A 114285-nucleotide genomic window follows, 5' to 3' on the forward strand; every position below is an offset into this window, starting at 1 on the left:
TGGCGAAGAAGGGCGAACTATTGCCCGGTTTTGCCCTGCTGCAAGCCGATGGCAGCACCGCGTCCGGGTGCTGGATTTTTGCCGGCAGCTGGACCCAGGCCGGCAACCAGATGGCACGGCGCGACAACAGCGACCCGTCCGGCCTTGGCAACACCCTGGGCTGGGCCTGGGCGTGGCCGGCCAACCGCCGCATCCTGTACAACCGCGCCTCCTGCAAACCCGATGGCACGCCATGGGACAAGAAACGCACGCTGATCAAGTGGAACGGCGAGAAGTGGGTGGGGGTGGACGTGCCGGACTTCAAGGCCGACGAACCGCCGGGCAGCGCCATGGGCCCCTTCATCATGCAGGCCGAAGGGCTGGGACGCCTGTTTGCGCTGGACAAGATGGCCGAAGGGCCGTTCCCGGAGCATTACGAGCCGTTCGAAACACCGCTGGGCACCAACCCGCTGCATCCCAAGGTGATCTCCAACCCGGCCGCCCGCCTGTTCAAGGACGACAAGGCCGAACTGGGTCAGCATCAGCAGTTCCCTTATGCGGCCACCACCTACCGCCTGACCGAGCACTTCCACTACTGGACCAAGCATGCGCGGCTGAACGCCATCATGCAGCCGGAACAGTTTGTGGAAATCGGCGAAGAACTGGCCAGGGAAAAAGGCATTGCCCACGGCGACATGGTGAAAGTGTCGTCCCGGCGCGGCTATATCAAGGCCAAGGCGGTGGTGACCAAGCGCATCAAGGCACTGAAGGTGAATGGCCAGCTGGTACACCATATTGGCGTGCCGATTCACTGGGGCTTTGAGGGCGTGGCCAAGAAAGGCTTTATCGCCAACACGCTGACGCCGTTTGTCGGGGATGCCAATACCCAGACGCCGGAGTTCAAGTCCTTCCTCGTCAACGTTGAGAAAGCTTAAGGAGCGACCATGTCACTGCAATCGCAAGATATCCTGCGCCGCTCCGCCAGCCCCACCCAGCCGCCGATTGCGCGCGAGCACAAGGCGGAGGTGGCCAAGCTGATCGACGTGTCCACCTGCATTGGCTGCAAGGCCTGTCAGGTGGCCTGTTCGGAGTGGAATGACCTGCGCGACGAAATCGGCAGCAATGTCGGGGTGTACGACAACCCGGCTGACCTGACAGCCGAAAGCTGGACGGTGATGCGTTACAGCGAAACCGAGCAGAACGGCAAGCTGGAATGGCTGATCCGCAAGGACGGCTGCATGCACTGCGCCGACCCCGGCTGCCTGAAAGCCTGTCCTTCGCCCGGTGCCATCATCCAGTACGCCAACGGCATCGTGGACTTCCAGTCCGAGCACTGCATTGGCTGCGGCTATTGCATTGCCGGCTGTCCGTTCAATGTGCCGCGCATCAACCAGAAGGACAACAAGGCCTACAAGTGCACCTTGTGTTCCGACCGGGTGAGCGTGGGGCAAGAGCCGGCCTGTGTGAAAACCTGTCCCACCGGCGCCATCCGCTTTGGCAGCAAGGAGGACATGAAGGAATACGCACAGGTGCGGGTGGACGAGCTGAAAACCCGTGGCTACGCCAATGCCGGTCTGTACGATCCGCAAGGCGTGGGCGGCACCCATGTGATGTACGTGCTGCACCATGCCGATCAGCCCGAGCTGTACCACGGGCTGAAGAAGGATCCGCAGATCAGCCCGGTGGTCAGCCTGTGGAAGGGCATTCTCAAGCCGCTGTCCACCATCGGCCTGGCCGCTTCGGTGCTGTTCGGCTTCTTCCACTACATCGGCGTCGGCCCCAACAAGGCCGAAGATGACGAAGAGGAGGACAAGGCATGAGCAAGGAAAAGCTGATCAAGCGCTACAGCGCGGCGGAACGCATCAACCACTGGATCGTGGCGGTGTGTTTCGTGCTGCTGGCCATCTCCGGCCTGGCCTTTTTCTACCCGGCCTTCTTCTGGCTCACCGGGGTGTTCGGCACGCCGCAGCTGGCACGCATCATCCACCCCTTTGTCGGGGTGCTGATGTTTGTCGGCTTTGCCCGCCAGTTCTTCCGTTACTGGCATCACAATTTCATCGACAAGGAAGACATCAAGTGGATGAAATCGGTGAAGTCGGTGCTGGCCGGGCATGAGGTGGGCGATACCGGCAAGTACAACGGTGGTCAGAAAGGCATGTTCTGGCTGATGACGGGCTGCCTGCTGGTGCTGATTTGCACCGGTGTCGTCATCTGGCGGCCCTACTTTGCCTACTCCTTCCCCATTGATGTGGTGCGCATTGCCCTGCTGTTGCATGCCTGGAGCGCACTGGCGCTGATTGCCGGCATCGTGGTGCATGTGTACGCCGCCATCTGGGTGCGCGGCACCATCCGCGCCATGGTGGAAGGCGTGGTCACCCATGCCTGGGCCAAGAAGCACCATCCGCGCTGGTACCGTGAAATGACTGGAGACAAGCACAAGCCATGAGCATCCGCATTGTTCCGGCCGAGCAATTGGCCGAACGTCAGGCAGCCAGCCTTGACATCACCCCGCTGCTGCTGCCGCAGCCTGCAACGCTGTATCGTCAGCGTGCCGAGCGGCTGCAGCAACTGGCAGCGGGGCATGTGATGGCCGATTACCTGCAACTGGCCAGCCGCATTGCCCAGGCACAACACCAGCTGGTACACAGCCAGCCGGTGTTGCTGCCGGTGCGGGAGGATTACTTCCGGCACTGCGCCGAGCACGGCCTGCCCCCTCTGGGGGCCATGGCCTGGCAACGCGACAGTCAGTGGCAACAGCTGCTGCCAGCCCTGTGTGCACAGCTGGCGGAAGGTGCCAGTCCGCTGCTGGCCGGTGTGCTGAACGGACTTCTCGACAGCGCTCCGACACAGCTGGAAGCGGCAGCACAGAAGCTGTTGTCGGGGGATCTGGCAGCGGTGGATAGTGCGCAGGCACCCTTCATCTGGGCGGCCTTGTCGGTGTACTTCAGCCAGCTGGCCAGCCAGCTGCAAATCGCCGCTGTGGCCGAACCGGGCGACGCGCGTCATCTGTGTCCGGTATGCGCCAGCGCGCCGGTGGCGAGCATGGTGCGTCAGGGCAATGAAGCCGGCCTGCGCTATCTGCATTGCAGCCTGTGCGAAAGCGAGTGGCATCTGGTGCGGGCAAAGTGCAGCAACTGCGAAGCCACCCGCGACATCGGCTACTGGTCGCTGCAGGACGCGCATACTGCCGTGCGCGGCGAGTCCTGCGGCGATTGCGGCAGCTATCTGAAAATCCTGTCGCTGGACAAGGACCAGCAGGCCGAAGTGGTGGCCGACGACCTGGCCAGCCTGGCGCTGGATGCCGCGCTGGAGGAACAGGGCTTTGCCCGCAGCGGGCTGAACCCGCTGTTATTTCCCGGCAATACTGCCTGACAGCTGCAACCGGCCCGTGTGGCCGGTTTTTTTTGGCCTGCGACCGACCAGGCATCCTCCGCTGGCAGTCATCCGCCTGCAACTGCAGACCGCTTTGCGGTTTGCATTCAATCGGGCAAGCAACTAGAAAGAAAAAATAACAAGTTCATGCGCGGCCGTCAGGCATGCAGGCATGAATGAACAAGCCGCAGCAGCAACCATTGGCGTACAGCGGCTGTTGAACCGGGTAAGAGGGAGGCCATGAGCAAAACCATCCTGATCGTCGACGATTCCCTCAGCCTGCGCCTGGTGGTGAAAATGACACTGGAAGGCGCTGGCCACACCGTGTTGCAGGCGGCCGACGGCAAACAAGCTTTGGACATGCTGGATGGCCGTCAGATCGACCTGATCCTGTCCGATCTCAACATGCCGGTACTCGATGGCCTGGGCTTGCTGGAGCACATTCGCCAGCACCCGCTGTATGCCAGCACCCCCGTCATCATGCTGACCACACAGGATGCCCGCCACTTGCAACTGCGCGGCCAGCAACAAGGCATCAGTGCCTGGATCATCAAACCCTTCGAACCACCCTATCTGCTGGCAGCCATTGCCCGGCTCACAACGCGGTAACAGCCTTTCATGGAAAAGAGCATCACGCTGGGTGCTGAGCTGACCCTCTATCAGGCAGCAAGCCTGCATCAGCAGCTACTGGAGGCCAGCCGCGACGCTGCCGACCTGGTACTGGACTTGTCCCGGGTCAACGAAATGGACTGTGCTGCAGCCCAGGTGCTGTTATGGCTGCTGGCCCGGCAGCAAGGGCAGCAACGCACATTGCGGCTGAGCCAGCCCAGCCAGACGGTGCGCAGCTTTATCCGGCTGATGGGCCTTGGCGCATTGCAAGCCTGCCTGGAGAGCGATGATGGATCTTGAACAGGCACGGCAATCCTTCTTGCAGGAGTCCGCCGAACTGCTGGAGGAAATGGAAGGCATCCTGCTGGATGCCGAAGCCGACAACATCACGGCAGAGCAGCTGGGTGCACTGTTCCGCGCCATGCATACCATCAAGGGTTCGGCCGGCCTGTTCGGGCTGGAGGACATCGTTCACTTCACCCATCAGGTAGAAGACCTGCTCGACCAGCTGAGGGAGGGCAGCTTGCAGCTGGACGCCGAACTGGATGGCCTGTTGCTGCGCTGCCATGACCACGTCAAGGCCCAGCTGGCGGCACTGGATGGCGGCATTCCGCCCTCTGGCGAAGAACAGGCCAGCATACTGGCCGATATCGCCGCGATGATGCAGCACGGCAGCGACACACTGCTGTATGCATCCGGCGAGCACCTGGAGCCGCCACCGGCCCAGCAGCCCAGCAGCGACTGGCTGCTGTCACTGCGCTTCGGGCCCGATGTACTACGCAACGGCATGGACCCGGCGTCCTTCATTCGCTATCTGGGCACCCTGGGCGAAATCCAGGCCATTGCCAGTTGCTGCCCGGGGCTGGCCACAGAAGGCGAGGAGGACCGGTTTGATCCGGAGCGCAACTATCTGCGGGTGGAAGTGCAATTCCGAGGCCCGGTCGATGCCGCACAGCTGGAAGGCGTGTTTGCCTTTGCCAGCGAAGATGGCCAGTTCATCATCAGCCCGCGCCAGCAACTGGACAGCCACTTGCAACAGGCGCTGTCCGCCGGGGATGCCGCCGAGCAACAGGCGGCCAGTGCAATCTGGCAGCAATGGGGCCTGTGGCAGCCCCCGGCAGCCAGCCCGTCCGCAAGCGGGGCTGATGAAGTACAGCCGGCAGCCGTGGCGGCAACAGACACGCCCAAAACCGGCAAAAGCAACGAAAGCCGCTTCATCAAGGTGGAAGCAGCCAAGCTGGACCAGTTGATCAACCTGGTGGGCGAACTGGTGATTGCCGGTGCAGCCAGCCATCTGCTGGCCAGACAGCATGGCAATGCGCCCTTGCTGGAATCCACCTCGGTGCTGGCCGGACTGATCGAACAGATACGCAGCCAGACCCTGGGCATGCGCATGGTGCCCATCGGCGAATGTTTCAGCCGCTTTGGCCGCGTGGTGCACGATGTGAGCCAGGCACTGGGCAAGGACATCCGCCTGTTTGTCAGCGGTGCGGACACCGAGCTGGACAAGTCCATGGTGGACAAGCTGACCGATCCGCTGACCCATCTGGTGCGCAATGCCATCGACCATGGCATCGAGGACACGGCGCAGCGCCGTGCAGCGGGCAAGCCGGAAGCCGGTCGCCTGTGGCTGGATGCGTATCACGAATCCGGCAGCGTGGTGATTGAAGTGGCCGATGATGGCCGTGGCCTGAACCAGCACACCATCCTGGAAAAAGCACGACAACGCGGCCTGATCACCGGCGACCGGGAACTGGCGGAACAGGAAATCTACCGCCTGATCTTCGAGCCCGGTTTTTCCACCGCGGCCACCATCAGCAATCTGTCCGGCCGTGGAGTAGGCCTGGATGTGGTGAAACAGAACATTGCCCGGCTGCGCGGCACAGTGGAAGTGGAAAGCGAAGCCGGACTTGGCACCACCTTCCGCCTGCGCCTGCCGCTGACGCTGGCCATCATTGACGGCTTTCTGGTCACGGTGGGTACGGCCACCTTTGTCGTTCCGCTGGACTGCATCGCCGAATGCATTGCCCTGCCGCAAGGCTGGCAAAACGCCACTGCTGCCGGGCAGTTCAACTTGCGTGGCGAAATGCTGCCCTTGCTGTGCCTGCGCCGTTTTCTGGGGCTGGACGGCCAGCCGGCTCGCCGCCAGAACGTGGTCATCATCCAGACCGGCGAATACAAGGTGGGCCTGCTGGTGGACGCACTGCATGGCGAATACCAGACCGTCATCAAGCCGCTCAGCCCGTTGTTCCAGCATCTGAAAGCCATCAGCGGCTCCACCATACTGGGCAGTGGTGAAGTGGCGCTCATTCTGGATGTGCTGGCGCTGAGCGAGCACGCACGCAGCCTGGAATACACACAGCATCAGCAAACGGCCTTGGGCCATCCGCCCTCAACCATTCTGTCTGCGGGGAAAACAACATGAAATCAACCAAATTCATGCGGGTCACCACACGGTTGAGTCTGGGCTTTGGCAGCATCTTGCTGTTGCTGGTCCTGTGCGTACTGGTTGCACTCAACGGCTTTGCCCGCAACAGCGCCATGCTGGCCGACATGCAAATCAACGACCGCGATGCCACCCGAGTTTCTTCACTGATCGAGCAGGCACAGGAGCTGCGGGTGAGCTATCGCAACATCATCATTTACCCCGACCTGCACGCCATCAACACCGCGATCCAGCAATACTATCAGGCAAAACAGCGCTATCTGGACACCGAACAGCTTACCCAGCGCGACATGCTGGCCGAACCGGGGCTGACCCAGCGGGAGCGTGATTTGTTGAACCAGCTGGCCAGGGTACGACCGGTCGCCTTCAACCTGATGGACAAGTCCGAAGCGCAAGCCGCCATCAATGAAAAGGAAGCAGCCACCCGCATCATGCAGGCTGAAGTGGCCCCCGCCATGAGTCAGCTGATGGAAGTGCTGCGCCAGTTGTACGACACCGAGCTGCGACTGAACGCACAGGCAAGGCAGGAAAGTGAGCGGGAAATGCAGCAGGCTCACCGCATCATGCTGTTGCTGTCTGTTGCCGCCATCGTGCTGAGTGGCTTGCTCGCCTGGCTGACCGTTCGCTCCTTGCGCCGTACCCTGGGCGGCGAGCCGCAGGAAGTGGCCCACATCATGCATCAACTGGCTGCTGGCAAGCTGGATGTGCATCTGCCACTGCGCAAGGGGGATAAGCACAGCATGATGCATGCCATCGCCCGTACCGTTAACACGCTCAGGGACATCATTCTGGAAGTGAAAAGTGGTGCCGCCAACCTGGCCTCGGCCGCGCAGCAGCTGAATGCCACGTCGGAATCCCTTGCGCAATCGGCCAGCGAATCCGCCGCCGGCATCGAGGAAACCACCGCAGCCATCGAAGAGATGTCCGCCGCCATCAGCCATAGCAATGACAATGCCCGGGTGACCGAAGGACTGGCCGAACAAGCTGCCCGCGAAGCACGGCAAGGTGGCGATGCGGTACGCCATACCACCACAGCCATGCGCCAGATTGCCGACCGGATAGGCATCATCGATGACATTGCCTACCAGACCAACCTGCTGGCGCTCAATGCCGCCATTGAAGCCGCCCGCGCCGGAGAACACGGCCGTGGCTTTGCCGTTGTTGCCGGTGAAGTACGCAAACTGGCGGAACGCAGCCAGATTGCAGCCCAGGAAATCGGTCAGGTCGCCGCCAACAGCGTGGAACTGGCCGATGAGACCGGAAAGCTACTGGATGGCATGGTCCGCTCCAGCGGCCGCACCGCCGATCTGGTACAGGAAATCGCTGCGGCCTCCAGCGAACAAGCCACTGCGGTAAACCAGATCAGCAGCGCTGTACAGCAACAAAACAGCAACACCCAACAGAATGCCTCCGCCAGCGAAGAGCTGGCCTCCACCGCCGAACAAATGAGCAGTCAGGCAGAACATCTACTGGCGCTGATGCGTTTTTTCCAGTTTGACGAGACGGCTGCGCAGCCTCACGGTGCCACGCCCATTGCCCGCGCCCGTCATCAAGCCTCCGGCTTCAGCACTTACTAGGCAGGACCGCATGGGAGCCCCACGTCATTGGCGACAGACGCCAGCCACGACAACGCACTTGCACAGCCCGGCCCCTGCCGAGGTCGTGCTGCAATACCTGCGCTTTCGCTGTGCGAATACCCGGCTTGGCATCCTGCTGCATCAGGTACGCGAACTGCTGGAATACCAGCCTCTTACACCCTTTCCCACCATGCCGGCCCCGTTATGCGGCTTGCTCAACCTGCGCGGCAGCGCCGTGCCCATCATTGATCTGGCACAGCGACTGGGTTTACCCGCCACCGAACCGCAACGGCGCAGCTGCATCATCATCCTGCAACTGGCCCTGCCATTGCAGATCCGCGAACTGGGCATGCTGGTGGATGAAGTGATGATGGTGGAAGACATCCAGCGCGACGACATTGAAGCGGCACCTGCCCTTGAGCCCCTGATGTCCACTGGCATGCTGGCCGGCATGGTCCGCGAAACGACGGGCTTCACCTTGTTGCTGGATGCCAACCGGCTGCTGAGCAGCCACACCCTGGGCACACTGGCCCGGCATGTGACCGCCATTATCCCCGAGCCGGACTGCGGAGCCGCCGATGACTGAACAGCACACATCGCCAGATACCGAATACCTGTGCTTCCAGCTGGGCACGCAATACTTCGCCTGCAACATCCTGCAGGTGCGTGAAATCTTGCAATACCAGCGCCCCACCACCATCCCGCAAATGCCGGGCTTCATTCACGGGGTGATGAATCTGCGTGGCAGCGTGCTGCCGGTCATCGACCTGGCGCAGCGGCTGGGGCATGGCAGCGGTCGCGTGCTGCGCCGCAGCTGCATTGTCATCGTGGAAACAACTGCCAGCAGCGGCCAGGATCTGGGATTGCTGGTGGATGCGGTGCATGAAGTCATCAGCCTGCCTGCGGCAGACATCATGCCGCCACCGCCGTTTGGCAACCCGATCCGGCCGGACTTCATCGCCGGCATGGCCATGCAGGATGGCCGCCATATCCTGCTGTTGAACATGGAACAAGTGCTGTCGCTGGAGGAGATGATCGGTCTGGCGAAACCGGGTGTTGAGCAGATAAAGGCGGCAATCACCGGTGCGGTGAACTAGATTGGGTTAAGCAGTTTGTTGCAACCCACCCTGCCTGGCAGGGCGAGATAGCCACCGGTCAGAACATCATGCCGAACATTGCTGACAAGGAGATTTTCCTCCATCCCGGGGAGTGGGCATTTGAAGCAGGCCATGTCCGCATCAGCACCCTGCTGGGCTCATGCGTGGCCATTGTGCTGTGGCATCCACAGCTGCAACTGGGCGGAATGTGTCATTACCTGCTGGCCAGGCGCAATGGCCCGAGCGATACCTTGTCAGGCCGCTACGGCGAAGAGGCCATGCTGTTGCTGCTGCGCGCTGTACTGGGCTGCGGCAGGCCGCTACATGAATTCCAGTGCCACCTGCTGGGCGGGGCATCGGTACTGGCCCATCCCGATGGCGATCATCAGCACGATGTGGCCGGGCACAATATCGAGCAGGCACGCCAGATGGCACGACAACTTGGTTTGCAGGTGCAATCGGAAAGCCTGGGCGGTTGCTGTCCTCGCCTGGTGGTTCTGGATGTGCAAACAGGTGAGGTCCAGGTTCGCCTGTCCCAGGAAAGCGAGCTGCCAGCGCTGACAACAAAAAGGAAAAAAGCATGAGCATCAATGTCATGATCGTGGACGACTCCGCCGTGGTACGTCAGGTACTGAGCGAAATCTTTACCGCCAGCAGCGGCATCACCGTGATGGACGTCGCCACCGACCCCATTGTGGCGATGGAAAAAATGAAGCAGCGCTGGCCGGATGTCATCGTGCTGGACGTGGAAATGCCACGCATGGACGGCATTACCTTTCTCAAGCAGATCATGGCCAGCCGACCGACGCCGGTGGTGATCTGCTCCTCCCTCACCCAGAAAGGTGCCGACATCAGCGTACAGGCCATGGCCGCCGGGGCAGTCGAGGTGATTGCCAAGCCCCACGCCGGGGTAAAGCAGTTTTTGCAGGACAGCAACAACCTGCTGGTGCAGGCGGTCAAGGCGGCCGCCACCGCCCGCATGAGCCGCATGCGCACCCTGCCGCCCACTCCGATGGAAACCCGCCCCAAACTGTCGGCCGATGCGGTGCTGGCCGCCCCCACCGGGCAGCAGATGTTCCAGACCACCGAGCGCATCGTCGCCATTGGCACCTCCACCGGCGGCACCCAGGCACTGGAAGCCATTCTGACCACCCTGCCGCGCACCTGTCCCGGCCTTGCCATCGTGCAGCACATGCCGGAGAAATTCACCGCATCATTTGCCGAACGACTGGACCGCCTGTCGGAAATCGAAGTGAAGGAAGCCGCCACCGGCGACCGCATCCTGCCGGGCCGGGCACTGATTGCCCCCGGCGGCAAGCACATGATGATCAAGCGCAGCGGGGCCTACTACCAGGTGGAAGTGGTGGACGGGCCGCTGGTCAGCCGCCACAAGCCATCCGTCGATGTACTGTTCCGCTCGGCCGCCAAATTTGCCGGACGCAACGCACTGGGCATCATCATGACCGGCATGGGCGATGACGGCGCACGCGGACTCAAGGAAATGCATGATGCAGGCGCCAAAACCATTGCCCAGGATGAAGACAGCTGTGTGGTGTTCGGCATGCCCAAGGAAGCCATCAAACTGGGCGCTGCCGACGAAGTGATGCCACTGGACAATATCGCCAAGGCCATATGCCGCTGAAGGAGACGCCCAGCATGCAGCCTGCCGACATGCAAGATGTCCTGATCGTGGAAGACAGCAACTTGCACCGACAACTGGCCAGCGAAATCTGCCAGCAACTGGGTTTTGCCAGCGTTCGCCATGCCAGCAACGGTGAAGAAGGCATGGCCATGATGCGCCAGTGCGTGCCGGACCTGCTGCTGCTTGATCTGGAAATGCCGCTCATGGACGGGGTGCAGGTGATGCAGCAGCTGGCGGCTGAAAAGCTGACGCCGCACATCATCCTGACCTCCGGCAAGGATTACATGCTGATATCCACCCTGGAGCTGATGGGTGCCGGTTTGGGCCTGCCCGTGCTGGGCGGGCTGAAAAAACCCCTGAACAAGAACCAGCTACAGGACTTGCTGCAACGCCTCTGCCCGCAAGCCGGGAAAAACCGTGAAGCCTGCCCCTTGTACGAACCGGCCCGTGTACGCGAGGCGCTGGATCTGGGACACATCATTCCCTACTACCAGCCCAAGATCGACTTGAAAACCGGACACATCAAGGGTGCTGAAATGCTGGCCCGCTGGCAGCACCCGGACTGCGGCTTGATTCCGCCAGCCAGCTTCATTCCGGTCATCGAACAACAGGACTGGGATACCGACCTCACCCTGTCCATGCTGGATCAGGGACTGCACCAGTGGCAGGAATGGACGCGGCAAGGCTTGCGCCTGCCCTTATCGATCAACCTGTCCGGCCGCTCCTTGCATGGCAGCAGCCTGAGCGAGGCAGTGGAGAAGCGCTTGCAACGCAGCAAGGTGCCCGCGCGTTACATCACCTTTGAAATTACCGAAACCGCCATCTCCGACAGCCTGACCGACGCCATCGGCATTGCCGCGCGCTTGCGGCTGGCCGGCATCGGCCTGTCGATTGATGATTTCGGTACCGGCTTTGCCACCTTCCAGCAGCTCACCCGTTTTCCGTTCACCGAACTGAAAATCGACCAGTCGCTGGTGACGGCCATTGCCGACAAGCCGCATTTGCAGGCCATCACCGACAGCATCATCGAACTGGGCAACCGCATGCAGCTGTGCACCGTGGCCGAAGGCATCGAAACCCAGCAAGACCTGGACATCATGCAGCAGCGTGGCTGCCAGTTGGGACAAGGCTATTTCATAGCCCGCCCGATGGCGGCTGCCCAGTTGCTGCCCTGGGCCAAACAGCATCAGCCCGGCCTGAACCTGACGCAACGCACACCGGGCTGAACGCCACTGCCGCCGCTCAGGCTAGGGCAGCGTCCACAACGGTGGCTCGTCCATCAGCGCGATCTGTTCGCGCAGTGAGAGGATTTGCTCCTCCCAGTAACGGGGGGCAGCAAACCAGGGAAAGGCCAGCGGGAAAGCCGGATCATGCCAGCGCCGGGCCAGCCAGGCGGCATAGTGCAGCAAGCGCAGCGTGCGCAGCGCCTCCACCAGATACAGTTCGCGCAAATTGAAGTCGCAGAAATCCTCGTAACCGGCCAGGACATCGGCCAGCTGGCCGGATTGCTCTTCCCGCGAGCCGGACAGCAGCATCCAGATATCCTGCACTGCCGGCCCCATGCGGCTGTCGTCAAAATCGACAAAGTGCGGGCCATCGTCCGTCCACAGCATATTGCCCGGATGGCAATCGCCATGCAGCCGCAACTGGCGCACCGTGCCGGCCCGGTCAAAACAGCGTCGCACGCCATCCAGCGCCTGCGATGCCACACCGCGATAGACCTCGCGCAAATCCGCAGGCACCACCGCGGCATCCAGCAGATACTGCACCGGCTCCTCGCCAAAACTGAAGATATCCAGCACCGGACGTTGCTGGTAAGGCTGCACCTGGCCCAGCGCATGGATGCGCCCCAGAAAGCGGCCTATCCACTCCAGCGTATTGCTGTCGCCCAGCTCCGGCACACGCCCGCCACGCCGGGCAAACAGGGCAAAACGAATGCCCTGGTAATCATGCAGGCTGGCCCCGTCAAACAACATGGGCGGCACCACGGGGATTTCCCGCTCGGCCAGCGCCAGGCTGAACGCATGTTCTTCCAGAATCTGCGCATCGCTCCAGCGTGCCGGCCGATAAAACTTGGCCACCAGCGGCGGGCCGTCTTCCATGCCCAGCTGGTACACACGGTTTTCATAGCTATTGAGTGCCAGCAGGCTGCCTGAAGCACGCAGGCCCAGGCTTTCTACCGCATCCAGCAGCACATCCGGCGTCAGGCCGGCAAACGGGGGCGTGGTTTCTTGTGTCATGGGCGCATTATACGTGCAGATCAGTCATCGCTATCCATGTCTGCTCGGAGTCGGCTAGTATCCAGAATGCAAGACCACCCAATCGCAGGAGACTGCCATGCACACCAGCAACCCGCATCACGCAAAAAACCTGTTGTCGCTGCCTGCCGATATTGCCGAATCCACCTGGAGCGGCTGGCAATGCATTGCCAACACCCTGCACCGGCAACGTTGCGAAGCACTCGGCACGCAATCGGCACGCTGGCGTCATCTGCTGCGCTGGCTAGCCGGCAACCTGGTCCTGGTAGGGCTGCTGTATCTGCTCTATCGTTTTTCCCGTTTCTGAACACCCACCATGCCACTGAAAACCCTGTATTCGCGCCTGCCATCAGTAGACCGCTTGCTCAACCACCCGCTGGTGGAAAAGCTGATTGACCGGCATGGCAATGCCGCACTGACCGAAGCCGTGCGCCAGACGCTGGACGAAGCACGCCAGCATATCCGCAGCACACACAGCCTGCCGCAGTGGGCTGAGGACGAAGGACAGCTGGCGCATGCCGCCAGTCAGCGGGTTTGTGCGCGCCAGCAGGTGCAGATGCGACCGGTGTTCAACCTCAGTGGCACGGTGCTGCACACCAATCTGGGGCGTGCGCCGATGGCAGAAGAAGCCGTTGCCGCCGTGAGCAACGCCATGCGCGAAGCAGTGACACTGGAATACGATCTGGACGGCGCAGGCCGTGGCCATCGCGACAGCGTCATCAGCGCGCTGCTGCAAGAGCTGACCGGTGCCGAGGCCGCCTGCGTGGTCAACAACAATGCCGCGGCCGTGCTGATCATGCTGTCTACGGTGGCGGCCGGGCGCGAAGTGATTGTGTCGCGTGGCGAGCTGGTGGAAATCGGTGGCGCCTTCCGCATGCCGGATGTCATGCGGCAAGCCGGGTGCCAGCTGGTGGAAGTGGGTGCCACCAACCGCACCCACCTGCGTGACTACCGCCAGGCCATCACACCGGACACCGGCCTGCTGATGAAGGTGCATACCAGCAATTACCAGATAGAAGGCTTCACCCACAGCGTGAACGAAGCCGAACTGGCCACGCTGGCCCGCGAGCATGGCTTGCCGGTAGCCACCGATCTGGGTTCGGGTGCATTGGTGGACCTTTCCGCCTATGGCCTGCCCGCCGAACCCATGCCGCAGCAGATGATTGCGCAGGGCGTCGATCTGGTCAGTTTCTCCGGCGACAAACTGCTGGGTGGACCACAAGCAGGGCTGATCATCGGCAAGCAAAGCTGGATAGACAAAATCCAGAAGCACCCACTCAAGCGTGCCCTGCGCTGCGACAAAATGACGCTGGCAGCACTGGAAGCCACCTTGCGCCTGTACCTGCAGCCGGACAAGCTGGTACAGCAGCTGCCCACCCTGCGCCGCCTCACCCGACCGCAGGCTGAAATCCGTCAGCTCGCGGAGCGTCTGCTACCGGCACTGAGTAGCTACGCTGGTGGCGGTTTTGACCTTGGCAGCAGCGCCTGCCTGTCACAAATCGGCAGTGGTTCCCTGCCGGTGGACCGCCTGCCCAGCTGGGCCATCACCTTCAGCCCGCAGGATGGACGCGGCAGCACGCTGGAAGCACTGGCCCAGCAATTGCGCAGTCTGCCCTCTCCGGTGATCGGGCGGTTATACGACGGAAAGTTGTGGCTGGACCTGCGCTGTCTGGAAGATGAAAGCGCTTTTCTTGCCAACCTGCAGCCAGCAGACGATGCCAGTCAGCCCCGTTAACCGTGCCAGCGGCTCCAGCCCAATATCAGCACCAGGGCGGCCACACCCCAGCTGCAAGTGGCCGCCGCCAGCGCCCACGGCAGGCGCAGACGGTCCAGCAGGCAATACAGGCTGAACAGGTAGACGAAATACGGCAGCAAGGACCACATGCCAAACAGCACCGTGGTCTTGAGAGCCAGTGCGCCACGTTCGCTGCCGACAATATTGTGGGCGATCAGGGCAAACGTGGGAAACAAGGGCACCAGGCCAGCGATATAGTAATTGCGCGAGCGGGACAACAGGCTGATCAACACCACCGCCAGTGCACCCAGCAAAGACTTGAGCAACAGCGCCAAGATCATTCCAGAAATAAATGCAGACAGTCGCTATTCTGACATGAACCATCGCAGCAGCTGAATGCACATTATTCTTATTATTGTTTTTATTTACCAAACAATAACATTCAATTAAGAAAAACTTAAGGTAGCTATGGCATACTGCACAACCCACCTGATTTGAAACAGACAGCCATGACCCTGCACACCAGTCATTCTCCCCAGGAAACCACCGACGAAGCCACGCGCAACAAGGCTGCGCGTCGCAGCACCTTGGTCAGCGTATGGGTCAATATCGTGCTGGCCACCGCCCAGGTGCTGATTGGCGTGTTTGCCAAATCCCAGGCGCTGGTGGCCGATGGTGTCCATTCGCTGTCCGACCTGCTGTCGGACTTTGTCGTCCTGCTGGCCGGGCACCACAGCCGCAAGGGACCGGATGCGGATCACCAATATGGTCACCAGCGTTACGAAAACGCTGCCTCGCTGGTATTGGGACTGCTCCTGCTGGCTGTCGGCATCGGCATGCTGTGGTCCGCCGCAGTGAAGTTTCACGACCCCTCGACCATTCCCACCGTGCACAGCATCGCCCTGTGGGTAGCCATCACGGCACTGGTCTGCAAGGAGCTGTTGTTCCGCTTCATGCTGGCGGTGGCGCAACGCGTCCGCTCCAGCATGCTGGTGGCCAATGCCTGGCATGCACGTTCCGATGCAGCCTCCTCGCTGGTGGTGGCCATTGGCATCATCGGCAACCTGATGGGCTATCCGATTCTGGACCCGGTAGCAGCGCTGATCGTTGGCTTCATCGTGGGAAAAATGGGCTGGAGCTTTGCCTGGAGTTCGCTGCACGACCTGATGGACCGTGCTGCCGATGCGGAAGAAACCGCCGCCATCCGCCAGACCCTGCTGGCGACCAAGGGGGTGCTGGCCCTGCATGATTTGCGCACCCGCAAAATGGGCGACCTGATTCTGGTTGATGTCCATCTGGAAGTGGATGGCCACATGAATGTGTTTGAAGCCCACGATATTGCGGAGCGCGCACGCGATGAAGTCATGCGCGCGCATCCGGTACTCAATGTGATGACCCACATCGACCCGGTTGGTCTGGAACACCCGGCAGACCGCTCAGTCGCATGATTTTTGCCACGGCCGGCCATGTCGACCATGGCAAGACATCCCTGCTGACCGCACTGACCGGCCACGATGCCGACCGGCTGCCGGAAGAAAAAAAACGCGGCATGACCATAGACCTGGGCTATGTCTACCTGCCGCTGGACGATGGACGCATTGCCGGTTTCATTGACGTCCCCGGCCATGAAAAATTTCTGGCCAACATGCTGTGCGGCCTTTCCGGCATTCCGCATGCCCTGCTGGTCATCGCTGCGGACGACGGCATCATGCCGCAAACCCGCGAACACCTTGCCATCCTGCAACTCAGCGGCATTCCCCGACTCACCGTGGTGATCAGCAAGTGCGACCTGGTTGACTCCGCCCGGCAGCAGGTCGTAGCTGGTGACATCCGCCAGTTGCTGACAGACAGCCCTTGGCCGGCCGCGCCGGTTTTCTTTGTTTCCAGCCACAGTGGCGCGGGCATCGCGCCCTTGCGCCAGCATCTGCTAGACAACCTGCACCCCTCCGGTCTGCCGCAAGGACAACGCTTTCGCCTGGCGATCGACCGGGCATTCAGCCTGAGCGGTGCCGGGCTGGTGGTCACCGGCACAGCACTGAACGGCCAGGTTGCGGTGGGTGACAGACTGTGGTTGAGCGGACGAGACAGCCAGGTCCGGGTACGCAGCCTGCATGTACAGAATACCGCTGCCGAATCTGGTCAGGCAGGACAGCGTATTGCGCTGAATCTGGTGGGTGACGTGCAAAAGCAGGACATCCAGCGCGGCGACTGGCTATTCGACACCCAGCCGCTTGCCCCCAGCCAGCGCATCGCTGTTCAGCTGCATGCCATCGAGGCACTCACACACTGGCAAGCAGTGCATATCCACCATGCGGCACGTCACATCACCGGACGGGTGTGCCTGCTGGATCACAGCCAGTTGGCAGTCTCGGAAAGCGGCCTGGCCGAACTGGTGCTGGACCAGCCCTTGTGGCTGGCCGATGACGACAGGCTGATCCTGCGCGATGCCAGCGCCCGCCACACCATTGCCGGTGCCAAGGTACTGGAACTGCAAGTGCCGGAACGGGGCAAGCGTCAGAGCGCACGACTGGACTATCTGCGGCAATTGTCCGGTCCGGCACAGCCTCTGGCCGAGCAGTTGCAAAGGCAAAGCGAACAGCAGGCCGTGGCGCTGGATGCTTTTGCCTGGGCCAAGCAGCTGGACAGCCAGGCCATGCAGGCGCTGTTGAGTACCTGCCAGGGTCAACAAGTAGAAGGCTGGCTCTATCACCCGGCACATTGGCAGTCGATGCAGCACAGCGTGCTGGAGCGGCTGGCCATGCTGCATCAGCAACAACCGGATCAACTGGGTGCCAGCCGGGGACGGCTGCGACGACTGGTCCTGCCCGGACAGCCTGAAGCCGCCGTCAACCTGCTGCTGAACCAGCTACTGCAACAAGGCTTGCTGAGCCAGACGCGTGGCTGGCTGCACCTGCCGGAACATGTGCTTAGCTTCTCCGCACAGGAACAGGAACAATGGCAGCGCCTGGCCCCCTGCTTTGCCGGCAGCGAACCGCAATGGGTGCGAGACCTGGCCCGCCTGCTCGCCATGGAAGAAACCGACATGCGTCGCCTGCTACACAAGGCGGCCCGGCTTGGACACGTGGTCGCCGTGGTGCAGGACCGCTATTTCGCCACCCATCACGTGCACCACATGGCCGATATCATCCGTACATTGTGCGAGCAGCACGGACATGCCGATGCTGCCAGCTTTCGCGACCAGCTGGGCTGCGGTCGCAAACTGGCCATCCAGATTCTGGAGTTTTATGACCGCAGCGGCTTTACCCGTCGTCTGGCGGACAGGCACCTGTTACGGGAAAGCATGCTGTTTGGCAGTGCCAGCCTGCAGGCGGACGCCCCCGCTGCAGGCCCGCAGTGAAACCGCTATAATCAGCCCTCACGGAAGAGAGGCACTCCCGGTGGGGTGGCTGGTCTTCAAAACCAGAAGGGGCCGCCAGCGGTCCCGGGTGGGTTCGACTCCCATTCTCTTCCGCCATCAACACCGCCCGTCCGCGCAGGCGCATATCTTGCGCAGCATGCAGCGCTCCTGCCCAGCTCCCAAGCGAATGACGTTCAGCAAGCTGTAGCGCACTCTTGCTCCACGCTCATTCCGCCGTCACAGCAAAGCCAGCCCGCCAAAATGAAAAACCCGCAGCAGCGGGTTTGGCAGGGTGAAACGGGCTGTGCAAGGGCAAACGGCCAGTCAACCCGGCGGGTTGCCCTCGCCAATAAGACGATGGCGATAGTAGTCCAGATAAGCCGTGTACAGGTGATTGAGCACGCTGACACTGCGACGACCGGACTTTGCCATGCAGGCTTGCCGTGCAGCATTCAGCTCACGGACCTCGTAAGGCATCAACACGATCTCATCGCGGGACTGATAAACCGAAAACACCGACTTCAGGTTTTCAATCACATGCTGTATCAGTTTTGCCTCAGGTGAATGCACATTGACATACAGAACATGAAAGGCCTTGAACAGGGCAATGGTCTGGATGATCTTATCTTCGTCTGCTTTTCCGGAACACAGCGCTGCACAGCAAATCGTCATATTTTGTTTGATATTGATCATGATGCCACACTGACTTTCGCTGACTATTGCCTCTAACACCACATGCCCTGCACAGGCAAAGGCTTGCATGGAATGCAGGACATGGATTTCCAGCATGACAGCCATATCCGGAGAGCAAGCGGTGGGGGCGCTGCTTGAGACCGGACAGGGCAACAGACGGTGGTCTCATTGCTTGCCATCACACAGGTTCTGCCAAGCATATCACTCCGGCACCACTTGCCAAGTGCGCGTGGCAGCCGGTTTTCCGCTTTGACCTGATTTTTCTAGTTATAAGTCATATCGGCACAATTAAACTGATTCATTTAAATTATTTGTCTTCCGATGTGCTTGTTGGGCGACAAATGCCTGAGTATGGATAAACGCCAAGCAGACTGCAGCAAGCCTTTTGACAACAAAAGCGTATCACCCGCCGCGCCGGCAGAAGAACCTGCTTTCTCTCCACTTGGCCAGCTTCTATAACAAAACATACAAAAAAGCATCAGCCTGGGGATATGAATCATGTTCAATCAACAATTCAAACAGCGAATTGCCACACTGGAACAACAACTGTCGGCGGCACGGCAACTGGAACAGGCGCTGGATCTCTCCATGGCGCTGATTCGCTTCAGCCCCGATGGCCAGATTCTGGAAGCCAATCAGAACTTTCTCGACACCATGGGTTATCAGGGCAGTGAAGAGCTGCAAGGCAAGCCGCATAGCCTGCTGTGCGAGGCTGCCTACTCCGGCAGCGCGGAATACCGCCGTTTCTGGGAGCAACTGCGCCGCGGCGAGTTTTATCGGGACCGGGTCAAACGCATCGCCCGCGACGGACACGTCGTGTGGCTGCAGGCCACTTACTCCCCGGTACTGGATGCCACCGGCCGGGTTGGCAGCATCATCAAACTGGCGACGGACATTACCGACAGCGTGATGAATGCGGCACGTAACAACGCCATATTGCAAGCCATCAACCGGGCCATGGCCTGTATCGAATTTTCAGCCGATGGCCAGATTCTTGAAGCCAACGACCACTTCCTGCAGGCCACCGGCTACAGTCGAGCCAGCCTGATCGGCCAGCAGCATCGCATCCTGTGCGACCCTGCCTTTGCCAACAGCCCGGAATATGCCGCGCTATGGGAGCGGCTGCGCAGCGGCCAGTACTACAGCGGGCGCATCAGTCGCCGCACACGTGACGGGAGAACCATCTGGCTGGAAGCCAATTACAACCCGGTACTGGATGAAAGCGGCCAGGTGTGCAGCGTCATCAAGTTTGCCACCGACATCACCGCCCAGGTCGAACAACAAACCATGGAGCGTGACTCCGCGCTGCAAGCCTATGCCTCGGCGCAGGAAACCCAGGCGCTGGCCAACGCCGGCGTATTTGATATCGAACAGAGCATCGACAACATCATGACCATGGCCAGTGATATCGAACGTGGCAGCCAGCAGGTTGTACAGCTGGGCGAGCGTTCGCAGCAAATCGGCTCCATCGTGCAAACCATCAAGGACATTGCCGACCAGACCAATCTGCTGGCACTGAATGCCGCCATCGAAGCCGCCCGCGCAGGCGAGATGGGCCGTGGCTTTGCCGTGGTGGCCGACGAAGTGCGCAAGCTGGCGGAGCGCACGGCCAGCTCGACGGTGGAAATCAATCGCATGGTGCATGACATCCAGAACCATACCGGACATGCGGTTTCCAGCATGGAACACCTGCTGGAACAGGCCAATGGCAATGTCGGCCTGTCCCAGCGGGTGGGGGAAACCATCAGCCAGATCAACCAGCAAGCCAAGGGCGTGGTCAGCAGTGTCAGCCGTTTTGCCGAGATGAAATCGCAGGCCGCCTGAGGCAACTGTCTGTGCGCAAGGGTAAATCCGAATTGGCAGTAGCAGGGCGATCATTATCTAATGCGCACCTGAACCCTGCTCCTGCCTGTCGGAGGCCCTGCCCCATGAAAATCGGCCTGTTCATTCCCTGTTTCATCAACGAACTGTTCCCCCATGTCGCCATGGCAACCCTGGAGCTACTGGAAAGCCTGGGCTGCGAAGTGGAATTTCCAATGGAACAGTCCTGTTGCGGTCAGCCACTGGCCAATAACGGTGACAGCAAAGGCGCTTGCGATGCCGCACGCCGCTTCACCGATGTCTTCCAGCGCTACGATTATGTCGTTGCCCCTTCTGGCAGTTGCGTGTCCCACGTGACCCATCATTACGACTGGTACATCGCCGAAGATAGTGCCTATCAACAACTCAAGCCCAAGGTCTACGAGATCATCGAATTCCTGCAGGATGTACTGAAGCTGGAAAAGCTGCCCAAGCCGGTGTATTTCCCGCACAAGGTTTCCATCCACCAGAGCTGCCACGGTCTGCGCGAATTGCATCACGCCAGCCCGTCCGAACTGATGATGCCCTATCACTCGCGCCTGGAATCCATCCTCAAGCTGGTGGACGGTGTGGAAGTGCTGCTGCCGGAACGCCGTGACGAATGCTGCGGTTTTGGCGGCACCTTCTGTGTCGATGAACCGGAACTGTCCACCGCCATGGGCGAAGACCGCATTGCCCAGCACGAAGCCACCGGCGCGGAATACATCATCGGCGCCGACCCCTCCTGCCTGATGCACATGGGCGGCATCATCCGTCATCAGGGCAAGACCATTCGCCCGCTGCACATCGTGGAAATCCTCACCGGCCGGGGAGCAGGCGCATGAAAGACGATAGCGTAAAACACCCGCAGGCAGCGGCTGAATTCCTGAAGGACCGCGCCCAGGCCAAATGGCACGACAGCGCCATCTGGTGGGTCAGGCAAAAGCGCGATGCCCAGGCCAAGCAACTGCCGGAATGGGAAGAACTGCGCCGACTGGCACGCGAAATCAAGGCACATACCCTGTCGCAGCTGGACGACTACCTGGCCCAGTTTGAAGCCAATGCGCAGAAAAACGGTGTCACCGTGCACTGGGCTGCCGATGCCGACGAGCACAACCGCATCGTGCACGGCATTCTGGCAGCAAAACAGGTGAAGAAGCTGGTCAAGTCCAAGTCCATGCTGACCGAAGAGTGCGGGCTGAACCCCTATCTGGAACAGCGCGGCATCGAAGTGGTGGATACCGACCTGGGCGAGCGCATCGTGCAATTGCGCCACGAAGCCCCCAGCCACATCGTGATGCCGGCGATCCACCTGAAAAAAGAACAGATTTCCGAGCTTTTCCACAAGGAGCTGGGCACCGAGGCCGGCAATAACGACCCCACCTATCTCACCCACGCGGCACGGGCCAATCTGCGCGAGCACTTCCTGACGGCGGATGCCGGCCTGACCGGGGTGAACTTTGCCATTGCCGAAACCGGTGGCGTGGTGGTGTGCACCAATGAAGGCAATGCCGACCTGGGCACCAGCCTGCCGCCCATTCACATTGCCAGCATGGGGCTGGAAAAAATCATTCCCAAGCTGGAGCACCTGGGCGTATTCACCCGCCTGCTGGCCCGCTCGGCCATCGGTTCCCCGGTCACCACCTACACCTCGCACTTCCATCAGGCGCGCCCCGGTGGCGAGATGCATATTGTCATCGTGGACAATGGCCGCAGCGACATCCTGGGCAATGAAGACTTCTACCAGAGCCTGCGCTGTATCCGTTGCGGTGCCTGCATGAATACCTGTCCGGTCTACCGGCGCAGCAGCGGCTTCAGCTACAGCTACATCATTCCCGGCCCCATCGGTTCCACCCTGGGCCCCAGCCGCGACATGAAAAAGCACGGCAGCATGGCCTTTGCCTGCAGTACCTGCGGCTCCTGCTCCAATGTCTGCCCGGTCAAGATCAACCTGCACGAACAACTGGTACTGCATCGCAAGAAGGCGTTTGACCAGAACCTGCTGCCCGCCGGCAAGAAAATGGGCTTGCTGGCCATGCGCTTCCTCACCCAGCATCCGGCGCTGTTTGACCTGGGTGGCAAGGTGATGCGCAAGGTAGTGCCCATCATTCCGGAAAGCCTTACCCGCCACAGCGCCTGGAGCCGTGCCGGGCGCGATGTGCCACCCATGCCGAGCCAAAGCTTCAAGGAGCTGTACCAACAGCGCAGTAAGGACAAGAAGGACAAGGAGGGCCAACAATGAGCACCCGTGACAAGATACTGGCCCGCATTCGTCAGAACCGGCCGCAAGCATCGGCCCTGCCGGATATTCACGCCGTACCGTTCATCCGTTACGACAACCAGTTTGAAGCGTTTGCCACGCTGATCCGCAATCTGGGTGGCGACGCAGTCCAGTTGCAGGATGGCCAGAGCGTGGCCGATGTCGTGGCCGCACGCTGGCCGGATGCCGGTCGCACCGTCGACCTGACCGTGGCGCAGCACGAAGAAGTGGATGATCCGCACGCATGGCACGATGTCGACGTCGCCATCGTCCCCGGCCAGCTGGCTGTGGCGGAGAATGCCACGGTGTGGGTCAGCCATCCGGACAACCGTTTCCGCTCGATTTACTTCCTCACCCAGAAGCTGGTCCTGGTGGTGCCACGTGAGGCCATGGTGGACACCATGCGCGATGCCTATGCCCGCATCCAGCTGGCAGAGCATGGCTTTGGTGCCTTCATTTCCGGCTCTTCGCGTACCGCGGACATCGAGCAAAGCCTGGTGATGGGTGCTCATGGTGCCATGGCGGCCCTGGTGATATTTGTCTGATTTCTACGTATGGAGCATTTGCTTCCTTGGGCCCTGCGGGGCCTTTTTTTATGGCACGCCACCATGAAAAAACCGCCAGTCACAAGACAGGCGGTTTTGTGGTGTCACTGCAGTCAGGCGATCAGCGGCTGACTTCCACCTTGTAGCGCGGCGGCAGCAGCAGGGCCGGCACTTCGCGCTGCGCCTTGCGGCTGCGGCGGCTGCTGCCGGCAGGCTTGATGGTTTTCAGGCCTTCGCCGGACTTGCCAGCCATCAGGGCCGATGCCGGTACCGACATCGGATCGCGCTGGCTTTCACGCGCCGGAGTACGGGTGCCCGAACGACTCTGTTCACGACCAGCATCACGGTCACGATCGCGCTCACGACGATGGGAAGACTCCTCGCGCGGCGCAGTCGAACCAGGCTCAAAGCCAGCCATCACTTGCGGTGTCAGCGTCTGGCGCGTCAGCTTTTCAATGGCTTCATGCTGACGGGTTTCTGCCGGGCTCATCAGCGAAATGGCCACACCGCTGGCACCGGCACGACCGGTACGGCCAATGCGGTGTACATAGTCTTCCGGTGAGTTGGGCAGCTCGTAATTCACCACAAAGGGCAGTTCGCTGATATCCAGGCCACGTGCCGCCACGTCGGTAGCCACCAGCACACGCAGGCTGCCTTCCTTGAATGCCGACAAAATTTCCAGGCGCGAGGCCTGTGCCTTGTCGCCATGAATGGCTTCGGCCACCAGTCCGTCGCGCTTGAGGTCACGTGCCAGCTGGTCGGCGCTGAGCTTGGTCTTGCAGAACACGATGACCTGGCTCATGTCACGGCTCTTGATCAGATGGCTCAGCAGATAACGCTTGCGACCGGCATCGACGGAATACACCAGTTGCTCGACTTGCTCATTGGTCGCATTCTGGCGGGCCACTTCCACCGTTTGCGGGTCTTTCATGAAGTCCGCAGCCAGCCGTTTGATTTCCGGCGCAAAGGTGGCCGAGAACAGCAGGGTTTGCCGCTCTTTGGGCAGCATGCTCATGATCTTGCGGATATCCTGGATGAAGCCCATGTCCAGCATGCGGTCGGCTTCGTCCAGCACCAGTACTTCCACCTTGTTCAGCTGGATGCTTTTCTGCTGGATGTGGTCCAGCAGGCGGCCTGGCGTGGCAATCACCACTTCCATGCCACGACGCAGCTCGGCAGTCTGCGGGTCCATGTTCATGCCGCCAAACACGGTGGTGGCACGCAAAGGCAAATACTTGGTATAGGTTTTTACATTCACGCCAATCTGGTCGGCCAGCTCGCGCGTGGGCGACAGTACCAGCGCCCGCACCGGGTGCATGGCCGGGGAAACACTGGTATTGGCAAACTTTTTCAGCCGCTCCAGGATGGGGAGCATGAAGGCGGCAGTCTTGCCGGTACCGGTTTGAGCGGCAGCCAGCAAATCACGACCGGACAGCACCAGCGGAATGGCCTTGGCCTGGATCGGTGTGGGCTCGGAATAGCCCTGTTCTTCAATGGCACGAAGAATCTCGGGCGACAGCCCGAGTTCGGAAAACAGCATGTGTGTGCTCCTGCAATTCGGTTGGGCGATGACATCGCAGCATGCGACGCATCCCCTAGTTCATGAACATGGCCTGGCCCAAATGGCAACGCCGCCCATCAGGGGCGGCGGCAGGCAGGCATCAGGCCATGTGGTTGGCAACGCTGAGCAACAGGATGACAAACAGCCATAGCAAGGCTGAACGCCAGACCAGGCCAACTGCGCTTTTCAGGAAGCCCGGATCGGCTTCGTCACCCAGGCCCAGTTCCGGCCGGAACTTGATGGTGTAATCCTGCCTGAGCGGATCGCCCAGCTTGACACCAAGTGCACCAGCAGCGGAGGCCAGCAGAATGCCATTGGCGTAGTTGCCCCAGGTCCGGGCCTGGGAACGCCAACAGTAGACTGCATCTTCAAAATCGCCCATGACGGCAAAGCTGGCAGCGGTCAGACGCACCGGCAACCAGTCAAGCCAGGCAGCGGCACTGCCGGCAAAACGACCAAAACGGTCTTCATCGCCCTGACGGCTACCCCATTTCTGCCCCAGCATGCTGCACAGCCGGTACAGCAAGGCACCGGACGGGCCCGGCAGCAGGACAAACCAGAACATGGTGCCAAACACATGCCGGTAACTGTCCACCACACCCTGCTCGATTGCCAGGCGGGAAATCTCGCCAACAGACAATTCGGCAGAAGGATGCCCCGTCCAGCGTGTCAGCGCCATGCGTGCATCCAGATCACGCCCTTCGGTCAAGGCCAGCGAAATCTCGGAAAAGGCGCTGGAGAAATGACGGAAACCCATGGTGAGGTAGAGCACCAGCACATTCCACAGAATGGCCAGCAGCGGGTTGGCCGCGTACAGGGCGTAGTACACCCCAAGGCTCAACAACACCGGAGGCAGGATGGCCAGCATCCACGCAAAGACACCGTGCCGGTTGGCACCGGCATTCAGATTGCGTTCCAGATGATTGGCATAACGGGTGAAAACATGCCAAACGCGGTTGCGGTTGCCCAGTGGGCGCAGCTGCTCAAGTGCCAGCGCAATGATCAGGGAAATCAGGGTCATCAGAATTTGAATGGTGGTTTGCTCAGGCCCAGTGGCGAAGATACCACAAAGGGACAGGTACGCCCACCACATCGCATGTGGCCAGCCCTATGGGCAAGTCAGGCAGAGCCGAGAAAACGGCGTCCGCCGGCAGGTTGCGGCTGCTGTCCGCCACGGTCATAACTGAGCGTGGAAGCAGCCGCCTGACGCAGCACGGCCAGCGAAGCTTCTACCTGGCCCAGTTGCTGCTCGATGAAAGTACCATTGAGCTGGTTGATGCCCTGGGCACGATGGATGAGATCTTCCAGTGCCAGCCAGGCCTGGCGTTCTTCGGGCTTGTCGGCCAGCCAGATGTATACGGTGTCGCTGTCGGACAGGCCAAGTGTCTTCATCAGCCGGGCGCGAGACTGCGAATGCATGGCCAGTTCATCCAGCACTTTGCTCTTGCTGTCCGCCAGGTCTTCCAGGCGGTGCACCTGGCCTGCAATCATCACCTGCTGCTCTTGTTGCAGCAGGTCGATCAAGCGTGTCACCTGCTCGGCTTCAGCACGGCACAGTTGGGCAAAACCTTGTTCTTGCGTCATTGCTGCCACACCCATCTGCAGTACTTACTGGTTCAGCAGTTCTTGGGTGGAGGCGATCAGGCTGTCGGCGATCTTGTCCGGATTCACCGAAAAGGTGCCGGCTGCGATAGCGTTCTTGATGGCATCAACCTTGGCCGCATCAAAGGCAGGCGTGGTATCTGCCTGGGCAGACAGCGCACTGATGCTGCTGGCCAGCGGATTGATCTTCACGCTATCGGTCGGGGTGGACCCGGATCCGGCAGCCGGAGCGCTGGTATCGCGCCGGGCCAGCTTGCTCTGACTGGCATAGGCGCCAACGGCACTTCCCGAGTTGTCGATTTTCATGGCGTGGCCTTCCAAACTAGCTAGGGGTTTCTCTATTATCGGCTGAAAAAGCAAACTCTTGAAATATTTATCAGTAACTCAGACTGACGCTGCCATCCGGCTGCACCATGCCGCGCACCACACGCCCGCTGGACAGCCGCACCGACACCGCATCACCAACCGCAGCATTGTTATTGGCAATGCCTTCTGACAACACGCTAAAGCCGTCTCCCCCCGCCACCACCTTGACCGGCTGGCCGGCACGAATGGCATAAGGGGCATGAACCATGAAGCTGCGCAGCCAACTGCCGGCAGGTGCACCACTGCGCATGGTCTGGCCAATCGCCAGAGCCGGACTGGTCAGCACATTGCGCGCCATGGCCGGATTGGCCACCTCCACCAGTTTGACATCCCCTTCCTGCAACACTTCACCGGCGCTCACCGAGCGGGTCAGTACCACGCCCAGTTGCCTTTCGTTGATGCTGACTGGCAGGCGTATGCTCCATCCGCTATCCGGACAGACAATCACCAAAGCCGTGTTGCCCGTGGTCTGCGCCGCATTGGACCAGTCCACCCGTGGCGATGCACAGGCAGGCAATACCAGTCGCCGGTCCAGTTTGCCCAGCTTGTAGCTGGCCTGACGCGAGGCCATTTCCTGCTGCATGAAACGGTCGGCCAGTTTTTCCAGCGCGGCCATATCCTGGCTGGCGGCTGCCTGCACAAGGCCGGGCAGCAGCCAGGCCAACATCAGAGGGGAGAATTTCATCCTGCCATTGTATCCGCTACGATCCTGCCTGCGTATCGCTACCGGCCCATGCGGTGATTGCCAGGCGGGACGGCCTTGCAAGCACAGCTTTCTGAGTGAGAAATCCGCCGACAGTTGCTGCTCCAGATAAAAAAACAGGCCACACGGGCCTGTTTTTTCAACAACACCAGCGCTTACTGCGCCAGTGTCTGTTCGACAAATGCCTTGACCTTGGCGGCATCGGCATCGAATACCACCACTTTTTGCGGCAGGTCTTCCAGACCATCAAAGCCGGCGGGGCGCGGCGGGTCACGATCCAGCGCTTCGCGGATGGTGTCGGCAAACTTGGCCGGCAGCGCGGTTTCCAGGCAGACAACGGTTTCACCCGGCAGACGCAGCTCGCGTGCCACCTTGATGCCATCGGCGGTGTGCGTATCCACTACCACGCCATCGGTCGCGTCCACCGCACGGATGGTGGCCAGACGATCGGCATGGCTGCTCTTGCCGGATACAAAACCGAACTTATCCGCCGCCTCGGCCAGTCTGGCCGACAGATCAAAGCCCTTGCCGGCATCCACATCGGCCCACAATGCCTTCACGGCAGCACCGTCACGACCGACCAGATCGAACACGAAACGCTCGAAGTTGGAGGCCTTGGAAATATCCATGGACGGGCTGGAGGTGACATAGGTATTGGCTGTGCCGCGCGGGCGGTAAGCACCGGTGCGGAAGAATTCGTCCAGTACGTCGTTTTCATTGGTGGCCACGATCAGGCGCTGCACCGGCAGGCCCATCTGGCGCGCGATATGACCGGCGCAGACATTGCCGAAGTTACCCGACGGCACGCAGAAGCTGACTTGTTCGTCATTGCTGCTGGTGGCGTTGAAATAACCCTTGAAGTAATACACCACCTGCGCCACCACGCGTGCCCAGTTGATGGAGTTGACGGTGCCGATCTGGTACTTGGCCTTGAAAGCGTGGTCGTTCTGCACCGCTTTCACGATGTCCTGACAGTCATCGAACATGCCCTTGATGGCGATGTTGTGGATGTTGGCATCCTGCAGGCTGAACATCTGCGCGCGCTGGAAGGGGCTCATCAGGCCATCCGGGCTGAGCATGAACACGCTGATGCCCTGCTTGCCGCGCATCGCATATTCGGCAGCGCTGCCGGTGTCCCCGGAGGTGGCACCCAGAATGTTCAGCGACTGGCCTTTTTTGCCCAGCACGTATTCGAACAGATTACCCAGCAACTGCATGGCCATGTCCTTGAAGGCCAGCGTCGGGCCATTGGACAGCTCCAGAATCACCAGGCCATCGGACAGGCGCTTGACCGGGGTGATGGCTTCGCTGCCAAACACGGCTGCGGTGTAAGTGCGGCTGACGATGTCCTTGAGGTCGGCCTCGGGAATATCGGTGGCGAACAGGCGGATGATTTCAAACGCCAGTTCGGCATAGGACAGACCGCGCCAGGCATCCAGCTGGCTGCGGCTGATCTGCGGGTAGCTTTCCGGCAGCGCCAGGCCACCATCGGGAGCCAGACCCATGAGCAGGATGTCGCTGAAACTTTGCGGCTGCATGCCGCCACGTGTGCTGATGTACTTCATGTGATGTGATTCAACCTGTACGAATGCAGAAGACGTTGCAAGAAGGATGGCCGCGGACAGATGAGCATCAATCGGCGGCACTGGCCTCCAGATGATGACTGCAAGCAGCGGAAGCTTCGGCCAGACGCTTTTTACCGCGCGGGTCGTCCTTGCGGATTTGCCCGGTCAGCACGCCCATGACTTCTTCCGAGCTGAAGGTATTGGCCAGATGCTCGCTGGCACACTGGCAGTACTTCTGGATCTGGACATCCGAGCGCTCGCTGGCACCATCCGATGCCGGCGTGCGCTTGATACAGCTGCGCATCAGGAAACCCTGCAGCAGATTATGCTGACCCGGTGTCAGTGGTGTTGCGTGCAGGGCCGATGCAGTCAGCGCACAGGCCATGCCCACTCCATTCATCCAGTACCTTGCCATTTGCAGCCATCCTGTCACCACCCCGCGCCCAGGCGCGGGGATGGCAACTGCTTTAGTCGTTGAGTTCTTCCATGCGCAGGCGCACCACCTTGCCCGATACGCTTTCCAGCGCTTCGATGGCGGCGATGGCTGCATTGATGGCGCGTTCCTGCACACGATGGGTGAGGATCACCACTTCGGCATTGCCCTCGCTGGCCGAACCCTTCTGGATCAGCGCCTCGATGGAAATACCGTTTTCTGCCAGCAGGCCGGTGATATTGGCCAACACACCAGCACGGTCGGCAGCACCGATACGCAGGTAGTAGGAGCTGTACACATCATCAATCGGCAGGATGGGCAGGTTTTTCAGCTGGTCCGGCTGGAAGGCCAGATGTGGCACGCGATGTTCCGGGTCGGCGGTCAGCAGACGGGTCACGTCGACAATGTCGGCCACCACGGCAGAAGCTGTCGGCAGCGCGCCTGCACCGGCACCGTAGTGCAGGGTCTGGCCGATGGCATCGCCCTTGGCCAGCACCGCGTTCATCACGCCGTTGACGTTGGCGATCAGCTGGCTTTCCGGAATCAGGGTCGGGTGCACGCGCAATTCCACACCGGCATCGGTGCGGCGGGTAAAGCCCAGCAGCTTGACGCGGTAGCCCAGTTCTTCGGCGTACTTGATGTCGCGGCCATCCAGCTTGCTGATGCCTTCCAGATAGCAGCTGTCAAACTGCATCGGGATACCAAAGGCCAGCGCGGCCATGATGGTGAGCTTGTGACCGGCGTCGTGGCCTTCGATGTCGAAGGTGGGGTCGGCTTCGGCATAGCCCAGGCGCTGCGCCTCGGCCAGTACGTCAGCAAAGCTGGCACCCTTGTCGCGCATTTCGGTCAGGATGAAGTTGGAAGTGCCGTTGATGATGCCGGCGATCCATTCGATGCGGTTGGCCGACAGGCCTTCACGCAGCGCCTTGATGATGGGAATGCCACCGGCAACTGCAGCTTCGAAGGCCACCATCACGCCCTTTTCCTGGGCGCGGGCAAAGATTTCATTGCCATGCACGGCCAGCAGCTTCTTGTTGGCGGTCACTACGTGCTTGCCGTTTTCGATGGCCTTGAGCACCAGCTCCTTGGCGATGGTGTCGCCACCGATCAGTTCGACCACGATGTCGACTTCCGGATTGTTGACCACCAGCATGGCGTCATCCACCACCGGCACGCCTTCGCCCAGCACTTCGCGGGCGCGGGCCACATCGCGGTTGGCGGCCATGCATACACGGATGGGGCGACCGGCGCGGCGGCTGATTTCCTCGGCGTTACGCTTGAGTACGGTGGCGGTACCGCCACCGACTGTCCCCACTCCCATCAGGCCAATATTGATCGGCTTCATAACATTCTCCATGTCTGTCTCTAGTGTTTTGTCCCGGGCCGACGGCCTCTTGGCAAAACGGCGCTAGCCGGCTTGCCAGGAGGTCTTCAGTCTGAAAAACCCAGCCGACGGATGTGTATCCGTCGGCTGGATAGCGCATCAGGCGGTGCCGTGACGCTGGCGGTAACGCGCCAGGAATCGGGCAATGCGGCCTATCGCTTCGATCAGGTCATCCGAGTTAGGAAGGAATACCACGCGGAAGTGATCCGGCGCAATCCAGTTAAACCCGCTGCCCTGCACCAGCAACACTTTTTCTTCCTGCAAGAGTTCCAGGATGAACTGCTGGTCGTCGCTGATGGGGTAGATTTTCGGGTCCAAGCGCGGGAACAGGTACAAGGCCCCTTGCGGCTTGACGCAAGTCACACCCGGAATATCGGTGAGCAGCTTGTGCGCCAGGTCGCGCTGGCGGGCCAGACGGCCACTTGGCGCCACCAGGTCGTCGATGCTCTGGTAACCGCCCAGGGCGGTCTGGATGGCAAACTGCGCCGGCACGTTGGCACACAGGCGCATGGAGGCCAGCATGTTCAGGCCTTCAATATAGTCGCGCGCGTGTTTTTTCTCGCCGCACAGAATCATCCAGCCGGCGCGGTAGCCACAGGCGCGATAGTTCTTGGACAAGCCATTGAAAGTAACCACCAGCAGGTCCGGCGCCAGCGAGGCGATGGAGGTGTGCTTGACTTCGTCGTACAGCACCTTGTCGTAGATTTCATCGGCGTAGATGATCAGCTGGTGCTGGCGCGCCAGATCGACAATCTGCTGCAACAGCGCCGGCGGATACACGGCGCCGGTAGGATTGTTGGGGTTGATCACCACAATGGCGCGGGTATTGGGGGTGATCTTGGCGCGGATGTCATCGATGCTGGGGAACCAGCCCTGCTCTTCGTCACAGACATAGTGCAGCGCCTTGCCACCGGCCAGGCTGACTGCAGCCGTCCACAGCGGGTAGTCCGGCGCGGGCACCAGTACTTCATCACCATTGTCCAGCAGCGCCTGCATGGCCATCACGATCAGCTCGGACACGCCGTTGCCGATGATGATGTCGTCCATGCTGACATTGGGCAGGTGTTTTTCCTGCGCGTAATGCATGATGGCCTTGCGCGCGGCAAACAGGCCTTTGGAATCGGAATATCCGGAAGCGGATGGCAGGTTGACGATGACGTCTTCGATGATTTCATCCGGCGCAAAGAAACCGAACGGCGCCGGGTTGCCGATATTCAGCTTGATGATGCGATGGCCTTCGTCTTCCATCTTCTTGGCATGCTCAAGCACCGGGCCACGGATGTCGTAGCAGACATTGGCGAGCTTCTGCGATTTGTGTACTGGCTGCATGGTGGCCTGTTTTTCCGTCACGGACCGCGCCCCGGCTTTGGCGGTGTGCTGGCGGCGGCGCGGCTTGTTGTCTTTCATTGGAGTCCCTTGTCTGTCCCGGCCACGGGCAAAGCGTACCTTGGCGGCTGGTCAGGGTATAATCCTATCCCAATCCGTGTTGCACTGCATGACGACGTGCGCGCCATACCGGCATGGCTGCAACAGCGCTGCGTGCTGATTTTTATTCCTTGCGGGAAATCCACTCCATGAAAATGCATCAGGCCCTGGGACTGGGCAAAAACCTGTTTACCGGCTACGGCGAAGGCCATGTGCTGATCAATGCCGAACGCCATGACGGCAACCTGATTGTCACCCCGGACAGCGTGCAGCCCTGGGGCGTGGCCGATTTTGCCAGCCTGACGGAACAGCATTTCAGCATGCTGCTGGAGATGCAGCCGGAGGTGGTACTGTTCGGCTCCGGCGCCAGCCTGCGCTTTTTCCACCCCAAACTGATGGCAGCCCTGACCAATGCCGGTATCGGCGTGGATGTGATGGACACCCAGGCCGCCTGCCGCACCTTCAATATCCTGATGGCGGAAGACCGCCGGGTGATTGCCGCCATTCTGGCCATCTGAACCGGTCCTGCCATAAACGAAGCCCCGCATTGCTGTCATGCGGGGCTTTTGCTTGTATCTGGCAAGCAGCTGGATTCAGGCAGCCGCAGTTTTCTCGCCGCCAAACTCTTCAAACGCCTGCAAGGCTTCGGCAGCCGTCATCAAGGACGGGCCACCGCCCATGTATACCGCCACTTGCAGCATTTCCATGAATTCCGCCCGGGTACAGCCCAGCTCCACCAGCGCCTTGCTGTGGAAGGCCAGACAGCCCTGACAACGACTGGCAATGCCGATGGCCAGCGCAATCAGCTCCTTGGTCTTGTTGGATAGCGCACCCTCGGTATGGGCGGCGCGGCTCATCTGGCCGAAGCCTTTCATGGTGTCAGGAATTTCGCGACGGAATTCAGCCAGCTTGCTGCCCAAGTCTTGTGCCAGTGCGGTGTAATCGTGGCTCATTTTGCTCTCCCAATAAGTTACAAATTAATATTATATATTTTTATATATCATTGCAAGGCTTATTGGCACCGCGCCAGCACAACATGCAGGCATGGTAATCTGGCTGACTTGCACTCGCCCGAGGATGACCCGTGTCCCACACTCCCACCGCACTGGCCGACTACGATCATGTACGCCAATGGGCAATGCAGTCGCTGTTCCAGCACATGGACGACAGCTATCAGGGCACGGTCATCGTGGACGATCAGGCGCGCATCATCTGGATCAATGCCCGTTATGCCGAGCGCTTTGGCTTTGCCGACCCGGCCGCCGCGCTGGGCCAGCCGGTGGAACACGTGATTCCCAACAGCCAGATGCGCGAAGTGCTGAGAACCGGCGTGCCGATGCTGCTGGACATCATGCCCACCGGCAAGGACCAGCTGGTGGTGATGCGGCTGCCGCTGAAGGATGGCCAGGGCAAGATCATCGGAGCGGTGGGCTTTGCCCTGTTCGACCAGATCCAATCACTGGCACCGCTGGTGGCCAAGTTTGCCCGGCTGGGCGAGGAACTGGCGGCCACGCGCGAATCATTGGCGCAGGCGCGGCGTGCCAAATACAGTTTTGACGATTTTGTCGGCCACAGCAGCCAGATCAGCGAAGTCCGGCGTCAGGCCATGCTGGCCGCCCCGCTGGAAGGTGCGGTATTGCTGCTGGGCGAAACCGGCACCGGCAAAGAGGTGCTGGCGCATGCCATTCATGCAGCCTCGCCCCGTGCCGGCAAGCCCTTGGTCAGCCTCAATATGGCGGCCATTCCCGACACCCTGCTGGAAGCCGAGCTGTTTGGTGCCAGCCCCAATGCCTATACCGGCGCGGACAAGAAAGGCCGCATCGGCAAGCTGCAACTGGCCGATGGAGGAACGCTGTTTCTGGATGAAATAGGCGACATGCCAGCCAGCCTGCAAGCCAAGCTGCTGCGCGTGCTGCAGGACAAGGAATTCGAACAGCTGGGTGCCAACCGCGTGCTGAGGGCGGACATCCGCATCATTGCCGCCACCTCGGCCCGGCTGGAAGAAAAAGTGGCTGCCGGCAGCTTCCGTGCCGATCTTTACTATCGGCTGAACGTACTCACCATCCAGCTGCCGCCCTTGCGCGCCCATTTGCAAGACCTGCCGGAACTGGCCGAGTCGCTGCTCGCCCAGCTGGCGCGGCACGGCCATGTGGCGCGCCAGCAGATCAGCCATGCCGCCCTGCAAAGGCTGGCCGCCTATCACTGGCCCGGCAATGTGCGCGAACTGCGCAATATCCTGGAACGTGCCAGCATGCTGGGGCGCGGCAGCCTGCTGGACGAAGAAGACATCAACGCCCTGCTGGGCAAGCCGAGCACTGCTGCTGCCCCGGTCGGTGCCAGCTACCAGCAGCAAATGGCCCACTATGAGGCCCAGTTGCTACGCCAGGCCTTGCAAGCCTGTCAGGGCCATGTGCCCAGCGCCGCGCGGCAATTGGGCATGGGCCGCGCCACCTTGTACAAAAAGCTGGCTGCACTGGGCATCAACCCAAGTGATTTCTGAAACGCAACCCGACCATTCCCGCTAGCCGTCTCCAAACAGAGACGGCGTCTACAAATCGAGACTTCCCCGCTTTTCCTGCTGCCACAAGGCTTTCTCGCCGTGCAGTACCGTTCAGCTCGTCTCCAAATCGAGACAACAAGCCAGCCTCCCGCCCTGAAATCACGGCAAGTCATTGATTTAAAACAAACAGCAAATCTGGCACGCTTCCTGCAATATCAACGCACCGACATGGGGCAACCCCATGATCGTCCGGTCTTGCACAGGCCATACAACAATGATTGAGGAGAAACACCATGAGTTTTATCGTGGTCTTGCTGGCCCTGTTCTTCCTGATGCTGGCCGCTTATCGCGGCTACAGCGTCATCCTGATGGCACCACTGGCCGCCCTGGGCGCAGTGCTGCTGACCGACCCCTCCGCTGTGGCACCCGCCTTCAGCGGACTGTTCATGGACAAGATGGTGGGCTTCATCAAGCTGTACTTCCCGGTGTTCTTGCTGGGTTCGGTATTCGGCAAGCTGGTGGAGATGTCCGGCTTTTCCAAATCCATCGTCGCTGCCGTCATCCGCTTCATTGGCGAGAAACGCGCCATCGCCGTGATCGTGGCGGTATGTGCACTGCTGACCTATGGCGGGGTATCGCTGTTCGTGGTGGTGTTTGCCGTCTACCCCTTTGCCGCCGAACTGTTCCGCCAGAGCAATATCCCCAAGCGGCTGATTCCCGGCACCGTGGCCCTGGGCGCGTTTTCCTTCACCATGGACGCCCTGCCCGGCACGCCGCAAATCCAGAACATCATCCCCACCACCTTTTTCAAGACCACCGCCTGGGCGGCCCCGGCACTGGGTATTTGCGGTGCGGTGTTCATCACCCTGGTGGGGCTGGCTTATCTGGAATGGCGCCGCCGCAGCCTGATGGCCAAGGGCGAAGGCTATGGCACCGATTTGCGCAACGAGCCGGAACACATCGACACCAGCAGCCTGCCCTCGCCCTGGCTGGCCATTGCCCCGCTGCTGCTGATCGGCATCAGCAACTTTGCCTTTACCCGCTGGATTCCCGCCTGGTACGGCAGCAGTCACGAACTGCATCTGGCCGGCATGGCCAAGCCGGTCACCACCCAGATTTCCACCGTCACCGCCATCTGGTCGGTGGAAGCCGCCTTGCTGCTGGGCATTGCCTTTGTCGCCCTCACCGCCTGGCCCGCCATCAAGGAGCGCTTTGCCGAAGGCAGCAAGGGAGCGATTGCCGGTGCCATGCTGGCCGCCATGAACACCGCCTCGGAATACGGCTTTGGTGCGGTGATTGCCGCCCTGCCCGGCTTCATGGTGATTGGTCATGCCTTGCAGAGCATCCCCAACCCGCTGGTGAATGCCGCGGTCACGGTCAGCACGCTGGCCGGTGTGACCGGCTCGGCTTCCGGCGGCATGAGCATTGCGCTGGCGGCGATGGGCGAACAGTTCATCAGCGCCTGCCAGGCGGCGGGCATTCCGCTGGAAGTACTGCACCGGGTGGTGGCCATGGCCAGTGGCGGCATGGACACGCTGCCGCATAACGGCGCGGTCATCACCCTGCTGGCGGTCACCGGCCTCACCCACCGCGAGGCTTACCGCGACATCTTTGCCGTCACCCTGATCAAGACACTGGCCGTGTTCTTTGTGATTACCGTTTTCTACCTCACCGGGCTGGTCTGATTCCAACCGGCAATCCCATCCACCGGCCCTGCGCTGCGCAGGGCCAGACAGGACCATCAACATGACAACACTGGCAGGCAAAACTGCGCTGGTTACCGGCTCCACCAGCGGCATCGGTCTGGGCATTGCCCTGGCACTGGCCGAAGCGGGGGCCGATATCGTGCTCAACGGCTTTGGCGATGTTGAGGCCGCGCTGGCCCACATCCGCGCCACCGGCGTGCAGGCCTGGCATCATCCGGCCGATTTGTCCGACCCGGCCCAGATTGACGCGCTGTGCGCCTTTGCCGCGCACGAAACCGGCGGCGTGGACATTCTGGTGAACAATGCCGGCATCCAGCATGTGGCCCCCATCGAAGCCTTTCCGCCCGCCCAGTGGGACAAGGTGCTGGCCATCAACCTGAGCGCGGTATTCCATACCAGCCGCCTGCTGCTGCCGCTGATGCGCCAGCGCGGCTGGGGTCGCATCATCAATATCGCCTCCACCCACGGGCTGGTGGCTTCCAGCGGCAAGTCGGCCTATGTGGCAGCCAAGCATGGCGTGCTGGGCCTCACCAAGACCGTGGCACTGGAAACTGCCCACAGCCCGGTCACCTGCAATGCCATTTGTCCCGGCTGGGTGCTCACCCCGCTGGTGGCACAGCAGATTGCCGACCGCGCCAGCGCACAAGGCATCAGCCCGCAGCAGGCCCAGCACGATTTGCTGGCCGAAAAACAACCCTCAGGCCAGTTTGTCACCCCGGCGCAACTGGGCGCACTGGCGGTGTTTTTATGCAGCCCGGCTGGCGATGAGGTACGCGGTGCCGCCTGGGCCATGGATGGCGGCTGGACTGCCCAATAAGCAAAGCAAGGACAATACGATGAACAAGCTTTACCCGGATGCCGCCAGCGCACTGGCGGACATTGTGGCCGACGGCCAGACCATTGCCGTGGGCGGCTTCGGCCTGTGCGGCATTCCCGAAGCGCTGATCACTGCACTGCGCGACAGCGGCGTGCGCAATCTCACCGCCATTTCCAATAATGCCGGGGTGGACGGCTTTGGCCTGGGCCTGCTGCTGCAAACCCGGCAAATCCGCAAGATGGTGTCGTCCTATGTCGGAGAGAACAAGGAATTCGAACGCCAGTACCTGAGCGGCGAACTGGAGCTGGAATTCACCCCGCAAGGCACGCTGGCAGAAAAACTGCGCGCCGGCGGCAGCGGTATTCCGGCCTTCTTCACCCGCACCGGCTACGGCACGCTGGTGGCCGAAGGCAAGGAAGTGCGTGAATTCAACGGCCACCCGCACATTCTGGAACAAGCCCTGTTTGCCGACATTGCCCTGGTCAAGGCCTGGAAGGCCGACCGGGCCGGGAACCTGGTTTACCGCCGCACCGCGCGCAATTTCAACCCGAATGTGGCGATGGCCGGACGCATCACCGTGGCCGAAGTGGAAGAAATTGTCGAAAACGGCATGCTGGACCCTGACGCCATCCACACCCCCGGCATTTTCGTGCAGCGACTGGTGCTGAATGCCCATCCCGAAAAACGCATCGAGCAGCGCACCGTGCGCGCCGCCGCCCTGACGGAGGCATGAACATGGCCTGGACACGCGAACAAATGGCTGCACGGGCAGCACAGGAATTGCAGGATGGCTTTTATGTGAACCTGGGTATCGGTCTGCCCACGCGGGTGGCCAACCATGTGCCGGACGGCATGGAAGTGTGGCTGCAATCGGAAAACGGCCTGCTGGGCATTGGCCCGTTTCCGACCGAGGACGAGGTAGATCCGGACCTGATCAACGCCGGCAAGCAAACCATCACTACCCTGCCCGGCTCGGCCATTTTCAGCTCGGCAGACTCCTTTGGCATGATTCGCGGCGGCAAGATCAATCTGGCCATCCTCGGCGCGATGCAGGTCAGCCAGCATGGCGACCTGGCCAACTGGATGATTCCGGGCAAGATGGTGAAAGGCATGGGCGGAGCGATGGACCTGGTGGCCGGTGTCGGCAGGGTGGTGGTGCTGATGGAACACACTGCCAAGAAAAAGGACGGCACGGAAGAAGCCAAGCTGCTGGAGCGCTGCACCCTGCCCCTGACCGGCGTGGGGGTGGTCAGCCTGATCATCACCGATCTGGGCGTGATCCGGGTGGAAGCAGACGGCCTGCATCTGCAAGAGCTGGCACCGGATGTCAGCGTGGCGGATATCCGCGCCCGCACCGCCGCCCCACTGCATGTGCCGGCCGCCCTGCACGCAAGGGAAAGCGCCATCGCCGGCTGAGTCAGCTTCACATCAGCCATGAAAAAAGCACGCGTCTGATTGCCAGAGGCGTGCTTTTTTTACTGCCGGCCCGTAAGGGCTAGAGCAAGGATTTGACCAGCAAGGCGGTCAGCAGGATGGCAATCAGGCTGAGCAGGAAGTTCTGCCGTTTCTGCTCACGCATCAAATGCATATAACCCTCCACCAGCAAATCGCTCTTGGCTGCCGACAAGGCCTCGTTCAGCTTGCGCGGCAGCGTGGGCAGGGTGGTGGCCCATTGCGGTGCCTCTTGCTTGAGCGTGCGCAACATGCCGCGCCAGCCGATCTGCTCGTTCATCCACTTGGTGAGGAAGGGCTTGGCGGTGTCCCACAAGTCCAGCTCCGGGTCCAGCTGGCGGCCCAGACCCTCGATATTGAGCAGGGTTTTCTGCAGCAATACCAGCTGCGGCTGGATTTCCACATTGAAGCGGCGGCTGGTTTCAAACAGGCGCAGCAGCACCAGGCCAAAGGAAATCTGCGACAGCGGCTTTTCAAAGATGGGTTCGCACACCGTGCGCACCGCAGCTTCCAGCTCTTCGGCGCGTGTTTCTTTCGGCACCCAGCCCGATTCGATATGCGCGGTGGCCACCCGGTGGTAGTCACGGTTGAAGAAGGCCAGGAAGTTGACCGCCAGATAATGCTTGTCCTCGTCGGTCAGGCTGCCGACGATGCCGAAATCCAGCGCGATATAGCGGCCATCTTCCGCCACAAAGATATTGCCCGGGTGCATGTCGGCATGGAAAAAGCCGTGACGGAACACCTGGGTAAAGAAGATTTCCACCCCGAAGCGCGACAGCTTGCGCAGGTCCACGCCCTGCTCGCGCAGGCGCTCGATCTGCCCTACCGGCGTGCCGTGCATCCATTCCAGCGTCAGCACCTGCCGGTTGCTGTAGTCGTAAAACACTTCCGGCACGATCAGCATGTCCGAACCGGTAAAGTTGCGGCGCAGCTGCGAGGCATTGGCCGCCTCGTGCATCATGTCCAGTTCGTCGTGCAGGTATTTGTCGAACTCGGCCACCACCTCGCGCGGCTTCAGCCGCTTGCCGTCGATGAAAAAGCGTTCCACCCAGCCGGCCAGCGTGGCCATCAAGGCCAGGTCCTGCTCGATCACCGGCTGGATGCCGGGGCGCAGTACCTTCACCGCCACTTCGCGGCCACGGCTGCCATCCGGCTGTTTCAGCCAGGCCTTGTGTACCTGTGCCACCGAGGCACTGGCCACCGGGGTGATCTCAAAATCGACATACAAATTTTCTACTGGCTGGCCGAAGCTCTGTTCGATCACCTGCCGTGCCAGTGCGCCGTCAAACGGGGCGACACGGTCCTGCAAATGGGCCAGCGCGTCGGCATAGTCCGGCGGCAACAAATCGCGCCGGGTGGACAGCACCTGGCCGAACTTGACGAAAATCGGCCCCAGGCTCTCCAGCGCCAGCCTCACCCGCTCAGGCAGCGGTGCACTGACATCGCGCGGCACCGGGCACAGTTTCAGCAAACTGTGGACAAAGCCCAGCCGGGAATGGCCCTGGAAAAAATCATCCAGGCCATAGCGGTACAGCGTGGAAACAATCTTGAAAAAACGCGAAATCCGCATAATGAGAACGGGCTTGCCCTTATTCCTTGGTTTGCGCCAGCGCCGCTTCCAGCCGCGCCAGTCGTTTTTCGCTGCGCGCTACATCGTCACGCAGGCCATCCACTGCGGCCACAAAGCCACCTACTGACTGACGGCTGGCCAGCATGGGGGCTTCTTCCCGCAGGTGTTCCACCCAGTTTTCCAGCAAACGCCAGGCAATCTCACCCTTGAAGCCCAGCGAGGCACGCGCCACACGCTGCAGGCGATTGGCGGCGACATCGCCCACCAGCCGGGACAAATCCTCACCGGCATCCCAGCGCAAGCGGGCCAGCAATCGGCCCACAGCGGCGGCCAGTTCGGCATCGCCTTCCAGCACCACATCGCTCAGCGCCGGGTCGCGCCCGCTGGCAGCAGCCAGCGCCGCGGCATGACTCAGGCGGATGGTGGCTTCCGGCTCGCCCTCGCAGGCGGCCAGCCAGCCTTCTTCGGTCACCACCCCGCGCACTGTCATCGGTGCCAGCACCACACCCAGTCGCCGCCCGGCATGGGCTGCCAGTTCGGCACGCACGGCGGGCTGCTGGTTGAGCAGATGATTGAATACTGCAATCTGAATGCGCATCGCGTCTTCTCCGGAACCGAGCCAGCTCAGTGTTTCAAGCGGGCAAACAAGAGATTGATACCCAGCAGGATGAACAGGCCACCACACAGCTGATCCAGCCGCTGTGCCACGCCCTTGCGTCGCAGCCAGTCACCCAGCCGCGCCGACAGCAAGGCCAGCAAGGTGCACCAGGCGAGGCCGGTGGCGACAAAGGTCAGCCCCAGAATGACAAAAGACAGCGCGGTGGCACCCGGCTTGACGAACTGCGGCAGGAAGGCGAGGAAAAACAGCGCCACCTTGGGGTTGAACAGATTGGTGAAGAACGCTTCACGCAGGATCTTGCCCGGACGCGCGGCTTCCAGCCGGGCTGCATCGCCAGCGACACTGCTGCCGGGGCGGCGCAGCATCTTCACCCCCAGCCACAGCAAATAACCGGCTCCCAGCAGCTTCACCGCCAGAAAGGCCATGGCAGATGTCGCCAGCAGCGCCGACAGGCCAAAGGCCGCCAGCAGGGTGTGGCCCAGACTGCCAAGGCCTATGCCCAGCGCCGACAACAGCCCCACCTTGCTGCCCTGTGCCGTACTGCGGCCCAGAATGTAGAAGGTGTCCGGGCCGGGCGTCAGGTTAAGCAACAAGCCTGCCGCCATGAAGGCCCACAGATTGGTGATGCCATCCATGGCGCGTGTCCTTACAGTTTGTAGCCCTTATGCAGCGCCACCACGCCGCCAGTCATGTTGTGGTAATCCACCTTGCCGAAACCGGCTTCCAGCATCATGGCCTTCAGGGTTTCCTGATCCGGATGCATGCGGATGGATTCGGCCAGGTACTGGTAGCTGTCGGCATCGCCGGCCACCATCTTGCCCATCACCGGCAGCGCCTTGAAGGAATAGAAGTCATAGAAGGGCGACAGCGGTTTCCATACCTTGGAAAACTCCAGCACCATCAGCTTGCCGCCCGGCTTGAGTACGCGGCACATTTCTTTCAGTGCTGCGTCCTTGTGCGTCATGTTGCGCAGGCCGAAGGCCACCGACACCGCATCGAAATAATTGTCCGGGAACGGCAGTTTTTCCGCATCGGCCAGCGATACCGGCAGAATCAGGCCTTCGTCAAGCAGACGGTCACGCCCCACGGTCAGCATGGAGCTGTTGATGTCGGTCAGCCACACTTCGCCCTTCTTGCCCACGCGCTTGCTCCAGCCGCGCGCCAGGTCGCCGGTGCCACCGGCGATGTCCAGCACCTTGTCACCGGGTTTCACGCCGGAGGTGGTGAGGGTGAAATGCTTCCACACGCGATGCAGGCCACCGGACATCAGGTCGTTCATCACGTCGTACTTCTTGGCGACAGAGTGGAAAACCTCGGCTACCTTGCCGGCCTTTTCACTCTCGGCCACCGTCTTGAAGCCAAAATGCGTTTCTTGATCCATATTCACTCCCTGCTCGCGCCAGCGGCGGCGAGGCGATTCAAATAATCCTGCCAGTACGCGGTCTGCTGCGTGCCCAGCTCGTAAAGGTAAGACCAGCTATAGAGGCCGCTGTCGTGGCCGTCATCAAAGGTGATCTTCAGCGCGTAATGACCAACCGGCTCCAGCGCGGTGATGCCGACATGGCGCTTGCCGGTTTGCAATACTTCCTGCCCCGCACCGTGTCCGCGCACTTCGGCCGAAGGCGAGTACACGCGCAAATATTCAGCCGGTAGCTGGAAACGGGCACCATCCTCGTAACTGATTTCCAGCGTGCGGGACACTGCATGCAAGGTGATTTCCTGCACTTGCGGGCTATCGGGAGTCAATCCTGCCATGTCTGCCTCATCTGTGGGGTAAGGGGTTCAGCCCTGTTCGTCCTTGCGCTCCAGCAGCATGGCGTCGCCATAGCTGAAGAAGCGGTATTCCTGCTGCACTGCATGGGCGTAGGCCGCACGCATTTCCGCATAACCGGCAAAGGCCGACACCAGCATCAGCAGGGTGGATTTGGGCAGGTGGAAATTGGTGAGCAGCCGGTCCACCACGCGGAAGCGGTAACCGGGGGTGATGAAGATGTCGGTTTCGCCACGGCCAGCCACCAGTTCGCCACTACGGGCGGCGGATTCCAGCGCGCGCATGCTGGTGGTGCCAACAGCCAGCACCTTGCTGCCACGGGCATGGGCGGCCTGGATCAGATCGTAAGTGCGTTGCGGCACATCGTAGATTTCGCTGTGCATCTTGTGGTCGGCAATGTTTTCCACCCGTACCGGCTGGAAAGTGCCTGCGCCCACATGCAGGGTGACATAGGCCAGCTCCACGCCCTTGGCTTGCAGGGCGGCCAGCATTTCCTCGGTAAAGTGCAGGCCGGCAGTCGGTGCCGCTACTGCGCCTTTTTCCCGCGCATACACGGTCTGGTAGCGCTCGTCGTCCTCGCCCTCTGCCGTTCTCTCTATATAGGGAGGCAGCGGCAGCTTGCCGGAGGCGTCCAGAATGTCGAACAGATTGTCCTCGGCCAGAAAGCGCAGCTTGAACAGCTCGCCTTCACGGCCCAGCATTTCGGCTTCCCAGCGTTCGGCAAAAATCAGCCGGGTGCCGGGTTTGGGCGATTTGGAAGAACGGACATGCGCCAGTGCGGTGTGCTCGTCCAGCACCCGCTCGATCAGCGCTTCAATCTTGCCGCCACTGGCTTTTTCGCCGAACAGTCGCGCCTTGATGACACGGGTGTCGTTGAACACCATCACGTCGCCCTGCGTAAGCAGGCTGGCAAAATCGGCAAACTGGCCGTCGCTGAGGGTAGAGCCGGCAACGTGCAGCAAACGGCTGGCACCACGCACCGCAGGCGGGTGCTGGGCAATCAGGTGATCCGGCAGGTGGTAATCAAAATCAGACAGCAGCATGGTGTGAAGCTCGAATCAAAACCGGCAAATTATACCTGCGACCGCCTGCCCCGGCACGGACTTGTTCGGCCCGGGGTGGAATTTGAGCTTGATCAAGGGTATGTGGCAAGAAACTGTAAAAAATTTGCCACCGTTTAAAATGCGGTTCACTGTAGTGCTTTCGCTCGAAATGGCGGGCTTTTCGGGGAAACCGGCAGTTAGTTTCATACATCAAACAACCGTTTGAAATACTGGAAAAGCTAGACATCGTGTCGCCATTTGCGGCAAACTCGCGCCCATGTTGAACTCAGGAGCAAAGCTTTGACCGGAAAAATCCTTGTGCTGCACGGCCCCAATCTCAATCTGCTTGGAACACGGGAACCACAGCACTATGGCCGGGACACGCTTGCCTCCATCAACCAGCGGCTGACCGAACAGGCCGAAGCCGCCGGTTTCGAGCTTGAGGCGCTGCAAAGCAACGCCGAACACCTATTGATCGAACGCGTTCATGCCTGCATGACAGACGGAACGTCGTTCATCATCATCAATCCAGCGGCCTTCACCCACACCAGCGTTGCCCTGCGTGACGCCATTTCCGGGGTGAAGGTGCCATTCATAGAAGTTCACCTGTCCAACGTCCATGCCCGCGAACCCTTCCGCCATCATTCGTATTTTTCGGATCTGGCAGTTGGCGTGATTTGCGGCCTGGGCGCCCAGGGCTATGAACTGGCACTTGCGCACGCCATCCGGCGTCTGTCTGCGCAAGCCTGAACATAATAAAGTACATCCCATCCGAAGGATTACCATGGATCTGCGTAAACTGAAGAAACTGATCGATCTCGTCGAAGAATCCGGCATTGCCGAACTCGAAGTGACCGAAGGGGAAGAAAAAGTCCGCATCACCCGCGTATCGGCCAATGCACAGCAAATTGCCTACGCCCAGCCGATGATGCAAATGCCGATGCAACAGCAAGTGGCCGCTCCGGCTGCTGCCGCACCGGCAGCCGCTGCCGAAGCCCCGGCTGCCGCCAACAATGCCAATGCACTGAAGTCGCCGATGGTAGGCACCTTCTACCGCTCCGCCAGCCCGGGTTCCAAGCCCTTCGTGGAAGTCGGCCAGAGCGTGAATGCCGGTGACACCCTGTGCATCATCGAAGCCATGAAGCTGATGAACGAAATCGAAGCCGACCGTTCCGGCGTGGTGAAGGCCGTACTGGCCGAAGACGGCCAGCCGGTTGAATACGGCGAGCCGCTGTTCATCATCGAGTAATTCTCTCTGCCTCGCTAATAGACGCCAGAGATGACAGGGGCACGACACCGCGTCAGTGCCCCTGTTGTTTGACGCGCCACCCAACGGACGTCCATACCATGTTTGAAAAAATCCTGATTGCAAACCGCGGCGAAATCGCCCTGCGCATCCAGCGCGCCTGCCGCGAAATGGGCATCAAGACCGTGGTCGTGCATTCCGAAGCCGACCGTGAAGCCAAATACGTCAAGCTGGCCGATGAATCGGTCTGCATCGGCCCTGCTCCGTCGACCAAAAGCTACCTGAACGTACCGGCGCTGATTGCTGCCGCCGAAGTGACCGACGCCCAGGCCATCCACCCGGGTTATGGCTTTTTGTCGGAAAACGCCGACTTTGCCGAACGCGTGGAACAATCCGGCTTCGTCTTCATTGGCCCGCGCCCGGAAACCATCCGCCTGATGGGCGACAAGGTATCCGCCAAGGACGCCATGATTGCCGCTGGCGTGCCCTGCGTGCCGGGTTCCGACGGTGCCCTGCCGGATGATCCGGCCGAGATCGTCAAGATTGCCAAGAAAATCGGCTTCCCGGTGATCATCAAGGCCGCCGGTGGTGGTGGCGGTCGCGGCATGCGCGTGGTGCATACCGAAGGCGCACTGATCAACTCGGTACAGATGACCCGTACCGAAGCCGGCGCAGCATTCGGCAACCCGACTGTCTACATGGAGAAATACCTGCAGCAGCCGCGCCATATCGAAATCCAGATTCTGGCCGACGAATACGGCAATGCCATCTACCTGGGCGAGCGCGACTGCTCCATGCAGCGTCGTCACCAGAAAATCATTGAAGAAGCACCGGCTCCGGGCATTACCGACGAGCAGCGTCAGCGTATTGGTACCGCCTGCGCCGAAGCGTGCAGCCGCATTGGCTACCGTGGGGCCGGTACTTTCGAGTTCCTGTTCGAAAACGGCGAGTTCTACTTCATCGAGATGAACACCCGCGTACAGGTAGAACACCCAGTGACGGAAATGATCACCGGTGTGGACATCGTGCAGGAGCAGATCCGCATTGCTGCCGGCGAAAAGCTGCGCTACAAGCAAAGCGACATCGTGCTGCGCGGCCATGCCATGGAATGCCGTATCAACGCCGAAGACCCGTTTACCTTCGTACCGTCGCCCGGCAAGATCGAAAGCTATCACCCGGCTGGTGGCCCCGGCATCCGTATCGACTCGCACATCTATCAGGGCTACACCGTGCCGTCGCATTACGACTCCATGGTGGGCAAGCTGATTTCCTATGGTGACACCCGCGATCAGGCCATGGCCCGCATGCGCGTTGCCCTGTCGGAAATCTCCATCTCCGGTATCAAGACCAATATCCCGCTGCACCAGGAATTGTTCATGGATGCCGCCTTCCAGCGTGGCAGCACCAGCATCCACTATCTGGAAGAGCGCCTGTCGCAAATGAAAAAGGGAGACGCATAATGGCCTGGCTGCAAGCCACCATCGATACCGATTCGGCGGTGGCCGAACGCCTGGCCGATGCGCTGATGGATGCGGGTGCGCTGTCGACCGCTATTGAAGACGCCCTGGCCGGTACCGACCAGGAGCAGCCCATCTTTGGCGAACCCGGCATGCCGGTGGACAAGCTGTGGAACCACAGCCGCATCATCACCCTGTTTGCCGAAGATGCTGACGTAGCCCTGCTGATTGCCGCTGCCTGCAACGCCTGCAAGCTGGGCATGCCGGTTTACAAGACCGAGCGCGTGGAAGAGCAGGACTGGGTACGTCTGACCCAGTCCCAGTTCGAGCCTATCCGCATCTCGGATCGCTTGTGGATCACCCCCACCTGGCACGACGCCCCGGCACCGGATGCGGTGAACCTGCAACTGGACCCGGGCCTCGCCTTCGGTACTGGCAGTCATCCCACCACGCGGCTGTGCCTGCAGTGGCTGGATGCACATGTTGCCGGCGGTGAAAGCGTACTGGACTACGGCTGCGGCTCCGGCATCCTGGCCATTGCCGCACTCAAGCTGGGTGCAGGCAGTGCCGTGGGTGTGGACATCGACGCCCAGGCCGTGCGCTCCAGCCGCGACAATGCGGACCAGAACAATGTGACCGCCACCTTCTGCCTGCCGGATGCCAATCCGGCTGCCCAGTACGATGTGGTGCTGGCCAACATTCTGGCCAATCCGCTGCGCATGCTGGGTCAGCTGCTGGCCAGTCATGTGAAAACCGGTGGTAAAATCGTGCTTTCCGGCATTCTTGCCGAGCAAGCCGACGAACTGTCTGCGATTTATGCGCAGTGGTTTACCATGGACACTCCGGTGTTCGATGAAGGCTGGACCCGACTGACAGGAACCCGACGCCCAAGCGTATGAGCTACACCACACAGTGCCCGAGTTGCCAGACCCGTTTCAAGGTTAACGATACGCAGCTAGCCGCCGCCAAAGGCCTGGTTCGCTGCGGGCGCTGTGCGCATGTATTCAACGCTACCGAGCATTTTGTCAGTACCGAACCGGCGACCCCGCCGGTTCTGACCCAGCCAGAGGTGCCAGGCCCGGCACCTGCCCCGTCTCCTGCAGCACCCAGCCCACTGGTGCCACCGCCGTCAGCGCCGCAGGCGCACGACCCGATGGACGATTTCGAGCTGGAATTGCCCGACTTCGACCCACAGACTGCCGCCGAAACACCGGTCAGCGATGACTTCAATCTGGACATCGCGCCAGAAGGCGACATGGCTGCGGCCGACACCGAGCAACAGCGCAGCGAAGCGGAAGAATTCCAGCGCGCACTGGCCGAAGCCCTCAACACCCGACGCGCTCCCGCTGCCACTGCTGCCTACGCTGCAAGCCCGGTCGATGCCGAAGAGGACAAGGGCTTGCCCGATGTCTTTGGCAAATCACGCCGTGGCAACGAGGAAAACATCCCCCCTGCCGCCACGCCGGACAGCCCCGAGCCTGAAGTACCGGCCAGCGCTGGCATGGAACTGCCGCATCAGGACGCCCATGCAGCCCACGACAGCGAACATGCTGATGAAGCCACAGTCGGCAAGGCCCGCAATCCGCTGCTGACCGTGTTGATGGTCTTGCTGGCGACCGTCGCCACCCTGCTGCTGGCAGGCCAACTGGTGTATTTCAACCGCACCCGCATTGCAGCTGAAGTTCCGGAAGCCCGCCCGGCGCTGGAAGCATTCTGCTCGCTGGCCGGTTGCAAGGTGCCCTGGCCCAGCGACATTGCGCAGATCCGTACCGAATGGTCAGAACTGGCTTTCGTGCCGGAACATCCCAATCTGGTCCAACTGTCCGCCACGCTGAAGAACCACGCGGCATTTGCCCAGAATTACCCGATGCTGGAAGTGTCGCTGAAGGATGCGGACGACCAGGTGCTGATCCGCAAGGTATTTGCACCCAAGGAATACCTGAAGGCGGACGACCTCAAGCTGCAACGCTTCAATGCCAACAGTGAGGTGAAGATCACCATGCGGCTGGACATCGGCAAGGTACGCGCCATGGGTTACAGCCTGTACTGGTTCTATCCCTGATTCTGCGCCCAGCAAAAAAGCGGCCCTGGCCGCTTTTTTTACGTCATTGGTCAACAAAACCTGCAATTCGCCTTGTTTTTGCCGCCATGCTGTCCACCATGAGGATACGGACAAGGAGACAAGCATGAGCGATTTCATTCTGCAATACGGTGACGAAGACATCCCTGTCGCCGGAGACTTCCCGCAGGCTGGACAGTTTCTGCCCAGCTTCATGCTGGTGGATGACCGGAAACGCGACCTGGCGCTGGAGAACTTTGCCGGTCAGCCCAAGGCCATCATCACCCTGCTATCGGTGGATGAAGACGAACACGCCGGACTGGCGCTATTGCAGGACACCCGGCGCTTTCTGGAAAGCTGGCCGGAACTTGCCATTATCGTCATCACGGTGGATTCGCCCTCCTCGCTGCTGCGCTGCCGTCAGGCGCATGGCCTGCCCGGCGTGAGCCTGCTATCCACCCTGCGCGGGCGCGACTTCCACAAGCAGTACGGCGTACTGGCAATGGGCTATCCCTTGAGCGGCTACACGGCACCAGCCATCCTGATTGCCGATGGTGATAACCTGATCCACTACGCCGAACGCCTGCACCACACCACCGACCGTTTCAACCAGCATGCCATTGCCGCCCTGCTGGCAGCTGAACCGGAGCCGGGCTCCGCCACACCCCGGTGAAGCAGACTGCAACACGCAGCTACTACGGGCCACAGTGACAAACTGCCGGCCCGTAAGTTTCCTCGAATTAAACACCAATAGTAAACAAATGATTAAATTAAATAGTATTTATTGAAAAATAAATGGTCAATATACTGTACTCAAGCTGTCAGACACAGCAGATAACGCACTTAGCAAGGAGCACAGTATGAAAACCGCCGCCATCGCCCTGATTACCCTGATTGCCAGCAGCGCAGCATTTGCCCACGACACCAACAACAACCCGCCGGCCCCGGACAGCGTGGCTGCCTGGCAAGCCGAACAGCAAGCCATCAAGGCGCAATTTGACAAGCTGCCGGCTGCCGAACAGCAGCGCATCCAGAAAATCAATGCCTACTGGGATGCGCAAAGCCTGCGTGAAAACCAGCGCACTCACTGAGCCCGATCAGGCCGTGCTGCTGGCACTTGCCAGCATGAAAAAAGCCTCCACGACGGAGGCTTTTTTCACGCTTGGAGGCGGGCATCATTGCAATGCACCGCCACCTTCAGACTTGGGCGCGCGGCTGAGCAATCCCTCCACCACCCGGTGCGGGTCATTGCCCTGATACAGCAAGCCGCATACCGCAGCGGTAATCGGCATTTCCACTTCCAGCCGTTCGGCCATGGTCAGCACTTCACGCGCGGTGCTCACGCCTTCGGCCACATGGCCCAGCTCGGCCAGAATGCTGTCCAGCGACTTGCCCTCTGCCAGCTTCAGGCCCACCTGCCGGTTACGCGACAGCGCGCCGGTGCAAGTCAGGATCAGATCGCCCATGCCGGCAAGGCCCATCATGGTTTGCTGGCTGGCACCCAGAGCACTGGCCAGACGGGTGATTTCCGCCAGCCCGCGGGTAATCAGCGCGGCGCGCGCATTCATGCCAAAACCCAGTCCATCCGCCACACCGGTGGCAATGGCCATCACATTCTTTACCGCACCACCCACTTCCACCCCTACCAGATCATCATTGGCATACAGGCGCAGCAGCGGGCTGTGCAGTTCACGGGCGATACGACGGGCAAACTCGGCATCGTCCGACGCAATGGTGACGGCAGCGGGCAGGCCTTCGGCCACTTCACGGGCAAAGCTGGGGCCGGACAACACACCGCAGGGGTGATCCGGCGGCAACTCTTCGGCCACCACCTGATGCGGCAGCAGGCTGGAACCCGCTTCAAAGCCCTTGCAGGCCCACAGGATGGGCGGCAAACCGGATGACAGCGCAGTCAGCGCCCGCAGCGTGGGACGCAAACCGGCAATCGGGGTGACGATCAGGATCAGCTCGGCATGCTGGATGGCACGCGGCAATTCGGCAGTCAGGGTAATGGAGTCGGGAAACCGGCAATCCGGCAGATAGCGACGGTTGACGCGCTCGGCAGCCAGCTCGGCCATCAGGGCGGCATCGCGCCCCCACAGACTGACATCATGATGACGGGCAAACGCCATGGCCAGGGCACTGCCCCAGGCTCCGCTTCCCAGAATGGCCAGTTTCATGATTTACAAACCCCACAGATCGCTGATGCGGGCATAACCGCCACTGCCGTCACGGTGCTTGATACGCACCCAGCCGTCCCTGGGGGCTTCCTGCCATTGCAGCACGCCATCGCGTGCGACAGAAAACAAGGGTTTGGCATCGGCAGCCGGTGCATCACGCACCACGGCCTGATCGGCGGTCACCAGCAACCAGCGTTGCGAGGACAATGCCGCCAGCGGTATCCAGGCGATGCCGCCAGTGGCATCACGCACGCGCGACCATTCCTTCTGGCTGGACAGGACCTCCACCGGGTAGTAGCGGCTGACCACAAACAGCTTTTTGGCACTCAGCGCAGGCGCCTCGTACAGCGCCACGCCGGTTTCCTTGACCGAACGGAACTCCAGTGCCTGGGCTGGCAGGGCAATGAACCCGGCCAGCATGGCGGTGACAGTGACGAGGCGGCGCAGCATCAGGCGTTGCCGGCTTCGGCTTGCTGGGCACGCTGTTGCATGTACAGCGCTTCGAAGTTGATCGGCGACAGCAGCACCGGCGGGAAGCCGGCACGGTTTACCAGGTTGGACACGGTTTCGCGCGCATACGGGAACAGGATGTTCGGGCAGGCCACGCCGAGAATCGGTTCGATGTCTTCGGCCGGTACGTTTTCGATGCGGAAGATGCCGGCTTCGGTCACTTCGCACAGGAACATGGTTTTTTCCGGCAGTTTGGCCGTTACGGTCACGGTGAGGGCAACTTCGAAGAAGCCATCGTCAATCTGCTTGCCTTCGCTGGCCAGTTGCATGTCGATTTCCGGCTGGGCGGCTTCCAGGTATACCTGAGGTGCATTCGGCACTTCCAGGGACAGGTCCTTGACGTAGATCTTTTCGATGGAGAAAACCGGTTGCAGCTCTTGTTGTTCGCTCATGTCTTGTCTCGCTCAGGGCCGCACGCAGCGGCCGGTTGGTCAGAAAATCAAGCTCGCATCATCGCATGAAAGCACGGCAGGCCACCAGAGGGTGCCCGTGCTATCCCTGCTGTGTTTGCCCGCTGCCTGATGTGGGCTTGATGGCGGTCAATCCGCCAGCAGGATGTCCAGCTTGCCGGCCTGGTTCAGGGCCACCAGATCATCGCAGCCACCCACATGGGTGTCGCCGATATAAATCTGCGGCACGGTACGGCGGCCGGTACTGCTCATCATGCGGTCGCGGGCTTCCGGGTCCAGGTCGATGCGGATTTCTTCAATGCCGGTCACGCCCTTGCTGGCCAGCAATTGCTTGGCACGAATGCAGAACGGGCAAACCGCCGTGGTGTACATGGTGACGTGTTTCATGAAAAACCTGTTGATGCGTGGTGGGTTCAGGGTTGCATTATAGCGTCAGCCGGGGCGGACGCGCTGCGGTCGAAGCGGTGAATCAGGTCGGCCACCACGGCATCCAGTGCGCCGGCCATGGCTGGCGCACGCGGACTGTTGACGATGGCCACCATGGCAAGTCGTCGGCCATCTGCCGCCTGCCAGTAGCCTGCCAGGGCCTTCACGTCTTTCAGCGTACCGGTTTTCATGCGCAGGCGCGGGCCGATGCTGGCAAAGCGGCGCTTGAGCGTGCCGTCTTCACTTGCCAGCGGCAGGCTGGTCATCAATTCGTTGCCGTAAGGCCCGCGAGCAGCGTTGAGCAATACCTGGCCCAGCAGGCGGGCCGATACCCGTTCGCGGCGCGACAAGCCGCAACCGTTCTCCAGCACCAGCGCATCTGCCACGATATGTTGCTCGGCCAGCAGGCTGCGCACCGCGGTCTGGGCATCGGCCGGGGTATCGCCGCTTGTTGCCGCCTCGCGCCCCAGCGTCAGGAATACCGTGCGCGCCATGGTGTTGTTGCTGTACTTGTTGATGTCGTTAAGGGCCGTGGTGAGTGGCTCGGACTGGAATTGCGCCAGCGTGCGCGCATTGGCTGGTGCGCGGCCCAGTGCCATGCCCTGCGGGCCGCTGCCGCCCAGCTCTTGCCACAAAGCGGTGAAACTCTGTGCGGCAAAGTCGTTATGATCCAGCACGTTGACATAGGCCTGGCTGCCATCACAGGCGGCGGGCAGCTTGCCACTGACTTCAAGCTGGTTGCCCTGCTCTCTGATGTGTACCCACTGGCGCACATCCGGGCAAGTGGCTACGGTGTCACCGCCATTGCTCAGCCGCGCCTGCAGGCTGACACCGGCCAGTGGCGGGTCCAGCACTACGCGTATGCCGTTGCTGTCATTGAAAAAGCGCAACCAGGCCACTTTCAATGCGACGAGGTGGGCGTCTGGCTCGACGGTGAAGGATTTGCCTTCGTCCCCGCCAAAATTTTCGGCCGTACCTATGCTGCTGAAGGCGCTCTTGTCCAGCAGCAGCCGGCCATCAATCTGGCGGATGCCACGCAGGCGCAGGTCGTGCAGCAGGCTGCGCAGATTGGCCATGCCAAAGCGTGGATCGCCCGCCCCTACCCATACCAGGTCCCCCTTCAGCACACCGTCCTGTACCGGGGCGGCCGAGACCAGCCGGGTGGTCCAGCGGTAGCCGGGGCCCAGCCGGTTGAGCGCAGTCCAGCTGGTGAGCAATTTCATGGTGGAAGCCGGGTTGACCGGCACATCTGCACGCAGGCTGGCCAGTTCCGGGCCACCTTCTACCGGAGCGGCCCAGACCGCCACTTCATCGGGTTTGAGTCCGTGCAGGTCAAACGTGGCGGCAGTGGCAATGTGGCAGGACAGCGCCAGTGCCACAACGGGGAAAAACACCTTCATTTACATCTCCTGCGGGTCGACATCCAGCGACCAGCGCAAACCGCGGCCATACTGGCGTGCCAGTTGATCCAGCAGCGGGGGTAATTGATCGAGAAACTGGTGCAGCTGCTGACGGTTGGCACACTCCAGCACCAGCTGGGCGCGTTCGCGGTTCGCCAGCCGCACCATCAGCGCCGGGGCCGGGCCGGAAATCAGCACGCCAGCGGCAAGGTTTTGTACCTGACTGCGCACCTGGGTGAGAAAGGCCGTGGCCTGCGCCAGTTCGGTGGCATCGGCCCGCAGCAGGGCCTGATGTACCGACGGCGGAAAGGCTGCCTGACGGCGCTCTTGCAACAGGCTGGCGGCAAAGCCATCAAAATCGTGCGCCACCAGTGCCTGATACAGCGGGTGATCCGGCCATTGCGTCTGCACCAGCACTTCACCGGGGGCATCGGCCCGGCCAGCGCGGCCAGCCACCTGGGTGAGCTGGGCGAACAGGCGTTCGGAAGCGCGATAGTCAGCCGAATACAAACCGCCATCGGCATTCAGCACAGTCACCAGCGACAGGGTGCCAAAATCGTGGCCCTTGGCCAGCATCTGGGTGCCGACCAGCATGTCCACCTCACCGGCATGCACCTGGCGGTAAATCTCTTCCCAGGCCTGTTTGCGCTGGGTGGTGTCGCGGTCTATGCGCAGGATGCGCGCAGTAGGGAACAGACGCCCCAGTGCGGATTCCAGCCGCTGCGTGCCCTCGCCCAGCGGCTTGATGTCCGGCGCACCGCACTCCGGGCAGGCGTGGGGTACTGCCTCTTCCCAGCCGCAATGGTGACAGCGCAGCTTGCGCTCCAGCAAATGCAGCACCAGCCGGGTGGAGCAGCGCGGGCAGCCACTGGTCCAGCCGCAATCACTACAGGCCAGCACCGGGGCAAAACCGCGCCGGTTGATGAACACCAGGCTCATCTCGCGCCGCTCCAGCCGGGCAGCCAGGGCCTTGATTACAGGATCGGACAATCCTTCGGTCAGCTTGGCACGCCGGGTATCCACCAACCGTACCTGCGGCAGCCTGGCGGCACCATGGGCCCGCTGGCTGAGCTTGAGCTGGCGGTAGCGTCCGGCTTCGACATTGGCCACGGTTTCCAGACTGGGGGTGGCGCTACCCAGAATGATGGGCAAGCCGGCACGGTGCGCGCGCCAGATGGCCAGATCACGTGCATGGTAGCGCAAGCCGTCCTGCTGCTTGAACGAGCCATCATGCTCTTCATCCACCACGATCAGCCCCAGGCGCGGCATGGGGGTGAATACCGACAAGCGGGTGCCGATCACGATATCGGCACGTCCTTGCCAGGCGTCCAGCCAGTTGCGCAGGCGCTCGCCCTCCGCAAGCTGGCTGTGCTGTACCGCAATGCGGGTGGCAGGAAAACGCTGGATGAAGCGCTCCACCAACTGGGGGGTAAGGTTGATTTCCGGCACCAGTACCAGCACTTGCTGCCCGGCAGCCAGGCTGTGGGCAATGCGCTGCAAATACACTTCGGTCTTGCCACTGCCGGTGATGCCATGCAACAGCCAGGGCTGGAAGCCGCCGGGCTGCGCCAGCAAGGCATCCAGTGCGGCCTGCTGGTCTGCATTCAGTTGCGGCGCACTGCCCAGCTGCAAGGCAGGCTTTTCTGCCGTCACACGCTGCACCAGCCCCTCCGCCAGCCAGTCCGCCAGAATCTTGCCTGCCTGCGGCGTGACCAGCCGGGCTTGTGCCTGCGTAAGCGGGCCATCGCACAAGGCCTGCCACAAGGCCAGGCGTGCCCGCTGCCGTGCAGGAGGCTGGCTTGCCTGCCCCAGCTCGCTCAGGCCAAACGGACGTTCATCGACCGGGGTGATATCACGCGCTTCACGCAGGCCGGTGGGCAAGGCGGTAAACAGCGTCGGCCCAAGGGGATAGTGGTAATAGGCAGCGGCAAATTCGGTAAGGGCCAGGAAATCCGCCGGTAGTGGCGGCAAGCCGTCAAACACCTGATCGATGGTTTTGAGCTGGCTGTCGGACAAACCCTCTGGGGGTATGCCAGTGACGGCTACGCCACACAGCTGTCTTTTGCCAAAGGGAACCGCCACCCGTTGACCGGGTATGACATCAAAATGAGACAGGTAGGTAAATGCGCCAAACAGGGGCAGATCAACCACCACCTGAACTCTCTGAGAACCCACGGTAAATTTTCCCTTTACAGCAAACCCAGCACCGACAAGGCTTTGCGCCATCTATGCACAGAAGCTGTGGATATCTTTGTGAACAACTCTGCATCCTGGCATGGAAAGGCCATTAAATCAGCATTTCCATTAGATTGCACAAAAATTAATCAGAATAATATTTCTTTTAATTTCAACAACTTAAGTACATTGCACTAATTTTGCCCATCGGACTTGACAATTTGCTTCCAAGGGCAATTCCAGTGTGCATAACTCGGAGAACAACAGTCGGTGCAACTGTCAACTCCCCTGTCTGGCAGACGCTTCATTTGTTGCCACACTCCGCCAAAACCGCAAGGCAAGGCAGGATATACCCCCTCCCCCGCAGCCAGGAGAAAAGATACAGCAAGTGCGGAAAATCGAAAAACAATTGGAAATCAGGCAGGAAATAAAGCTTGGATTCTTGCAAATGGGCAGGCCGGGGCAGCATGCCCCAACCTGCCGGCAAGACTTACTGATGGTAAGGACGCGACAGACGATGTACCGCTTCAACCAGTGCCGCGGCATGAGCCGGGTCGGCATGCTGGGAAATGCCATGCCCGAGGTTGAACACATGGCCGGAACCCTGGCCATAGGCCGCCAGAATGCGGCCGGCTTCCGCCTCGATGGCTGCGGGCGAGCCAAACAGGGCGTTCGGGTCGAAATTGCCTTGCAGTGCCACCTTGTCACCCACACGCGCACGGGCCAGGCCAATGTCGGTGGTCCAGTCCAGGCCGACACAGTCCGCACCGATGGCGGCGATGTCTTCCAGCCATTGACCTCCATTCTTGGTGAATACGATCACCGGCACGCGACGGCCGTCGGCTTCGCGCTTCAGGCCGGACACGATGCGCTGCATGTAGGCCAGCGAGAATTCCTTGTAGGCCGCGTGGCTGAGCGCACCGCCCCAGGTATCGAAGATCTGCACCGCCTGGGCACCGGCGTCGATCTGGGCATTCAGGTAGTCGGTCACGGTCTGGGCATTGACCGCCAGAATGTGGTGCAGCAGTTCGGGACGGCTGTACAGCATGGCTTTCACGTGGCGGAAGTCATCCGAACCACCGCCTTCAATCATGTAGCAGGCCAGGGTGAAGGGGCTGCCGGAGAAGCCGATCAGCGGCACGCGACCATCCAGCGCCTTGCGGATGCTGGACACGGCGTCGAACACGTATTGCAGCTTGTCCAGTACCGGCACCTGCAGTGCACGGATGGCTTGCTCGTCGCGCAGCGGGCGTTCGAACTTGGGGCCTTCGCCCTCGGCAAAGTACAGGCCCAGGCCCATGGCATCCGGCACGGTGAGAATGTCGGAGAACAGAATGGCGGCATCCAGCGGGAAGCGGTCCAGCGGTTGCAGGGTGACTTCGGTGGCGTAGTCCGGGCTGGTGCACAAGCCCATGAAGCTGCCCGCGCGCGCGCGCGTGGCGCGGTATTCCGGCAGGTAACGGCCAGCCTGGCGCATCATCCAGATGGGGGTGTATTCAACCGGCTCCTTCAGGAGCGCACGCAGGAAAGTGTCATTCTTGAGCTGGGTCATGTCGGTGTGGGCTTGCTAGCCTGGCGTAATGAATTCAGCGGCATTATACCCATCCCTGACTTCTACAGGGGTATTACCGGCAGATGGTCTCTGGCCTGAAGCTGCCATTGCTCGCCCCATAGCCGCGCCAGATAATCCCCGTCCCAGCCCTCACTGGTGCTGGCAAACTGCTGCGGCAGCGCTTGCCAGGGCAAATGCGGCCAGCGCTGGTGCACGCCGCGCAGATGGCTGTTGAGCAAGCCGTAGCCCAGCCAGCGCGGCAAGAACAGATTGGCCGCCCGACGCGGGCAACCCAGCGCCTGGGCGGCAAAGCAGACGTGGTCGGTCAGGGAAATCAAGAGCGCGCGCAACAGCAGTGCCAGCCACAGCATCCAGTCATGCTGGCCATACCCCAGCAAAGACAATAGCGGCAACAGCAGTGCCAGCGCGGCATCGGTGCGCGCAGTAGACAGACGGCCACAACGCTGCATGCGTACATGCAGGCGCGGCCACAAGGCAAAGTGGCGACACAAAAACGGCCAGCGCGCCGAGCCGGGCACGAACAACAGCAACAGGCTGCCACACCAGGCCAGCAGGTAGGCTCCGCCGCACATGCGCAGGATCAGCAGCAACTGGCGCATCCAGTAGCGTTCACGGGTGGGGTCGTACACTTCAACCTGCTGCCAGCGGCTGCGGCTGTAACGGTGGTGCAGTTGATGCGCCTGCCGCCACACATCGAATGGCAGGCCCAGCGTGATACCCATCAGCCTGCCTGCCAGCCGGTTATGGCGGGCAGAAGGCAACAGGTGGCCATGTGCCGCCTCATGCAGCAATTGCCAGCGCAGCGGAATCAGTAGCAAGGTCAGCAACAGCATCAGGCCGCAGGCCGGATGCAGGCACAGCACCGCCACCGGAACAGCCACCAGCTCCACCAGGCACAGGCGCAAGGCCAGCAGGGTCAGCAACAGGTTTTGCCGGGCAGGTGTCAACGACCACAGGCGCATGGTTTCTCCGTCAGCGTGCAAGCCATTCAGTCTGCCCACACTGCGTGAAACACTGATGACGCGCCGGGCAAAGCTTCAGATCCACCCCAGCCAGCCAAGCAAGGCCCCGCCAGCGAGCAGCCACAGCGGATTGATGCGGCTGCGCCAGGCGATGACAGCGACTACACCGCACAGCAGCCAGCCGGTCCAGCGCGCATTGGCCGCCTCGCTCATCAGCATGGCACTGCCCGCCACCAGGCCGATGGTCAGCGGGGCCAGCCCGCGCTCGATAGCCCTGCGCCACGGCGAACCATGAAAGCGTTGCCACAAGCGGGTGACGTAGTAACACAGCAGCGAGGACGGCCCGCACATGCCCACGGTGGCCACCAGCGCACCGGCCAGGCCAGCCACTTTCCAGCCAATCAGGCTGACCACCAGCACATTCGGGCCCGGTGCCGCCTGGGCGATGGCAAACAGGGCGGCAAACTCCTGGCCGCTCATCCAGTGATGGCTTTCCACCACATAGCTGTGCATGGCCGGAATCAGCGTCACTGCGCCGCCCACCGCCATCAGCGAAAACAGGGAAAAACTGGCCAGCAAGGACAGCAGGATCAACATGGCTCATCTCCAGAGCGCTGGCGACGCCGGGCCAGCCATACCGACAGCGGCCCCAGTGCCAGCAACACCGGCAGCAAGGGCCAGCGCAACACGCCGACCGCCACAAAGGTGAGCATGGCCAAGAGCACCGCCTGCCAGTGCACTTCCAGTTTCTGGCCCATGCGCAACACCATGGCCAGCAACAGGCCTGCCGCCGCCGAGGCCAGCCCGTGCAAGGTGCCTTGTACGTCCGGCAGGCTCTGGTAATGGTCGTACAACATGGCCATGGCCAGCACGATGATGAGCGGCGCCAGCATCAGCCCTGCCACAGCCAGCCAGGCACCGGCCACACCATGAAAGCGCGAGCCGATGGCGATGGACATATTGACGATATTGGGCCCGGGCAGAATCTGCCCCAGCCCCAACAGTTCGGTGAACTCTTCCTCGTTCAGCCAGCGGCGTTGCTGCACCAGCATGCGGTGCGCCAGAGGCAGCACGCCGCCAAAGCCGCTCAGGCCGATGCTGAAGAAACCCAGAAACAACTGGCGGCGCGTAGGAATGACAAGTGATGGATTCATAGTGCAAGGCTAGCCCGCCAACGCCGCCAGAACAAACGAGTTTTTATGGCATTCTTTGTGAGCTAAACTCACCAGCATGAATCGCCGCCTACCTCCACTCAATGCACTCAAGGCCTTTGAATCTGCTGCACGACAAGGCAGTTTCACCGCTGCAGCCGAAGCCCTGTATGTGACCCACGGTGCCATCAGCCGTCAGATCCAACAGCTGGAGGACTGGCTGGGTGTCAGCCTGTTCGAGCGTCATGGCCGCCGGGTGCGGCTATCGGCCGCCGGGCAGGCTTATCTGCCCGCCATCCAGACCGCGCTGGACGGCATTGCCAGCGCTACCGAAAAACTGCAGGCGCGCCAGCAGGGGAAACGGCTGAACATCAATGTCACCCCCACGCTGGCCATGCACTGGCTGCTGCCCAGGCTCACCCGCTTCCAACTGCGTTACCCCGGGGTGGAATTGCGCCTGGCGACATCGGATGCCAGCATCAACAACCAGAATGCCGACTTCGACATTGCCATCCGTCGCGGCAAGGACCACTGGCATGGCTTTGTCTCGCATGCCTTTCTCACCGAACGGGAAATCCCGGTATGCAGCCCGGCCTTGCTGGCGCGCCTGCCCATCCGGCAGCCTGCCGACCTGGCCCGGCACACCTTGCTGCATTCGGAAACCAGGCCGGTTGCCTGGGCACGCTGGCTGGCTGCTGCCGGGGTGCCCGGCTTGCAGTCCGCCGCCGACCAGCATTTCGATCATTACTACCTGGCCTTGCAGGCTGCGGTAGACGGGCTGGGCGTGACGCTGGGCGCGCTGCCGGTGATAGAAAGCGAACTGGCCAGCGGCAAACTGGTGGCACCACTGGCGGGGCCGGAAATTGCGGTACGGGGTTATTCCTGGGCCGTACCGCAATCACTGGTGGGCGATGAACTGGTCACCGCCTTTTGCCAGTGGCTGGAAGAAGAAGGGCAACAACACTGATATGCCAGTACCGGCATCAAGGCCGGTACCACAGGGCGCGGTCCTGCAAGGGCGTGGCCGCTGGCAACTGCGGATTGGGTAATGCAATTTCCTGCCGTTTGTCCAGTGCCAGCTGCGACAGCAACTGGCCGTTATAACGCTGGAACAGCTGGTTGAAACGACCATCCTTCAATGCCTTGCGCAGGCCCTGCTCCAGTTGCGCGGCCAGTTCCGGTTTGAGCGGGCTGACAAAAAAATACATGGCCGTGGGATAGTGCAGCACCAGGTTGCGGTCGATCAGCAAGCCCTTGGCCACTGGCAAGGCGGCTTCGCGCTGGACTTCGATCACGCTGCGCGGGAAGTAGTCAAAGCGCTTGCGTTGCAGCATGGGAAACAGATTGCCGTAATCCTGGCTGGTCAGCACCTGCAAGCCGGCATTGCGCAGGATGGCGGTATCCGGCCAGTCCGCCACCTGCCCGGCCACCAGCCGGGACAGCTGCTTCACATCACGGACACCGGCCAGCACGTCTGGCTGGCTGGCATTGACCAGCGCCACCCGCCAGCCCAGCAAGCCTTTGTCCAGCGGAATGCGGATGGGAATAGCCTGTTGCTCGCGCTCGCGGCTGGTCATGCCCCAGAACAGGTCAATGCCACCATCGCGCTTGCCCATCTGCACCATGGCCCGCGACTGGTTCATGGCGGCAGCGGCTTGCAGCTGGCAGCGCAGCTCCGCCTCGTCACAGGCCAGTTGCAACAGGGAAAGCATGTAGGGCAGGTGCGGGTCTTCCAGCCCGGACACCAGCGCATAACGCAGCGGGACTGGCGGCACCGCAGCCAGTGCGGACAGTGACAACAGCACAGCTAGCAAACAGCTGGCAAAGCAGCGGTACATGACGTTCTCCCCAGGCCTTCCGCAACCGTTCGGCTGCGGGTCGGAAAACCGGATGCTTCAGACAGAAGCAAGAATCCGATTATAGAAAACGAAGCTGTTGTCTAGCTGACCTTTGGGTCAGTCTTTCCTTGCACCATCTTCCCCGGCCGGCTGCTGACTGCCGGCTGCCAGCCTGCGCCGCAAGAACTGGCGCACACCATCCAGATAGCTGTACACCACCGGCAACACCAGCAGGGTCAGCACGGTGGAGCTCACCATGCCGCCGATGATGGCAAAGGCCATCGGGGCGCGTGTTTCCACCCCTTCCCCGCTGCCGACGGCCATGGGAAGCATGCCGAAGATCATGGCCAGGCTGGTCATCATGATGGGCCGCAGCCTCACCTGGCCGGCGGCAATGATGGCCTCGGTACGGGCCATGCCCTCGCGGCGCGACTGGTTGATGAAATCCACCAGCAGGATGCCGTTCTTGGCGCACAAGCCCATCAGCATGATGATGCCGATGACGGAAAACATATTGAGCGTGGAACCGGACAGCCACAGCGCCACGAACACGCCGACAAAGGCCAGCGGCAGCGCCACCATGATGGCCAGCGGCATGGTGAAGCTGCGGAACTGGGCGGCGAGGATCATGTAGATGAAGATCACCCCCATGGCCAGCGCCTGCAAGGCATAGCCCAGCGACTCTTCCATGTCGCGCCGCTCGCCCTCTTCGGCCAGGCTGACCCCGGCGGGCAGCTTGAGACTGGCGGTGATCTTGCTGATATCGGCAAAGGCCGAACCGGCATCGCGCCCGGCGATATTGCCGGTGACCGTCACCTGGCGCAGCAGGTCGACCCGGTCGATCTGGCGCGGGCTGAGCCCCGGACTGAGCCGGGTCACCGTGGACAGCGGCACCATGCTGGCCGCGCCATTGGCATCGGCCCGTCCTGCCACGGTAATGATGTCCAGCAAGGCATTGCTGCGCTCGGCACGCGGCACTTGCAGCAACACATCGTAGTTTTCCCCATCCGGCGCTTCCCAGGTGCTGACCACATCCCCGGCCAGCAGCTGCGACAGCGTGCTGCCCACCTTGTTGAGGTCCACCCCCAGGCTGGCGGCGGCATCGCGGCGTACTTCCAGCTTGATGGCCGGGTCGGCATCGGACAGGCTGCTTTGCAGATCGCCCACCCCTCTTACCCGTGCCAGGCGGCTCATCAGCTGGCTGGCAGCGGCATCCAGCTCGGCAAGACTACTGCCGCGCAAGCCGATGCTGATGGGCTTGCCACCGGGGCCTTCCTTGCCCATTTCCTCGATGGACTCCACCTCCACGCCAGCCACCCGGCCAGCCTTGGCGCGGGCCTGCTGCATCAACGAAAACAGGCTGTGCCGGCGGCTGTTCTTGTCCCCCAGGTCCACCACCAGTTGGCCGTCACTCTTGCTGGCGCCAAAGCTGCTGCTACCGGCCGTCAGCTGGATGGAATGCACATCAGGCAGCTGACGCAGCAGGGCTTCCAGCTCGCGGCCCTTGGCCACGGTGTAATCCAGCGAGGAGCCGGGAGCCGTCTTGAAGGATAGCGAGAATTTGCCCTTGTCCTGACGCGGCATGAATTCGCCGCCGATATGCGGCAACAGCATGAAGCTGCCCAGCAATAGCAGGACAGCCAGCGACAGTACCGTCTTGCGATGCGCCAGCGACCAGCCGATGACGCCCACATAGCGCTGTGCCAACCGGTCGAGCGAAGCCTCGAACCAGTCCAGCATGCGCCCCAGCGGGCCACGGTGCCGGTCGCCATGCTGGTGCGGGTCCGGCCAGATGGAAGACAGCATAGGGTCCAGCGTGAAGCTGACCAGCATGGAAATCAGCACGGCTACCGTTACGGTGAGGCCGAACTGGTGAAAGAACTTGCCGATGATGCCGCTCATGAAGCCTACCGGCAGAAACACCGCCACCACGGTAAGGGTGGTGGCCAGTACCGCCAGGCCGATTTCATTGGTGCCATCCAGCGCCGCCTGCACATGGTTCTTGCCCAGCTGGCGATGACGCACGATGTTTTCCCGCACCACGATGGCGTCGTCAATCAACAGGCCGATAGACAGGGACAGTGCCATCAGCGTCATCAGGTTGAGGGTGAAGCCCAGCGCCTGCAGGGCAAACAGGGTGCCCACCAGCGCCACCGGCAAGGTGAGACCGGTAATCACCGTACTGCGCCAGCTGCCCAGAAACAGGAATACGATCAGCACCGTCAGCGCCGCACCTTCCAGCAAGGTGGCCTCCACATTAGCCAGCGACTTTTTCACCTCGACGGATTTGTCGTAGGTGAAGTGCACCTGGGTGCCGGCCGGCATGCGGCCTTGCATGGCATCGATCACCTGCTTCACGCCATTGGCCACTTCCACCACATTGGCCCCACGCGCCGCCCGGATATCGATACCCACCCCGGGTTTGCCATCAATCAAGGCCGTGCTGCTGGCTTCGGCTTCGGCATCGCTAACACTGGCGACATCCGACAGCCGGATGGGGCTGCCATTGCGGTAACCGGTGACCAGGCTGGCAAAGTCTTCCGGCGACTTGAGCTTGCCACTGACCCGCACATTCAGCTCGTTGCTGGCACTACTGACCGCCCCGGCCGGGAAGTCCCGGTTACCGGCGCGGATGGCATCGGCCACTTCCTGCAAGGACAGGCCGCTGGACTCCAGCCGGTAAGGGTCGACATCAATGCGGATTTGCCGCCTCAGCCCGCCCACCACCTTGGCTTCGCCCACGCCGGACACCATCTGCAGGCGTTTTTTCAGGGTGTTTTCCAGCCAGGTGGTCAAGCTGCGTTGCGACACCTGGTCCGAACTGAAGGTGATGGACAGCAAGGGCTGATCGTTAGGATTGAACTGCGACACCGACGGCGTGCCGATTTCGCGGCGGAAACGGCCCTGCACACCGCCCACCCGGTCGCGCACATCCTGCACCGCCACCGCCGGGTCCACCGTCAGCGCAAACTCCACCACGATGGTGGAACTGCCTTCAAACGAATAGGAACGGATGTGCTTGATGCCGTTGATGGTATTGATGGCCTCTTCCAGCGGGCGGGTCACTTCGCTTTCCACCACTTCGGGCGAGGCACCGCCATACCCGGTGCTGACCACGGCCACCGGGAAACGGATGTCCGGCAGCTCTTCCACCGGCAGTCGCGTCCAGGCAAACAGTCCCAGCACCAGCAGGGACAGCATCAGGACGGTAGCGAAATAGGGATTGCGCACGCTGACGCGGGTCAACCACATGCCATTCCCCTTATTTGAGATCGGTCGGCAGGATCACGGCATCGCCGCTGCTCACGCCCAGCAAGGGCGCCGCCAACAGCACCTTGCCAGCTGCTAGGCCGGCCACGGCAACCTTGTGTTCGGTCTGCGACCATAACAACACACGCACCGGCTGGCGCTGCAAGCGCCCCTTCTCCACCAGCATCACCCAGGGATGGCCGGACAAATCCTGTACCGCATCCTGCGGCAGCACCACCTGCCCGCGCTCTTCATGCAATACCAGGCCGCCCTTGGCAAACTGGCCTGCCTTGAGGCGGCCATCCGTATTATTCACCCGGATGTAAATCAGGAAGCTGCGGGTGCCGCTTTGCGCCACCGGGTTGACCCGCACCACGTCCCCCAGCACCTCGTCGGGCAGGCCTTCCACACTGAAACGTGCCTGCTGCCCCGCCTTGATTTGACCTATCCACTGCGATGGCACGCTGGCGCTGAGTTCCAGCACTGACAAATCGGCAATGGAAAACAGCCGGGCATTGCGGGCCGCTATTTCACCGGGATTGATCTTGCGTTCGTACACCACGCCCGCAATCGGCGCACGGACCACACTGTCCGCCTGCTGGCGGCGGGCACGCGCCAACTGGCTGGTTTGCGCCTGCAATTCGCCCTGGCGCACGGTGTACTCGCTTTCCGCCTCGTCATAAGCCAGCTGGGAGATAAAGCCCTTTTGCAGCAGTTCGTGCTGTTTATCCAGCTTGATACGCGCCAGTTTCAGCCGCGACTGATTGGCCGCCAGCTGGGCCTGTTGCTCGGTCACCGACTGATCCAGCGATTCGGAATCCAGCCGGGCCAGCACCTGGCCGGGTTTTACCGTCTCCCCTTCCCGTACCAGCACCTGCTCCACCCGGGCTTCCACTTCGGCAGCAATGCTGCTGCTTTTCAACGCCGTCAGTGTCCCGGTGAACGGCAAGGTGTCACGCAGCACACCGGGCCGTGCCACCACCACATCGGCCCGCGACAATGTCCGCGCCATGGTCTGTGCGGCAGCGGCAGAGGCCGGCTTGTCCGCCGCGCCCCCGTCCTGCACACCATGGCAAGCGGTCAACATCATCAGCAAAACGCACCACCCCAAGCTGGCTGACTTCATTGTTTCAAGCTTCCACTTTTTATTGTTGTACCGGCATTGCTCACGGCAGTGCCGCCATGGAAGGCGTCATGCCTTTGGGCAGCAACATCCACAGCTTGCCGTTCTGTTTCATCCTGCCGGCATACATGCCGGCCTCACTGCCAAAGCCCCAGAACAAATCGGCCCGCGCCGCACCGCGAATGGCGTTGCCGGTGTCCTGGGCATGTACCAGCCGCGCCAGCGGCTGTGCACTACCCGGCCAGCTGGTGGACAGGAAAACGGGGGTTCCCAGCGGGATATAACGCGGATCCACCGCAATGCTGTAACCACCGGTCAGCGGAACCCCCAGCGCACCAGCCGGGCCGCTGTCGCCACCGGGCAGGGTCTTGAAAAACACATAGCTGGGATTGACGTCGAACAGCGCCTGCTGACGTCCCGGGTTGGCCTTGATCCAGGCCTGTATGCCCTGCATCGAGGCATTGGCCAGCGTCATTTCCCCTTTATCCACCAGCCATTTGCCGATGGACTGGTAGTTGTAGCCATTTTGTTCGGCATAACCCAGGTGCAGGAAACTGCCATCTTCCAGCTGAATGCGGCCCGACCCTTGTACCTGCAGGAAGAACAGTTCCACCGGGTCTTCCACCCAGGCCAGTACCGGGGCGCTGGCCACCCCCTTGCCCTGGGCGATTTCTGCGCGGGTGTAATACGGCAGCAAGCGGTTACCCGACAGACGGCCCTTGAGCTTGCCGCTGCGGTTATCAGCCGGGAAATCTGCCGGATGGATTTCGATTTCCCCGCTACCGGCCTGGGTCTTGCCCGGCAGCCATTGCAAACGGTTATGCGCTACCTTGCGTGCCACCAGCACACTGTTGCCACGCGCTGCCGGCGGGAAATCCAGCACCAGCAAGTCGGCGGGCACACCGTATACCGGCCATGGCGTGCGTGCGCTGCGCGTGCGGCTGCCATTGAGCAAGGGTTCGTAATACCCGGTGATCAAACCATTGCCATTGCCCGCATCCTGTACCGCCCAGGCATTGAAGCGCTGTTCGAAAAACTGGCGGACCTGTCCCTCGTCTTGTTCGGCAACACGGGAGGCATCGCTACAAACTGGCTGCCAGACGGACTTGCGCGCCAATACCTTGCAGCTTTGCAACAAGGCTTGCAGGGTATCGCCGGTGCGCTGCTGTTGCCAGTAGGGCAAGGCTGACGGGCTGAGCGGGCCACTGCCGACAGACGACGGTGGGGTTGACGTGGTGGAGCAGGCGGCCAGCCAGATAAGCGGCAGCAGTAACAGCAAGCGTCTGAACATGATTTGCAACATCGAGAAGATAGGTAAGAAAAACCGGCAGCCAGCACCGGTCGCCCATGTTACCGCGCAGCGGAACAAGCTGCACGGACAAGGCCTTGGGACCGTCAGCGTGCTTGCCGGTTCTGCCGTCTGCGCATTTCATCGAGCTGCAACAAAAATGCAAACAAAGCTGGCTAACATGGCGTGCACAACATCATTCACTGGCGCGCTACTACAAGCTTGGCCAGGCCATCACTCAGCTTGAAGCAAGGAGATATCCGATGAAACGCCTTTTCGCCCGTTCCGCCCTGTTGGCTAGCCTGGCCCTGTTCATGGGTTCGCACGCTGTCATCGCCCACGCCGAGGACGCCCCGGTCAGCGATGAACAACTGGCAAGCAACGTCAAGAACGCGCTGGACAGCGACCCGGAACTGAAGGCCCTGAATCTGCATGTAGTCAGCAAGAAGCAGGAAGTCACCATCGACGGCAAGATGACCGACGACCAGCAAATGTACAAAGCCGGCGTGATTGCCGAAAAAGTACCTGGCGTCAAATTTGTCATCAACAACATGAATATGTAAGCGTCAGGCTGCATCCGCTTGCCGCACGCCCCCGCCTGCCGGGGGCGTTTGCATTGTGGCCGGCTGTGCATGAAATTTCTGCAGCAGTAGTCTGATTGGCAGCATTACGGCCATCCACTTGCCAATCAACATGCTGAATTTTCCTGGCGACTACCCACTTTCCAGGCACTCCGTACAGTCCTTGCCGGCCCACAGCAGCACCGTGGCCAGCAGTGTCGCCGAAAATGAATGGTAATTAAACGAAAATACCCCTGAAAACAGGCAAATTATCGTAAAAACACGCTAACAGCCCACCAATCCCTGAGCCATTGACGCCAGACACGCCGGATTTGCACACTCTGCACCGCACCGACCTTCCCCTTGTTCAGCGGAAGGTTTTTTTGTCCCGTCACCTCTCAGGAAACATCATGTCCAGCCGCATCCTCTCCTGCACCCTGCTCAGCTTGCTTCCAGCCATGGCCATGGCTGAGACCACTTTGTACGGCAGCCTGCGCGTTGGTATCGACAGCATGCAAAGTGTAGATACCCGTTTCAAGCGCACCACCGGCATTGACGACTTCAGCAGTCGTATCGGTTTCAAGGGCAGTGAACAGCTGGATGGTCAGCTGCAAGCCATCTGGCAGGTGGAAACCGGACTGGCCATGGACGGCATGCCTACCGGCGGCACCGGCAGCGGCACCCTGGCCAACCGCATGAGCTTTATCGGCGTGCAGGACAGCTGGGGCAGACTGCGTGCCGGCTATCTGGATGATGTGCTGACCAGCACCCAGGCGACCGACATCTTTGCCAGCCCGCGCCGCGAAGCCAACAGCGGCATTGCCTACCCGCTGTATGAAGCCCGCGATATTTTCGGCAGCAACAATTACGGCGACAGCCGCGCCAAGAACAGCCTGCGTTACGACAGCCCGCGCTGGAAGGGCATGGAGGCATCACTGCAATATGGCGCAGGCGAAAGTCAGCGTGCCAGCCGCAAGGCCGGCGAAACCTGGGGCTTGCGGCTGGGATATGCCGATGCCGGCTATTTCATCAACTATGCCTGGATGACCCGGCTGAACACGGTTGATACCAATAACAGCGCCATTCACCGTGTGGAGATGGGTTATCGCGGTGCAGCGCTGCAACTGGCGGCCACCGTGCAGAAAATCCGCCTGTATGGCAATGCTCATCAAAACAAGGATGGCAGTAATGATTTCGAGATTCCCGGCATCCTGCAGCAAAGCAATATTGCCCAGACCGGGAATAACAAGCTGAGCAGCCAGGTGGTGGCGCTGAGTGCCGGTTATCAGCTGGGGGCGTTCAAACCCATGCTGCAGTACTCACACCGAGGCCGGGTTTACATGGATGGCCAGCATCTGAACTGGTCGGCCAATCAGTGGGCTGCCGGCGTGGAATACACCCTGAGCAAGCGCAGCCTGCTGCAAGCAGGTTACGGCGCGGTACGGCAGAATGCCGGGGGACAAAGCGCGCTGGCCTGGAGCAAATCCAGCGCCAGCACCGCCTGGATGATGATGCGGACCGATTTCTAAGCAAACCCGGGCAGCAACATTGTGCAAGGGATGAAAGGGATCTTTGGCCAGGCAAGGATCCCTTTCCCGTCCGCCACGCGGAAGCGGCATGCAAACCATCATCCGCGCGAGCAGATTCCTGCCCTTTGTGCATTGGGTGGAATGCGCAGATCACCCCACCGCAAAGCCGGATTTACACCGTCTCCAGCGCCAGCAGCTCGGCCATGGTTTGGCGGCGACGGATCAGCCTGGCCTCATCGCCATCCAGCAGCACCTCCGGCAACAGCGGGCGGCTGTTGTAATTGGAAGACATGGTGGCACCGTAGGCACCGGCATCATGGAACACCAGCCAGTCGCCTACCCCGGCTGCAGGCAGCTGGCGGCTTTCCACCACCCCGCCTTCCTGCTGGGTGAACACGTCCCCGGACTCGCACAGCGGGCCGGCCACTACCGTCGGCACGGCACCGGACTTTTCGGTGCCATTGCGCTCCAGTACCGAAATGGCGTGGTAGCTGCCGTACAGGGACGGACGCATCAGGTCGTTGAAGCCGGCATCCACCAGCACAAAGTGGCGGCTGCCCATATCCTTGACCGCACGTACCTCGGCCACCAGCGCGCCGGACTCGGCCACCAGGAAGCGGCCCGGTTCGATCTCCAGCCGCACCGCGTGACCCAGCAGCTGTTCCACTTCCTTGCGCGCGCTGTCCCACAGCTGGAAATAGTGTTCGGTATCAATGCGGCTGTCACCGTCGCGATAGGGAATGGACAGGCCACCACCGGCGGAAATGGCTTCGATATCCTGTCCCAGGCTGCGCACCAGCTCCACCATGGCACCGCACACCTGTTGCAGATGGCCATAATCCACCCCGGAACCGATATGCATGTGGATGCCCACCAGCTTGAGACCACTGGCAGCAATCACTTGCAGTGCCTGCGGCAGGTCGGCATGCCAGATGCCATGCTTGCTGTTTTCACCGCCGGTATTGGTCTTGTGGCTGTGGCCATGGCCAAAACCGGGGTTAATGCGCAGCCATACCCGATGGCCGGGCGAGCGTTCGCCCAGTTGGCGCAGCATGTCGATGCTGCCTGCATTCACCACAATGCGCTCGGCCACCACCTTGTCCAGCGTGGCACGATCCAGCACGTCGGCGGTGAACACCACCTCGGAAGGTTCGGCCGAGCTCAGGTCGTAACCGGCCAGGCGCGCTCTTTCGATTTCCCCCAGCGACACGGCATCCACCATCACGCCCTGCTCGCGCATCAGGCGCAGGATATGGGTATTGGAGTTGGCCTTTTGCGCATAACGGATGACATCAAACTGCTTGAGCTGGGCAATGCGTTCACGGATGACTTGTGCGTCATACACCCACAGCGGAGCGGAAAACTGTTCGGCCAGTGCGGCCAGGCGGGAGGGGGCAAAGGTTTTCATGGCAATCCATTCATGGTTTTCCAGCAGTGTGAGGCCTGCATGGACAAAAATAAAATATCAATTCATCACCATGTCTTTCATTTATGATATGACCATTCCCTGTCTGAACAAGCTGCCATGTCCTTCAACCTGCGCCATGTGGAAATTTTCCACGCCATCATGACCAGCGGCAGTGTGACCGAAGCGGCCACCTTGCTGCATACCTCCCAGCCCACCATCAGCCGGGAACTGGCCCGGCTGGAACAGCTCAGCGGTCTGGTGCTGTTCGAACGGGTGCGCGGACGCTTGCGCCCTACCTTGCAAGCCTTGCAGTTGTTTGAAGAAGTGCAGCGTTCCTATCTGGGCCTGGAGCGGATTGTCAGCACCGCCCACGCCTTGCGTCACTTCGACACCGGTCAGCTATCCATTGCCTGCCTGCCCATGTTTTCCCAGGCGGTGCTGCCTGCGGCATGCCAACGCTTTCTGGCCCGTTATCCCAAGGTAAAGCTGAATATCACCCCGCAGGAATCCCCCCTGCTGGAAGAATGGCTGGCCGCACAGCGCCATGATCTGGGACTGAGCGAAAGCCATATCCAGCCACCGGGCACCAGCCAGCAACAGCTGTTTTGCGCTGACGAAGTGGCGGTACTGCCCGACACCCATCCGCTATGCAGCAAGTCGGTACTGGAGCTCAGTGATTTTGCCGGCCAGCCGTTCATCAGCCTGTCCGCCAGCGATATCTATCGTCAGCAACTGGACATGCTGTTTGCCAATGCTGGGGTGACACGGCAACTGGTGCTGGAAACCCACAGCGCGGCATCAGTGTGCTGCATGGTGCGCCAGGGCATAGGCATGGCAGTGGTCAATCCGCTCACCGCGCAGGAATATGCCGGGCAAGGTGTCTGCATTCGCCCGCTGGCCGTTTCGCTGCCGTTCCGGGTCAATCTGATTCGCCCGCTGCACCGTCCTGCGTCGGCACTGGTTGAGCATTTTGCTGACGAGCTGAGCGCAGTTCTGGCCAGTCATCACCCGGAAATTTATTGATTTGCAAATACTTTCAAATACAGATATCAAATAGTCTTTGCAAAAAAATGATTATGGCATTAAGTTTTCCAGCTATACCGCAATCAGTGCTCCGTTTTTTTTGGGAGTGAGACCGGCTGCTGAGCAAGCTTGTGTAATAGCCAGCCGGGCACCGGATGCTCCGTCATTTTTCAGAGATCAATCATGCGTAACAATCAGCCTGTCACCCAGCATGAGCTGTTTTTGCATCCCAAACGGCCCATCGTCACCAAGACCGACATCAAGGGGCTGATTACTTACGCCAATCGTGCCTTCATCGAAATCAGCGGCTTTACCGAGGATGAGCTGATTGGTCAGCCACACAATATCGTCCGGCATCCGGACATGCCAGCCGAGGCATTCGAGGACTTGTGGCGCACGGTGGAAGCCGGCCACCCATGGCGCGGCCTGGTGAAGAACCGCAGCAAGCAAGGTGACTATTACTGGGTGGATGCCTATGTGACGCCGATCCGGGAGAACGGCAACACGGTGGGTTACATGTCGGTGCGCAGCGCACCGGACAAGCAGCAATGCCAGCAGGCCGAGCAGTTGTATGCCGAAATCCGCGCCAAGCGCAGCCCCTTCCCGGTCACCCGCCAGCACAAGGGGCTCTCCATGCAGCGCCTGCTGTTGCTGGCCATTCTTCCGCCGATTCTGGCCTTGCTGGCCCAATTCATCCTGCCGGACAGCATTGTCCACGACCTTCTTAATGCAGGTAGCATCCTCTGGCTGATTGGCGCAGCCTTCTTCATTTACCAGGGCATCGCCGCACCATTGGCACAGGCCAAACAAGGACTGGGCAGGCTGGCGGAAGGCAATTTCAAGGAGCCGATAGCGCAGTCCGGCTGCCAGGACATGCGCCAGATGATGGAAATGCTGGAAACCATGCGCATCAATACCCGTGCTGTGCTGGCCGATGTGGTGACCGGCGCGCATGACATCAGCCAGGCGGCAACCGCCACCCATACCGAAGCTACCCATCTGGAAAAACGCGGTGAACACGCGCTGGAAGGCATCACCCGCGTTGCCGCCGCGCTGGAACAGCTATCGGTATCGGTGAATGAGATTTCCCTCACCACCAAGACAGGAGCAGGCCACGCCAGTGCAGCCACCCGGCTGGCAGATCAGGGCGAAGACAAAATGCGCGAAACCAGCCAGGCCACCCGTCAGGTGATGGGCGAGTTCGAACATACCCGTGATGCCATTCTGGTGCTGGAAAAGTCGGCGGAAGAAATCGGCTCGGTCACCTCGGTAATCAAGGAGATTGCCAACCAGACCAATCTGCTGGCGCTGAATGCCGCCATCGAAGCAGCCCGGGCCGGAGAACAAGGGCGCGGCTTTGCCGTGGTGGCCGATGAGGTACGCAAACTGGCAGAGCGCACTGCCGGCAATACCCTGGAAATCGAACAGTCCATCAATGTGCTGCACGAACGTACCCGCCAGGTACTGCAAAACGTCCAGCAGGCACTGAACAAGGTGGAAGGCGTGGAAAGCGCCATCAGCACCGCCAGTGAAAGCCTGGAAGCCATCCGCGAGGCCAATCAGGGCGTGTCGGCTTCTGCCGCCAATGTGGCCGAGATGCTGCAACAGCAGTCCTCGGTCTCCACCGAAGTGGCGCAGAACATGGAAACCATGAGCGTGCTGACCGAGCAGAACAGCCACAGTATTGCCACCACGCGTGAAGTGGCCCAGCAATTGCACACCACGGCGCATGATCTGAAGCGACTGGTCAGCCACTTCGAGCGTCATCTGTGAGCCAGTCAGCATCCACGCGAAGCGCCATGCTTTTGCTACAATAGCTCCGGCCCTGTCAACTGGGGCACCACTAATCTGAACAAGGCGGCCCTGGGCCGCCTTGCTGTGTTTTACGGCCAGCAGACCGCCAGCCGGGCAACTTTCGACCTCAGGATTGGATTTCGCTTGAAACTGCGTACCGTGCTACGAATTGCGCTGCTATTGGTGTTGATGGACATTGCTGCCGTCAGTGCCTTTCGCGCCAGCGTGGACGGCTCGCTGGAAGAACTGCGTGCGGCCAATACCCAGCGGCTGGAGTTGTATGCCAATAGCCTGGAAAGTGAAATCGGGCATTACGCCCGCCTGCCCAGCCTGCTGGGCCTGTCCCCCTATGTAGACCGTTTGCTGCATGCCCCGGACGATGTCCAGCGACAGCAGGCCGCCAATGATTATCTGGAACGCCTGAGCCAACGCACCGGTGCCAGCGCCATTTACATCATGGATGACAAGGGCGTGGTCAAGGCCACCAGCAACTGGCGCCAGCCGGACAGTTACCTGGGCGAGAACGACGCATTCCGCGCCTACTTCACCGATGCCATGAACGGCCAGCCCGGCCGCTTTTTTGGTGTTGGCACCACCCGTAGCGAAGCCGGTTACTATCTGTCGGAACCGCTGAGCAGCCACGGCCGCATCATCGGGGTGGCGGTGGTGAAGGTGAATATGGAATACCTGGAAAAGCTGTGGCGGGAAAACAAGACCACGGTGATGGTATCGGACCAGAACGGCGTGGTGATTCTGGCCACCGAACCGGGCTGGAAATTCAATACGCTCAAACCCTTCAGCAAGGCCCTGCAGGACGCGTTTGACCGCAATTTGCAGTACAACCGCAAACGCCTGCCGCCACTGGGGCTGGAAGAGCGGCGCAGCCTGGGCAATGGCAGCCACATCTACCGGCTGGAACAGGGAGGACGCAAGCCGCTCAGCCGCCTGGCCTACCCGCGGGACATGCTGGGCCAGTCCTTGCAGCTGCCGCTGTCCAGCTGGCGGCTCACCGTGCTGTCCAGCCTGGACCCGGTCTACCAGCTGGCCTACAACCGGGCCGCGCTGGCCGCAGTGCTGACACTGCTGAGCCTGACCGGCATTCTGTGGCTGAACGAGCGCCGTCGCCGCCTGCGCGACAAGCTGGCCGCGCGCGAAGCGCTGCAGCAAGCCTACCGGGAGCTGGAACGCAAGGTGGAAGAACGTACCGCCGACCTGTCGCTGACCAATCAGCGACTGCAAGAAGAAGTCAGCGAACGCATCCGGACCGAACAGCATTTGCGCCAGACGCAGGACAATCTGGTGCAGGCAGGCAAGCTGGCAGTACTGGGCCAGCTGGCTACCGGTGTGGCGCACGAACTGAACCAGCCGCTGGCGGCACTGCGCACCTTGTCCGGCAATGCCATCAAGTTTCTGGAGCGCGCGCAAACCGACACGGTGCGCACCAATTTGCAAACCATCTGCCAGCTGGTGGACAAGATGGGCGAAATCACCAGTGCGCTGAAAAGCTACTCGCGCAAGTCCACCAACAGCCTGGGTACGGTAGACATCAGCATGGCCATCGACAGCGCCCTGTTATTGCTGCGCAACCGGCTGGAGGGAAGCAGCATCCAGATTCTGCGCCCCAATGCGCCGGAACCCTGGCAAGCGCGTTGCGACCCCAACCGCTTTGAACAGGTGCTGGTGAATCTGCTGGCCAATGCACTGGACGAGCTGCAACAGCGCCCGGAGGGGCAGATTGAAATCAGCGGTCATCGCACGCCCACCCAGCTGGTGCTGCAAATCCGCGATAACGGCCCTGGCCTGCACGAGTCGGTGCGCGCCCAGCTGTTCGAACCCTTTGTCACCACCAAGCCCGCCGGTATCGGCCTGGGCCTGGGGCTGACCCTGAGCGCCGGCATCATTGCCGAAGCCGGTGGCAGCCTGAGTGCCGACAATCACCCGCAGGGCGGTGCCGTGTTCACCATCACCCTGCCGCTTGCCACAAAGGAAAACCGTCATGTTTGATGGGATGAAAGTGTTGATCGTCGAAGATGATCCGGACGTGCGGCTGGGCTGCGAGCAAGCGCTGATGCTGGAAGGCCTGGATGCCCGCGGCGTGGCCAGCGCCGAGCAGGCCCTGGCGCTGCTCACCCCCGGCTTTCCCGGCGTCGTGGTCAGCGACATCCACCTGCAAGGACAGGATGGCATGGCGCTGATGCGCAACTTGCTGGCCCGTGATGCCAGCCTGCCGGTGATCCTGATCACCGGTCATGGCGATGTCAGCCTGGCGGTACAGGCAATGAAAGACGGCGCTTACGACTTCATCGAAAAGCCCTTCTCTCCGGAGCGCCTGCACGATGTGGTGTGCCGTGCCATGGAGCAGCGCCGCCTGAGCCTGGAAGTGGAAAGCCTGCGCCGTCAGCTGCAGGACAAGCAAAGCCTGGAATCGCGCCTGATCGGCCGCTCGCCGGCCATGGAAAAAGTGCGCCGCATGATTGCCGACCTGGCCGATACCTCGGCCAATGTGCTGATCCTGGGTGAAACCGGCACCGGCAAGGAGCTGGTGGCGCGTTGCCTGCATGAAATCAGCCGTCGCCAGAAGCACAACTTTGTCGCCGTCAATTGTGGCGGTCTGGCAGAAAACCTGTTCGAGAGCGAGATTTTCGGCCACGAGGCCCATGCCTTCACCGGGGCCGCCAAACGCCGCATCGGCCGCATCGAATATGCCAATAACGGCACGCTGTTCCTCGATGAAATCGAGAGCATGCCGCTACCGCTGCAAATCAAGATGCTGCGCGTGCTGCAGGAGCGCACGCTGGAGCGGCTGGGTTCCAACACCCCCATTCCGGTGGACTGTCGCGTGATATCAGCCACCAAGGCCGACCTGAAAGCCATGGGCAATAATGGCAGCTTCCGTAGCGACCTCTACTACCGGCTGAACGTGGTCACGCTGCAACTGCCGCCGCTGCGCGAACGCCGCGAGGATATTCCGCTACTGTTCGAGTATTTCCTGCTGCAATCGGCCAGCCGTTTCGACCGCCCCACCCCGCAACTAGAAGCCCATGAACAAGCCGAACTGCTGGCCTACGACTGGCCGGGCAATGTGCGCGAATTGCGCAATGTGGCCGAACGCTATGTGCTGGGCATTCGCACCCCGCTGTCGGAATCCGGCGAGCCAAGCCAGAGCCTGCCGCTGGCCGAAACCGTGGAAGCCTTCGAACGGGCACTGATTGCCGAGGAGTTTCGTCGCCACGGTTACAGCCTGAGCCGCACCAGCGAAGCGCTGAAAGTGGCCAAGACCACCCTGTTCGACAAACTGAAAAAATACGGTCTGAACCAAGCGGGTTGATGGCCCGGCGGATGACCGGACTGATGACATCCCCGTAGTCCCGGCTGGCACCGGGCTGCAGGCATAAAAAAAGCGGCCACCGGGGCCGCTTGCCAAAGGCTGCTTGATCAGTCGCCACACCATGCTGTCGCTGCGGGGGGATCACACCAAGGGTGTCGCAGTCGACAGACAGGCCGGTGCAGCGCTTGTCAGCCAGCTCAATAGGTGTAGAACATGCGTTGCAGTTCTTTGGTGTCGTGGGTCTTGGTCAGACCCAGCATCAGCAGGATGCGGGCTTTTTGCGCATTCAGCGTGTCGCTCACCACCAGGTCTTCCTGGTCGTCATTGGCTTCACCATTACGCGCCACGATACCGCTACCCACGCGCGAGCTGCGTACCACGATCACACCCTTCTTACGGGCGTCACGGATGGCAGGCATCATCTGGGCGGCAATACTGCCATCGCCCACACCGGCTTGCACGATGCCCTGGGCACCGGCAGCAATGTCGGCATCCATGGCCACGCGGTCCATGTTGGCGTAACCGTAAACGATGTCGACGCGCGGCAGGCTGTTCAGCTTGGAGATGTCAAATTCGGTATCCGCAGTGTTCTTGCGGGTGGACATGCGGTAGAAGTGCGGCTTGTTGTCCTGCATGTAACCCAGATAACCCAGTTCCGGCGTCTTGAAGGTGTCGGTAGTGGAAGTATTGGTCTTGGTGACTTCGCGGGCGGCGTTGATCTGGTCGTTCAGCGCAACCAGCACACCCTTGCCAACCGCATCCTTGCTGCCAGCCAGAATCACGGCGTTATACAGGTTGATCGGACCATCCGCACTGATGGCGGTGGACGGACGCATGGAGCCCACCACAACCACCGGCTTCTTGCTCTTCACCACCAGGTCCAGGAAGTAAGCGGTTTCTTCGATGGTATCGGTACCGTGGGTAATCACCACGCCGTCCACATCCTTCTGGGCCAGCAGTTCGTTCACACGCTTGGCCAGCTTCAACCACACTTCATTGGTCATGCTTTCGCTGGCGATCTGTGCAACCTGTTCGCCACGTACATCAGCCACCTTGGACAGCTCGGGCACGGCGGCAATCATCTTGTCCACGCCCAGCTTGGCTGCGGTGTAACCAATGGTGGTGGTACTGGTAGCGCCAGTACCGGCGATGGTGCCACCGGTTGCCAGAATCACCACGTGCGGCTTGGCCGCATCAGCCGCCTGGGCGGACTGACCACACAATGCAGCCATGACAGCTGCGCTGGACAACAACATTTTGAAGGTTTTTTTCATGTCTCTTCCTTTGTAGAAAGACAAGTGGGAGATGACGTTGCCGGGGAGCAACTCACTGCAGCGATCCCCCCGTCACCAGCTTGTCCGCCTGTATCGGCAGCTTTGGCTGGGCGGGGAGTCTCGCCTGATTTCTTATTTGTTCATGCGTGGCAGGGACGCCGGGGCTCAGGCCTGATCTTCGGCCAGGGCCGGGTTGGCATGTGCAGCTTCGGCATCGATATCGCCTTCCGAAGCAGCCACCACGGTAGTGGCAATGGCATTACCCAGCACGTTGGTGGCGGTACGGCCCATGTCCAGGAAGTGGTCGATACCCAGAATCAGCAGAATGCCGGCTTCAGGCAGGTTGAACATCGGCAGTACGGCAGCCACCACCACCAGCGAAGCACGCGGTACACCGGCAATACCCTTGCTGGTGATCAGCAGGATCAGCAGCATGGTGATTTGCTGGCCCAGGGTCAGGTTGATGTTGGCAACCTGGGAGATGAACAGGGCGGCAAACGAGGTGTACATGATGGAACCGTCCAGGTTAAACGAATAACCCAGCGGCAGGACAAAACCGGAAACACGTTCCTTGATGCCAAAGCGTTCCAGCTGCTCCAGCAGGGTCGGGTAAGCAGCTTCGCTACTGGCAGTGGCAAAACCCAGCATCAGCGGCATGCGGATGGTTTTGAGCAGGGCGAAGATCTTCTTGCCAACAAAGCCATAAGCAGCAGCAATCATCAGCATCCACAGGCAAGCCAGGGCCAGGTAGAAGCTACCCATGAACTTGGCGTACATGGACAGCACACCCAGGCCATCAGCGGTAATGGTGGAAGCAACGGCACCGAATACACCAACCGGGGCAAACATCATCACGATATTGGTGACGCGCAGCATGATGTTGGCCAGCTGTTCCAGACCCTTCATCAGGATGTCCGGTTTCGGGCCCTTGTAAGAAGCAATGGCAAAACCGAAGAACACCGAGAACACCACCACTTGCAGCACTTCGTTTTTCGCCATGGCGTCAAAGAAGCTGGTGGGGAACATGTGGGTGATGAAGTCCTTCAGGTTCAGCGCACTGGTCTTCAGGGCCGGTGCAGCAGCATCAGCCACCGGCAGGGTGTAACCCACGCCAGGTTGCAGGCTGTTGGCGAAAATCAGGCCCAGGAACAGGGAAACCAGCGAGGCACCCATGAACCAGCACATGGCCTTCAGACCAACACGACCCACAGAGCGGGAATCACTGCTGCCAATGCCATGCACCAGGGTGGACATCACCAGCGGCGCAATGATCATCTTGATCAGACGCATGAACACGTCGGTCAGGATGGAGAAGTAACCGGCAACATCTTTCAGTTGTTTCGGATCGGTAATCGAGGTGTGACAGCCGTAGCCGACTGCGATGCCCAGCACCAGGGCGATCAAGACCCACAGGGTAATCTTGTTGGTTTTCACGAGCGTTTCTCCAGAGTAACCCGGCTTTATGGCCGGTGTTGAGTACGCTCTATACAGCAGAAAGCGTGCCAAGAAAAATTCACATTTTTAGCACGTAAATACATGATTTTTATGAATAAAAATAAAAATACAATAGCATTGATTCGGAAATCCGAATGAAAGCTGAAAACAGCGTTTGGAAAACCGACCGGAATGGTGGCAGTGGATGCCGTGAAGGGGTTCTTGTGACCTGCTATCCGGAGAAAAGTTTCCGCACTGCAGCATCATCCGACTGCGCTATTGTCCGTTCATCGCCGCTGTTTCCTGCCGGCCCCGTCAGGGTAGTCAAGCGGTGGTGCCGGACATGCCCAAGCAATCGCCACATTTCTTGCAGGCATGAAAAAGCCGCTGTGAATGAATCACAGCGGCTTTTGATTTGGTGGGCCCCCCGGGAGTCGAACCCGGCACCAACGGATTATGCTTACCCGCTACGGCTTTCGCCGCCCCTTTCGGGTTTGTGGTCTGGACTGTCTCTTGTCTTTACGACCTGCCCGTACAGTCTCTACACGTTCTCTCTTGCGAGAGCTTCGCTCGGGATTGCCACGCCGCCACGGCAGCAGAGGTTTCCCCGAATTTGAGCAGTTCTACCAGGGAGCAGAGTCAACTTGCTCCAAGGCAACCCAATCAGTGCGCTCCGTACTCTTGCGAGTCGTAGGAGTTCACTTGTTAAGTCCGCTGCTCTAACCAAGCATGAGCTAGAGGCCCGAAGCTGCGCAGTATAACAGAATGAAATAAAAATCCCCAAGCCCTGATGCAAGCAGCTTGGGGATGCCGTCTTGAAAGACAGGCTGTATTACTGACCGCCCGGCTCGTTGTCCAGGAAGCTGCGCAGGCGTTCCGAACGGGTCGGGTGACGCAGCTTGCGCAAGGCCTTGGCTTCAATCTGACGGATACGCTCACGCGTCACGTCAAACTGCTTGCCCACTTCTTCCAGCGTGTGGTCGGTATTCATGTCGATACCAAAACGCATGCGCAATACCTTGGCCTCACGCGGAGTCAGGGTATCCAGCACTTCCTTGGTGGCGTCCTTCAGGCTGGAGTACATCGCAGCATCGGACGGTGCCAGGTTGTTCTGGTCCTCGATGAAATCACCCAGATGGGAATCGTCGTCATCGCCAATCGGGGTTTCCATGGAGATGGGCTCCTTGGAAATCTTCATGATCTTGCGAATCTTCTCTTCCGGCATTTCCATTTTTTCCGCCAGTTCGGCCGGGTCCGGCTCACGGCCGGTTTCCTGCAGGATCTGACGCGAAATGCGGTTCATCTTGTTGATGGTTTCGATCATGTGCACCGGAATACGGATGGTGCGGGCCTGGTCCGCGATCGAGCGGGTGATGGCCTGACGAATCCACCAGGTGGCATAGGTCGAGAACTTGTAACCACGACGGTATTCGAACTTGTCCACCGCCTTCATCAGGCCGATATTGCCTTCCTGGATCAGGTCGAGGAACTGCAAGCCACGGTTGGTGTACTTCTTGGCGATGGAAATCACCAGACGCAGGTTGGCCTCGATCATTTCCTTCTTGGCACGGCGCGCCTTGGACTCACCCGCCGACATCTGGCGGTTGATTTCCTTGAGCTCCTTGATCGGCAGCATGGCGCGATCCTGCAGCTCGGACAGCTTGGTCTGCTTCTCGATGATGGCGTACTTGAAGCGGGTCAGCGCCTCGCTCCAGGCCTTGCCGGAATCGATTTCGGTTTCCACCCAGGCGGTGTTGATTTCGTTGCCGGGGAATACCTTGATGAAGTGGGTGCGGTCCATGCGCACGCGCGTCACGCAGATATCCTGGATATCGCGTTCGAACGTACGGATTTCATTGACGCGACGGCGCAGCGATTCACACAGCGATTCGATCTGGCGGGTGGAGAAGCGCACCATCATGAATTCGGTGGTGATGGCGTCTTGCAGTTCCAGATAAGCCTTGGACTTGGAGCCTTCTTTTTCCAGTACCTTGACCATCTTGTCGAACATCATGCGCACACCGGCAAAGTGCTCCAGTGTCTGCTGCTTGAGTTCTTCCAGATTGGCCAGATTGGCGGCTTCGGCGCTGGCTTCGTCGTCCTCGGCCTCTTCTTCCTCATCTTCCAGCAGGGCGTCTTCTTCGACTTCCGGCTCGGCAAACGGGATCGCCGCTGCTTCAGCAGCTTCGGCATTGGGGTCGATGAAACCATCCACCACTTCATCAACGCGGATTTCTTCCTTGCCAATGCGCTCAACCAGCTCCAGCACTTCGGCAACCGTACCCGGACAGGCCGAGATCGCCAGAATCATGTGCTTGAGGCCGTCTTCGATACGCTTGGCAATTTCGATTTCGCCTTCGCGGGTCAACAGCTCGACCGAACCCATTTCACGCATGTACATGCGCACCGGGTCGGTGGTGCGGCCAAACTCGGAATCCACCGACGACAGGGCCGCCTCGGCTTCTTCCACCGCATCTTCGTCGGCCACGGCCGGCGTGGCATCGGACATCAGCAGGGTTTCTGCGTCCGGTGCTTCATCATAAACCTGGATGCCCAGACCGGAAATCATCGTGACGATGTTTTCAATCTGTTCGGCATCGGACACATCTTCCGGAAGGTGGTCGTTGATCTCGGCGTAGGTGAGATAACCACGTTCCTTGCCCAGGGCAATCAGCTGGCGCAGCCGTTTACGCTGCTCTTCCAGGCTCATGACCTGTTCTTCGTTGTCCTGCACATCTTTTTGATTTTCGGGAGAGGCCGCCATTTTGCTTCCTGCTTTAAAAAAGCCGAAAAAAACAGTTGATTATAACACAACTACGTCACTTCCGCCCGGGCTCACGGTGGTGAACCGAGCAGGTCTCGGAGCAGTTCCCTGAATAATGCTTTTTCTTCCGGACTTAGACCTTCATTACGGTCTTTCAGTTTTAGCCTTTCCACCTGGGCTTCACGCAACATTTTCAACAGCCTGGCGTTGCCATGCTGAAACTGGATGCGGTCATCCTCTCCGGGATCGGCAAACTCGTCCGGATCCTGCATGGCCTGGTGCAATACACTGTCGATCAGCCCTTCGTAGGGGGTGCCACGCAAGCCCTCTATCAATTGCGCCGTATTGGGCGGCTGTTCGTGTTGTTGCACGCTTTCGGCCAACATCGCAAAGCAGGCCAGCTCGTCGGACAGCGGCAGGCTGTCCGGCAAACTCACATCGCTGGCCCACGCCGGGTTCATCAGCAGCCATTTGATCTGCTTGTGAACAATGGGCGTGTTGATCTGGCGATATGATTCCTCCGGCAAACGGTATTCCCGCTTGCCCTTGCGCTCCGGCGCCTTCTTGCCTGTGGTCAGCATGTCGAAATCGTCGACGTCCATGCCGGCAAGTTCTGCCAGCCGCTTTCTGATCATGAAGCCAAGCGCCGGTGCTGCAATCTGTGCCAGAAGCGGGCTGGCCTGTTTGATCAGGTCGGCGCGCCCTTCCGGCGTATTCATGTCCACGCGGCCTGTCAGCTCGCGGGTAAAGTAAACCGACAGTGGCAGGCTGTGCTCTGCCAACTGTTGTTCGAATGCCTCGGCACCGAACTCCCGTACATAACTGTCCGGGTCGTGTTCTGACGGCAAGAACAGGAAATTCAGCGCCTTGCCATCCTGCAATTGCGGCAGGCTGTTTTCCAGCGCACGCCAGGCTGCCTTCTGGCCAGCCTTGTCACCGTCAAAACAGAAATAAACCTGGTCTGCATGGCGCATCAGCTTGCGCACATGCTCACCGGTAGTCGCCGTTCCCAGTGTGGCAACCGCATAGCTGATGCCGTACTGGGCCAGCGCCACCACATCCATATAACCTTCAACCACCAGCACGCGGTTCTTCTCGCGGATAGCCTGGCGGGCTTCGTACAGGCCGTACAGCTCACGGCCTTTTTCAAACAGCACCGTTTCCGGCGAGTTCAGATACTTCGGCTCCCCTTTGCCCAGCACGCGACCACCAAAACCGATGATGGCACCACGCTGGTTGCGGATGGGAAACATCACCCGCTCACGGAAACGGTCGTAACGCTTGCCGCTTTCCTCGTTGAAAATGACGAGGCCCGCATCCACCAGCTTGTCATCCTGATACTGCGGGAAAACAGCTTGCAGGTTCTGCCAGTCACCCGGGGCATAGCCCAGACCGAAGCGACCTGCCACTTCGCCGCTGACACCGCGCCCTTTCAGGTAACTGATGGCAACCGGGGCCGTCTTCAACTGCTGCTTGTAATAACCGGCAGCCAATTGCATGGCTTCTTCCAGCGACATCTGGCGTTCGCGCGCCACCCGGCTTGCTTCCGGGTTGGCGGTACGCACCTGTGGCACCTGCATGCCGATACTTTCGGCGAGCAGCTTGACAGCGTCGACAAAGCCCAGCCCCTGATACTCCATGACAAAGCCGATGGCCGAGCCATGCGCACCACAGCCAAAGCAGTGATAGAACTGCTTGCTGGGGCTTACCGTGAAAGAGGGGGATTTTTCCTTGTGGAACGGGCAGCAGGCCAGATAGTTCTGGCCAGCCTTTTTCAGCGGGACATAGCGATCCACCACGTCGACCAGATCGACACGGGACAGCAACTGATCAACAAAGTCCTGTGGAATCAACGCCGAACACCTGCCTTACACGGAAAAAACATTACCGGCACCATGCGGCAACCGGCCGGAGATCAGGCAGAGAGCCTGGCCTTGATACGCGTCGAAACCAATGCCATATCGGCTCGACCAGCCAACTGGGGACGCAACAGGCCCATGACCTTGCCCATGTCCTGCATGGAAGCCGCACCGCTATCGACCACGGCCTTGGCAACCAGCTCGTCGATTTCAGCCTCGGACAGTTGCTGCGGCATATAGGCCATCAGCACGGTCATTTCGGCTTTTTCCTTGTCGGCCAGGTCCTGGCGCTGGGCCGCTTCGTACTGGGAAATGGAATCACGGCGCTGCTTGAGCATCTTGTCGATCACCGCCACGATGGCGGCATCATCCAGCTCGATGCGTTCGTCCACTTCCTTCTGCTTGATAGCGGCCATCAACAGGCGAATTGCGGCCAGACGCTCGGTTTCCTTCGCCTTCATGGCGGACTTCATATCATCGCTGATACGGACTTTGAGGCTCATGTCGTGCTCACGGGAGGGCCATGTCAAGACATGGCGAGAATTCTGGAGTACAAATGGCAAAACCGCAGGCATGGCCTGCGGTCCCGCTTTATGACCGATGCAACTCTTAGTAGAGTTTCGGCGGCAGCATCTGGCTGCGAATGCGCTTGTAGTGGCGCTTAACGGCAGCAGCGTGCTTACGCTTGCGTTCGGTGGTCGGCTTTTCGTAGAACTCGCGAGCACGCAGTTCGGTCAGCAGACCGGTTTTTTCTACAGCGCGCTTGAAGCGACGCATGGCGACTTCGAACGGCTCGTTTTCTTTAACGCGAATATTCGGCATTGACTCAAGTATCCTTAGATTTCTAGGCTGCGCCCATAGGGCAACCTATAAAAAACAGCATTTTAACAACAATACGCAGTTTGTAAAAGTCTGAAGCATTCCCGGCAAGCTTTTTGTGGCGCTTTTGTGCATCACGGCTTGCGAGAAGAAATCACCCCCTCACTAGGAGAACTTGGTACAGCGCTATAAAAACGTTTCGGCATCCGCTCTGCACAGTAAGCAGCACGGCCAGCCTCGACAGCCAGTTTCATGGCATGCGCCATCAATACCGGATTGCCGGCAGCGGCAATTGCGGTATTCATCAGCACGCCATCACAACCCAGTTCCATGGCGATGGCCGCATCGGAGGCGGTACCCACCCCGGCATCCACCAGCACCGGCACACTGGATTGCTCGATGATCAGTTTCAGGTTCCACGGATTCAGAATGCCCATGCCGGAGCCAATCAGGCTGGCCAGCGGCATGATTGCGCAACAGCCTATCTGTTCCAGCTCACGCGCAATGATCGGGTCATCGGAGGTATACACCATGACATCAAAGCCTTCGGCCACCAGCACTTCGGCAGCTTTCAGGGTTTCCTTGACGTTGGGGAAGAGATTGCCGGAATCACCCAGCACTTCCAGCTTCACCAGCCGGTGATCATCCAGCAGCTCGCGCGCCAGGCGCAAGGTACGGATGGCATCCTCGGCGGAATAACACCCCGCCGTATTGGGGAGCAGAGTGTAACGGTTTCGCGGCAAAAAATCGAGCAGATTGGGTTCACCTGCGTTTTGGCCCAGATTCACGCGCCGGATGGCGACGGTGACGATATCGCAACCGGAGGCATCCAGCGCCTGGGCGGTTTGTTCGAAATCGCGGTATTTGCCGGTGCCAACCAGCAAACGGGAATTGTATGCCTTGCCTGCGATGACCAGTTGATCCTGCACTGTCTACTCCTTGCTACGGTGTTGTCAGCCGCCGCCAACGGCAACGACGATTTCCAGCTCATCCCCGTCGGCCAGGGCCATCACGGCATGCTGGCTGCGCGGTACGATTTCTCCGTTCAGCTCGACGGCAATGCGCTTGTCTCCAATCTCCAGCGCCTGCACCAGCTCGGCCACCGTGGCCAGCCGGGCGAATTCTTTCATTTCACCATTGATGCGCAATTGCATGTGTTATCTCCGCTCCGTCCGCTGCACCACCACCAGGCTTTGCACGGCATTCAGTACGCGGGAGAGGTGATCCACACTCTCCACCTGCAAACGGAAATGAATGTGGATGAAGCCATCGCCCACATGGGTGTCCTGCGTGTCCACGCTTTCGATATTGGCCGAAGCCTGGGAAATGGCAGCGGCAATATCCGCCAGGGCACCGCGCTCGTTGCGCGCCAACACACTGACGCTGACACCGAACATGCGGTCGCGCTGGGTTTCCCAGTTCACATTCAACAGCTTGTCATGATCGACACGCTGCACATTCGGACAAGCCACCCGGTGAATCACCAGGCCCTGACCCTTGGTGATGACACCGAGGATTTCATCACCCGGCAGCGGGTTGCAACAGCTGGACAGCTGTACCGTTCCACCCTCATTGCCACGGATGGTGACAGGGCCAACCTTGACGTCCTCGCCAAGACGCTCACCCGCCAGCTCCACCAGACGGCGTGCCACGGCAATGGGCAGCAGCTTGCCGGCGCCGATTTCTGCCAGCACTTCGGCAAAGCCTTGCAGCTTGTCGCCATGCACCGCCATGTACTCGGCCTTGAGTGCATCGTCCAGCAGCAGCGGTGATACCGCCAAGGCACCAATCGCCTGCTTGAGCAGTTTTTCACCCAGTGTGGAAGCTTCTTCGCGCTGCAGGCTCTTCAGATAATTGCGTATGCCGGAGCGCGCACGACCACTCTGCACGAAGGTGAGCCAGGACGGGTTGGGCTTGGCCTGGGTGGAGGTGATGACTTCCACCGTATCGCCATTGCGCAGCACGGTGCGCAGGGGCATCAGCACATGATTGACGCGCGCGGCAATACAGCGATGACCGACGTCGGTATGTACGGCATAGGCAAAGTCGACCGGGGTGGAGCCTTGCGGCAGCACCATGATCTTGCCCTTGGGGGTGAACACGTACACTTCGTCCGGGAACAGGTCGATCTTGATGTGCTCGAGGAATTCGACGGCGTCGTCGCTCTCCTCCTGCATGTCCAGCAGGCTTTGCAGCCACTGGTGCGTGCGCTGCTGGGCAGTATTGATGCCGGCATCGCCGCTCTTGTACATCCAGTGCGAAGCCACACCGGCTTCAGCCACACCGTTCATTTCACGGGTGCGGATCTGCATTTCCACCGGCGTGCCGTACGGGCCGAACAAGGTGGTGTGCAGGCTCTGGTAGCCATTGCCCTTGGGAATGGCGATGTAATCCTTGAACTTGCCCGGAATGGGCTTGTACAGGCTGTGCAGGGCACCCAGCGCCAGGTAGCAACTGGGAATGTCGTTCACCACCACGCGGAAACCGTAAATATCCAGCACCTCGGAAAACGACAGGTGTTTTTCCTGCATTTTCTTGTAGATGCTGTACAGGTTTTTCTCGCGCCCCTTGATGGTGGCTTCGATATTGCTTTCCACCAGCCGCTGGCTGACAGTTTTCAGGATTTTGTTGACCACTTCGCGGCGATTACCGCGTGCGGCACGCACTGCCTTGGACAGTACGCTGTAGCGATGCGGATGCAGGTGCTTGAAGGCCAGATCCTGCAGTTCGCGATACACCTTGTTCTGACCGATGCGGTTGGCAATCGGCGCGTAGATTTCCAGCGTTTCCAGCGCAATGCGCTGGCGCTTGTCCTCGCGCATGGAGTCCAGCGTGCGCATATTGTGCAGCCGGTCAGCCAGCTTGACGATGATGACGCGGATGTCGCGCGCCATGGCCAGCACCATCTTGCGGAAGTTTTCCGCTTGGGCGGTTTCCTTGGTCTGGTACTCCAGCCTTTCCAGCTTGGAGAGGCCGTCCACCAGGTCGGCCACCACCTTGCCGAACTTCTCCACCAGGGTGGGCTTGGTCACCCCGGTGTCTTCCAGCACATCATGCAGCAACGCCGCCGCGAGGCCCTGCACATCCAGCCGCCAGTCGGTCAGCATGGTGGCTACGGCCAGCGGGTGGGTGATGTAAGGTTCGCCGCTCTTGCGCGTCTGGCCTTCGTGCGCTTCACGACTGACTTCGAATGCCTGGCGCAGCAGTTGCACGTCTTCCGGCTTCAGGTAGCGCGCCGCCGCCTCGAAAAAGGCCGCGGCTTCGCGCTCGATCAGTGCGTTGTAGTCGATGACGCTCTGAACTCCGGTCTCCATGCTTCGCTCCGCCACCACCCAGATCAGCCCTTGTTGCGAGTCAGGACTTCACGACCAACATGGCCAGCCGCGATTTCACGCAGCGCAACCACGGTCGGCTTGTGACGGCCGGCATCCACAAAGGCGGTGGCACCGGAGGCTACCTGACGGGCGCGGTAAGCTGCAGCCAGGGTCAGGTCAAAACGGTTCTGGATACGATCCAGGCAGTCATCTACGGTAATACGTGCCATGTGATTTCTTTCATGAATGAAACGCAATGCGTTTAACTATATCGAGTTTTGCCGGGGCAACCAATGCGTGCTAGCTGCGCTGCACGCCCATGCGCGCCAGTGCCGGGGCCAGCCGCACCACTTGCACGGCAGCACGCAGGCGGCGTGCACGGAAAATGCTGATCAGGTCCAGACGGGCGCGTTCGAAGTCATCGTTGACCACTATGTAGTCGTATTCTGCGACCTTGTCGATTTCCGAGCGGGCAGAGGCCAGGCGACGCAGAATGACTTCTTCGGTGTCCGTGCCACGACCGCGCAGGCGGCGTTCCAGCTCTTCGATGGACGGCGGCAGAATGAAAATGCCAAGTGCCTCGGGGAAAACCTTGCGCACCTGCTCCGCCCCTTGCCAGTCGATTTCCAGCAGGATGTCGCGTCCCTCTTCCAGGCGGCTTTGCAGCCAGCGCACGCTGGTGCCGTAGAAATTGCCATACACTTCGGCATATTCCAGGAAGTCACCGGCGGCAATCATGGACTGGAAAGTCGCATGATCGACAAAATGATAATGCTGACCATCCACTTCACCGGTGCGGGCCGCACGCGTGGTGTAGGAGATGGACAACTCCACCGCGGGTTCGGCCTGCAACAGGGCAGACACCAAAGAGGTTTTGCCGGCACCGGACGGGGCCACTACGATATAGATGTTCCCGACTGCTTTGGTCATCAAACGCGCTTCCTGCCAAAGAAAGGGTAATTTTTCAGAATACCACAGACTGCTTTTCCGGTTAAGTGCAAAAGTATCTTCATGTCAAGATTTAGGTATTTGTCTTCACACCGAAGTAAAATCGCGCGTCTTCACCAAACCATAACAAGGCTCGGAGCATCTCTGACATGCAAATACTGGAAAGCTTTTTCAAGCTGAGGGAACACGGCACTTCGGTCAAGACCGAAGTCATTGCCGGCTTCACCACTTTCCTGACCATGGCGTACATCATCCTGGTCAATCCGCTGATCCTGTCGGCCACCGGCATGGACCTGAACGCAGTCTTCGTGGCGACCTGCCTGGCCGCTGCACTTGGCACCGCCATCATGGGTCTGGTAGCCAATTATCCGATGGCACTGGCACCGGGCATGGGCCTGAATGCTTACTTCACCTTCAGCGTGGTCAAGGGCATGGGGATCCCCTGGCAGGCGGCTCTGGGTGCAGTATTCATTTCCGGCATCGTGTTCCTGGCCGTCAGCCTGTTCAAGGTGCGTGAAGCCATCGTCAACGCCATTCCGCGTTCGCTCAAGTTTGCCATTTCTGCCGGTGTCGGCATGTTCCTGGCCATCATCGCGCTGAAAGATGCCGGCGTGATTGCAGCGCATCCGGCCACTTACCTGACGCTGGGCAACATCCACAATCCGACCACCCTGCTGGCCATTCTGGGCTTCTTCCTGATCGTGGCGCTGGAATACCGCAAGGTGCCGGGCTCCATCATCATCGGCATCCTGGTGGTGACCGCACTGTCCATCGCGCTGGGCCTGTCCAAGTTTGAAGGCATCTTCGCTCCGGTGCCGAGCATGGAACCCACCTTCATGAAGATGGACCTGCACGGTGCCATGAGCGCCGGTCTGGTGGGCGTGATCTTCGTGTTCTTCTTTGTCGACCTGTTTGACACCACCGGCACGCTGGTGGGTGTGTCGCACCGCGCCGGCCTGCTGGACAAGGACGGCAAGCTGCCGCGCCTGAAGCGCGCGTTGCTGGCTGACTCGGTGGCCATCACTGCCGGTGCCATCATGGGCACCTCCTCCACCACCGCCTATATCGAATCCGCCGCCGGCACCGCCGTGGGTGGTCGTACCGGCCTGACCGCCACCGTGGTGGCCATCCTGTTCCTGGCCTGCCTGTGGATTTCGCCGCTGGCCAAAACCGTACCGGCCTACGCCACCGCACCGGCCCTGTGCTATGTTGCCGTGCTGATGGCACGCGGTCTGGCGGAAATCGACTGGAGCGACCTGACCGAGTCCGCCCCTGCAGTGATGACTGCACTGGCCATGCCGTTTACCTTCTCGATTGCCGACGGTATCGCTTTTGGCTTCATCAGCTATGCTGTGATCAAGATTCTGGCGGGCCGCTTTGCCGACCTGAAACCGGCAGTCGTGGTGATTGCCGCACTGTGGATCTTCAAGCTGGCATTCTTTGCCTGATCCTGATCCGGTCACTCAAGGCCTGCTGCGTGGTGCGGCGGGCCTTTTTGCTTTGTGCGACAGCAAACACGGTCGCTTCATTTGAAAGTACAATAGCGCCATGGAAAATCTCAGCAATCTCGACTATTCCAGCTATCTGAAAGGCTGGATCCGCACCGTGCCCAACTGGCCCAGCCAAGGCGTGATGTTCCGCGACATCACCCCGCTGCTACAAAACCCGAAAACCTTCCGCATGCTGATCGATATCTATGTGCATCGCTACATGCTGGAAAAGGTGGATCTGATTGCCGGGCTCGACGCACGTGGCTTCATCATCGGCTCGGTACTGGCTTACGAACTGAATGTCGGCTTCGTACCCATCCGCAAGAAGGGCAAGCTGCCATTCACCACGGTTGCGGAAGAATACGAGCTGGAATACGGCAATGCCACGGTGGAAATCCACACCGATGCCTGCAAGGCGGGTGACCGGGTAGTGCTGATCGACGATCTGGTCGCCACCGGCGGCACCATGATGGCCGGTTACAACTTGCTGAAGAAACTGGGGGCGGATGTACTGGAAGCCGCCGCCATCATCGAGCTGCCGGAACTGGGCGGCGGCAAGCTGATCCGCGATAGCGGGCTGGATGTCTTCACCGTCTGCTCCTACGACGGCCATTAAGGCTCTCAGCGTCATCACCATGCAAAACGGACCCGCGGGTCCGTTTTTGCTTGTCACTCCAGACTAGTCAAACATCCTTCCCCCTGGCCTTGTCCAGCAAACCCAGCTGGTAACGGCCATAGGCCAGCAAACCACGCCAGGTCCAGCGCGCCAGCAAGTAGCATAGAAACAAGCCACCACCACCCAGCGCAATCAATAACAAGCCGGTCAGCAGCATGCCATGGCGGCTGAGGCCCCAGTCCAGACCACCGATATCCACCTGCCCGGTTTCATCCTTGATCTGCAGCCGGCCAAGTGCCTCGCTGGCATTGCGCTCCAGGCTGACCGTGCCATCACTGGACTGGATATGAATGCTGGCCCGGCCGGACGACGCCTCGCGCACCACATCAACCGTTTCGCCATTACGGCCACGGATATGAATGTTGCCCGCCGGGCCGCCCTGGGCAAAATCGGACCAGATGGCCCGGACATCACGCGATTCGTGGATGGCCGGCCAGCCGAACAGCTCATTGCAGGCCAGGGTGCCAAACAGCACCAGACCGCCAATCAGGATGCCGGTGGACGCCAGTGCCGCCATGGTCAGCATCCACAGATAAAACAGGAAGGGAACGGCCAACAGGAAGTTGAGCAGGCCCATGCCGGCAATGGCCCCCACCACGGCAAACAGGTTGCCGAGCGTCTTGCGATCCTCCCAGCGGGCAATGTGGTGACGCGCCATCAGTTCCCGCGCCAGTTGTTGCGGGTCACCCAGGCCTGCGGCAATGTCCGCCTCACTTCGGCCTGCAGCCAGTCCATCGCGGAAATATTCCTGATAATCGGCGATGATTTCCTGTCTCTCTTGCTGCGGCAGTCGTGCCAGTGCGTCCTGCAACTGACGGATGAATTCCTGTTGGTTCATGCTGTTTCTCCCGTGGCCCGGCCTGCGGCCAGTTGCAACACACTGTTTACGTCGCCGACAAACTCCTGCCATTCCTGCTGCATCAGTGCCAGCTGCCGTCGGCCTTCTGCCGTCAAGGTGTAGTACTTGCGCGATGGCCCGCTGGCCGACTCCACCAGATAAGTCGATACCCAGGCCTCGGCCTGCAGGCGGCGCATCAGGGGATACATGGTTCCCTCACTCACCTCCATGCTGCGCGACAGGATGCTCACCAATTCGTAGGCGTAACTGTCCCCAGCCGCCAATGCAGCCAGCACACACATGTCCAGCGTGCCCTTCTTCAACTGTGTTTTCATGTTTCACCCCATACCTTGCATTGCACGATAGTTTGACGTGCCCAACGCAAGGTCAGACCGGATTCTAGTCCTAGCTATTGTGTATTGCAAGGTACATGGTAAAACCACGTAGCCAAACAGACAGCTCTTGCTAAGAATTTTCTTAAAAAATCAAAGAAAATTCACAATTCATAAAGCATAATTCTGACTATTTCCCATGCAGGAGTGGCAGACATGAGCAGCAAGAAGAAATCGCTGGCGCTGGTACTGGGCGGCGGCGCCCCTAACGCCACCTTGATGGCAGGTTCGCTGGTAGCCTTCATCGAAGCGGGTGTGGAGTTCGACATCATTTCCACCTCGGGTGCGGGTGCCATTGTCGGCTTGCTCTATACCGCCGCCAAAGGGCAGGACCCGAAAGCTGCGCTGGAAAAACTGGCCGACATGGGGGTTGCCGATGCGCTGTACTCTCTCTTCCCAGTCAACTTCAAGGTATTCAACAAACCCGGCCCGCTGGCCGACCTGTGGCGCCAGTGGCAGCAGGCCAATCCGGTACTGCAAGCCATCCAGGCCCAGGCAGACCAGGGCCCCTTGCAACGGCTGGCGGCAGACTGGAGCAGCTGGTTGATGGCCACACTCTGCCCCAGCGATCTGAACGCCAAAAGCCAGGGCCTGTGCGCGCATGTACCGTTTATCGACCAGGTAGTGGACTTTGCCAGACTGGCCGACATCAAGCCGCAGTTTTATCTGAATGCCTACAACCTCAGCAAAAAGCGCATGGATTGCTGGAACAAGCAGCAGATCAACCACGAACATTTTCTGGCCGCGCTGTCCTTCCCGCTGATCTATCCGCCTTACCTGCTGGATGGTGATTACTACATCGAAGGCGCTGCCATTGACACCCTCAACTTCAAGCGCCTGTTCCAGGATCACCCTTATATCGATACCACCGTGGTATTCGATGTATTGGGCAGCGAAGAGATCCTGCATCCACCGCGTGATCTGTACGACGCGTGGGTGCAGTCCATCATCACCCCGCTGACTGAAATTGCCCGCGATGACCTGAAGCTGTTCGAGGCCCTGCATAACAAGGATGCCGAGGGCAAGCCGCGCACCAAGTTGCTGCGCGTGGCCTATGACAAGTTCATCCGTCCGGAACAGCGCGAGCAGGAGCTGGACTGGTCCTACTCCAACCTGTCGCAGATGTATCAGGCAGGCTATGCGGCCGGGCAGGCATTATGCCGCGACCATGCCGCGGAACTGGGCCTGGCCTGATTCTGCCGCCACCATGCAACAAGGGCTGCCGCAGCAGCCCTTGTTGATCCACATCTCACCTGCCCTTCAGCCGACGTCGCAACGCCGCCGCAGGTGTTGCAGCGCCCTGCCTCAGTACCACTCGATACCGCTCTTCTCGGTGGAGATGATGGTGCCGGCTTCGCCCTTGACGATCTTCTCGATGTCTTCCAGCGCGCCAATCACTGCACGCTTGCCGGTCAGGCGGGCGAATTCGCAGGCGGCTTCCACTTTCGGGCCCATCGAACCGGCGGCAAAGCCCAGCTTGTCCATTTCGTCCGGGTGGGCGTGACGGATGGCTTTGGCTTCGGGAGTGCCCCAGCCAACAAACACGCTCTTCACGTCGGTGGCGATGACGAAGTAATCCGCTTCCACTTCGCGTGCCAGCAGGGCGGAGGCCAGGTCTTTGTCGATCACCGCTTCCACGCCGACCAGTTTGTCACCCTGGTACATGGTGGGGATGCCACCGCCGCCGGCAGCAATCACGACCGCGCCTTTTTCGATCATCCATTTGATGGGGCGCAGTTCGAAGATGCGTTTCGGTTTCGGGCTGGGCACCACGCGGCGGTAGTAGTCGCCGTCGGCTTTCACCGTCCAGCCGTGGCTGGCCGCCAGCGCTTCGGCTTCTTCCTTGCTGTACACCGGGCCGACGAACTTGGTGGGGTTCTGGAAGGCGGGGTCGGCGGCGTCGACTTCGGTCTGGGTGAGGATGGTGGCCAGCGGCACTTCAAACGGCAGCACGTTGCCCAGTTCCTGTTCGATCATGTAGCCGATCATGCCTTCGGTCTGGGCACCCAGTACATCCAGCGGATAGGGGGTGACCTTGCCGTCGACGTGGCGGGCGTAGGCGTCGTTTTGCAGGCCGAGCAGGCCGACTTGCGGGCCGTTGCCGTGGCACATCACCAGGTTGTGGCCCAGCCGGGTGACGGCGGCCAGTTGTTCGGCGGCCACCTTGACGTTGGCGCGCTGGTTGTCAGCGGTCATGGCTTCGCCACGACGTTGCAGGGCATTGCCGCCCAGGGCTACGACGACTCGCATGATGTTTCCTTTTCTGGCCCTGTCCGCACAGTCGGGACAGTGGCGTGGCCGGTCTGCCTGTGGCAGGCCGGTGTGTGTCGGATGGGGCGGCAGGTCACCGGGGGATGACCTGCCGGAGGGTGGAATCCGCCTGAGTGAGGGGGAGCGGATTCCGCCGCCACGACTTCAAGGGGGTGTCGTCGTGGTGGGTGAAGCGGTATAGCTGTCAGACTTCAACTTCAGGTGATTCAGCTGCTTGCACGGCGTTTTGCCTTACACGCTGGCGACGTGGCAAAGTCAGCGCAGCGGCTGCTGCCAGGCGCGCCGCCGCAGACAGTACAAGTCGTACGGCAAGGCGGCGCAACAACGCAGCGGGGCTTTGCCACGTTGTCCAGTCTTAATCGCCCAGGGTGGCGACCAGGATGGCCTTGATGGTGTGCATGCGGTTCTCGGCTTGCTCGAAGGCAATGCAGGCTTCGCTTTCGAACACGTCTTCGGTCACTTCAATGCCATTGGCCAGGTCCGGGTATTGCGCGGCGATTTCCTTGCCCACCTTGGTTTCGCTGTTGTGGTAGGCCGGCAGGCAGTGCATGAACTTGACTTGCGGGTTCTGTGCAGCAGCCATCAGCGCGGCATTCACTTGGTAAGGCTTCAGCAGGCGGATGCGTTCGGCCCACACTTCGGCCGGTTCGCCCATCGATACCCACACGTCGGTGTGGATGAAGTCGGTGCCCTTGACGGCTTCGGCAGCGTCTTCGGTCAGGGTGATGCGGGCGCCGGTCTTGGTGGCGATTTCACGGCATTCAGCCACCAGTTCATCGCTCGGCCACAGGTGTTTCGGCGCGCCGATGCGCACGTCCATGCCCAGCTTGGTGCCGATCACCAGCAGGGAGTTGCCCATATTGTTGCGGGCGTCACCCAGGTAGGTGTAGCTGATTTGCGAGATCGGCTTGTCGCTGTTTTCCCACATGGTCAGCACGTCGGCCAGCATCTGGGTGGGATGCCATTCGTCGGTCAGGCCGTTGTACACCGGGACGCCGGCGAATTTGGCCAGCTCGTTTTCCACCATGTCCTGGTCGAAGCCACGGTATTCGATGGCGTCATACATGCGACCCAGTACGCGGGCGGTGTCTTTCATCGATTCCTTGATGCCGATCTGCGAGCCGGACGGTCCGAGGTAGGTGACGTTGGCGCCCTGGTCGTAGCAGGCTACTTCAAACGCACAGCGGGTGCGGGTGGAGGTTTTTTCAAAGATCAGGGCGATGTTCTTGCCCTTCAGGTGTTGCTGTTCGGTGCCGGTGTACTTGGCGCGTTTCAGGTCGCGGGCCAGGTCGAGCATGTAGCGGATTTCGCGCGGGGTGAAGTCCAGCATGCGGAGGAAGTTGCGGTTGCGCAGATTGAAAGCCATGGTAACACTCCTTGTTCCGGTGCCGGGTGGCGGGCTTGGCCGTCGCCACCGGGCAATATTGATGTGCTTGGTGTGCTGCAGGTGCAGCGGTTTAAATCTTCACTTCGTCACGGATGATCGGGCAGGTCATGCAGTGACCACCGCCACGGCCGCGGCCCAGTTCGGAGGCCGGAATCTCGATCACTTCCACCCCGTGCTGACGCATCAGCTTGTTGGTGTAGGTGTTGCGGTCGTAGGCCACCACCACGCGGCGGTCCAGGGCCACCACGTTGTTGCCGTCATCCCATTGTTCGCGTTCGCGCTGGTAGGCATCGCCGGCGGTCTGGATGATGTGCACTTCCTTCAGGCCGAGGGCCTGGCGTACCACTTCGGTAAACGGTACGCCGTCGTGGCGTTCGAAGCGGACTTCGCCGTCCTTGTCACCGGCGTAGATGCTGGTGCAGACGATTTCGTTGACCACGTCCGGGAACACCGACAGCAGGTCGATATCGAGGAAGCTGAACACGGTGTCCAGGTGCATGGCGGCACGCGACTTGGGCATCTGGCAAGCGATGACGCGGGTGGCGCCGCCTTCCTTGCCCAGCACGTTCTTGGCCACTTGCACCACGGCTTGCGGGCTGGTGCGTTCGCCCATGCCGATGAGCACCACGCCGTTGCCGATCGGCATCACGTCGCCGCCTTCCAGCGTGGCCGGGCCGTGGTTCTTGTCACAGTCGCCCCACCATACCTTCACCTTGCCGGCGAAGTACGGGTGGTGCTGATAGATGGCTTGCAGGATCAGGGTTTCCTGACGGCGAGCCGGCCAGTACATCGGGTTGAGCGTCACGCCTTCGTAGATCCAGCAGGACGGGTCGCGCTGGAACAGGCTGTTGGGAATCGGCGGGATGACGAATTCGGACTGGTCCAGATAGCCGCCGAACAGGCCTTTGGGGTCGAACGGCAGTTCGAACTTGGCGATGCCGCCGATCAGGTGCTCGGCCAGTTGGGTGGACGGCATTTCGTCCAGCCAGCTGCGCAGGTCGGTCAGCATGCCGATCCCGACGTTGTCAGCCTTGACCTTGCGGTCCAGCAGCCAGCTGCGGGCGGCCTTGTCGTCCAGTACCTGGGCCAGTGCGTCGTGGGCTTCGATCACATGGATGCCGCGGGCGCGCATCTGTTCAACCATGTAGGCGTGGTCTTTCTGGGCGCGTTCTACCCAGATCACGTCATCAAACAGCAGGTCGTGGCAGTTGTCGGGGGTGAGGCGTTTGTGGGCCAGGCCCGGACGGCACACCATCACGCTGCGCAGCTTGCCGCATTCGGAATGAACACCAAATTTTGTCATGATCAAACTCCTGCAATTCGGGTAAGGGGTGGGGGAGCGCGCTTCACGCGCTCCTCCGTATTGTTTTCAGGTCAGAGGGTGAGCTGGCCGGTAATCAGTTCGTAGGCGGCGATGGCGCCCAGAACCACGATGATGGCGGCCAGTACGGCTTCGGCACCCTTGAACGGCTTCTCGCCATGTTCTTTCTTGGCCCACAGGTAGAACAGCAGGCCCGGGGCGTACAGCACCATCGACAGGAACAGATACTTCACACCAGCGGCGTAGATCAGCCATACACCGTACACACTGGCGATACCGGCAATACTCAGGTCACGGCCCTTGCCTTCACCAGCCTGGTAGCCTTCACCACGCCGGGCCACCATGAAGGAATACACGGCACACAGCAGGTAAGGAATCAGGATCATCGAGGTAGCCAGCGACAGCAGTGCCAGGTAACCGGCCGAGCTGAACAGGGTGATGATCAGGAACAGCTGGATCAGACCGTTGGTCAGCCACAGCGAAGCTGCCGGGGAACCGTTGGCATTGGTGGTGCCGAAGATGCGCGGCATCACACCGTCTTTGCCTGCCAGGTAAGGTGCTTCAGCAGCCAGCAGCGTCCAGGCCAGCAGTGCACCACCGACAGAAATCACCAGACCTGCATTCATGATGTTGGCACCCCAGGGGCCAATGGCCTTTTCCAGCACGTAAGCAGTGGACGGGTTCTTCAGCGCAGCCAGTTCGGGCTGGGTCATCACGCCCAGTGCCAGTACCGATACCGCCACCAGCAGGGCAATGGTCAGCAGGAAGCCCACCACGGTAGCCTTGCCCACATCGCTCATTTTTTCGGCACGGCCCGAGAACATCGACGCACCTTCGATACCGATGAACACCCACACGGTCACCAGCATGGTGCTCTTCACCTGATCGACGATGGAGCCCAGCTTCGGATTACCCCAGAAGTCCAGATTGAAGGTGTCAATCTTGAAGGCAAACACCACCAGTACGATGAACAGCGCCAGCGGTACCAGTTTGGCAATGGTGGTGATGGTGTTGATGAATGCCGCACCATGCACGCCACGCAATACCAGGAAATGCAGGCCCCACAGCAGGATGGAGGCACAGATGATGGCGGTTGGCGTGTTGCCGTCGCCAAAAGCGTGGAACCAGAAACCCAGTGCCGAGAACATCACGACAAAGTAGGACACATTGCCGATCCAGGCCGAAATCCAGTAACCCCAGGCCGAGTTGAAGCCCATGTAGTCACCGAAACCAGCGCGGGCATAACCGTAAACCCCGCCTTCTACTTCCGGTTTGCGGTTGGCCAGCATCTGGAAGGCAAATGCCAGCGTCAGCATGCCGAGGAAGGTGATGGCCCAACCAATGATGATGGCGCCGGCGCCGGCACCTGCCGCCATGTTTTGCGGTAGCGAGAAGATGCCGCCGCCAATCATGGAACCCACTACCAGTGCGGTAAGTGCACCCAGTTTCAGTTTGGGTGCTCCGCCACCTTGCACTTCTGTATCAGTGGACATTTTCGTTCTCCGTGAAATACATTAACCTGAAAACTATCTGTATATTATTAATTTCTAATTCAATGATGCAATGATAGTCATCGAAGCGCTCCTATTCCAGAAAGCAGCTACATATGTTTGATCAGGATCAAATGAAAAAATGGAACAAAAAAGGGCTACAGCAGAAAGATGGCTGGGTTATAGGCAGAGCGGCCTGTCTATCCAAATTGGATTTATCTATATGGATTTGTTCTTTATTGGTAATTTTCAATAAATTGTTTTTCAATAAAGACTGATAGACAAACGGCAGGCAAAAAAAATGGATACGGCCCACCACCGTATCCACCAACACACACATCAAGAGGAAATCTGGACACACACCAACTGGTGCTAAACCTGTCAGTCGTTCGGTCCTGCGTTCTTCACCTTACGACTGATCACAAAAATCACACCACATACCACCACAGTAGCAAAGACAATGGTTGCCAAACCCAGAACACCGACATCGTCGGAAAGAAGTTGACCTAGCAGTTCCATCTCCCACTCCTCATAGCTGGCGTTTGCCGCCTTGATTGATTAGTCGATGGTCATAATAACCCTACAAAAAATGTGGATGTTGACGCAAATCAACAATCTGTCCGCGTCCTGCGGACAACTGGAAAGTCCCGCAAAAACAGAACGATGCCGGACATACCCCGCAGAGCGGCCATTTCGGTGGCAAGTACAAAAATAAAACAGCCCCTGCATGACAGGGGCTGTCTGATGGCAGAGAACTGGCAGATCAGGGCTGCTTGTTACCACCCATGTCCTTGGACAGGAAGAAGGCGTCAGAGAAGAATTCGTCTTCCGGCAGCTTGCGTTCGGCAATGAAGCTGCGATGGGCAGACTCCACCATGACCGGAGCACCACAGGCATACACCTGGTGGCCGGACAGGTCGGCAAAGTCATCCAGTACCGCCTGATGTACAAAACCGGTGCGGCCTTGCCATTCGTCTTCCGGCAGCGCCTCGGACAACACCGGAATCACGGTGATGTTGGCATGCGCGGCCTGCCAGCTGGCAGCCAGTTCAGCCATGTAGAGGTCTGCCTTGGTGCGTGCACCCCAATACAGCACCATCTGACGCTGGATACCGTGATGGATAGCGTGTTCGATGATGCCCTTGACCGGCGCAAAGCCGGTACCGCTGGCCACGAAAATGATGGGCTTGTCCGAATCCTCACGCAGGAAGAAAGAACCCATCGGGCCCTTGAAGCGCATGATTTCGCGCTCCTTCATCTGGGTGAAGACGTAATCGGAGAAACTGCCACCGGGCTGATGACGGATATGCAGCTCCAGGAAGGCATCATCATGCGGCGCATTGGCAATGGAGAAACTGCGTTTCTTGCCATCCTTCATCAGGATGTCGATGTACTGACCGGCACGGAATTGCAGGCGTTCGGAAACCGGCAATTTCAGTTTAAGCACGGCAACGTCGTGCATTTTCACCATGCTTTCCACGCGGCACGGCAGGGTCTTGATCTGGATGTCACCAGCACCGGCCACTTCACGGGCTTCAATGGTGATATCGCCTTGCGGGCGGGCACAGCAGAACAGGGTCATGCCCTGGATGCGTTCGCTTTCCGGCAGGGCTTTTTCCTGATAGCCATCCTGGCTGACCTCACCCTCCACGACCTTGCCCTTGCAGGCGCCACAAGCACCGTCACGGCAGCCATAAGGCAAACCGACATTCTGGCGCAAAGCCGCTTCCAGAATGGTTTCATGCGCTTCAACACTGAACGTATGCCCGCTCGGGAGCACTTTGACCTGGGAAGTCATTGGGTACCTTTATTATTCCAAATCTCGGTAAGATGCAGCCTATGCGTACTTTATTGATTGCAGGCATGGGTGATGTCGCCCGACGGGCCCTGCCCCGACTCGTGCAGCACTGGAAAGTGCTGGTTCTGGCACATCACGCGCAAGCGGCTGAAACGGCGCGCGCTGGCGGTGCCATTCCGGTCATGGCCAATCTGGACGATGCCGCCAGCCTGGAGCGGCTGGCCGGTCTGGCTGATGATCTGTGGATAACCGCACCACCACCAAGCCACGGAATGCGCGACAGCCGCACGCGCAAGTTGTTGTACGCACTGGCAAAAGCCGACAGGATACCACAGCGTATTAGCTATATCAGCACTACTGGCGTGTATGGAAATAGCGCCGGTAACTGGCTGGATGAATGTTCGCCCCCCATGCCGCAAACCGAGCGCGCCTGGCGCCGGCTGGATGCAGAAAATACCCTACGAGCCTTTGCCCGCCGCCATGGCAGCCAGCTGACCATTCTGCGCGCACCCGGCATTTATGCGCTCGAGCGCCTGCCGCTGACCCGTCTTGTGCAAAACACGCCCTTGATCCGGCCAGAAGAAGACAGCTTCAGTAATCATATCCACGCCGATGACCTGGCCAGCCTGTGTATTGCCAGCCTGCAGCAAAACCGTGGCGGCATCCGCATTTACAATGCCTGCGACCAGGAACCACTCACCATCACCGACTGGTATGCCATGCTGGCTGATGCACTGTCCATGCCACTACCGCCACGGCTATCCCGCGCAGAAGTACAAGCGGCCGTCAGCCCGGGTTTATGGTCTTACATGGCGGAATCCCGCCGCTTTCGCCACCAGCGCCTGGCAGAACTGGGCGTGACGCTGCGCTACCCCACGGCACGCGAATTTGTCGCACAACTGGCGGCAAATCCGGCCTGGCAGAGCGTGGCACTCGCTAAGGCCGGCAAGATTCGGTAACATGCGCGTCTTCTTGCAATTATCTGTTTGAATCACATGGAAAATCCGGCATTCGGGCGCGCCATCAGAAGCTTTGTGCTGCGTCAGGGACATCTGTCTGCAGGTCAGCAACGCGCAATGGACGAGGGCATGCCCAAATGGGGCATTGCATATCAGCCAACCGTCATCGACCTGGAGCAGGCTTTTGGCCGCCAGGCACCCAAGGTGCTGGAAATCGGCTTTGGCATGGGTGGTGCAACCGCTGAAATTGCAGCGGCCAATCCTGCTATCGACTATCTGGGCGTGGAAGTGCACTCCCCCGGCGTGGGCAATCTGTGCAAGCTGATTGCCGAGAAAGAGCTGAGCAATCTGCGCATCATCCGTCACGATGCGGTGGAAGTGCTGGACAACATGCTGGCCGACGGCAGCCTGGACGGCGTGCATATTTTCTTCCCCGACCCCTGGCACAAGAAACGCCACAACAAGCGTCGCCTGATCCAGGCCCCGCTGGTGGAAAAACTGGTGAAGAAGCTGAAGCCGGGCGGTTATCTGCACGCTGCTACCGACTGGGAAGACTACGCCATCCAGATCATGGAAGTGTTCAGCGCCAATGGCGATCTGGCCAATAGCGCCGATGGCTATGCGCCGCGCCCGGACTACCGTCCGCTGACCAAGTTCGAGGCCCGTGGCATCAAGCTGGGTCACGGCGTGTGGGACATCATCTTCCGCCGCAAGTAAGCCCCGCGAACAAAACCCCCGCTCCAGCGTTGCACCTCCTTGCCGTACGCCATGTACTGCCTGCGGCGGTGCGCCTTGGCCCGGGTTCTCTACGCGGTTTTGTTGGCGGTTCCAAGCCAGACCGGTTTCAGTCGGCAGTGACACGCCGGCTCAGCAAGACTTCGATATCCGGCAGCAGTTCATGTGGAGCCACTGCCGGTTCGAAGCGTTTTACCACCCTGCCCTTTCCATCCAGCAGAAACTTGGTGAAATTCCACTTCACCGGGTGAGGATGTGCGCTATCCGCCTGGGTCAGCCAGCGCCACAAGGGGTGTGCCTGCGGGCCGTTAACCTCCACCTTGGCCGACAACGGCAGCGTCAGTTGAAAGCGGCTGGCACAGAAACTGGCGATCTGGGCGTCCGTACCCGGTTCTTGCCCGCCAAACTGGTTGCAGGGAAAGGCCAGCACCCGCAAGCCTTGTCCGGACAGGCTGTCATGCAATTCCTGCAGGCCCGCATATTGCCGGGTATAGCCACACTCGCTGGCCGTGTTCACCAGCAATACCACCTGGCCCTGCAGGGTGCTCAGCGCCATGGAACTGCCATCGGGCAGGGGCATGGAAAAATCGTAAAGCGTGGTCATGGTGGGCTCCCTTCCGTATAATCGGGACTTATCCGAGAAACCTACTCAGGTATTGCGCATGTTGTTCTCACCCAGCCGCCAGGATGCGCGCGGCTTCTTTTTTGAAACCTGGAAAAAACACCAGACCGGCAGCGTACTGACCGATCTGGAAAAGATCGTGCTTTCCATTCTTATAGACCACCCCGAGTACCACTCCATCCTGAATCATCCGGAAAAGTACCTGGAACAGGAATGGACGCCGGAAATGGGTGAGACCAACCCGTTCCTGCACATGGGCCTGCATGTGGCCATCGAGGAACAGCGTTCCATCGACCAGCCCTTCGGCATCCGTTCGCTCTACGCCCAGCTGGCCTTGCGCCACGGCAACGAACATCGTGCCCAGCACGAGATGATGGAATGCCTGGGCGAGATGATCTGGCATGCGCAGCGCTATGGCGGCGGCCCGGATGTGAACCGCTACATTTCCTGTGTGCGCGGCAAGCTGGGCATGGGCGAAGAAGAAACGCCGCGCATCAATCCCAACGATATTCCGGACTGAGCATCTTCAGGCGCATAACAAAAAAGCAGGCTTGCAAGCCTGCTTTTTTCATGTGCGCTGCCATTGCGTTCACACCAGGCGATTGGCTTCCTGGCCGCTGACAAAGGCCGTGACATTGTCCACCAGTTGCTGTGCCAGACGCTGCATGGCCTGCTGACTGGCCCAACCGACATGCGGCGTGACGATCAGGTGCGGCAAGCGAGCCTTCAGCATTGGATTGCCGGCCGATGGCGGCTCGGTACTCAGCACATCAAAACCGGCACCACCCAGCTGGCCGAACTTGAGCGCAGCCACCAGCGCTTCTTCATCCACCAGTCCGCCACGCGCGGTGTTGATCAGGATGGCACCCGGCTTCATCGCCATCAATTCCGGCTGGGCAATCATGTTGCGGGTTTCTTCGTTCAGCGGGCAATGCAAGGACAGCACATCCGAACTGGCAAGCAGCTGATCAAAGCTGACATAGCCATCGCGCACGGTGCTAACGCCCTTGCGCTCACCAAACTGCACATGCATGCCAAAGGCGCGAGCACGTTCGGCCAGCGCCTGACCAATGCCGCCCGCGCCCAGAATACCCAGCGTGGCACCCTTGAGGTCGCGAATGGGCGCACCAAAATGGCAGAACTGCTTGGCCTGCTCCCAGACACCGGCAGCGACATCTCGCTGGTAGGCCGGCAGATTCTTCATCAGGGCCAGCATCAGGGTAAACGCATGCTCGGCCACGGTTTCGTCGCCGTAATGGCGGATGTTGGCCACCGCAATGCCCTGCTCACGGCAAGTGGCGATATCGATATGGTTGTAGCCGGTGGCCGCCACCGCCAGCATCTTCACCCTAGGCAACTGCAGCAGGGTTTCACGGCTGAACGGCACCTTGTTGGTGATCACGATGTCGGCATTACCCACATGCTGGACAATCTGCTCCACCGTGGTGGCGGAAATTTCGCGATAGGTATGGGCAAAAGGAAAAGCGGGAACCGGGACAGGCAGGCTATCCCGGTCGAGAAATACGATGGAAGGTTGGCTCATCAGTCTGGCGTCAGCTTTCGTAGGAAATCATGGCGCGGTAAGCATGCCAGCTGGCCAGCCCCAGTACGGGCATGATGACGATCAGGCCAATGAAATAGGTAGCAAAGCCCACCGCAGTAAGAGCCACAATCATAACGGCCCATACCGCCATCGTCAGCAGATTCTTGTACACCGCCTGCACGCTGTTGATCATGGCGGTCACCGTGTCCACATCCTTGTCCAGCATCATCGGGATGGCCACCACGCTGAGCGAGAACACCGCCACCGCAAACAGGAAGCCGACACCAAAATAGGCCAGCAGGAATGTCATGTTTTCCGGCAACAGGGCATTGCTCAGCAAGCTGTCCAGTGATGGCAGGGCTGCGGTATCAAAAAACAACGCAAACATGAGCAGTGAAACGCGGAACCAGCCAAACACCATCAAGGCCAGCAAGGCGGCGTACAAGGTAAAGCCGGGCAGATTGACTCGCCAGGCAACCATGCTGTGCCACAAATTGACCCGCTGCGTGGCAAACGTGTTTTCATGCTGGCGCGCCAGATCATACAGACCGATGGCGAGAAACGGCCCGGCCAGCAGGAACAGCGTGGACAAGGTAAGTACAAACTGTGGCGCACTATCGAAATAGGCAATCAACAGATAGCCCATCAAGACAAAAACGGCACCATAAAACATCGCATCGGCCGGCGCGCGGCGCAGGTCCTTCACGCCCTGCTGCAGCCAGACCATGGTTTGGGAAACTTCAACATGATGAACAACCGGGTGTTCCCGGGATGAGCCGTGGGTGATGTCCATGACGAATCCCCTTCTGGTGGTGGGTGGGTAAACCAGACAGTTAATTCTTTATAAGCTACTGATTGCAAAATACAAATTGCAAATCAATGCTGTCAGACCACAGCGCGCGGCAACTGGTACAATACGGGCCTGCTTGAACCAGATACAAGGAACACAAGATGAGCGAATTGATCATTGAAGACCTGACCGTGGGCGAAGGTGCCGAAGCTGTCGCCGGCCAGGAAGTGACTGTGCATTACACCGGCTGGCTGACCAATGGCAGCAAGTTCGACTCCAGCAAAGACCGCTTCCAGCCCTTCAGCTTTCCGCTGGGTGCCGGCCATGTGATCAAGGGCTGGGATCAGGGCGTCGTTGGCATGAAGGTAGGTGGCAAGCGCAAGCTGACCATTCCGGCAGAACTCGGTTATGGCGCACGTGGCGCCGGTGGCGTGATTCCGCCCAATGCCACCCTGGTATTTGAAGTGGAACTGCTGCAGGTGGGCTGATCCGGCTTCTGTGCATGAAAAAAGCCACCGTCGCGGTGGCTTTTTCATTTGGCAGCCCGGCTCATTTTTTCAGGCCGGAATCCTCACAGCATTTCTTGCGCTTGCACAGGTAGAGAATCGCCAGACCAGCCAGTAATACTCCGACCACGGAAAGAATACCCATCTGGCCACGATGCACCATGTGCATCAGCCATTCGCGTTGCGTGGCACCGTAATGACCCAGGTAAACCCACACCGGCACGGAAATCAGCGCGGCAAAGCCATCCATCAGCAAGAAACGCCAATAGGGCACGCGCCGTGTCATGCCAGCGGTAATGAAGATGGGGGAACGCAAGCCGGGCAGGAAACGGGCAACGAACAGCACCCAGGTACCGTATTTTTCAAACTTTTCCTGCACAGCTTCAAAACGTTCGGGCGTCAGGATGCGGGCGATGGGACGGAAACGCTGCACCTTGTGGCCATAGAAACGCCCCGCAGCAAACATGATGCCGTCACCAGCCAGAACCCCGGCCATCCCCACCATAAACATGATATCGACATCAGCATAGCCAAGGCCGGAAATGATGCCACCAGCCACCAGCGTGATGTCTTCCGGAATCGGAACACCGAAACCACACACCAGCAATACGGTAAAGACAGCCACATAACCGTAACCGGTAAAGAAATCGAGAAGTATCTGCAGTATGTCCATAGTGCTCCGCCGACCGGCACAGTCTTGTCCTGTCACAAGATTTGGCCACGGGCTGATTGTCCGAGTGCATGATCGGGCGCTTATAATAGCACACCTCGACCTTATCCTTTCTTGACATGACACGCCCCATACGGGTGGAAATCAATCATTCCGCCCTGCGCCATAACTATCTGCATTCCCGTCAACAAGCTGCAGGCCGTGCTGCACTGGCCGTCATCAAGGCTGACGCCTATGGCCACGGCGCACTTGGCAGCGCCCTTGCCCTGGCTGACATTGCCGACGGATTTGCCCTACTCAATATCGAAGATGCCATCGCCCTGCGCAAGGCGGGCATCCAGCAGCCGATTACCCTGCTGGAAGGACCATTCGACCGGACCGAAGTGGAGGCCATGGCAGAATACCGCATTGCCGGTGCCATTCACTCCCCTCACCAGATTGCCTGGTTACAGGAAGGTTCCCTGCCACAGCCGGTGGAAGTGTGGCTCAAGATCAACAGCGGCATGAACCGGCTGGGTTTCCGCCCGGAACAGGCCAGCCACGTGATGCAGCAACTGCGTGCATTGCCGCAAGTGAAACTGAGCACCATCATGACGCATTTCGCCACTGCCGATGACGATCGTGGCGTAGCCACGCAGTGGCAGCGCTTTGCCCCCGTGGCCACCGCCAGTGGCCTGGCCATCAGCGCCGCCAATTCCGCGGCCGTCTTCCGCCATCCGCACACCCATGGCGCCATCGTCCGCCCCGGCATCACCCTGTATGGCTGCTCGCCCTTTGCCGACTGTCATGGCGCAGCGCTGGGCCTGCAAACCACCATGACGCTGAGCGCGGACATCATTGCCATCCAGCAACTGCAAGCAGGCGAGGGCGTGGGATACGGCATTCAGTTTCAGGCCGACCGACCGATGCGGATAGGCATTGTCGCCTGTGGCTATGCCGACGGTTACCCGCGCATTGCCGCCAATGGCACTCCGGTGATGGTGGCAGGCCAGCGCAGCGGCACTGTGGGACGGGTTTCCATGGATATGCTGGTGGTGGACCTGACGCACATTCCTGCTGCCACCATCGGTAGCCGGGTGGAGCTGTGGGGGCCAAACATCGCGATCGAAGCAGTGGCTGCGGCTGCCGGCACCATTGGCTATGAGCTGATGTGCGCCATTGCCCCGCGCGTGCCGCGCCTGCCCACCTGAACCAATCGCTCACCACAATAAAAAAAGCCGCTGCATCGTGCAGCGGCTTTTTTTATTGTGCCAGGACTGAATCAGGCCACGCGCTCTATAGTGGCGGCAATCTCTTTGGCCCATTTTTCCGACAAACTGCGGTCATTGGCTTCTACCATCACCCGCACCACCGGCTCGGTACCTGAAGGACGCAATACCACGCGGCCAATCCCGCTCAAGGCAGCTTCCGCGGCAGCCAGCGCCTCGGCAGAGGCTGCTTTCCAGTCGCAGCCATTGTGGCGCACATTGATCATGGTTTGCGGGAACGGCGTCCAATCGCTGCAGGCCTCTTCCAGGCTGATGCCCAGTTCGGCCAGGCTGGCCAGCACCTGCAAGCTGGAGATGATGCCATCGCCGGTAGTGTGCTTGTCCAGGCACAGGATGTGTCCCGATGCCTCGCCGCCCACCTGCCAGCCATTGGCATGCAGCATTTCCAGCACATAGCGGTCGCCCACCTTGGCGCGGCCAAAGGCCACGCCCAGCTTGTTGAGCGCCAGCTCCATGGCCATATTGGTCATGACGGTGCCGACCACACCACCCTTCAACTCACCACGAGCGGCACGTGCCTTGGCAATCACATAAATCAGCTGGTCGCCGTCGTACACCTTGCCATGCCTGTCCACCATGATCAGGCGGTCACCGTCGCCATCCAGCGAGATGCCATAGTCGGCATGGTGCTCCAGAACGGCTACCTGCAAGGTCTTGGGATAAGTCGCGCCCACCTTGTCGTTGATGTTGTAGCCATCAGGTTCACCACCGATCACCACCAGCTCGGCACCCAGTTCATGGAACACCTTGGGTGCGATGTGATAGGTGGCACCATTTGCACAATCCACCACCAGCTTCAAGTGCTTCAGGTTTCGCTCGCCCGGGAAGGTACTCTTGCAGAATTCGATGTAACGCTCTGCAGCACCGGAAATACGGCGGGCACGCCCCAGCTCGGCCGAGCTGTTGGTCGTCATAGGCTGTTCCAGCATGGCCTCGATTTCCAGCTCCAATGCGTCATCCAGCTTTTTGCCGCCTTCGGCAAAAAACTTGATGCCATTATCCTGATAGGGGTTGTGCGATGCCGAAATCACCACGCCGGCCTCCAGCCGCAGCGCGCGGGTGAGGTAGGCAATGCCCGGGGTGGGCAGCGGGCCGGTCAGCAGCACATTGACGCCAGCCGCAGTAAAACCGGCCTGCAAGGCTGCTTCCAGCATGTAACCGGAAATACGGGTGTCCTTGCCAACCAGCACCGTCGGACGGTGCTCCTTGTCGTGGTCCACCAGCACTCGCCCAGCCGCATGGCCTAGCTTGAGGACAAAATCAGGGGTGATGGGAAATTGCCCTACTTCACCACGTACACCATCCGTACCAAAATATTTACGACTCATTTCTTCATCCTAGTCACGTTGCTGTAGCACCTGGCCAGCAACGGGTAGCTACGGTAATAACCTTGGCGCCAGCCCTGTATTGTACCTGCCCGCCCTGTTAGCTCGGCAAGTCCCTATTATGCAAAAAAGGTAAGACAGCCTTGCGAATCAAGCGGTATACGGTTGCAACGCCGCCCAGACTTCCAATGCCTGCCGGCTGGCTTTGACATCGTGCACCCGCACGATTTTGGCACCGCCTTGCAAGGACAACAGCGCCACAGCGACGCTGGCACCAAGTCGTTCTGATGGAATGGCCTCACCGGTGATGGCACCCAGCATGGACTTGCGCGACAGACCTACCAGCAACGGAATGCCGCTGATAGCCTCGATACGCTGCAGTCCTGCCAGCAATTGCAGGTTATGTTCCAGTGTCTTGCCGAAACCGAAGCCAGGATCAATCAGCAAACGCTCAGCGGTAATGCCCGCATCACGACACAACTGCACGCGACGTTGCAGATATTGGCCGACCTCCTCCACCACATCCTCATACACAGGCGCCTGCTGCATGGTGTCCGGGTTGCCTTGCTTGTGCATCAGGCACAGTGCCACCTGTGATGCAGCCACGGCCTCCACTGCACCCTGGTCTTCCAGTGCGGAGACGTCATTGATCAGGTCCACAGCGCCCAGTTGCAAGGCCGCCTGCATGACCGCAGTACGACGGGTATCGAGCGACAGCGGAGCGCCGATATCCTTGAGTTTTTCCAGTACCGGCAACACCCGGTCCATTTCTTCTTGCACACTGACTTCCGGCGCACCGGGACGGGTGGATTCGCCACCAATATCCAGAATGGCCGCGCCATCTGCCCGCATGGCTTGCGCGCGCTGCAATGCAGTGTCCAGCGTATTGTAGCGGCCGCCATCAGAGAAGGAATCGGGGGTGACATTGAGGATGCCCATGATCATGGGCCGGGATAGATCGAGCTTGTAGCGCCCGCATTGAAGCAATTGCATCGAATGTTCTGCCAGATAAATGCAAAACAGGGTGACAGCCTGCGCTATCACCCTGTGGGAACCGGTTATCAGAGTTCCTGAGCCGGGGTGGATGTCGGTTCTACCGGAGCGGCTTCAACGGCCTTTTCCTCCGGCTTGGCCGGGAAACCACTACCCGGTTTGGGCGGACGCGGCGGTTTGCCATCCATGATGTCGTTGATCTGCTCTGCGTCGATGGTTTCCCATTCCAGCAGGGCCGCGGTCATGGCCTCCACCTTGTCGCGGTTCTCGTCCAGCAGTCGACGAGCCAGAGCATATTGCTCGTCGATGATGCGGCGAATTTCACTGTCTACCTGCTGCATGGTGGCTTCGGACATGTTCTTGTGGGTGGTGACAGAGCGACCGAGGAATACCTCGCCTTCATTGTCGCCATACACCATCGGACCCAGCTTGTCGGACATGCCGTAGCGCGTCACCATGTCACGTGCCATCTGGGTGGCACGCTCGAAGTCGTTGGAAGCGCCGGTGGTCATCTGGTTCATGAACAGCTCTTCGGCGATACGGCCGCCAAACAGGATGGCCAGACGATCCAGCAGATAGCCACGATCATAAGCAAAGCGGTCTTGCTCCGGCAGCTGCATGGTCACACCCAGCGCACGACCGCGCGGGATGATGGTGACCTTGTGCACCGGGTCGGACTTGGGCAGCAGCTTGGCCACTACGGCATGGCCGGATTCGTGGTAAGCGGTATTGCGCTTTTCTTCCTCGGTCATCACCATGCTGCGGCGCTCGGCACCCATCATGATCTTGTCCTTGGCCGACTCGAAGTCCAGCATGTCCACCAGACGCTTGCTGCGACGGGCAGCAAACAGCGCGGCTTCATTCACCAGGTTGGCCAGATCTGCACCGGAGAAACCCGGTGTGCCACGGGCGATGATGGAGGCTTCCACATCAGCAGCAATCGGCACCTTGCGCATGTGTACGGACAGAATCTGTTCACGGCCACGGATATCCGGCAGCGGTACCACCACCTGACGGTCGAAACGACCAGGACGCTGCAAGGCAGGGTCCAGCACGTCTGGACGGTTGGTCGCAGCAATAACAATGACGGTCTGGTTGGTTTCGAAACCATCCATTTCAACCAGCAGCTGGTTCAGTGTCTGTTCGCGTTCGTCGTTACCGCCACCCAGACCTGCGCCACGCTGGCGACCTACCGCATCGATTTCGTCGATGAAGATGATGCAAGGCGAGTTCTTCTTGGCCTGCTCGAACATGTCGCGGACACGGGCAGCACCCACGCCGACAAACATTTCGACAAAGTCAGAACCGGAAATGCTGAAGAACGGTACCTTGGCTTCACCGGCGATAGCCTTGGCCAGCAGGGTTTTACCAGTACCCGGCGAGCCACACAGCAGGATGCCACGCGGAATGCGGCCACCCAGGCTCTGGTAGCGGGAAGGGTCGCGCAGGTAGTCGACAATTTCCTTCACCTCTTCCTTGGCTTCATCGCAGCCGGCGACATCCGCAAAGGTCACGGTGTTGGTGTCCTGGTCCAGCATGCGCGCCTTGCTCTTGCCGAAGGAGAAGGCACCACCCTTGCCGCCACCCTGCATCTGGCGCATGAAGAATACCCACACGCCGATGAGCAGCAGCATCGGGAACCAACTGATGAAGATGCTCATCAGCATGGACGGTTCCTCTTCCGGCTTGGCCGAGAAGCGGACGTTGTTCTTGATCAGGTCTTCAACCAGTTGCGGATCGTAGGGCGCATAGGTGGCAAATGCCGAACCGTCGGTACGCTTGCCTTTCAGCCACTGGCCACGCAGCGGATGGCCCTCGATGCTCAGGGATTGCACCTTGCCGGATTCGACATCGCTGATGAATTGCGAGTATTCGATCTGGTTCTGGGCATCCTGACGTTTGTTGAACTGATTGAATACAGTCATCAGTACCAGACCGATGATGACCCAGATGGCGATGTTTTTGCCGATATTGTTCACGAGTAGCGGACTCCTCTGTGCCCTGACTTTACGGTTGCGTATTGCATTGGAATGAATTGTAAACCCCGAGGGGGCATATGTCAGCGTCGGCCCTTGCCCAGCAGGTAAATTTCGCTGGAGCGGTCACGCGAAGCCTTGGGTTTGCGGGTAAGCACCTCGTCAAACAGGTCTCGCATGGACTGCAGGTAGGGCTGGAAATCGCTGCCCTGGAACACTTTGACGAGAAAACAGCCGCCAGGTTTCAGATGATCACGTGCAAATTCGAGCGCCAGCTCACACAGCAAAAAGCTTCTGGCCTGATCCATGGCACTCATTCCTGAGATATTGGGTGCCATGTCGGAAATTACAAGGTCCAGCGCACGGCCGTCCAGCAGATCGACAAACTGGGCCAGCACTTCGTCTTCGCGGAAGTCGCCCTGGATGAAGTCAACATCGGCAATCGGATTCATCGGCAGGATATCCAGCGCAAACACCTTGCCCTGCGGCCCGACGATGCGGGCAGCTACCTGCGACCAGCTGCCCGGAGCACTACCAAGATCAGCCAGTACCGTGCCCGGGCGGATCAGTTTGTCTTTCTCGTTGATTTCCAGCAGCTTGTACGCTGCCCGTGCCCGGTAGCCATCTTTCTTGGCCATCTGTACATACTGGTCGTTAACATGTTCGCGCAGCCAGGTATTGCTGCTGGTACTTCTTGCCATGAGTCGTTTCCTGCCGTTTCACTCAGCACAGCCATGCTGGCTATCCTGTTGTTTTTCAGTCTGTTTGTGACCAGAGTTTGGGCTATGGGCCAAACTCTAGTAGAATCCCGTTTTGCTTTGAAACCAAGCCTGTCCAATGAAAATCGAACTGCAACCATTCCAGCGCCAGCACCTCAAGGGCCTGGCTCAGACTCTCAACCCGGTCGTGATGATCGGCAACAACGGCCTGAGCGAGTCCGTACTGCGCGAAATCGCCATGAGCCTGGATGCCCATGAACTGATCAAGATCCGCGTTCAGGGTGATGACCGCGCGGCACGCATTGCGCTCTACGAGCAAATTTGCGACGAGCTGGGTGCGGCACCGGTGCAGCATATCGGCAAATTGCTGGTGCTGTGGCGCCCCAGCGACAAGCAGCGCATTGTTCTGCCCAAGAACAAGAAAGCGCTGAAGATTGCTTCCCAATCCTGATACTGCCCTTGGGCGGTATAGCAAAAGCGGTGGCTTGCCACCGCTTTTATTTTGCCTGCACCTTATTGTGGACAGGCCACTTGCAGTATCACAAGGTCAGTCCCGTCGCAGGATGTAGGCCAGCCCCATCAGGCTCTGTACCAGATAGATCAGGCTGGAAATGGCATGCCAGGTAGCGAAACCGCCGCCAAACAGGCCTTCTGCCGCGTGGTTCATCTGCAGTTTGAGCGCCGCAATGATGGGCGTCACGGCAAAATGGTTGATCACGGTACACAGCAGCATGCCGACAATCAGCCAGAAGCTGGCTTCCTTCATGCCACGCACGCCATTGCGCCATACCGCATCCACCAGCAGGAATACCCCACACACCAGGCCCACCCAGGCGATGGCGGCAAACAGTTTGCCGGCAACCATGCCGGCCGTCACGGTATCCAGTGAGCGGAACAATACCGGGGCCACAATGATGCCGATCACCCAAAGTCCACCGATCCAGAAGGTTCTGGCTATCGCTCGCAATCCGTCCATGCGTGCTCCCTGACTCCACAGCAAAAACGCGCGAAAGCGCGCGTTTGGTTTGTCTGCTTTAGATGTATTTGACGTCCAGCACTTCGTATTCGCGAATGCCGCCCGGGGCCACCACTTCGGCCACGTCGCCGCTTTCCTTGCCGATCAGCGCACGGGCAATCGGCGAATTGACCGACACCTTGCACAGCTTGATGTCGGCTTCATCGTCGCCCACGATCTGGTAGGTCACCTGGTCTTCGGTTTCCAGATCCATCAGCTCGACGGTGGCACCAAACACCACGCGGCCATCAGCGTCCAGTTCGGCCGGATTGATGATCATGGCATTGGAAATCTTGCCTTCCAGTTCGGCAATACGGCCTTCAACGAAGCCTTGGCGCTCTTTGGCAGCATCGTATTCTGCATTTTCGGACAGATCGCCATGCGACCGTGCCTCGGCAATCGCTTCGATCACCGCCGGGCGCTCCACGCTCTTCAGGCGTTGCAGTTCTTCTTTGAGAAGTTCGGCGCCACGC

113 protein-coding genes and 1 tRNA gene (2 of these 114 only partly in view) are annotated in these 114285 nt (G+C 60.1%); 51 read left to right on the forward strand and 63 right to left on the reverse strand.

Annotation, left to right across the window (positions count from 1 at the left end; all coding sequences use genetic code 11):
- The 13 genes from fdnG to DKK66_RS03800 all read left to right on the forward strand — a co-directional run.
- Window positions 1–914 carry the 3' end of a formate dehydrogenase-N subunit alpha gene (gene fdnG, locus DKK66_RS03740; protein WP_165494103.1) on the forward strand. 2143 nt of this gene lie to the left of the window's left edge, so the window shows 914 of its 3057 coding nt (coding positions 2144–3057); its start codon lies beyond the left edge, outside the window; its stop codon occupies window positions 912–914.
- A gap of 9 nt (window positions 915–923) precedes the next feature.
- A complete protein-coding gene (gene fdxH / locus DKK66_RS03745; protein ID WP_045845511.1) occupies window positions 924–1799 on the forward strand; it encodes a formate dehydrogenase subunit beta in 876 nt (291 codons plus the stop codon).
- Window positions 1796–2425 (forward strand): formate dehydrogenase subunit gamma, encoded by a 630-nt coding sequence (locus tag DKK66_RS03750; protein ID WP_045845510.1) that lies wholly within the window; start codon window positions 1796–1798, stop codon window positions 2423–2425. Before fdxH ends, DKK66_RS03750 begins: the two co-directional genes overlap by 4 nt.
- Entirely contained in the window at window positions 2422–3351 is a 930-nt protein-coding gene (gene fdhE, locus DKK66_RS03755) for a formate dehydrogenase accessory protein FdhE (protein WP_131355625.1), read from the forward strand. Before DKK66_RS03750 ends, fdhE begins: the two co-directional genes overlap by 4 nt.
- Window positions 3352–3591: 240 nt before the next feature.
- Window positions 3592–3960 carry a response regulator gene (locus DKK66_RS03760; protein WP_131355628.1) on the forward strand — a complete coding sequence of 123 codons (369 nt, stop codon included), beginning with the start codon at window positions 3592–3594 and terminating at the stop codon, window positions 3958–3960.
- A 9-nt stretch (window positions 3961–3969) separates the two neighbouring features.
- Entirely contained in the window at window positions 3970–4260 is a 291-nt protein-coding gene (locus DKK66_RS03765; protein ID WP_131355631.1) for a lipid asymmetry maintenance protein MlaB, read from the forward strand.
- Entirely contained in the window at window positions 4247–6385 is a 2139-nt protein-coding gene (locus DKK66_RS03770; RefSeq protein WP_131355634.1) for a chemotaxis protein CheA, read from the forward strand. Before DKK66_RS03765 ends, DKK66_RS03770 begins: the two co-directional genes overlap by 14 nt.
- Window positions 6382–7983, forward strand: a complete 1602-nt coding sequence (locus DKK66_RS03775; protein WP_131355637.1) for a methyl-accepting chemotaxis protein — start codon at window positions 6382–6384, stop codon at window positions 7981–7983. Before DKK66_RS03770 ends, DKK66_RS03775 begins: the two co-directional genes overlap by 4 nt.
- A gap of 10 nt (window positions 7984–7993) precedes the next feature.
- Window positions 7994–8569: a chemotaxis protein CheW gene (locus tag DKK66_RS03780; RefSeq protein ID WP_131355640.1), complete on the forward strand. Its 576-nt coding sequence runs from the start codon at window positions 7994–7996 to the stop codon at window positions 8567–8569.
- The gene (locus DKK66_RS03785; RefSeq protein WP_131355643.1) at window positions 8562–9080 is read left to right on the forward strand and encodes a chemotaxis protein CheW; all 519 of its coding nucleotides are present in this window, start codon (window positions 8562–8564) and stop codon (window positions 9078–9080) included. The genes DKK66_RS03780 and DKK66_RS03785 overlap by 8 nt, the downstream gene beginning before the upstream one ends.
- A 68-nt stretch (window positions 9081–9148) precedes the next feature.
- Entirely contained in the window at window positions 9149–9664 is a 516-nt protein-coding gene (locus tag DKK66_RS03790; RefSeq protein ID WP_131355646.1) for a chemotaxis protein CheD, read from the forward strand.
- Window positions 9661–10722 (forward strand): chemotaxis response regulator protein-glutamate methylesterase, encoded by a 1062-nt coding sequence (locus tag DKK66_RS03795; RefSeq protein WP_131355649.1) that lies wholly within the window; start codon window positions 9661–9663, stop codon window positions 10720–10722. Before DKK66_RS03790 ends, DKK66_RS03795 begins: the two co-directional genes overlap by 4 nt.
- Before the next feature lie 14 nt (window positions 10723–10736).
- Complete coding sequence (locus DKK66_RS03800) at window positions 10737–11948, forward strand: EAL domain-containing protein (RefSeq protein WP_131355652.1); 1212 nt, start codon at window positions 10737–10739, stop codon at window positions 11946–11948.
- A gap of 21 nt (window positions 11949–11969) precedes the next feature.
- On the opposite strand, the gene DKK66_RS03805 is transcribed toward DKK66_RS03800, so the two are convergent.
- Window positions 11970–12962, reverse strand: coding sequence for a serine/threonine protein kinase (locus DKK66_RS03805; protein ID WP_131355655.1), 993 nt, complete (start codon window positions 12960–12962; stop codon window positions 11970–11972).
- A gap of 97 nt (window positions 12963–13059) precedes the next feature.
- On the opposite strand from DKK66_RS03805, the gene DKK66_RS03810 reads away from it, so the two are divergent.
- Window positions 13060–13287 (forward strand): hypothetical protein, encoded by a 228-nt coding sequence (locus tag DKK66_RS03810; protein ID WP_131355658.1) that lies wholly within the window; start codon window positions 13060–13062, stop codon window positions 13285–13287.
- Window positions 13288–13296: 9 nt separating this feature from the next.
- Complete coding sequence (gene selA / locus DKK66_RS03815) at window positions 13297–14715, forward strand: L-seryl-tRNA(Sec) selenium transferase (RefSeq protein ID WP_131355661.1); 1419 nt, start codon at window positions 13297–13299, stop codon at window positions 14713–14715.
- Here selA and DKK66_RS03820 read toward each other — a convergent pair.
- Window positions 14712–15050: a GlpM family protein gene (locus DKK66_RS03820; RefSeq protein WP_131355664.1), complete on the reverse strand. Its 339-nt coding sequence runs from the start codon at window positions 15048–15050 to the stop codon at window positions 14712–14714. The two genes, selA and DKK66_RS03820, sit on opposite strands and share 4 nt — an antisense overlap.
- A gap of 174 nt (window positions 15051–15224) precedes the next feature.
- Between DKK66_RS03820 and DKK66_RS03825 the strand changes: the two genes are divergently transcribed.
- The 3 genes from DKK66_RS03825 (at window position 15225) to DKK66_RS03835 (ending at window position 18190) form a co-directional block, all read left to right on the forward strand.
- The gene (locus DKK66_RS03825; protein ID WP_045845499.1) at window positions 15225–16163 is read left to right on the forward strand and encodes a cation diffusion facilitator family transporter; all 939 of its coding nucleotides are present in this window, start codon (window positions 15225–15227) and stop codon (window positions 16161–16163) included.
- Window positions 16160–18073 carry a selenocysteine-specific translation elongation factor gene (selB, locus tag DKK66_RS03830; RefSeq protein WP_131355667.1) on the forward strand — a complete coding sequence of 638 codons (1914 nt, stop codon included), beginning with the start codon at window positions 16160–16162 and terminating at the stop codon, window positions 18071–18073. The genes DKK66_RS03825 and selB overlap by 4 nt, the downstream gene beginning before the upstream one ends.
- A gap of 22 nt (window positions 18074–18095) precedes the next feature.
- Window positions 18096–18190: transfer RNA gene (locus tag DKK66_RS03835), tRNA-Sec, on the forward strand.
- A 207-nt stretch (window positions 18191–18397) separates the two neighbouring features.
- On the opposite strand, the gene DKK66_RS03840 is transcribed toward DKK66_RS03835, so the two are convergent.
- Window positions 18398–18862, reverse strand: a complete 465-nt coding sequence (locus DKK66_RS03840; RefSeq protein WP_131355670.1) for a hypothetical protein — start codon at window positions 18860–18862, stop codon at window positions 18398–18400.
- Window positions 18863–19264: 402 nt separating this feature from the next.
- Between DKK66_RS03840 and DKK66_RS20650 the strand changes: the two genes are divergently transcribed.
- The 4 genes from DKK66_RS20650 to DKK66_RS03860 all read left to right on the forward strand — a co-directional run bounded on the left by DKK66_RS20650 (window position 19265) and on the right by DKK66_RS03860 (window position 23410).
- Window positions 19265–20590: a PAS domain-containing methyl-accepting chemotaxis protein gene (locus tag DKK66_RS20650; RefSeq protein WP_131355673.1), complete on the forward strand. Its 1326-nt coding sequence runs from the start codon at window positions 19265–19267 to the stop codon at window positions 20588–20590.
- Window positions 20591–20694: 104 nt separating this feature from the next.
- Window positions 20695–21450: a (Fe-S)-binding protein gene (locus DKK66_RS03850; RefSeq protein ID WP_131355676.1), complete on the forward strand. Its 756-nt coding sequence runs from the start codon at window positions 20695–20697 to the stop codon at window positions 21448–21450.
- Window positions 21447–22847 (forward strand): lactate utilization protein B, encoded by a 1401-nt coding sequence (locus tag DKK66_RS03855; protein ID WP_131355678.1) that lies wholly within the window; start codon window positions 21447–21449, stop codon window positions 22845–22847. Before DKK66_RS03850 ends, DKK66_RS03855 begins: the two co-directional genes overlap by 4 nt.
- Entirely contained in the window at window positions 22844–23410 is a 567-nt protein-coding gene (locus DKK66_RS03860) for an LUD domain-containing protein (protein WP_131355680.1), read from the forward strand. The genes DKK66_RS03855 and DKK66_RS03860 overlap by 4 nt, the downstream gene beginning before the upstream one ends.
- A 121-nt stretch (window positions 23411–23531) precedes the next feature.
- On the opposite strand, the gene DKK66_RS03865 is transcribed toward DKK66_RS03860, so the two are convergent.
- The 9 genes from DKK66_RS03865 to DKK66_RS03905 all read right to left on the reverse strand — a co-directional run bounded on the left by DKK66_RS03865 (window position 23532) and on the right by DKK66_RS03905 (window position 32353).
- Window positions 23532–24950 carry a DEAD/DEAH box helicase gene (locus DKK66_RS03865; RefSeq protein ID WP_062788121.1) on the reverse strand — a complete coding sequence of 473 codons (1419 nt, stop codon included), beginning with the start codon at window positions 24948–24950 and terminating at the stop codon, window positions 23532–23534.
- A 121-nt stretch (window positions 24951–25071) separates the two neighbouring features.
- Complete coding sequence (locus tag DKK66_RS03870) at window positions 25072–25992, reverse strand: CobD/CbiB family protein (protein ID WP_045845491.1); 921 nt, start codon at window positions 25990–25992, stop codon at window positions 25072–25074.
- 98 nt (window positions 25993–26090) lie between these two features.
- Window positions 26091–26555, reverse strand: coding sequence for a flagella synthesis protein FlgN (locus DKK66_RS03875; protein ID WP_045845490.1), 465 nt, complete (start codon window positions 26553–26555; stop codon window positions 26091–26093).
- Window positions 26556–26579: 24 nt separating this feature from the next.
- A complete protein-coding gene (gene flgM, locus DKK66_RS03880; protein ID WP_062788124.1) occupies window positions 26580–26879 on the reverse strand; it encodes a flagellar biosynthesis anti-sigma factor FlgM in 300 nt (99 codons plus the stop codon).
- Between the two features lie 70 nt (window positions 26880–26949).
- A complete protein-coding gene (gene flgA / locus DKK66_RS03885) occupies window positions 26950–27624 on the reverse strand; it encodes a flagellar basal body P-ring formation chaperone FlgA (RefSeq protein ID WP_242673565.1) in 675 nt (224 codons plus the stop codon).
- 173 nt (window positions 27625–27797) lie between these two features.
- Window positions 27798–29207 carry a threonine synthase gene (thrC, locus tag DKK66_RS03890; RefSeq protein WP_131355682.1) on the reverse strand — a complete coding sequence of 470 codons (1410 nt, stop codon included), beginning with the start codon at window positions 29205–29207 and terminating at the stop codon, window positions 27798–27800.
- Between the two features lie 67 nt (window positions 29208–29274).
- Entirely contained in the window at window positions 29275–29622 is a 348-nt protein-coding gene (locus tag DKK66_RS03895) for a hypothetical protein (protein ID WP_131355684.1), read from the reverse strand.
- 52 nt (window positions 29623–29674) lie between these two features.
- Complete coding sequence (locus tag DKK66_RS03900) at window positions 29675–30985, reverse strand: homoserine dehydrogenase (RefSeq protein ID WP_131355686.1); 1311 nt, start codon at window positions 30983–30985, stop codon at window positions 29675–29677.
- 138 nt (window positions 30986–31123) lie between these two features.
- Window positions 31124–32353 (reverse strand): pyridoxal phosphate-dependent aminotransferase, encoded by a 1230-nt coding sequence (locus DKK66_RS03905; RefSeq protein ID WP_131360836.1) that lies wholly within the window; start codon window positions 32351–32353, stop codon window positions 31124–31126.
- A gap of 245 nt (window positions 32354–32598) precedes the next feature.
- Between DKK66_RS03905 and DKK66_RS03910 the strand changes: the two genes are divergently transcribed.
- The gene (locus tag DKK66_RS03910; protein WP_045845718.1) at window positions 32599–32967 is read left to right on the forward strand and encodes an Mth938-like domain-containing protein; all 369 of its coding nucleotides are present in this window, start codon (window positions 32599–32601) and stop codon (window positions 32965–32967) included.
- A 75-nt stretch (window positions 32968–33042) separates the two neighbouring features.
- On the opposite strand, the gene DKK66_RS03915 is transcribed toward DKK66_RS03910, so the two are convergent.
- Complete coding sequence (locus DKK66_RS03915; RefSeq protein ID WP_131355688.1) at window positions 33043–33402, reverse strand: carboxymuconolactone decarboxylase family protein; 360 nt, start codon at window positions 33400–33402, stop codon at window positions 33043–33045.
- A gap of 131 nt (window positions 33403–33533) precedes the next feature.
- On the opposite strand from DKK66_RS03915, the gene DKK66_RS03920 reads away from it, so the two are divergent.
- The 5 genes from DKK66_RS03920 (at window position 33534) to DKK66_RS03940 (ending at window position 38888) form a co-directional block, all read left to right on the forward strand.
- A complete protein-coding gene (locus DKK66_RS03920) occupies window positions 33534–34949 on the forward strand; it encodes a sigma-54-dependent Fis family transcriptional regulator (RefSeq protein ID WP_269429331.1) in 1416 nt (471 codons plus the stop codon).
- A 293-nt stretch (window positions 34950–35242) separates the two neighbouring features.
- Window positions 35243–36634 (forward strand): GntP family permease, encoded by a 1392-nt coding sequence (locus DKK66_RS03925; protein ID WP_045845482.1) that lies wholly within the window; start codon window positions 35243–35245, stop codon window positions 36632–36634.
- A gap of 61 nt (window positions 36635–36695) precedes the next feature.
- Entirely contained in the window at window positions 36696–37472 is a 777-nt protein-coding gene (locus tag DKK66_RS03930; RefSeq protein WP_131355690.1) for a 3-hydroxybutyrate dehydrogenase, read from the forward strand.
- Window positions 37473–37491: 19 nt separating this feature from the next.
- Window positions 37492–38205 carry a CoA transferase subunit A gene (locus DKK66_RS03935; protein ID WP_045845717.1) on the forward strand — a complete coding sequence of 238 codons (714 nt, stop codon included), beginning with the start codon at window positions 37492–37494 and terminating at the stop codon, window positions 38203–38205.
- Between the two features lie 2 nt (window positions 38206–38207).
- A complete protein-coding gene (locus DKK66_RS03940) occupies window positions 38208–38888 on the forward strand; it encodes a CoA transferase subunit B (protein WP_131355692.1) in 681 nt (226 codons plus the stop codon).
- Between the two features lie 79 nt (window positions 38889–38967).
- Here the strand turns inward: DKK66_RS03940 and ubiB are convergent, their stop codons facing one another.
- From ubiB to queA, 6 genes are read right to left on the reverse strand one after another with little or no spacing between them, the layout of a single operon-like run.
- Window positions 38968–40494: a ubiquinone biosynthesis regulatory protein kinase UbiB gene (gene ubiB / locus DKK66_RS03945; RefSeq protein ID WP_045845479.1), complete on the reverse strand. Its 1527-nt coding sequence runs from the start codon at window positions 40492–40494 to the stop codon at window positions 38968–38970.
- Window positions 40495–40513: 19 nt separating this feature from the next.
- Window positions 40514–41092 (reverse strand): SCP2 domain-containing protein, encoded by a 579-nt coding sequence (locus DKK66_RS03950; RefSeq protein WP_131355694.1) that lies wholly within the window; start codon window positions 41090–41092, stop codon window positions 40514–40516.
- A gap of 26 nt (window positions 41093–41118) precedes the next feature.
- Window positions 41119–41748 (reverse strand): LysE family translocator, encoded by a 630-nt coding sequence (locus DKK66_RS03955; RefSeq protein WP_131355697.1) that lies wholly within the window; start codon window positions 41746–41748, stop codon window positions 41119–41121.
- A gap of 11 nt (window positions 41749–41759) precedes the next feature.
- Entirely contained in the window at window positions 41760–42494 is a 735-nt protein-coding gene (gene ubiE / locus DKK66_RS03960; protein ID WP_045845476.1) for a bifunctional demethylmenaquinone methyltransferase/2-methoxy-6-polyprenyl-1,4-benzoquinol methylase UbiE, read from the reverse strand.
- A 2-nt stretch (window positions 42495–42496) separates the two neighbouring features.
- Complete coding sequence (locus DKK66_RS03965) at window positions 42497–42868, reverse strand: gamma-butyrobetaine hydroxylase-like domain-containing protein (protein WP_045845475.1); 372 nt, start codon at window positions 42866–42868, stop codon at window positions 42497–42499.
- A 27-nt stretch (window positions 42869–42895) separates the two neighbouring features.
- A complete protein-coding gene (gene queA / locus DKK66_RS03970) occupies window positions 42896–43927 on the reverse strand; it encodes a tRNA preQ1(34) S-adenosylmethionine ribosyltransferase-isomerase QueA (RefSeq protein ID WP_131355700.1) in 1032 nt (343 codons plus the stop codon).
- Between the two features lie 300 nt (window positions 43928–44227).
- Between queA and aroQ the strand changes: the two genes are divergently transcribed.
- The 7 genes from aroQ (at window position 44228) to DKK66_RS04005 (ending at window position 49780) form a co-directional block, all read left to right on the forward strand.
- Window positions 44228–44677: a type II 3-dehydroquinate dehydratase gene (aroQ, locus tag DKK66_RS03975; protein WP_045845473.1), complete on the forward strand. Its 450-nt coding sequence runs from the start codon at window positions 44228–44230 to the stop codon at window positions 44675–44677.
- 34 nt (window positions 44678–44711) lie between these two features.
- Window positions 44712–45176 carry an acetyl-CoA carboxylase biotin carboxyl carrier protein gene (gene accB / locus DKK66_RS03980; protein WP_045845472.1) on the forward strand — a complete coding sequence of 155 codons (465 nt, stop codon included), beginning with the start codon at window positions 44712–44714 and terminating at the stop codon, window positions 45174–45176.
- Between the two features lie 98 nt (window positions 45177–45274).
- The gene (accC, locus tag DKK66_RS03985) at window positions 45275–46633 is read left to right on the forward strand and encodes an acetyl-CoA carboxylase biotin carboxylase subunit (RefSeq protein WP_045845471.1); all 1359 of its coding nucleotides are present in this window, start codon (window positions 45275–45277) and stop codon (window positions 46631–46633) included.
- Window positions 46633–47529 carry a 50S ribosomal protein L11 methyltransferase gene (gene prmA, locus DKK66_RS03990; RefSeq protein WP_045845470.1) on the forward strand — a complete coding sequence of 299 codons (897 nt, stop codon included), beginning with the start codon at window positions 46633–46635 and terminating at the stop codon, window positions 47527–47529. The genes accC and prmA overlap by 1 nt, the downstream gene beginning before the upstream one ends.
- Window positions 47526–48692, forward strand: a complete 1167-nt coding sequence (locus tag DKK66_RS03995) for a DUF3426 domain-containing protein (RefSeq protein ID WP_131355703.1) — start codon at window positions 47526–47528, stop codon at window positions 48690–48692. Before prmA ends, DKK66_RS03995 begins: the two co-directional genes overlap by 4 nt.
- 124 nt (window positions 48693–48816) lie before the next feature.
- A complete protein-coding gene (locus DKK66_RS04000) occupies window positions 48817–49362 on the forward strand; it encodes a thiol peroxidase (protein WP_131355706.1) in 546 nt (181 codons plus the stop codon).
- A gap of 187 nt (window positions 49363–49549) precedes the next feature.
- Window positions 49550–49780, forward strand: coding sequence for a hypothetical protein (locus DKK66_RS04005; RefSeq protein WP_045845467.1), 231 nt, complete (start codon window positions 49550–49552; stop codon window positions 49778–49780).
- Window positions 49781–49864: 84 nt separating this feature from the next.
- Here DKK66_RS04005 and DKK66_RS04010 read toward each other — a convergent pair whose 3' ends face one another.
- From DKK66_RS04010 to DKK66_RS04055, 10 genes are all read right to left on the reverse strand, one after another.
- On the reverse strand, window positions 49865–50869 hold the full coding sequence (locus DKK66_RS04010; RefSeq protein WP_045845466.1) for an NAD(P)H-dependent glycerol-3-phosphate dehydrogenase: 1005 nt from the start codon (window positions 50867–50869) through the stop codon (window positions 49865–49867).
- A gap of 3 nt (window positions 50870–50872) precedes the next feature.
- A complete protein-coding gene (locus DKK66_RS04015; RefSeq protein ID WP_062789535.1) occupies window positions 50873–51319 on the reverse strand; it encodes an SH3 domain-containing protein in 447 nt (148 codons plus the stop codon).
- A complete protein-coding gene (gene secB, locus DKK66_RS04020) occupies window positions 51319–51771 on the reverse strand; it encodes a protein-export chaperone SecB (RefSeq protein WP_045845464.1) in 453 nt (150 codons plus the stop codon). Before secB ends, DKK66_RS04015 begins: the two co-directional genes overlap by 1 nt.
- Before the next feature lie 147 nt (window positions 51772–51918).
- Window positions 51919–52176: a glutaredoxin 3 gene (grxC, locus tag DKK66_RS04025; RefSeq protein WP_045845463.1), complete on the reverse strand. Its 258-nt coding sequence runs from the start codon at window positions 52174–52176 to the stop codon at window positions 51919–51921.
- Window positions 52177–52202: 26 nt separating this feature from the next.
- Window positions 52203–53615, reverse strand: coding sequence for a D-alanyl-D-alanine carboxypeptidase/D-alanyl-D-alanine-endopeptidase (dacB, locus tag DKK66_RS04030; protein ID WP_131355709.1), 1413 nt, complete (start codon window positions 53613–53615; stop codon window positions 52203–52205).
- Window positions 53616–55790: a primosomal protein N' gene (locus DKK66_RS04035; protein WP_242673566.1), complete on the reverse strand. Its 2175-nt coding sequence runs from the start codon at window positions 55788–55790 to the stop codon at window positions 53616–53618.
- A 490-nt stretch (window positions 55791–56280) separates the two neighbouring features.
- Window positions 56281–57342, reverse strand: coding sequence for a uroporphyrinogen decarboxylase (gene hemE, locus DKK66_RS04040; protein ID WP_131355715.1), 1062 nt, complete (start codon window positions 57340–57342; stop codon window positions 56281–56283).
- Window positions 57343–57404: 62 nt separating this feature from the next.
- Entirely contained in the window at window positions 57405–58325 is a 921-nt protein-coding gene (locus tag DKK66_RS04045) for a fatty acid desaturase (RefSeq protein ID WP_131355718.1), read from the reverse strand.
- Window positions 58326–58400: 75 nt separating this feature from the next.
- A complete protein-coding gene (locus DKK66_RS04050; protein ID WP_045845459.1) occupies window positions 58401–58922 on the reverse strand; it encodes a chromate transporter in 522 nt (173 codons plus the stop codon).
- Complete coding sequence (locus DKK66_RS04055) at window positions 58916–59479, reverse strand: chromate transporter (RefSeq protein ID WP_045845458.1); 564 nt, start codon at window positions 59477–59479, stop codon at window positions 58916–58918. Before DKK66_RS04055 ends, DKK66_RS04050 begins: the two co-directional genes overlap by 7 nt.
- Before the next feature lie 76 nt (window positions 59480–59555).
- On the opposite strand from DKK66_RS04055, the gene gcvA reads away from it, so the two are divergent.
- Window positions 59556–60443 (forward strand): transcriptional regulator GcvA, encoded by an 888-nt coding sequence (gene gcvA / locus DKK66_RS04060; RefSeq protein ID WP_062789528.1) that lies wholly within the window; start codon window positions 59556–59558, stop codon window positions 60441–60443.
- Window positions 60444–60459: 16 nt separating this feature from the next.
- On the opposite strand, the gene DKK66_RS04065 is transcribed toward gcvA, so the two are convergent.
- From DKK66_RS04065 to DKK66_RS04080, 4 genes are all read right to left on the reverse strand, one after another.
- On the reverse strand, window positions 60460–61314 hold the full coding sequence (locus DKK66_RS04065; protein ID WP_207389848.1) for a hypothetical protein: 855 nt from the start codon (window positions 61312–61314) through the stop codon (window positions 60460–60462).
- Between the two features lie 117 nt (window positions 61315–61431).
- Window positions 61432–64566, reverse strand: a complete 3135-nt coding sequence (locus DKK66_RS04070) for an efflux RND transporter permease subunit (RefSeq protein WP_131355721.1) — start codon at window positions 64564–64566, stop codon at window positions 61432–61434.
- A gap of 10 nt (window positions 64567–64576) precedes the next feature.
- Window positions 64577–65653 carry an efflux RND transporter periplasmic adaptor subunit gene (locus tag DKK66_RS04075; RefSeq protein WP_131355725.1) on the reverse strand — a complete coding sequence of 359 codons (1077 nt, stop codon included), beginning with the start codon at window positions 65651–65653 and terminating at the stop codon, window positions 64577–64579.
- 76 nt (window positions 65654–65729) lie between these two features.
- Window positions 65730–66977 (reverse strand): murein transglycosylase A, encoded by a 1248-nt coding sequence (locus DKK66_RS04080; protein WP_242673567.1) that lies wholly within the window; start codon window positions 66975–66977, stop codon window positions 65730–65732.
- A 260-nt stretch (window positions 66978–67237) separates the two neighbouring features.
- Between DKK66_RS04080 and DKK66_RS04085 the strand changes: the two genes are divergently transcribed.
- Window positions 67238–67537, forward strand: coding sequence for a BON domain-containing protein (locus tag DKK66_RS04085; RefSeq protein WP_045845453.1), 300 nt, complete (start codon window positions 67238–67240; stop codon window positions 67535–67537).
- Window positions 67538–67944: 407 nt separating this feature from the next.
- Window positions 67945–69063 (forward strand): porin, encoded by a 1119-nt coding sequence (locus tag DKK66_RS04090; RefSeq protein WP_131355728.1) that lies wholly within the window; start codon window positions 67945–67947, stop codon window positions 69061–69063.
- A 172-nt stretch (window positions 69064–69235) separates the two neighbouring features.
- On the opposite strand, the gene lysA is transcribed toward DKK66_RS04090, so the two are convergent.
- Window positions 69236–70471: a diaminopimelate decarboxylase gene (lysA, locus tag DKK66_RS04095; protein WP_045845451.1), complete on the reverse strand. Its 1236-nt coding sequence runs from the start codon at window positions 70469–70471 to the stop codon at window positions 69236–69238.
- 117 nt (window positions 70472–70588) lie between these two features.
- Between lysA and DKK66_RS04100 the strand changes: the two genes are divergently transcribed.
- The 4 genes from DKK66_RS04100 (at window position 70589) to DKK66_RS04115 (ending at window position 76616) form a co-directional block, all read left to right on the forward strand.
- Window positions 70589–71494 (forward strand): LysR family transcriptional regulator, encoded by a 906-nt coding sequence (locus tag DKK66_RS04100; RefSeq protein WP_131355731.1) that lies wholly within the window; start codon window positions 70589–70591, stop codon window positions 71492–71494.
- Between the two features lie 183 nt (window positions 71495–71677).
- Window positions 71678–73267 (forward strand): PAS domain-containing methyl-accepting chemotaxis protein, encoded by a 1590-nt coding sequence (locus DKK66_RS04105; RefSeq protein ID WP_131355734.1) that lies wholly within the window; start codon window positions 71678–71680, stop codon window positions 73265–73267.
- A 165-nt stretch (window positions 73268–73432) separates the two neighbouring features.
- Window positions 73433–75292, forward strand: coding sequence for an ATP-binding protein (locus DKK66_RS04110; protein ID WP_207389849.1), 1860 nt, complete (start codon window positions 73433–73435; stop codon window positions 75290–75292).
- On the forward strand, window positions 75285–76616 hold the full coding sequence (locus DKK66_RS04115) for a sigma-54 dependent transcriptional regulator (protein WP_062789516.1): 1332 nt from the start codon (window positions 75285–75287) through the stop codon (window positions 76614–76616). Before DKK66_RS04110 ends, DKK66_RS04115 begins: the two co-directional genes overlap by 8 nt.
- A 197-nt stretch (window positions 76617–76813) precedes the next feature.
- Here DKK66_RS04115 and DKK66_RS04120 read toward each other — a convergent pair whose 3' ends face one another.
- From DKK66_RS04120 to gmk, 11 genes are all read right to left on the reverse strand, one after another.
- On the reverse strand, window positions 76814–77890 hold the full coding sequence (locus DKK66_RS04120; protein WP_082696095.1) for a type II asparaginase: 1077 nt from the start codon (window positions 77888–77890) through the stop codon (window positions 76814–76816).
- Between the two features lie 165 nt (window positions 77891–78055).
- Window positions 78056–79324, reverse strand: a complete 1269-nt coding sequence (locus DKK66_RS04125) for a dicarboxylate/amino acid:cation symporter (RefSeq protein ID WP_131355737.1) — start codon at window positions 79322–79324, stop codon at window positions 78056–78058.
- Between the two features lie 832 nt (window positions 79325–80156).
- The gene (rpoD, locus tag DKK66_RS04130) at window positions 80157–82088 is read right to left on the reverse strand and encodes an RNA polymerase sigma factor RpoD (protein ID WP_131355740.1); all 1932 of its coding nucleotides are present in this window, start codon (window positions 82086–82088) and stop codon (window positions 80157–80159) included.
- A 71-nt stretch (window positions 82089–82159) separates the two neighbouring features.
- Window positions 82160–83941 carry a DNA primase gene (gene dnaG, locus DKK66_RS04135; RefSeq protein ID WP_131355742.1) on the reverse strand — a complete coding sequence of 594 codons (1782 nt, stop codon included), beginning with the start codon at window positions 83939–83941 and terminating at the stop codon, window positions 82160–82162.
- Window positions 83942–84003: 62 nt separating this feature from the next.
- Window positions 84004–84450, reverse strand: coding sequence for a GatB/YqeY domain-containing protein (locus DKK66_RS04140; RefSeq protein ID WP_045845444.1), 447 nt, complete (start codon window positions 84448–84450; stop codon window positions 84004–84006).
- Window positions 84451–84556: 106 nt separating this feature from the next.
- Window positions 84557–84769 carry a 30S ribosomal protein S21 gene (rpsU, locus tag DKK66_RS04145; RefSeq protein ID WP_045845443.1) on the reverse strand — a complete coding sequence of 71 codons (213 nt, stop codon included), beginning with the start codon at window positions 84767–84769 and terminating at the stop codon, window positions 84557–84559.
- 131 nt (window positions 84770–84900) lie between these two features.
- Window positions 84901–85695, reverse strand: coding sequence for a thiazole synthase (locus tag DKK66_RS04150; protein WP_045845442.1), 795 nt, complete (start codon window positions 85693–85695; stop codon window positions 84901–84903).
- A gap of 24 nt (window positions 85696–85719) precedes the next feature.
- Window positions 85720–85920, reverse strand: a complete 201-nt coding sequence (gene thiS, locus DKK66_RS04155) for a sulfur carrier protein ThiS (protein WP_045845441.1) — start codon at window positions 85918–85920, stop codon at window positions 85720–85722.
- A gap of 3 nt (window positions 85921–85923) precedes the next feature.
- Window positions 85924–88080: a bifunctional (p)ppGpp synthetase/guanosine-3',5'-bis(diphosphate) 3'-pyrophosphohydrolase gene (locus DKK66_RS04160; RefSeq protein ID WP_045845440.1), complete on the reverse strand. Its 2157-nt coding sequence runs from the start codon at window positions 88078–88080 to the stop codon at window positions 85924–85926.
- Between the two features lie 23 nt (window positions 88081–88103).
- A complete protein-coding gene (gene rpoZ, locus DKK66_RS04165) occupies window positions 88104–88310 on the reverse strand; it encodes a DNA-directed RNA polymerase subunit omega (protein WP_045845439.1) in 207 nt (68 codons plus the stop codon).
- Between the two features lie 70 nt (window positions 88311–88380).
- Window positions 88381–89010, reverse strand: coding sequence for a guanylate kinase (gene gmk, locus DKK66_RS04170; RefSeq protein ID WP_045845438.1), 630 nt, complete (start codon window positions 89008–89010; stop codon window positions 88381–88383).
- Between the two features lie 167 nt (window positions 89011–89177).
- On the opposite strand from gmk, the gene DKK66_RS04175 reads away from it, so the two are divergent.
- Together DKK66_RS04175 and DKK66_RS04180 are read left to right on the forward strand one after the other, a co-directional pair.
- A complete protein-coding gene (locus DKK66_RS04175) occupies window positions 89178–90476 on the forward strand; it encodes an NCS2 family permease (RefSeq protein WP_045845437.1) in 1299 nt (432 codons plus the stop codon).
- Between the two features lie 100 nt (window positions 90477–90576).
- On the forward strand, window positions 90577–91134 hold the full coding sequence (locus DKK66_RS04180; protein WP_045845436.1) for an adenine phosphoribosyltransferase: 558 nt from the start codon (window positions 90577–90579) through the stop codon (window positions 91132–91134).
- Window positions 91135–91201: 67 nt separating this feature from the next.
- Here DKK66_RS04180 and DKK66_RS04185 read toward each other — a convergent pair whose 3' ends face one another.
- Window positions 91202–92032: a DUF1700 domain-containing protein gene (locus DKK66_RS04185; RefSeq protein ID WP_165494104.1), complete on the reverse strand. Its 831-nt coding sequence runs from the start codon at window positions 92030–92032 to the stop codon at window positions 91202–91204.
- Window positions 92029–92367, reverse strand: coding sequence for a PadR family transcriptional regulator (locus DKK66_RS04190; protein WP_131355748.1), 339 nt, complete (start codon window positions 92365–92367; stop codon window positions 92029–92031). Before DKK66_RS04190 ends, DKK66_RS04185 begins: the two co-directional genes overlap by 4 nt.
- 213 nt (window positions 92368–92580) lie before the next feature.
- Here DKK66_RS04190 and DKK66_RS04195 point away from each other — a divergent pair, with 213 nt between their 5' ends.
- Window positions 92581–93618, forward strand: coding sequence for a patatin-like phospholipase family protein (locus DKK66_RS04195; RefSeq protein WP_131355758.1), 1038 nt, complete (start codon window positions 92581–92583; stop codon window positions 93616–93618).
- Between the two features lie 111 nt (window positions 93619–93729).
- Here DKK66_RS04195 and arcC read toward each other — a convergent pair whose 3' ends face one another.
- The 6 genes from arcC to DKK66_RS04225 form a co-directional block, all read right to left on the reverse strand.
- Window positions 93730–94674 carry a carbamate kinase gene (gene arcC / locus DKK66_RS04200; protein ID WP_131355761.1) on the reverse strand — a complete coding sequence of 315 codons (945 nt, stop codon included), beginning with the start codon at window positions 94672–94674 and terminating at the stop codon, window positions 93730–93732.
- A gap of 376 nt (window positions 94675–95050) precedes the next feature.
- Entirely contained in the window at window positions 95051–96061 is a 1011-nt protein-coding gene (locus DKK66_RS04205) for an ornithine carbamoyltransferase (RefSeq protein WP_131355763.1), read from the reverse strand.
- A 91-nt stretch (window positions 96062–96152) separates the two neighbouring features.
- Window positions 96153–97385 (reverse strand): arginine deiminase, encoded by a 1233-nt coding sequence (locus tag DKK66_RS04210; protein ID WP_131355766.1) that lies wholly within the window; start codon window positions 97383–97385, stop codon window positions 96153–96155.
- A gap of 71 nt (window positions 97386–97456) precedes the next feature.
- Window positions 97457–98896, reverse strand: coding sequence for an arginine-ornithine antiporter (gene arcD, locus DKK66_RS04215; protein WP_131355769.1), 1440 nt, complete (start codon window positions 98894–98896; stop codon window positions 97457–97459).
- A gap of 378 nt (window positions 98897–99274) precedes the next feature.
- Entirely contained in the window at window positions 99275–99412 is a 138-nt protein-coding gene (locus tag DKK66_RS04220) for a DUF3149 domain-containing protein (RefSeq protein ID WP_082086308.1), read from the reverse strand.
- 244 nt (window positions 99413–99656) lie between these two features.
- Entirely contained in the window at window positions 99657–100691 is a 1035-nt protein-coding gene (locus tag DKK66_RS04225; protein WP_131355774.1) for a CDP-6-deoxy-delta-3,4-glucoseen reductase, read from the reverse strand.
- A gap of 41 nt (window positions 100692–100732) precedes the next feature.
- Here DKK66_RS04225 and DKK66_RS04230 point away from each other — a divergent pair, with 41 nt between their 5' ends.
- Complete coding sequence (locus DKK66_RS04230) at window positions 100733–101650, forward strand: SDR family oxidoreductase (protein ID WP_131355777.1); 918 nt, start codon at window positions 100733–100735, stop codon at window positions 101648–101650.
- Window positions 101651–101686: 36 nt separating this feature from the next.
- Window positions 101687–102367 (forward strand): tRNA (guanosine(46)-N7)-methyltransferase TrmB, encoded by a 681-nt coding sequence (trmB, locus tag DKK66_RS04235; protein WP_131355780.1) that lies wholly within the window; start codon window positions 101687–101689, stop codon window positions 102365–102367.
- A 127-nt stretch (window positions 102368–102494) separates the two neighbouring features.
- Here trmB and DKK66_RS04240 read toward each other — a convergent pair whose 3' ends face one another.
- Window positions 102495–102989 carry a glutathione peroxidase gene (locus tag DKK66_RS04240; protein WP_045845390.1) on the reverse strand — a complete coding sequence of 165 codons (495 nt, stop codon included), beginning with the start codon at window positions 102987–102989 and terminating at the stop codon, window positions 102495–102497.
- 58 nt (window positions 102990–103047) lie between these two features.
- On the opposite strand from DKK66_RS04240, the gene DKK66_RS04245 reads away from it, so the two are divergent.
- Window positions 103048–103527: a DUF1841 family protein gene (locus DKK66_RS04245; protein ID WP_045845391.1), complete on the forward strand. Its 480-nt coding sequence runs from the start codon at window positions 103048–103050 to the stop codon at window positions 103525–103527.
- Window positions 103528–103596: 69 nt separating this feature from the next.
- On the opposite strand, the gene DKK66_RS04250 is transcribed toward DKK66_RS04245, so the two are convergent.
- Together DKK66_RS04250 and DKK66_RS04255 are read right to left on the reverse strand one after the other, a co-directional pair.
- Window positions 103597–104550: a D-2-hydroxyacid dehydrogenase gene (locus tag DKK66_RS04250; RefSeq protein ID WP_131355783.1), complete on the reverse strand. Its 954-nt coding sequence runs from the start codon at window positions 104548–104550 to the stop codon at window positions 103597–103599.
- Between the two features lie 10 nt (window positions 104551–104560).
- Window positions 104561–105343, reverse strand: a complete 783-nt coding sequence (locus tag DKK66_RS04255; RefSeq protein ID WP_045845393.1) for a DUF2189 domain-containing protein — start codon at window positions 105341–105343, stop codon at window positions 104561–104563.
- Between the two features lie 158 nt (window positions 105344–105501).
- Here DKK66_RS04255 and DKK66_RS04260 point away from each other — a divergent pair, with 158 nt between their 5' ends.
- The gene (locus DKK66_RS04260) at window positions 105502–105828 is read left to right on the forward strand and encodes an FKBP-type peptidyl-prolyl cis-trans isomerase (protein WP_089083143.1); all 327 of its coding nucleotides are present in this window, start codon (window positions 105502–105504) and stop codon (window positions 105826–105828) included.
- 61 nt (window positions 105829–105889) lie between these two features.
- Here the strand turns inward: DKK66_RS04260 and DKK66_RS04265 are convergent, their stop codons facing one another.
- Complete coding sequence (locus DKK66_RS04265) at window positions 105890–106519, reverse strand: DedA family protein (RefSeq protein ID WP_045845395.1); 630 nt, start codon at window positions 106517–106519, stop codon at window positions 105890–105892.
- A gap of 116 nt (window positions 106520–106635) precedes the next feature.
- Here DKK66_RS04265 and alr point away from each other — a divergent pair, with 116 nt between their 5' ends.
- Window positions 106636–107706 carry an alanine racemase gene (gene alr, locus DKK66_RS04270; RefSeq protein ID WP_131355786.1) on the forward strand — a complete coding sequence of 357 codons (1071 nt, stop codon included), beginning with the start codon at window positions 106636–106638 and terminating at the stop codon, window positions 107704–107706.
- 71 nt (window positions 107707–107777) lie between these two features.
- On the opposite strand, the gene glmM is transcribed toward alr, so the two are convergent.
- The 4 genes from glmM to DKK66_RS04290 all read right to left on the reverse strand — a co-directional run bounded on the left by glmM (window position 107778) and on the right by DKK66_RS04290 (window position 112779).
- Window positions 107778–109112 (reverse strand): phosphoglucosamine mutase, encoded by a 1335-nt coding sequence (gene glmM, locus DKK66_RS04275; protein WP_131355789.1) that lies wholly within the window; start codon window positions 109110–109112, stop codon window positions 107778–107780.
- A gap of 147 nt (window positions 109113–109259) precedes the next feature.
- Window positions 109260–110102 carry a dihydropteroate synthase gene (folP, locus tag DKK66_RS04280; protein ID WP_131355792.1) on the reverse strand — a complete coding sequence of 281 codons (843 nt, stop codon included), beginning with the start codon at window positions 110100–110102 and terminating at the stop codon, window positions 109260–109262.
- A gap of 68 nt (window positions 110103–110170) precedes the next feature.
- Window positions 110171–112081: an ATP-dependent zinc metalloprotease FtsH gene (gene ftsH, locus DKK66_RS04285; protein ID WP_131355795.1), complete on the reverse strand. Its 1911-nt coding sequence runs from the start codon at window positions 112079–112081 to the stop codon at window positions 110171–110173.
- Window positions 112082–112161: 80 nt separating this feature from the next.
- Window positions 112162–112779, reverse strand: coding sequence for an RlmE family RNA methyltransferase (locus DKK66_RS04290; RefSeq protein WP_131355798.1), 618 nt, complete (start codon window positions 112777–112779; stop codon window positions 112162–112164).
- 142 nt (window positions 112780–112921) lie between these two features.
- On the opposite strand from DKK66_RS04290, the gene DKK66_RS04295 reads away from it, so the two are divergent.
- Window positions 112922–113248, forward strand: coding sequence for a YhbY family RNA-binding protein (locus DKK66_RS04295; RefSeq protein WP_370302985.1), 327 nt, complete (start codon window positions 112922–112924; stop codon window positions 113246–113248).
- A 96-nt stretch (window positions 113249–113344) separates the two neighbouring features.
- Here DKK66_RS04295 and DKK66_RS04300 read toward each other — a convergent pair whose 3' ends face one another.
- Window positions 113345–113773: a DUF4149 domain-containing protein gene (locus DKK66_RS04300; RefSeq protein ID WP_045845401.1), complete on the reverse strand. Its 429-nt coding sequence runs from the start codon at window positions 113771–113773 to the stop codon at window positions 113345–113347.
- Window positions 113774–113831: 58 nt separating this feature from the next.
- Window positions 113832–114285: the 3' portion of a transcription elongation factor GreA gene (gene greA / locus DKK66_RS04305; RefSeq protein WP_045845402.1), read on the reverse strand. The gene runs 23 nt beyond the window's last position; only the last 454 of its 477 coding nucleotides appear in the window; its start codon lies off the right edge, out of view; the stop codon is at window positions 113832–113834.

This window comes from Aquitalea sp. USM4, from assembly GCF_004328945.1.
GTDB lineage: Bacteria > Pseudomonadota > Gammaproteobacteria > Burkholderiales > Chromobacteriaceae > Aquitalea > Aquitalea pelogenes.

Coding starts and splice junctions, on each gene's coding strand:
- fdxH (WP_045845511.1), top strand. CDS start 924: ATGTCACTGCAATCGCAAGATATCCTGCGCCGCTCCGCCAGCCCCACC.
- DKK66_RS03750 (WP_045845510.1), top strand. CDS start 1,796: ATGAGCAAGGAAAAGCTGATCAAGCGCTACAGCGCGGCGGAACGCATC.
- fdhE (WP_131355625.1), top strand. CDS start 2,422: ATGAGCATCCGCATTGTTCCGGCCGAGCAATTGGCCGAACGTCAGGCA.
- DKK66_RS03760 (WP_131355628.1), top strand. CDS start 3,592: ATGAGCAAAACCATCCTGATCGTCGACGATTCCCTCAGCCTGCGCCTG.
- DKK66_RS03765 (WP_131355631.1), top strand. CDS start 3,970: ATGGAAAAGAGCATCACGCTGGGTGCTGAGCTGACCCTCTATCAGGCA.
- DKK66_RS03770 (WP_131355634.1), top strand. CDS start 4,247: ATGATGGATCTTGAACAGGCACGGCAATCCTTCTTGCAGGAGTCCGCC.
- DKK66_RS03775 (WP_131355637.1), top strand. CDS start 6,382: ATGAAATCAACCAAATTCATGCGGGTCACCACACGGTTGAGTCTGGGC.
- DKK66_RS03780 (WP_131355640.1), top strand. CDS start 7,994: ATGGGAGCCCCACGTCATTGGCGACAGACGCCAGCCACGACAACGCAC.
- DKK66_RS03785 (WP_131355643.1), top strand. CDS start 8,562: ATGACTGAACAGCACACATCGCCAGATACCGAATACCTGTGCTTCCAG.
- DKK66_RS03790 (WP_131355646.1), top strand. CDS start 9,149: ATGCCGAACATTGCTGACAAGGAGATTTTCCTCCATCCCGGGGAGTGG.
- DKK66_RS03795 (WP_131355649.1), top strand. CDS start 9,661: ATGAGCATCAATGTCATGATCGTGGACGACTCCGCCGTGGTACGTCAG.
- DKK66_RS03800 (WP_131355652.1), top strand. CDS start 10,737: ATGCAGCCTGCCGACATGCAAGATGTCCTGATCGTGGAAGACAGCAAC.
- DKK66_RS03805 (WP_131355655.1), bottom strand. CDS start 12,962: ATGACACAAGAAACCACGCCCCCGTTTGCCGGCCTGACGCCGGATGTG.
- DKK66_RS03810 (WP_131355658.1), top strand. CDS start 13,060: ATGCACACCAGCAACCCGCATCACGCAAAAAACCTGTTGTCGCTGCCT.
- selA (WP_131355661.1), top strand. CDS start 13,297: ATGCCACTGAAAACCCTGTATTCGCGCCTGCCATCAGTAGACCGCTTG.
- DKK66_RS03825 (WP_045845499.1), top strand. CDS start 15,225: ATGACCCTGCACACCAGTCATTCTCCCCAGGAAACCACCGACGAAGCC.
- selB (WP_131355667.1), top strand. CDS start 16,160: ATGATTTTTGCCACGGCCGGCCATGTCGACCATGGCAAGACATCCCTG.
- DKK66_RS03840 (WP_131355670.1), bottom strand. CDS start 18,862: ATGCTGGAAATCCATGTCCTGCATTCCATGCAAGCCTTTGCCTGTGCA.
- DKK66_RS20650 (WP_131355673.1), top strand. CDS start 19,265: ATGTTCAATCAACAATTCAAACAGCGAATTGCCACACTGGAACAACAA.
- DKK66_RS03850 (WP_131355676.1), top strand. CDS start 20,695: ATGAAAATCGGCCTGTTCATTCCCTGTTTCATCAACGAACTGTTCCCC.
- DKK66_RS03855 (WP_131355678.1), top strand. CDS start 21,447: ATGAAAGACGATAGCGTAAAACACCCGCAGGCAGCGGCTGAATTCCTG.
- DKK66_RS03860 (WP_131355680.1), top strand. CDS start 22,844: ATGAGCACCCGTGACAAGATACTGGCCCGCATTCGTCAGAACCGGCCG.
- DKK66_RS03865 (WP_062788121.1), bottom strand. CDS start 24,950: ATGCTGTTTTCCGAACTCGGGCTGTCGCCCGAGATTCTTCGTGCCATT.
- DKK66_RS03870 (WP_045845491.1), bottom strand. CDS start 25,992: ATGACCCTGATTTCCCTGATCATTGCGCTGGCACTTGAGCAGCTGCGC.
- DKK66_RS03875 (WP_045845490.1), bottom strand. CDS start 26,555: ATGACGCAAGAACAAGGTTTTGCCCAACTGTGCCGTGCTGAAGCCGAG.
- flgM (WP_062788124.1), bottom strand. CDS start 26,879: ATGAAAATCGACAACTCGGGAAGTGCCGTTGGCGCCTATGCCAGTCAG.
- flgA (WP_242673565.1), bottom strand. CDS start 27,624: ATGAAATTCTCCCCTCTGATGTTGGCCTGGCTGCTGCCCGGCCTTGTG.
- thrC (WP_131355682.1), bottom strand. CDS start 29,207: ATGAAGTACATCAGCACACGTGGCGGCATGCAGCCGCAAAGTTTCAGC.
- DKK66_RS03895 (WP_131355684.1), bottom strand. CDS start 29,622: ATGGCAAGGTACTGGATGAATGGAGTGGGCATGGCCTGTGCGCTGACT.
- DKK66_RS03900 (WP_131355686.1), bottom strand. CDS start 30,985: ATGAAGCCGATCAATATTGGCCTGATGGGAGTGGGGACAGTCGGTGGC.
- DKK66_RS03905 (WP_131360836.1), bottom strand. CDS start 32,353: ATGCAGCCAGTACACAAATCGCAGAAGCTCGCCAATGTCTGCTACGAC.
- DKK66_RS03910 (WP_045845718.1), top strand. CDS start 32,599: ATGAAAATGCATCAGGCCCTGGGACTGGGCAAAAACCTGTTTACCGGC.
- DKK66_RS03915 (WP_131355688.1), bottom strand. CDS start 33,402: ATGAGCCACGATTACACCGCACTGGCACAAGACTTGGGCAGCAAGCTG.
- DKK66_RS03925 (WP_045845482.1), top strand. CDS start 35,243: ATGAGTTTTATCGTGGTCTTGCTGGCCCTGTTCTTCCTGATGCTGGCC.
- DKK66_RS03930 (WP_131355690.1), top strand. CDS start 36,696: ATGACAACACTGGCAGGCAAAACTGCGCTGGTTACCGGCTCCACCAGC.
- DKK66_RS03935 (WP_045845717.1), top strand. CDS start 37,492: ATGAACAAGCTTTACCCGGATGCCGCCAGCGCACTGGCGGACATTGTG.
- DKK66_RS03940 (WP_131355692.1), top strand. CDS start 38,208: ATGGCCTGGACACGCGAACAAATGGCTGCACGGGCAGCACAGGAATTG.
- ubiB (WP_045845479.1), bottom strand. CDS start 40,494: ATGCGGATTTCGCGTTTTTTCAAGATTGTTTCCACGCTGTACCGCTAT.
- DKK66_RS03950 (WP_131355694.1), bottom strand. CDS start 41,092: ATGCGCATTCAGATTGCAGTATTCAATCATCTGCTCAACCAGCAGCCC.
- DKK66_RS03955 (WP_131355697.1), bottom strand. CDS start 41,748: ATGGATGGCATCACCAATCTGTGGGCCTTCATGGCGGCAGGCTTGTTG.
- ubiE (WP_045845476.1), bottom strand. CDS start 42,494: ATGGATCAAGAAACGCATTTTGGCTTCAAGACGGTGGCCGAGAGTGAA.
- DKK66_RS03965 (WP_045845475.1), bottom strand. CDS start 42,868: ATGGCAGGATTGACTCCCGATAGCCCGCAAGTGCAGGAAATCACCTTG.
- queA (WP_131355700.1), bottom strand. CDS start 43,927: ATGCTGCTGTCTGATTTTGATTACCACCTGCCGGATCACCTGATTGCC.
- accB (WP_045845472.1), top strand. CDS start 44,712: ATGGATCTGCGTAAACTGAAGAAACTGATCGATCTCGTCGAAGAATCC.
- accC (WP_045845471.1), top strand. CDS start 45,275: ATGTTTGAAAAAATCCTGATTGCAAACCGCGGCGAAATCGCCCTGCGC.
- prmA (WP_045845470.1), top strand. CDS start 46,633: ATGGCCTGGCTGCAAGCCACCATCGATACCGATTCGGCGGTGGCCGAA.
- DKK66_RS03995 (WP_131355703.1), top strand. CDS start 47,526: ATGAGCTACACCACACAGTGCCCGAGTTGCCAGACCCGTTTCAAGGTT.
- DKK66_RS04000 (WP_131355706.1), top strand. CDS start 48,817: ATGAGCGATTTCATTCTGCAATACGGTGACGAAGACATCCCTGTCGCC.
- DKK66_RS04005 (WP_045845467.1), top strand. CDS start 49,550: ATGAAAACCGCCGCCATCGCCCTGATTACCCTGATTGCCAGCAGCGCA.
- DKK66_RS04010 (WP_045845466.1), bottom strand. CDS start 50,869: ATGAAACTGGCCATTCTGGGAAGCGGAGCCTGGGGCAGTGCCCTGGCC.
- DKK66_RS04015 (WP_062789535.1), bottom strand. CDS start 51,319: ATGCTGCGCCGCCTCGTCACTGTCACCGCCATGCTGGCCGGGTTCATT.
- secB (WP_045845464.1), bottom strand. CDS start 51,771: ATGAGCGAACAACAAGAGCTGCAACCGGTTTTCTCCATCGAAAAGATC.
- grxC (WP_045845463.1), bottom strand. CDS start 52,176: ATGAAACACGTCACCATGTACACCACGGCGGTTTGCCCGTTCTGCATT.
- dacB (WP_131355709.1), bottom strand. CDS start 53,615: ATGAAGGTGTTTTTCCCCGTTGTGGCACTGGCGCTGTCCTGCCACATT.
- hemE (WP_131355715.1), bottom strand. CDS start 57,342: ATGACCCAGCTCAAGAATGACACTTTCCTGCGTGCGCTCCTGAAGGAG.
- DKK66_RS04045 (WP_131355718.1), bottom strand. CDS start 58,325: ATGCGCCTGTGGTCGTTGACACCTGCCCGGCAAAACCTGTTGCTGACC.
- DKK66_RS04050 (WP_045845459.1), bottom strand. CDS start 58,922: ATGTTGATCCTGCTGTCCTTGCTGGCCAGTTTTTCCCTGTTTTCGCTG.
- DKK66_RS04055 (WP_045845458.1), bottom strand. CDS start 59,479: ATGAATCCATCACTTGTCATTCCTACGCGCCGCCAGTTGTTTCTGGGT.
- gcvA (WP_062789528.1), top strand. CDS start 59,556: ATGAATCGCCGCCTACCTCCACTCAATGCACTCAAGGCCTTTGAATCT.
- DKK66_RS04065 (WP_207389848.1), bottom strand. CDS start 61,314: ATGTACCGCTGCTTTGCCAGCTGTTTGCTAGCTGTGCTGTTGTCACTG.
- DKK66_RS04070 (WP_131355721.1), bottom strand. CDS start 64,566: ATGTGGTTGACCCGCGTCAGCGTGCGCAATCCCTATTTCGCTACCGTC.
- DKK66_RS04075 (WP_131355725.1), bottom strand. CDS start 65,653: ATGATGTTGACCGCTTGCCATGGTGTGCAGGACGGGGGCGCGGCGGAC.
- DKK66_RS04080 (WP_242673567.1), bottom strand. CDS start 66,977: ATGTTCAGACGCTTGCTGTTACTGCTGCCGCTTATCTGGCTGGCCGCC.
- DKK66_RS04085 (WP_045845453.1), top strand. CDS start 67,238: ATGAAACGCCTTTTCGCCCGTTCCGCCCTGTTGGCTAGCCTGGCCCTG.
- DKK66_RS04090 (WP_131355728.1), top strand. CDS start 67,945: ATGTCCAGCCGCATCCTCTCCTGCACCCTGCTCAGCTTGCTTCCAGCC.
- lysA (WP_045845451.1), bottom strand. CDS start 70,471: ATGAAAACCTTTGCCCCCTCCCGCCTGGCCGCACTGGCCGAACAGTTT.
- DKK66_RS04100 (WP_131355731.1), top strand. CDS start 70,589: ATGTCCTTCAACCTGCGCCATGTGGAAATTTTCCACGCCATCATGACC.
- DKK66_RS04105 (WP_131355734.1), top strand. CDS start 71,678: ATGCGTAACAATCAGCCTGTCACCCAGCATGAGCTGTTTTTGCATCCC.
- DKK66_RS04115 (WP_062789516.1), top strand. CDS start 75,285: ATGTTTGATGGGATGAAAGTGTTGATCGTCGAAGATGATCCGGACGTG.
- DKK66_RS04120 (WP_082696095.1), bottom strand. CDS start 77,890: ATGAAAAAAACCTTCAAAATGTTGTTGTCCAGCGCAGCTGTCATGGCT.
- rpoD (WP_131355740.1), bottom strand. CDS start 82,088: ATGGCGGCCTCTCCCGAAAATCAAAAAGATGTGCAGGACAACGAAGAA.
- DKK66_RS04140 (WP_045845444.1), bottom strand. CDS start 84,450: ATGAGCCTCAAAGTCCGTATCAGCGATGATATGAAGTCCGCCATGAAG.
- rpsU (WP_045845443.1), bottom strand. CDS start 84,769: ATGCCGAATATTCGCGTTAAAGAAAACGAGCCGTTCGAAGTCGCCATG.
- thiS (WP_045845441.1), bottom strand. CDS start 85,920: ATGCAATTGCGCATCAATGGTGAAATGAAAGAATTCGCCCGGCTGGCC.
- DKK66_RS04160 (WP_045845440.1), bottom strand. CDS start 88,080: ATGGAGACCGGAGTTCAGAGCGTCATCGACTACAACGCACTGATCGAG.
- rpoZ (WP_045845439.1), bottom strand. CDS start 88,310: ATGGCACGTATTACCGTAGATGACTGCCTGGATCGTATCCAGAACCGT.
- gmk (WP_045845438.1), bottom strand. CDS start 89,010: ATGACCAAAGCAGTCGGGAACATCTATATCGTAGTGGCCCCGTCCGGT.
- DKK66_RS04175 (WP_045845437.1), top strand. CDS start 89,178: ATGCAAATACTGGAAAGCTTTTTCAAGCTGAGGGAACACGGCACTTCG.
- DKK66_RS04180 (WP_045845436.1), top strand. CDS start 90,577: ATGGAAAATCTCAGCAATCTCGACTATTCCAGCTATCTGAAAGGCTGG.
- DKK66_RS04185 (WP_165494104.1), bottom strand. CDS start 92,032: ATGAACCAACAGGAATTCATCCGTCAGTTGCAGGACGCACTGGCACGA.
- DKK66_RS04190 (WP_131355748.1), bottom strand. CDS start 92,367: ATGAAAACACAGTTGAAGAAGGGCACGCTGGACATGTGTGTGCTGGCT.
- DKK66_RS04195 (WP_131355758.1), top strand. CDS start 92,581: ATGAGCAGCAAGAAGAAATCGCTGGCGCTGGTACTGGGCGGCGGCGCC.
- arcC (WP_131355761.1), bottom strand. CDS start 94,674: ATGCGAGTCGTCGTAGCCCTGGGCGGCAATGCCCTGCAACGTCGTGGC.
- DKK66_RS04205 (WP_131355763.1), bottom strand. CDS start 96,061: ATGGCTTTCAATCTGCGCAACCGCAACTTCCTCCGCATGCTGGACTTC.
- DKK66_RS04210 (WP_131355766.1), bottom strand. CDS start 97,385: ATGACAAAATTTGGTGTTCATTCCGAATGCGGCAAGCTGCGCAGCGTG.
- arcD (WP_131355769.1), bottom strand. CDS start 98,896: ATGTCCACTGATACAGAAGTGCAAGGTGGCGGAGCACCCAAACTGAAA.
- DKK66_RS04220 (WP_082086308.1), bottom strand. CDS start 99,412: ATGGAACTGCTAGGTCAACTTCTTTCCGACGATGTCGGTGTTCTGGGT.
- DKK66_RS04225 (WP_131355774.1), bottom strand. CDS start 100,691: ATGACTTCCCAGGTCAAAGTGCTCCCGAGCGGGCATACGTTCAGTGTT.
- DKK66_RS04230 (WP_131355777.1), top strand. CDS start 100,733: ATGCGTACTTTATTGATTGCAGGCATGGGTGATGTCGCCCGACGGGCC.
- trmB (WP_131355780.1), top strand. CDS start 101,687: ATGGAAAATCCGGCATTCGGGCGCGCCATCAGAAGCTTTGTGCTGCGT.
- DKK66_RS04240 (WP_045845390.1), bottom strand. CDS start 102,989: ATGACCACGCTTTACGATTTTTCCATGCCCCTGCCCGATGGCAGTTCC.
- DKK66_RS04245 (WP_045845391.1), top strand. CDS start 103,048: ATGTTGTTCTCACCCAGCCGCCAGGATGCGCGCGGCTTCTTTTTTGAA.
- DKK66_RS04250 (WP_131355783.1), bottom strand. CDS start 104,550: ATGAGCCAACCTTCCATCGTATTTCTCGACCGGGATAGCCTGCCTGTC.
- DKK66_RS04255 (WP_045845393.1), bottom strand. CDS start 105,343: ATGGACATCACCCACGGCTCATCCCGGGAACACCCGGTTGTTCATCAT.
- DKK66_RS04260 (WP_089083143.1), top strand. CDS start 105,502: ATGAGCGAATTGATCATTGAAGACCTGACCGTGGGCGAAGGTGCCGAA.
- DKK66_RS04265 (WP_045845395.1), bottom strand. CDS start 106,519: ATGGACATACTGCAGATACTTCTCGATTTCTTTACCGGTTACGGTTAT.
- alr (WP_131355786.1), top strand. CDS start 106,636: ATGACACGCCCCATACGGGTGGAAATCAATCATTCCGCCCTGCGCCAT.
- glmM (WP_131355789.1), bottom strand. CDS start 109,112: ATGAGTCGTAAATATTTTGGTACGGATGGTGTACGTGGTGAAGTAGGG.
- folP (WP_131355792.1), bottom strand. CDS start 110,102: ATGCAATTGCTTCAATGCGGGCGCTACAAGCTCGATCTATCCCGGCCC.
- DKK66_RS04290 (WP_131355798.1), bottom strand. CDS start 112,779: ATGGCAAGAAGTACCAGCAGCAATACCTGGCTGCGCGAACATGTTAAC.
- DKK66_RS04300 (WP_045845401.1), bottom strand. CDS start 113,773: ATGGACGGATTGCGAGCGATAGCCAGAACCTTCTGGATCGGTGGACTT.